68 protein-coding genes and 4 pseudogenes are annotated in these 83,301 nt (G+C 73.1%); 43 read left to right on the top strand and 29 right to left on the bottom strand.

Translation table 11 applies throughout. The annotated features are described in order from the left end of the window. On the bottom strand, positions 1 to 869 hold an 869-nt coding region (locus IEZ17_RS03870), incomplete at its 3' end, for a CoA transferase subunit A (RefSeq protein WP_189296390.1). Positions 870 to 1,047: 178 nt separating this feature from the next. On the opposite strand from IEZ17_RS03870, the gene IEZ17_RS03875 reads away from it, so the two are divergent. Then, positions 1,048 to 2,724: an IclR family transcriptional regulator domain-containing protein gene (locus IEZ17_RS03875; RefSeq protein ID WP_189296391.1), complete on the top strand. Its 1,677-nt coding sequence runs from the start codon at positions 1,048 to 1,050 to the stop codon at positions 2,722 to 2,724. Positions 2,725 to 2,731: 7 nt separating this feature from the next. On the opposite strand, the gene IEZ17_RS03880 is transcribed toward IEZ17_RS03875, so the two are convergent. Next, the gene (locus tag IEZ17_RS03880) at positions 2,732 to 3,721 is read right to left on the bottom strand and encodes a YihY/virulence factor BrkB family protein (protein WP_189296393.1); all 990 of its coding nucleotides are present in this window, start codon (positions 3,719 to 3,721) and stop codon (positions 2,732 to 2,734) included. Between the two features lie 18 nt (positions 3,722 to 3,739). On the opposite strand from IEZ17_RS03880, the gene IEZ17_RS03885 reads away from it, so the two are divergent. Further along, complete coding sequence (locus tag IEZ17_RS03885) at positions 3,740 to 5,383, top strand: acyl-CoA dehydrogenase family protein (protein WP_189296395.1); 1,644 nt, start codon at positions 3,740 to 3,742, stop codon at positions 5,381 to 5,383. Positions 5,384 to 5,576: 193 nt separating this feature from the next. On the opposite strand, the gene IEZ17_RS03890 is transcribed toward IEZ17_RS03885, so the two are convergent. Next, on the bottom strand, positions 5,577 to 5,993 hold the full coding sequence (locus IEZ17_RS03890; protein WP_189296397.1) for a hypothetical protein: 417 nt from the start codon (positions 5,991 to 5,993) through the stop codon (positions 5,577 to 5,579). 292 nt (positions 5,994 to 6,285) lie between these two features. Between IEZ17_RS03890 and IEZ17_RS03895 the strand changes: the two genes are divergently transcribed. The 13 genes from IEZ17_RS03895 to IEZ17_RS03945 all read left to right on the top strand — a co-directional run bounded on the left by IEZ17_RS03895 (position 6,286) and on the right by IEZ17_RS03945 (position 18,264). Next, on the top strand, positions 6,286 to 7,677 hold the full coding sequence (locus IEZ17_RS03895) for a helix-turn-helix domain-containing protein (RefSeq protein WP_229851812.1): 1,392 nt from the start codon (positions 6,286 to 6,288) through the stop codon (positions 7,675 to 7,677). Between the two features lie 107 nt (positions 7,678 to 7,784). After that, positions 7,785 to 8,375 (top strand): GNAT family N-acetyltransferase, encoded by a 591-nt coding sequence (locus IEZ17_RS03900; protein WP_189296399.1) that lies wholly within the window; start codon positions 7,785 to 7,787, stop codon positions 8,373 to 8,375. 92 nt (positions 8,376 to 8,467) lie between these two features. Next, positions 8,468 to 8,551 carry a putative leader peptide gene (locus IEZ17_RS44350; protein ID WP_350257049.1) on the top strand — a complete coding sequence of 28 codons (84 nt, stop codon included), beginning with the start codon at positions 8,468 to 8,470 and terminating at the stop codon, positions 8,549 to 8,551. 219 nt (positions 8,552 to 8,770) lie between these two features. Beyond that, entirely contained in the window at positions 8,771 to 10,465 is a 1,695-nt protein-coding gene (locus IEZ17_RS03905; protein ID WP_189296401.1) for a nitrite/sulfite reductase, read from the top strand. Then, entirely contained in the window at positions 10,462 to 10,695 is a 234-nt protein-coding gene (locus tag IEZ17_RS41970; RefSeq protein WP_229851814.1) for a hypothetical protein, read from the top strand. Before IEZ17_RS03905 ends, IEZ17_RS41970 begins: the two co-directional genes overlap by 4 nt. Continuing rightward, a complete protein-coding gene (locus IEZ17_RS03910) occupies positions 10,692 to 11,381 on the top strand; it encodes a phosphoadenylyl-sulfate reductase (protein ID WP_189296403.1) in 690 nt (229 codons plus the stop codon). The genes IEZ17_RS41970 and IEZ17_RS03910 overlap by 4 nt, the downstream gene beginning before the upstream one ends. A 23-nt stretch (positions 11,382 to 11,404) precedes the next feature. Continuing rightward, positions 11,405 to 11,938 carry an adenylyl-sulfate kinase gene (cysC, locus tag IEZ17_RS03915; protein WP_189296967.1) on the top strand — a complete coding sequence of 178 codons (534 nt, stop codon included), beginning with the start codon at positions 11,405 to 11,407 and terminating at the stop codon, positions 11,936 to 11,938. After that, positions 11,935 to 12,879, top strand: coding sequence for a sulfate adenylyltransferase subunit CysD (gene cysD, locus IEZ17_RS03920; protein WP_189296405.1), 945 nt, complete (start codon positions 11,935 to 11,937; stop codon positions 12,877 to 12,879). Before cysC ends, cysD begins: the two co-directional genes overlap by 4 nt. A 2-nt stretch (positions 12,880 to 12,881) precedes the next feature. Then, on the top strand, positions 12,882 to 14,243 hold the full coding sequence (locus IEZ17_RS03925) for a sulfate adenylyltransferase subunit 1 (protein ID WP_189296407.1): 1,362 nt from the start codon (positions 12,882 to 12,884) through the stop codon (positions 14,241 to 14,243). A 214-nt stretch (positions 14,244 to 14,457) separates the two neighbouring features. Next, positions 14,458 to 15,567: an aliphatic sulfonate ABC transporter substrate-binding protein gene (locus IEZ17_RS03930; protein ID WP_189296409.1), complete on the top strand. Its 1,110-nt coding sequence runs from the start codon at positions 14,458 to 14,460 to the stop codon at positions 15,565 to 15,567. A 40-nt stretch (positions 15,568 to 15,607) separates the two neighbouring features. Then, positions 15,608 to 16,432: an ABC transporter ATP-binding protein gene (locus IEZ17_RS03935; protein ID WP_189296411.1), complete on the top strand. Its 825-nt coding sequence runs from the start codon at positions 15,608 to 15,610 to the stop codon at positions 16,430 to 16,432. Beyond that, positions 16,419 to 17,489 (top strand): ABC transporter permease, encoded by a 1,071-nt coding sequence (locus tag IEZ17_RS03940; RefSeq protein WP_189296414.1) that lies wholly within the window; start codon positions 16,419 to 16,421, stop codon positions 17,487 to 17,489. The genes IEZ17_RS03935 and IEZ17_RS03940 overlap by 14 nt, the downstream gene beginning before the upstream one ends. Before the next feature lie 4 nt (positions 17,490 to 17,493). After that, entirely contained in the window at positions 17,494 to 18,264 is a 771-nt protein-coding gene (locus IEZ17_RS03945; RefSeq protein ID WP_189296415.1) for a sirohydrochlorin chelatase, read from the top strand. 106 nt (positions 18,265 to 18,370) lie between these two features. Here IEZ17_RS03945 and IEZ17_RS03950 read toward each other — a convergent pair. The 3 genes and pseudogenes from IEZ17_RS03950 to IEZ17_RS03960 form a co-directional block, all read right to left on the bottom strand. After that, positions 18,371 to 19,507, bottom strand: a pseudogene (locus tag IEZ17_RS03950) (glycosyltransferase family 2 protein); the annotation flags it as partial. A 231-nt stretch (positions 19,508 to 19,738) separates the two neighbouring features. After that, a complete protein-coding gene (locus tag IEZ17_RS03955; RefSeq protein ID WP_189296419.1) occupies positions 19,739 to 20,944 on the bottom strand; it encodes a S8 family peptidase in 1,206 nt (401 codons plus the stop codon). Positions 20,945 to 21,270: 326 nt separating this feature from the next. Further along, the gene (locus tag IEZ17_RS03960) at positions 21,271 to 22,479 is read right to left on the bottom strand and encodes a macrolide family glycosyltransferase (RefSeq protein ID WP_189296421.1); all 1,209 of its coding nucleotides are present in this window, start codon (positions 22,477 to 22,479) and stop codon (positions 21,271 to 21,273) included. Between the two features lie 232 nt (positions 22,480 to 22,711). On the opposite strand from IEZ17_RS03960, the gene IEZ17_RS03965 reads away from it, so the two are divergent. Continuing rightward, a complete protein-coding gene (locus IEZ17_RS03965; RefSeq protein ID WP_189296423.1) occupies positions 22,712 to 23,602 on the top strand; it encodes an aminoglycoside phosphotransferase family protein in 891 nt (296 codons plus the stop codon). Between the two features lie 61 nt (positions 23,603 to 23,663). Here the strand turns inward: IEZ17_RS03965 and IEZ17_RS03970 are convergent, their stop codons facing one another. Together IEZ17_RS03970 and IEZ17_RS03975 are read right to left on the bottom strand one after the other, a co-directional pair. Beyond that, positions 23,664 to 24,377 (bottom strand): 3'-5' exonuclease, encoded by a 714-nt coding sequence (locus tag IEZ17_RS03970; protein WP_189296425.1) that lies wholly within the window; start codon positions 24,375 to 24,377, stop codon positions 23,664 to 23,666. A 215-nt stretch (positions 24,378 to 24,592) separates the two neighbouring features. Beyond that, entirely contained in the window at positions 24,593 to 25,843 is a 1,251-nt protein-coding gene (locus IEZ17_RS03975; RefSeq protein ID WP_189296427.1) for a DUF5919 domain-containing protein, read from the bottom strand. A gap of 585 nt (positions 25,844 to 26,428) precedes the next feature. Here IEZ17_RS03975 and glgX point away from each other — a divergent pair. Next, positions 26,429 to 28,672, top strand: a complete 2,244-nt coding sequence (gene glgX / locus IEZ17_RS03980) for a glycogen debranching protein GlgX (protein ID WP_189296429.1) — start codon at positions 26,429 to 26,431, stop codon at positions 28,670 to 28,672. Positions 28,673 to 28,682: 10 nt separating this feature from the next. On the opposite strand, the gene IEZ17_RS03985 is transcribed toward glgX, so the two are convergent. After that, positions 28,683 to 30,008 (bottom strand): MFS transporter, encoded by a 1,326-nt coding sequence (locus IEZ17_RS03985; RefSeq protein ID WP_189296431.1) that lies wholly within the window; start codon positions 30,006 to 30,008, stop codon positions 28,683 to 28,685. A gap of 164 nt (positions 30,009 to 30,172) precedes the next feature. Here IEZ17_RS03985 and treY point away from each other — a divergent pair, with 164 nt between their 5' ends. Together treY and otr(A) are read left to right on the top strand one after the other, a co-directional pair. Beyond that, complete coding sequence (gene treY, locus IEZ17_RS03990) at positions 30,173 to 32,701, top strand: malto-oligosyltrehalose synthase (RefSeq protein WP_189296434.1); 2,529 nt, start codon at positions 30,173 to 30,175, stop codon at positions 32,699 to 32,701. Between the two features lie 504 nt (positions 32,702 to 33,205). Beyond that, complete coding sequence (gene otr(A) / locus IEZ17_RS03995; RefSeq protein ID WP_189296436.1) at positions 33,206 to 35,224, top strand: tetracycline resistance ribosomal protection protein Otr(A); 2,019 nt, start codon at positions 33,206 to 33,208, stop codon at positions 35,222 to 35,224. 22 nt (positions 35,225 to 35,246) lie between these two features. Here otr(A) and IEZ17_RS04000 read toward each other — a convergent pair whose 3' ends face one another. Beyond that, positions 35,247 to 35,783 (bottom strand): FHA domain-containing protein, encoded by a 537-nt coding sequence (locus IEZ17_RS04000; RefSeq protein ID WP_189296438.1) that lies wholly within the window; start codon positions 35,781 to 35,783, stop codon positions 35,247 to 35,249. A 222-nt stretch (positions 35,784 to 36,005) separates the two neighbouring features. Between IEZ17_RS04000 and treZ the strand changes: the two genes are divergently transcribed. After that, entirely contained in the window at positions 36,006 to 37,838 is a 1,833-nt protein-coding gene (gene treZ / locus IEZ17_RS04005; RefSeq protein ID WP_189296440.1) for a malto-oligosyltrehalose trehalohydrolase, read from the top strand. Between the two features lie 30 nt (positions 37,839 to 37,868). On the opposite strand, the gene IEZ17_RS04010 is transcribed toward treZ, so the two are convergent. After that, complete coding sequence (locus IEZ17_RS04010) at positions 37,869 to 38,402, bottom strand: type 1 glutamine amidotransferase domain-containing protein (protein ID WP_189296442.1); 534 nt, start codon at positions 38,400 to 38,402, stop codon at positions 37,869 to 37,871. A 295-nt stretch (positions 38,403 to 38,697) separates the two neighbouring features. Between IEZ17_RS04010 and IEZ17_RS04015 the strand changes: the two genes are divergently transcribed. The 4 genes from IEZ17_RS04015 to IEZ17_RS41975 all read left to right on the top strand — a co-directional run bounded on the left by IEZ17_RS04015 (position 38,698) and on the right by IEZ17_RS41975 (position 42,444). Continuing rightward, positions 38,698 to 40,290 (top strand): PucR family transcriptional regulator, encoded by a 1,593-nt coding sequence (locus IEZ17_RS04015; RefSeq protein ID WP_189296445.1) that lies wholly within the window; start codon positions 38,698 to 38,700, stop codon positions 40,288 to 40,290. An 84-nt stretch (positions 40,291 to 40,374) separates the two neighbouring features. Further along, positions 40,375 to 41,292, top strand: a complete 918-nt coding sequence (locus IEZ17_RS04020; protein ID WP_189296447.1) for a metallophosphoesterase family protein — start codon at positions 40,375 to 40,377, stop codon at positions 41,290 to 41,292. Further along, positions 41,289 to 41,957, top strand: a complete 669-nt coding sequence (locus IEZ17_RS04025; protein ID WP_189296451.1) for a 4'-phosphopantetheinyl transferase family protein — start codon at positions 41,289 to 41,291, stop codon at positions 41,955 to 41,957. The genes IEZ17_RS04020 and IEZ17_RS04025 overlap by 4 nt, the downstream gene beginning before the upstream one ends. Before the next feature lie 106 nt (positions 41,958 to 42,063). After that, on the top strand, positions 42,064 to 42,444 hold the full coding sequence (locus IEZ17_RS41975) for an effector-associated constant component EACC1 (protein ID WP_229851817.1): 381 nt from the start codon (positions 42,064 to 42,066) through the stop codon (positions 42,442 to 42,444). A gap of 172 nt (positions 42,445 to 42,616) precedes the next feature. Here the strand turns inward: IEZ17_RS41975 and IEZ17_RS44120 are convergent. Next, positions 42,617 to 43,882 (bottom strand): annotated as a pseudogene (locus IEZ17_RS44120) (sensor histidine kinase); the annotation flags it as partial. Then, positions 43,879 to 44,553, bottom strand: coding sequence for a response regulator transcription factor (locus IEZ17_RS04035; RefSeq protein ID WP_189296969.1), 675 nt, complete (start codon positions 44,551 to 44,553; stop codon positions 43,879 to 43,881). The gene IEZ17_RS04035 and the pseudogene IEZ17_RS44120, both read right to left, overlap by 4 nt. Positions 44,554 to 45,768: 1,215 nt before the next feature. Here IEZ17_RS04035 and IEZ17_RS04040 point away from each other — a divergent pair. Then, on the top strand, positions 45,769 to 47,091 hold the full coding sequence (locus IEZ17_RS04040) for a DUF3472 domain-containing protein (protein WP_189296455.1): 1,323 nt from the start codon (positions 45,769 to 45,771) through the stop codon (positions 47,089 to 47,091). Positions 47,092 to 47,257: 166 nt separating this feature from the next. On the opposite strand, the gene msrB is transcribed toward IEZ17_RS04040, so the two are convergent. From msrB to IEZ17_RS04060, 4 genes are all read right to left on the bottom strand, one after another. Beyond that, positions 47,258 to 47,665 carry a peptide-methionine (R)-S-oxide reductase MsrB gene (gene msrB, locus IEZ17_RS04045; protein WP_189296457.1) on the bottom strand — a complete coding sequence of 136 codons (408 nt, stop codon included), beginning with the start codon at positions 47,663 to 47,665 and terminating at the stop codon, positions 47,258 to 47,260. A gap of 17 nt (positions 47,666 to 47,682) precedes the next feature. Further along, entirely contained in the window at positions 47,683 to 49,086 is a 1,404-nt protein-coding gene (gene murC, locus IEZ17_RS04050; RefSeq protein WP_189296459.1) for a UDP-N-acetylmuramate--L-alanine ligase, read from the bottom strand. Positions 49,087 to 49,243: 157 nt separating this feature from the next. Then, positions 49,244 to 49,885 carry a response regulator gene (locus tag IEZ17_RS04055; RefSeq protein ID WP_189296461.1) on the bottom strand — a complete coding sequence of 214 codons (642 nt, stop codon included), beginning with the start codon at positions 49,883 to 49,885 and terminating at the stop codon, positions 49,244 to 49,246. Next, the gene (locus IEZ17_RS04060; RefSeq protein ID WP_189296463.1) at positions 49,882 to 51,117 is read right to left on the bottom strand and encodes a sensor histidine kinase; all 1,236 of its coding nucleotides are present in this window, start codon (positions 51,115 to 51,117) and stop codon (positions 49,882 to 49,884) included. The genes IEZ17_RS04055 and IEZ17_RS04060 overlap by 4 nt, the downstream gene beginning before the upstream one ends. Before the next feature lie 206 nt (positions 51,118 to 51,323). Here IEZ17_RS04060 and IEZ17_RS04065 point away from each other — a divergent pair, with 206 nt between their 5' ends. Continuing rightward, a complete protein-coding gene (locus tag IEZ17_RS04065; RefSeq protein WP_189296971.1) occupies positions 51,324 to 52,415 on the top strand; it encodes an ABC transporter permease in 1,092 nt (363 codons plus the stop codon). Continuing rightward, on the top strand, positions 52,412 to 53,098 hold the full coding sequence (locus IEZ17_RS04070; protein ID WP_189296465.1) for an ABC transporter ATP-binding protein: 687 nt from the start codon (positions 52,412 to 52,414) through the stop codon (positions 53,096 to 53,098). The genes IEZ17_RS04065 and IEZ17_RS04070 overlap by 4 nt, the downstream gene beginning before the upstream one ends. Positions 53,099 to 53,196: 98 nt before the next feature. On the opposite strand, the gene IEZ17_RS04075 is transcribed toward IEZ17_RS04070, so the two are convergent. From IEZ17_RS04075 to IEZ17_RS04085, 3 genes are all read right to left on the bottom strand, one after another. Further along, positions 53,197 to 53,472, bottom strand: a complete 276-nt coding sequence (locus IEZ17_RS04075; RefSeq protein ID WP_189296467.1) for a hypothetical protein — start codon at positions 53,470 to 53,472, stop codon at positions 53,197 to 53,199. A gap of 88 nt (positions 53,473 to 53,560) precedes the next feature. Further along, positions 53,561 to 54,040, bottom strand: coding sequence for an indole-3-glycerol phosphate synthase (locus IEZ17_RS04080; protein ID WP_189296469.1), 480 nt, complete (start codon positions 54,038 to 54,040; stop codon positions 53,561 to 53,563). A gap of 156 nt (positions 54,041 to 54,196) precedes the next feature. Then, the gene (locus IEZ17_RS04085) at positions 54,197 to 54,997 is read right to left on the bottom strand and encodes a pyrimidine reductase family protein (RefSeq protein ID WP_229851905.1); all 801 of its coding nucleotides are present in this window, start codon (positions 54,995 to 54,997) and stop codon (positions 54,197 to 54,199) included. Between the two features lie 127 nt (positions 54,998 to 55,124). Here IEZ17_RS04085 and zapE point away from each other — a divergent pair, with 127 nt between their 5' ends. Further along, entirely contained in the window at positions 55,125 to 56,252 is a 1,128-nt protein-coding gene (zapE, locus tag IEZ17_RS04090; protein WP_189296473.1) for a cell division protein ZapE, read from the top strand. A 193-nt stretch (positions 56,253 to 56,445) separates the two neighbouring features. On the opposite strand, the gene IEZ17_RS04095 is transcribed toward zapE, so the two are convergent. The 3 genes from IEZ17_RS04095 to IEZ17_RS04105 form a co-directional block, all read right to left on the bottom strand. Then, entirely contained in the window at positions 56,446 to 56,673 is a 228-nt protein-coding gene (locus IEZ17_RS04095) for a hypothetical protein (protein WP_373299731.1), read from the bottom strand. A 272-nt stretch (positions 56,674 to 56,945) separates the two neighbouring features. Then, entirely contained in the window at positions 56,946 to 57,614 is a 669-nt protein-coding gene (locus IEZ17_RS04100; RefSeq protein WP_189296476.1) for an ABC transporter, read from the bottom strand. Next, on the bottom strand, positions 57,611 to 58,567 hold the full coding sequence (locus tag IEZ17_RS04105; protein WP_189296973.1) for an ABC transporter ATP-binding protein: 957 nt from the start codon (positions 58,565 to 58,567) through the stop codon (positions 57,611 to 57,613). Before IEZ17_RS04105 ends, IEZ17_RS04100 begins: the two co-directional genes overlap by 4 nt. Positions 58,568 to 59,090: 523 nt before the next feature. Here IEZ17_RS04105 and IEZ17_RS04110 point away from each other — a divergent pair. Further along, positions 59,091 to 59,867: a peptidyl-tRNA hydrolase gene (locus IEZ17_RS04110; protein ID WP_373299732.1), complete on the top strand. Its 777-nt coding sequence runs from the start codon at positions 59,091 to 59,093 to the stop codon at positions 59,865 to 59,867. A gap of 388 nt (positions 59,868 to 60,255) precedes the next feature. Here the strand turns inward: IEZ17_RS04110 and IEZ17_RS04115 are convergent, their stop codons facing one another. Then, a complete protein-coding gene (locus tag IEZ17_RS04115; protein WP_189296477.1) occupies positions 60,256 to 60,786 on the bottom strand; it encodes a hypothetical protein in 531 nt (176 codons plus the stop codon). A gap of 136 nt (positions 60,787 to 60,922) precedes the next feature. Here IEZ17_RS04115 and IEZ17_RS04120 point away from each other — a divergent pair, with 136 nt between their 5' ends. From IEZ17_RS04120 to IEZ17_RS04155, 8 genes are all read left to right on the top strand, one after another. Then, positions 60,923 to 61,600, top strand: a complete 678-nt coding sequence (locus IEZ17_RS04120) for a response regulator transcription factor (protein WP_189296478.1) — start codon at positions 60,923 to 60,925, stop codon at positions 61,598 to 61,600. Continuing rightward, complete coding sequence (locus IEZ17_RS04125) at positions 61,593 to 63,080, top strand: HAMP domain-containing sensor histidine kinase (protein ID WP_229851821.1); 1,488 nt, start codon at positions 61,593 to 61,595, stop codon at positions 63,078 to 63,080. Before IEZ17_RS04120 ends, IEZ17_RS04125 begins: the two co-directional genes overlap by 8 nt. Before the next feature lie 106 nt (positions 63,081 to 63,186). Then, positions 63,187 to 64,065, top strand: coding sequence for a ribosome-inactivating family protein (locus IEZ17_RS04130; protein WP_189296479.1), 879 nt, complete (start codon positions 63,187 to 63,189; stop codon positions 64,063 to 64,065). A 793-nt stretch (positions 64,066 to 64,858) separates the two neighbouring features. After that, a complete protein-coding gene (locus IEZ17_RS04135; RefSeq protein WP_189296480.1) occupies positions 64,859 to 65,230 on the top strand; it encodes a hypothetical protein in 372 nt (123 codons plus the stop codon). Further along, positions 65,227 to 65,922, top strand: coding sequence for a two-component system response regulator CseB (gene cseB, locus IEZ17_RS04140; protein WP_229851824.1), 696 nt, complete (start codon positions 65,227 to 65,229; stop codon positions 65,920 to 65,922). Before IEZ17_RS04135 ends, cseB begins: the two co-directional genes overlap by 4 nt. Positions 65,923 to 65,929: 7 nt before the next feature. Continuing rightward, positions 65,930 to 67,144 (top strand): sensor histidine kinase, encoded by a 1,215-nt coding sequence (locus IEZ17_RS04145; RefSeq protein WP_189296481.1) that lies wholly within the window; start codon positions 65,930 to 65,932, stop codon positions 67,142 to 67,144. Positions 67,145 to 67,367: 223 nt separating this feature from the next. Beyond that, positions 67,368 to 68,396, top strand: a complete 1,029-nt coding sequence (locus IEZ17_RS04150) for an LCP family protein (RefSeq protein WP_189296482.1) — start codon at positions 67,368 to 67,370, stop codon at positions 68,394 to 68,396. Further along, positions 68,393 to 70,288 (top strand): acyltransferase family protein, encoded by a 1,896-nt coding sequence (locus IEZ17_RS04155; protein ID WP_189296483.1) that lies wholly within the window; start codon positions 68,393 to 68,395, stop codon positions 70,286 to 70,288. The genes IEZ17_RS04150 and IEZ17_RS04155 overlap by 4 nt, the downstream gene beginning before the upstream one ends. Positions 70,289 to 70,699: 411 nt before the next feature. Here the strand turns inward: IEZ17_RS04155 and IEZ17_RS04160 are convergent, their stop codons facing one another. Together IEZ17_RS04160 and IEZ17_RS04165 are read right to left on the bottom strand one after the other, a co-directional pair. Beyond that, entirely contained in the window at positions 70,700 to 71,734 is a 1,035-nt protein-coding gene (locus IEZ17_RS04160) for a hypothetical protein (RefSeq protein ID WP_229851826.1), read from the bottom strand. A 258-nt stretch (positions 71,735 to 71,992) separates the two neighbouring features. Beyond that, positions 71,993 to 72,961, bottom strand: a complete 969-nt coding sequence (locus IEZ17_RS04165) for a C1 family peptidase (RefSeq protein ID WP_189296485.1) — start codon at positions 72,959 to 72,961, stop codon at positions 71,993 to 71,995. An 868-nt stretch (positions 72,962 to 73,829) separates the two neighbouring features. On the opposite strand from IEZ17_RS04165, the gene IEZ17_RS04170 reads away from it, so the two are divergent. Further along, entirely contained in the window at positions 73,830 to 74,444 is a 615-nt protein-coding gene (locus IEZ17_RS04170) for a CAP domain-containing protein (protein WP_229851827.1), read from the top strand. Between the two features lie 414 nt (positions 74,445 to 74,858). Here the strand turns inward: IEZ17_RS04170 and IEZ17_RS04175 are convergent, their stop codons facing one another. Then, positions 74,859 to 75,677, bottom strand: a complete 819-nt coding sequence (locus IEZ17_RS04175; protein WP_189296489.1) for a hypothetical protein — start codon at positions 75,675 to 75,677, stop codon at positions 74,859 to 74,861. Positions 75,678 to 76,061: 384 nt separating this feature from the next. Here IEZ17_RS04175 and IEZ17_RS04180 point away from each other — a divergent pair, with 384 nt between their 5' ends. The 5 genes and pseudogenes from IEZ17_RS04180 (at position 76,062) to IEZ17_RS04195 (ending at position 81,690) form a co-directional block, all read left to right on the top strand. Continuing rightward, positions 76,062 to 76,757 carry a TetR/AcrR family transcriptional regulator gene (locus IEZ17_RS04180; RefSeq protein WP_229851829.1) on the top strand — a complete coding sequence of 232 codons (696 nt, stop codon included), beginning with the start codon at positions 76,062 to 76,064 and terminating at the stop codon, positions 76,755 to 76,757. Between the two features lie 502 nt (positions 76,758 to 77,259). Beyond that, a pseudogene (locus IEZ17_RS45200) lies at positions 77,260 to 78,102 on the top strand (MbnB/TglH/ChrH family RiPP precursor modification enzyme); the annotation flags it as partial. A 283-nt stretch (positions 78,103 to 78,385) separates the two neighbouring features. Next, positions 78,386 to 78,784, top strand: a pseudogene (locus IEZ17_RS45205) (SCO6045 C-terminal-like domain-containing protein); the annotation flags it as partial. A 189-nt stretch (positions 78,785 to 78,973) separates the two neighbouring features. Continuing rightward, positions 78,974 to 79,840, top strand: a complete 867-nt coding sequence (locus tag IEZ17_RS04190) for a TIGR04222 domain-containing membrane protein (RefSeq protein ID WP_189296491.1) — start codon at positions 78,974 to 78,976, stop codon at positions 79,838 to 79,840. Positions 79,841 to 79,983: 143 nt separating this feature from the next. Continuing rightward, on the top strand, positions 79,984 to 81,690 hold the full coding sequence (locus tag IEZ17_RS04195; RefSeq protein ID WP_308427582.1) for an alpha/beta hydrolase: 1,707 nt from the start codon (positions 79,984 to 79,986) through the stop codon (positions 81,688 to 81,690). A gap of 113 nt (positions 81,691 to 81,803) precedes the next feature. Here the strand turns inward: IEZ17_RS04195 and hemQ are convergent, their stop codons facing one another. Both hemQ and IEZ17_RS41985 read right to left on the bottom strand, forming a co-directional pair. Continuing rightward, positions 81,804 to 82,538, bottom strand: coding sequence for a hydrogen peroxide-dependent heme synthase (gene hemQ / locus IEZ17_RS04200; protein ID WP_189296493.1), 735 nt, complete (start codon positions 82,536 to 82,538; stop codon positions 81,804 to 81,806). Between the two features lie 2 nt (positions 82,539 to 82,540). Beyond that, positions 82,541 to 83,301 (bottom strand): protoporphyrinogen/coproporphyrinogen oxidase (locus IEZ17_RS41985; protein WP_229851830.1); only part of this gene is annotated, 761 nt, incomplete at its 5' end.

Genomic DNA, 83,301 nt, shown 5'->3' on the forward strand with positions numbered 1-83,301 from the left:
GTCCCGCGCGCCGCCCGCCCGCTCCCGGACGCCCCGCCTCCGCCACCGCTGCCCGCGTCCTCGCCGACGCCCCGCACACATTCCTCCAGCCACCGACCGAACGCCTCCCGGTCCCGCGCGACGGCATCCCACTCGCGGTAGGAGGCGTTGTCGCGGACCGAGTACCCGGCCGCGTACGAGGGGTGGGCGCCACCGGGGACGACCGCGACCGCGTCGATGACCCAGGTGGGCAGCACGACCCCGCCGGGACGCGGCTCCAGGGTGTCGGCGATTTCCTCGACGGTCACCAGGACGCGCCGGGCGGCCAGCACCGCTTCCTTCTGGACGCCGGTCAGCCCCCACAGCTGGACGTTGCCGGCCCGGTCGGCCCGCTGCGCGTGGATGACCGTGACGTCCGGGTTGAGGGCGGCGACGGCGGCCAGCTCCTCGCCGGTGAACGGGCAGGTGACGGTGGCGACCGTGGACGTACGGCCCGGGATGTCGCTGCCCCGGTAGCCGCGCAGCACCGCGAACGGGAGCTTCGCGGCGCCCGCCGCATAGCGGTTGGCCATCCCGGCGTGGCTGTGCTCGTCGAGCTCCAGCGGGGCGGGCCAGCCGTTCTCGACGGCGTCCCGGAAGCGGTGCAGCGAGCCGACGCCCGGATTGCCGCCCCAGGAGAAGACCAGTTTGCGGGCCGCGCCGGCGCCGATCAGCTGGTCGTAGACGACGTCCGGGGTCATCCGGGCGAGCGTGAGGCCGGTGATGCCCTGGCGGATGATCTCGTGCGCCGCGGCGAACGGGATGAGGTGGGTGAACCCCTCCAGCGCCACCGTGTCGCCGTCATGGATCAGTTCCGCGACGGCGTCGCGCAGGGAACGGATGTCTGCCATGTCCTCGCCCTCGGGTCGTCCGTCATACCGGGCCCCGCCCGGGAGTTCGCCCAGTGAACTAAAGTTCATACGGCACGGCCCTCCCGAGTCTGGCCCCCGTCCCCGGCCGTGTCAACGGCCCGTCCCGGCCCCCCCGGTACGGTTCCGACGAGATCGCCGCACCGTGGAAAGCGAGTCCATGACCCACCCCGCCACCGCCCCCTCAGCGCCGCCGCCGGAAGCGGTGGGGCCGCTGATGCGCAGCCTGGCCGTGCTGCGCGAGCTGACGGCCGGCGGCGGCCGGGCCGCGGTCGGCGACCTGGTGCGGGTCACCGGCCTGGCCCGCTCCACCGTGGACCGGGTGCTGAGCACCCTCGCCCGGCTCGGATACGTCCGCGTCGAGGGCCGCGACGCCGTCCTGGCGCCCCGGCTGCTGGAGCTCGGCAACGCCTACCTCGCCGCCACCGAACTCCCCGACCGGCTCGGGCCGCTTGCCGACCGGCTCGCCGACGCGCTCGACGAATCGGTCTCGCTGGCCGTACCGGACGGCGACGGCGTGCGCTTCGTCCACCAGGCGACCCGCCGCCGCGCCATGTCGCTGGCCTTCCGCATCGGCGATCTGCTGCCCGCCGAACGCGGCGCGCCCGGCGCGCTGTTCGCGGACGCCTGGGACGCCGGCGACTGGCGGCGCTGGCGGGCGCGCCGGGCCGCCGACCCCGCGGACGCGGGCTTCCCCGCCGTACCGCCCCGGCGGCCCGGGAGCTCCACCGCCGCCGCGTTCGAGGCACGGGTGGCCGCCGCCCGCACCGCCGGCTGGTCGCTGGACGACCAGCTCATCGAACCCGGCCTGGTCGCGGTGGCGCTGCCCGTCCGCGCCCCCTCCGGCCGGCCGGTCTGCGCACTGAGCGTGGTCAGCCACACCAGCCGCCGCCCCGCCGCCGAGCTGCCGGACGCCGTCCTCCCCCACCTCCGCGCCACGGTCGCCGCGATGGAGCGCACGCTGGCGGTCCCCCGTACGCCCGCGGCCCCCGCCCCGCCGCCGCCCGCCCCCTGGATGCGCGCCTCCAAGCAGGAACTGGGCCCGGAATTCGTCGAGTCCCTCGCCCGCGGCCTGGCCACCCTCACCGCCTTCGGCGCCGGCCGCGCCGAACTCCCCCTCACCGCCGTCGCCGAGGCCACCGGGCTGCCCCGGGCGACCGCCCGCCGCGCCCTGATCACCCTCGAACACCTCGGCTACCTCGCGACCGACGGCAGGCTCTTCCGCCTCACCCCGAAGGTGCTGGACCTGGGCTTCGCCCCGCTCTCCGCGCTCACCCTGCCGGCCGTCGCCCAGCCCCACCTGGCCGCCCTGGTGGAGCGCGTGCACGACTCCGCCTCGATGGCGATCCTGGTCACCGGCGAGGCCGCCCCGGACACCGTCCAGTACGTGGCCCGGGTCCCCACCGTCCGCATCATGAGCGTCAACATCACCCTGGGGACCCGCTTCCCCGCCTACGCCACCTCCATGGGCCGGGTGCTGCTCGCCGACCTGCCGCCCGCCGAGCGGGCCGCCCGGCTCTCCCGCACCGGCCTGGTGCCGCTCACCCGGCGCACCGTCACCGACCCGGCCCGCCTCCTGGCCGTCCTCGACGGGGTCCGCGCCGACGGCTACGCCCTCGTGGACGAGGAGCTGGAGGACGGCCTGCGCTCCCTCGCGGTCCCGGTCCGGGACCGCACCGGCCGCGCCGTCGCCGCCGTCAACGTCTCCACCCACGCCGGCCGCTGCACCCCGGACGAAACCCGCGAGGCCGTCCTCCCCGCCCTGCGCGCGAGCGCCGCGGCCATCGAGGCCGATCTCCGGGTCGCCGGGCGCTATGCGCGGATCCCGGCGGTGTGAGGCCGCGTCAGGGGGTGGCCGGTCCGCCCTCCGGGCCCGTCCCCTCCCGCGCCCGGGCGTTCTCCGCCCGCGCCGCCGCCGTGCCGACCGACGGCCACACCCGGTCCAGGGCGGCGTTCATCGCGGCCCCGACCAGGACCGCGAAGGCGGACACGCCGATCCAGAGGAGCACCGCGACGGGCGCCGCCAACGAGCCGTAGATGGTGGGCCCTTCGACCGCCGCGGTCAGGTAGAGGCGCAGCAGGAAGCTGCCCAGCACCCACATCGCGAGGGCGACGACGGCGCCGGGGATGTCCTCCCGCCAGGGCGAACGGACCGGTACGGAGACGTGGTAGAGGGTGGTGAGGAAGGCGATGGAGAGGATCAGCACGACCGGCCAGTACAGGGCGCGGACGATGTCCTCGCCGGCCGGCAGCCAGCCGGCGACGGCGTCCGGGCCGGCGACCATCATGGGCAGCGCGACCACGCCGGCCGCCAGCGCGGCCAGATAGAGGACGAAGGACAGCAGCCGGGTCCGGACGATGCCGCGGCGGCCGTCGAGGCCGTACATGATCGTGATGGTGTCGACGAAGACGTTGACCGCGCGGGAGCCGGACCACAGGGCGATGGCGAAGCCGACGGAGATGACGTCGGGGCGGCGGCCGGTGAACACGTCGTCGAGCAGCGGGCGGGCGATCTCGTCGACGCCGCGGCCGGAGAGGACGGTGCCGGAGGCGTGCAGGATGTGCGCCCGGAAGCCGTCGACGGTGGCGTGGCCGATCCAGGGCTCCGCGTAGCCGAGGACGCCGACGAGTCCGAGGATCAGCGGCGGCAGCGAGAGCAGGCACCAGAACGCGGCCTCGGCGGCGAGGCCGGTGACCCGGTACTCCATGCAGCTGCCGACGATGTCCTTGAGCAGCAGCCAGACCAGCCGGCGCTTGGAGACGTTGCGGTAGAGGGCCCTGGCCCTGGTGAGACGGCCCGCGGGCCGCCCGGGTGGTTCGTTCGCCGGCTGCACGTCTTTACCGTATCTGCCATGGCAGCCATCACTCATATCGTGACGAACCAGCCCCCGCCGCTGGCCGGGTACGACGTCTTCGCATCCGATCCGGCGCTCACCGAGGGCGTCACCCGGTATGTCGCCGCGGAGCGCCTCGGCGAGGTACGGGGGGAACTGGGCCGGCTGGGGCAGGCGGCCGGCTCGGCGCAGGTGCAGCGCTGGGGCGCGCAGGCCAACGCGCATCCGCCGGTGCTGCGCACCCACGACCGCTACGGGCACCGCATCGACGAGGTGGAGTTCCACCCCGCCTGGCACCGGCTGCTCGGCCATGCCGTCACCGCCGGGCTCACCGACGCCTGGTCGCGCCCGGACGGGCACGTCCGGCGGACCGCCGGCTTCCTCGTGTGGTCGCAGGCCGAGGCCGGCCACGGCTGCCCGCTGTCGATGACCCACGCGGCGGTGCCGGCGCTGCGCGCCGAGCCGGAGTTGGCGGCCGTCTGGGAGCCGCTGCTGACCTCCCGGGTGTACGAGCCGGAGCTGCGACCGGCCGCCGCGAAGGCGGGCGCGCTGGCCGGGATGGCCATGACGGAGAAGCAGGGCGGCAGCGACGTACACGCCAACACCACCCGCGCCGAGCCGCTGGCGGCGGCCGGGGAGTACGTCCTGACCGGGCACAAGTGGTTCTGCTCCGCGCCGATGTCGGACGCGTTCCTGGTGCTGGCGCAGGCACCGGGTGGTCTGACGTGCTTCCTGCTGCCGCGGGTGCTGCCGGACGGCAGCCGCAACGCGTTCCTGATCCAGCGGCTCAAGGACAAGCTCGGCAACCGGTCGAACGCCTCGGCCGAGGTGGAGTTCGACGGGCGCACCTGGGCGTGCCGGGTGGGCGAGGAGGGGCGCGGGGTGGCGACGATCATCGAGATGGTCGCGGCGACCCGGCTGGACTGCGTCAGCGGGGCGGCGGCGGTGATGCGGCAGGCGGTGGCGCAGGCGGCGCACCACGCCGCGTACCGGGAGGCGTTCGGCGGCCGGCTGATCGACAAGCCGCTGATGCGCAACGTGCTGGCCGATCTGGCGCTGGAGTCGGAGGCGGCTACGACGCTCGCGCTGCGGCTGGCGGCGGCGTACGACGGGGGCACCGCGCAGGACCGGGCATTTCTGCGGCTGGCGGTCCCGGCGGCCAAGTACTGGGTGACGAAGCGGTGCACGCCGGTGGCCGCGGAGGCGCTGGAGTGCCTGGGCGGCAACGGCTACGTCGAGGAGTCGGGGCTGCCCCGGCTGCTGCGCGAGGCGCCGCTGAACTCCCTCTGGGAGGGCTCGGGCAATGTCCAGGCGCTCGATGTGCTGCGGGCGCTGCGGCGCGAACCGGAGGCGCTGAACGCGTACTTGACCGAGATCGGCACGGCCCGTGGCGCGGACCACCGGCTGGACCGGGCGGTCACGGGGCTGCTGACCGAACTCGCCGACCTGGAGGGCGTCGAGGCGCGCGCCCGGCGGCTGGCGGAGCGGCTGGCGCTGGTGCTCCAGGGTTCGCTGCTGGTGCGGTACGCGCCGCCGGAGGTCGCGGACGCGTTCTGCGCCGGCCGGCTGGGCGGCGACGCGGGCGCGGCGTTCGGCACGCTGCCGCACACGGCGGGCCTGGCGGCGGTGGTGGAGCGGGCGCGGCCGGTGGTGGCGGAGTAGGGCCCGTCCCGTGTCACACAGGGCGGGCCCCGGAAGCCACCGGCCGGTCCCGCCGGCGGGTCGGCGCGGCGGCGNNNCCCCGCCGGCCGCCGGAGCCGTCAGCAGTCGGCCCGGCGGGACGGGGACGGGGGGTCACCGCCGCCGCGCCGGTGTCAGGGAGCGGTGCCGCGCCGACTCGGCACCGTTCCCGGTCTCAGGGCCACCGCGGCGGGTCCGGCGCGGTGCGCCCGCGCAGCGCCGCGTCGATGGCCACGATGATCTCGGCGTCCGGCGCGTCCGGCCGGAAGCCGACCAGCACACCGCGGGCCTCGTAGTAGCGGATCACCCGCAGCGCGTCGCCCGTGCCGTCCTGCCCCGCCTCGCGCAGGTGGACGACGAGGTCGGCGGTGGCCGGTGCGGGCAGCGGACCGCCGAAGCGCGCGACCCGGTCGAGGAGTTGCGGCGCGCCCTCGATCACATAGCCGCCGGCGGGCAGCGGCTGACGCCTGATCAGCACGTCGACCGCGGTCAGCCGCGGGACCCGGTAGTGCTCGGCCAGCCGGGCGGCACGCGCGATACGGCCTCCCTCGCCGGCCCCGATCACCACGACCCGCGGGGCAGCGGCCACCATGGCGAGCCCCCTCCCACCGTGACGACGACGCGGTGCGGCCAATGGCGTCCTCGGCGGACAGCCGGCGGGGTCTCCGACGGGTGACCGGAGAAACCTCCGGGTGGCGGTCTCCCCGCGCCTTTGAGGCGAGGGGGAGGGACACCATCGGCCGCGGGCACAAGATTCCCCGCTGGGCGTCATAGGCCACAACGGTTGCAGTCCGTTGCAGCCGATCTTCCCAATGCCCCTTCCCCGGACGGCCGGTGGCGGCACCATGGGCACACACCGGGTGACAGGCACAGCGGGGAGCGGCGTGAGCGACAGACCGATCGACAGCACCGGTGGGCGGACGAGCGACCGGCCGCACGGCAGAACGGTCGAGAGCGCCGTCCGGTCGCCCCAGGACATCCGGGAGACGGCCCGGCGGCTCGCCGTGGTCCACGAGGCGGCGCTCACCGGCGAGCTGCCGTCCGACGCACCGCGCGATGCGCCCCGCGCGGTCATCGGCGAGTCCTGGCGCCGGGTACTCGGCTCGGGCGTGGACCCGGATCGGGTGCGCACCCAACAGCCGCTGTCCGTGGCGGAGTTGGAGCATCGGCGGCAGCACTCGCAGCTGGCGTCGATACTGCCGGTGCTCAGCGGCGGACTGCTGCCGACCGCGGACGCCGCACAGCAGATCATGGTGGTCACCGACGCCGAGGGCCGGGTGCTGTGGCGGGAGGGCAGCGCGCCGATCCGGCGGATGGCCGACCGGCTGGGCTTCGACAAGGGCGCCGACTGGACGGAGGGGGTCGTCGGCACGAACGCCATCGGCACCGCGCTGGTGGCCCGCAGCCCGGTGCTGGTGCACTCCGCCGAGCACTTCCTGCGCAGCCACCACAGCTGGACCTGCGCCGCGGCGCCGCTGCACGACCCGCGCGACGGGCGGCTGCTGGGCACCGTCGACATCAGCGGCCCGGCCCACTCCTTCCACCCCACCACGCTCTCGCTGGTCTCCGCGGTCGCCCGGCTCGCGGAGGGCGAGCTGCGCACCCGCCACCACACGTCGCTGGAGCGGCTGCGGTCGAGCGCGGCGCCGGTGCTGGCGCGGATCGGCGGGCGGGCGCTGGCCGTCGACCCCAACGGCTGGACGGCGGCGGTGTCGGGGATGACGCCACCGGACCGGGTGGCGCTGCCGAAGACGCCCGAGGCCGGGCCGCTGTGGCTGCCGCGGTACGGGATGTGCACCCTGGAGCCGCTGCCCGGCGGCTGGCTGATCCGGCTCGGCCGGCCGGAGCCGTCGCCGGAGCCGCACCGGGTGGTGCTGGACGTCAGCGGACGCGACGGCTCGGAGGTCACCGTGGCGGGACCGGCCGGCAGCTGGGCGCACGCACTGTCCCCGCGCCATGCCGAGCTGCTGTTCCTGCTCGCCGCGCACCCGCGCGGACGCAGCGCCGCCGAGCTGGCCCAGGACCTGTTCGGCGACGGGGGCCGCACGGTGACGGTGCGCGCCGAGCTGTCCCGGCTGCGCCGCCATCTGGCGGGGGTGCTGGCCCACCGGCCGTACCGCTTCGCGGACGGGGTGGAGGTGGAGCTGCGGCTGCCGCCCCGGCCGCTGGAGCTGCTGCCGCACTCCACGGCGCCGGCGGTGATGGCGGCCCGCCGGGGCGGCGACTTCCCGGGCGGAGGCATCCCCGTCCCATCACATGGACGGCGCGTTCCGTGATGTGGCGACGGTCCGGGTCGCCGCCGGACCACCGGAGGCAGCAGGGCCTTCGGCCGGCCCTGCTGCCGGCATGCGACGCGCCGCCGGCGGTGTGATGTGCTGGCCCCATGAGCCACTCCGTCACCACCTGGTACCTCGAACAGACCTCGCCGGCCGACCTCGCGCCCGCCGCGGAGCCGCCCGCCGAGCAGGGTGTACGGATCGTCCGGTCCGAGGTACCGTCGCCGGAATTCAGCCGCTTCCTCTATACGGCGGTCGGCGGGGACGTCCTGTGGACCGACCGGCTGGCGTGGCCGTACGCCCGGTGGGCCGAGTACCTCGGGCGGCCGGGGACGGAGACATGGGTGGCGTACGAGCGCGGTACGCCCGCCGGCTTCATCGAGCTGGAAGCCCAGCCGGAGGGGGCGGTGGAGATCGCCTACTTCGGGCTGCTGCCCGCGTTCCGGGGACGGCGGATCGGCGGCCATCTGCTCGCCTACGGGACGGCGCGCGCCTGGGACCTGGCCGAACGGTGGCCGGAGCGGTCGGAGACGAAGCGGGTGTGGCTGCACACCTGTAGCGACGACGGGCCGCACGCGCGGGCCAATTACGAGCGGCGCGGCTTCCGGGTGTGCGCGACGGAGGTCACCGAGGAGCCCGAGGCCGCGATGCCGGGCCCGTGGCCGGACGCCGGACCGCTGACGCCCGCCGGAGAGTGACCGAGAACACACTGTCTCGCGATTCGGGACAGCGGTGTCCATATCTTGGATGACGGTGGACTGGCCGGAGAACGGCGTGCCACGCTTCCGTCATGTCCAGAGCTGGAATTGCCTTGGTGAGTCGGCGGCACGTCGACCTCGGCCGCATGTCCAGCGCCATTTGTCGGGCAGGCTGACGCTGCACGAACAGGGGCCCTGACCCCTCCGCACCCGGACAGCACTCAGCACCACCGCTTCACGCCGTCCCCATCGTCGCGGACGCGCCGACCCTCCCGACCCGCAGATCACCGCCGACGCGTGCCCACGCGCCGCGCTTCGGTGCGTCCGCACAGGTCACAGGGGTGGCACCGCACCCGTCCGCACCCCCTTTGAGCCGCCCAGAAGGACGTACACCCATGGCCGCCAACCCGGATCTGCCCTCCGCCACGACCCGCCGCAAGGCCGGACGCCACCGCGGCGAGGGCCAGTGGGCCGTTGGTCACTTCACGCCACTCAACGGCAACGAGCAGTTCAAGAAGGACGATGACGGTCTCAATGTGCGGACACGCATTGAGACGATCTACGCCAAGTCCGGCTTCGACTCGATCGACCCCAACGACCTGCGCGGCCGGATGCGCTGGTGGGGCCTGTACACCCAGCGCAAGCCCGGGATCGACGGCGGCAAGACCGCGATCCTGGAGCCGGAGGAGCTGGACGACAAGTACTTCATGCTGCGGGTGCGCATCGACGGCGGCCGGCTCACCGTGCCGCAGCTGCGCGCCATCGGCGAGGTCTCCGACCAGTACGCGCGCGGCACCGCCGACATCACCGACCGACAGAACATCCAGCTGCACTGGGTCCGCATCGAGGACGTGCCCGCCATCTGGGAGAAGCTGGAGGCCGTCGGGCTGTCCACCACCGAGGCGTGCGGCGACTGCCCGCGCGTGATCATCGGCTCCCCGGTGGCCGGTATCGCCGCGGACGAGATCATCGACGGCACCCCCGCCGTGGACGAGATCCACGAGCGGTACATCGGCAGCAAGGAATTCTCCAACCTGCCCCGCAAGTTCAAGACCGCGATCTCCGGCTCGCCCGTCCAGGACGTGGTCCACGAGATCAACGACGTGGCCTTCGTGGGCGTGGTGCACCCCGAGCACGGACCGGGCTTCGACCTGTGGGTCGGCGGCGGACTGTCCACCAACCCCAAGCTCGCCCAGCGGCTGGGCACCTGGGTGCCGCTGGACGAGGTCGCCGACGTCTGGGCCGGCGTGGTCGGCATCTTCCGCGACTACGGCTACCGGCGGCTGCGCACCCGCGCCCGCCTGAAGTTCCTGATGGCCGACTGGGGCCCGGAGAAGTTCCGCCAGGTGCTGGAGGACGAGTACCTCCAGCGGAAGCTGGTCGACGGCCCGGCGCCCGAGGAGCCCGCGCAGAAGTGGCGCGACCACATCGGCGTGCACCGGCAGCAGGACGGCCGCTTCTATGTGGGCTTCGCACCGCGCGTCGGCCGGGTGGACGGCACCACCCTCACCAAGATCGCCGAACTGGCCGCGGCGCACGGCTCCGACCGGCTGCGCACCACCGTCGAGCAGAAGATGATCGTCCTCGATGTGACCGAGGACCAGGTCGACTCGCTGGTCGCCGGACTGGAGGCGCTGGACTTCCAGGTCAGGCCCTCGCCGTTCCGCCGCGGCACGATGGCCTGCACCGGCATCGAGTTCTGCAAGCTGGCGATCGTGGAGACCAAGGGCCGCGGCGCGTCCCTGATCGACGAACTGGAGCGCCGCCTCCCCGACTTCGACGAGCCGCTGACCATCAACCTCAACGGCTGCCCGAACGCCTGCGCCCGCATCCAGGTCGCGGACATCGGCCTCAAGGGCCAGCTGGTAATGGACGGCGACGGCAACCAGGTCGAGGGCTACCAGGTGCACCTGGGCGGCGCACTGGCCCTGGAGGCCGGTTTCGGCCGCAAGGTCCGCGGCCTGAAGGTCACCGCCGACGAGCTGCCGGACTACGTCGAGCGGGTGCTGCGCAACTTCCAGGAGCAGCGCGTGGAGGGCGAGCGGTTCGCCACCTGGGCGGCGCGCGCCGAAGAGGGTGCGTTGAAGTGAGCGAACGCGCCGTGCCGTTCCACTGCCCGTACTGCGGGGACGAGGACCTGCGGCCTTCGGAGGAAGAAGGCCGCGGTGCATGGGAATGCCGGTCCTGCAACCGCGCGTTCCGGCTGAAGTTCCTGGGCCTGCTGGCCCCCGGAGCCGCCGGCTCCGGCCCTTCCGCTTCCGCTTCCGCTTCCGCTTCCGCTTCCGCTTCCGCTTCCGCTTCCGACGGAGGTACCCCGTGACCACCGCAACCGACCTTCAGCGGCTCGCCGAAGAGGCGGGCCGCGACCTGGAGGACGCACCCGCCCTGGAGATCCTCCGGTGGGCCGCCGAGACCTTCGGGCCGCGCTTCTGCGTCACCTCCTCGATGGAGGACGCGGTCGTCGCGCACCTGGCCTCGCGGGCCTTCCCCGGCGTGGACGTGGTGTTCCTGGACACCGGCTACCACTTCCCGGAGACCATCGGTACCCGGGACGCGGTGGCGGCGGTGATGGACGTCAACGTGATCACCCTGACACCCCGTCAGACCGTGGCGGAGCAGGACGCCGAGTACGGGCCGAGGCTGCACGACCGCGACCCCGACCTGTGCTGCGCCCTGCGCAAGGTCAAACCCCTCGAAGAGGGCCTGACCGGCTATGACGCGTGGGCGACCGGGCTGCGCCGGGACGAGTCGCCGACCCGGGCGAACACCCCGGTCGTCGGCTGGGACGCCAGGCGGCAGAAGGTGAAGGTCTCCCCGATCGCCCGCTGGACGCAGGCGGACGTGGACGCGTACGTCGCCGAGCACGGCGTGCTCACCAACCCGCTGCTGATGGACGGCTACGCCTCCGTCGGCTGCGCCCCCTGCACCCGGCGGGTGCTGGCGGGCGAGGACGCGCGGGCCGGGCGCTGGGCCGGCAGCAACAAGACCGAGTGCGGACTGCACTGATGGCGGAGTTCTTGGAGACACAGATGACGGGCGCCACGATCTGGCTGACCGGTCTGCCGAGCGCGGGCAAGACGACCATCGCGCGCGAGCTGGCCGGCCGGCTGCGCGGCGAGGGCCACCGCGTCGAGGTGCTCGACGGCGACGAGATCCGCGAGTTCCTCTCCGCGGGCCTCGGATTCACCCGCGAGGACCGGCACACCAACGTCCAGCGCATCGGCTTCGTCGCCGAACTGCTGGCGAGCAACGGCGTCAAGGCGCTGGTGCCGGTGATCGCGCCGTACGCGGACAGCCGCGAGGCGGTGCGCAAGCGCCACCAGAGCGAGGGGACCGCGTACCTGGAGGTGCATGTGGCCACCCCGGTCGAGGTCTGCTCCGAGCGCGATGTGAAGGGGCTCTACGCCAAGCAGGCGGCCGGTGAGATCTCCGGCCTGACCGGCGTGGACGACCCGTACGAGGCACCCGAGTCGCCCGACCTGCGGATCGAGTCGCACACCCAGACCGTGCAGGAGTCCGCGGCGGCCTTGCACGCGCTGCTCACAGAGAGGGGACTGGCATGACGACCGTGACTTCCGTGACCGAGAACGCCGAGGGCGCCGACAGCCCGTACGCGCTGTCGCACCTCGACGCCCTGGAGTCCGAGGCGGTCCACATCTTCCGCGAGGTGGCGGGCGAGTTCGAGCGGCCGGTGATCCTCTTCTCCGGCGGCAAGGACTCCATCCTCATGCTGCACCTGGCGCTGAAGGCGTTCGCGCCGGCCCCGGTGCCGTTCTCGCTGCTGCACGTCGACACCGGGCACAACTTCCCCGAGGTCATCGACTACCGCGACCGCACCGTCGAGCGGTACGGCCTGCGGCTGCACGTCGCCTCCGTACAGGACTTCATCGACCGCGGCGAGCTCCGCGAGCGCCCGGACGGCACCCGCAACCCGCTCCAGACGGTGCCGCTGCTGGACGCCATCGAGAAGAACCGCTTCGACGCGGTCTTCGGCGGCGGCCGGCGGGACGAGGAGAAGGCACGCGCCAAGGAGCGGGTCTTCTCGCTGCGCGACGAGTTCGGCGGCTGGGACCCGCGCCGGCAGCGCCCCGAGCTGTGGCAGCTCTACAACGGCCGCCACTCGCCCGGCGAGCACGTCCGGGTCTTCCCGCTGTCCAACTGGACCGAGCTGGACGTCTGGCAGTACATCGCCCGCGAGAAGATCGAACTGCCCGCCATCTACTACGCCCACGAGCGCGAGGTCTTCGCCCGCGCCGGTATGTGGCTGGCGCCCGGTGACTGGGGCGGCCCCAAGGACGGCGAGCGCCTGGAGCTCCGGCAGGTGCGCTACCGCACCGTCGGCGACATGTCCTGCACCGGCGCCGTCGACTCCGACGCCGACACCATCGAGGCGGTCATCGCGGAGATCGCCGCGTCCCGGCTCACCGAGCGGGGCGCCACCCGGGCCGACGACAAGCTGTCGGAGGCCGCCATGGAGGACCGCAAGCGCGAGGGGTACTTCTAACGATGAGCACGACCAACGCCGTTGACGCGGACCGGACCGTGGACGCCGGTGCCACCTCGCTGCTGCGCTTCGCCACCGCCGGATCCGTGGACGACGGCAAGTCGACCCTGGTCGGCCGGCTGCTGCACGACTCCAAGTCGGTGCTCGCCGACCAGTTGGAGGCCGTCGAACACGCCTCCCGCAACCGCGGGCAGGAGACGCCCGACCTGGCGCTGCTGACCGACGGGCTGCGCGCCGAGCGCGAGCAGGGCATCACCATCGACGTCGCCTACCGCTACTTCGCCACCCCCCGCCAGCGGTTCATCCTCGCCGACACCCCCGGGCATGTGCAGTACACCCGCAACATGGTCACCGGCGCCTCGACCGCCGAACTGGCCGTCGTGCTGGTCGACGCCCGCAACGGCGTGGTCGAGCAGACCCGCCGGCACGCCGCCGTCGCCGCCCTGCTGCGCGTCCCGCACGTCGTCCTGGCCGTCAACAAGATGGACCTCGCCGGCTACGAGGAGTCCGTCTTCGCGGCCATCGCCGAGGAGTTCACCACCTACGCGGCCTCGCTGGGCGTCCCGGAGATCACCGCCATCCCCATCTCGGCACTGGCCGGCGACAACGTCGTGACGCCGTCGGCCAACATGGACTGGTACGGCGGCCCCACCGTGCTGGAGCACCTGGAGACCGTGCCGGTCGGCGCCGACCCGTCGGACGACCCGGCCCGCTTCCCCGTCCAGTACGTCATCCGCCCGCAGACCGCCGAACACCCCGACTACCGCGGCTACGCGGGCCAGATCGCCTCCGGTGTGCTGCGCGTCGGCGACGCCGTCACCGTGCTGCCCTCGGGCCGGACGAGCACCATCGAGGGCATCGACGCACTCGGCCAGGCCGTGGACGTCGCCTGGGCGCCGCAGTCGGTGACCGTCCGGCTGGCCGACGACCTGGACATCTCCCGCGGCGACCTGATCGCCCCGACCGCGTCGGCTCCGTCGGTCTCGCAGGACGTCGAGGCGACCGTCTGCCATGTCGCCGACCGGCCGCTGACCGTCGGGCAGCGGGTGCTGCTCAAGCACACCACCCGCACGGTCAAGGCGATCGTCAAGGAGATCCCGTCCCGGCTCACCCTCGACGACCTCTCCCAGCACCCGGCGCCCGGCGAACTCGCCGCCAACGACATCGGACGGATCGTGGTGCGCACCGCCGAGCCGCTGGCCCTGGACGCCTACGCCGACTCCCGGCGCACCGGCTCCTTCCTGCTGATCGACCCGGCGGACGGTACGACGCTGACCGCGGGCATGGCCGGCACCGCCTTCGCGGAGGCGGCCTCGGAGGCCGCGCCGGCCGGTGCGGCGGACGACGAAGGGTGGGACTTCTGATCATGCTCCAGGACATCTTCTCGACCTTTGCGAAGGAAGGTGGCCGCGTAGGCAGCGGCGCCCTCGGAAGCGGACAGGGCGGAGTCGGCCGATGTGCGTGCTGACGATGCTCCACTCCGCATCCCCCACACCTCCCTTCCGAAGATCCACCATCTCGCCGGGCGCGCCTTAGAGGGGCGCACACCGCCCCGGCCCTCCGAGAGGAACACCTCCCGTGTCTGCCGTTCGTCATCGCCTCCTGGCGGCCAGTGCCCTCGTCCCGCTCCTCGTCGGAGCGCTGGGCGCCTGCGGCTACGGCTCCGAAGCCAAGAAGGACACCGCGGCCAACATCGCCCCCAAGGGCCCCAAGATCGACGGGCTCGACCAGGTCAAGATCGGGTTCTTCGGCAACACCACCCACGCCACCCCGCTGATCGGCCTCCAGACGGGCCAGTTCCAGAAGGCGCTGGGTGGCACGGCGATCAAGTCCTCCGTCTTCAACGCGGGCCCCGCCGAGATCGAGGCGCTCAACTCCGGCGCCATCGACATCGGCTGGATCGGCCCCTCCCCCGCGATCAACGGCTACGTCAAGTCGCACGGCAAGAGCCTGAAGATCATCGCCGGTTCGGCCTCCGGCGGTGTCTCGCTGATCGTCAACCCCAAGAAGATCAAGAGCCTGGACGATCTCAAGGGCAAGACGATCGCCACCCCGCAGCTGGGCAACACCCAGGACGTCGCGCTGCTCAACTTCCTCGCCGAGAAGGGCTACAAGGTCGACGCCACCAGCGGCAAGGGCGATGTCACCGTCCAGCGCATCGACAACAAGGTGACCCCGACCGCCTACACGCAGGGCAGCATCGACGCCGCCTGGGTCCCCGAACCCACCGCGTCCAAGCTCGTCGCCGCGGGCGGCAAGTCGCTGCTGGACGAGAAGAAACTGTGGAAGGACGGGAAGTTCGTCATCACGAACGTGATCGTCTCGCAGAAGTTCCTCACGGAGCACCCGAAGGCCGTCGAGGCGGTGCTGCGCGGCTCGGTGGCGACCAACACCTGGATCCGGTCGCACCCCGCCGAGGCGGTCAAGGCGCTCAACGACAAGCTCGCCGACCCGCAGATCTCCGGCAAGGCGCTGCCCTCCGATGTCATCGACCCGGCGTTCAAGAACGTCGACATCACCGACGACCCGCTGGCCGCCACCCTCCAGGAAGAGGCGGACCACGCCGTCCAGGCGGGCCTGCTGAAGAAGCCCGACCTCAAGGGCATCTACGACCTCACCCTGCTGAACAAGGTGCTCAAGGCCGAGGGGAAGCCACCGGTCGACGACGCCGGCCTCGGCAGCAACTGACCCCCGCCCCGGCACCGCAGTCCCCCTGGAGGTGACACCGATGACGACCAGCACGCTCACCAAGCCCGCCGCGGCGGACACCGGCAACACCGGTCCGCACGCCGCTCGCATCCACCATGTCTCGAAGTCGTTCGGCCGCCCCGGCGCGCAGCAGCACGTACTGGACGACATCAGCATCGACGTCGCCCCCGGCGAATTCGTCTGCCTCCTGGGGGCCTCGGGCTGCGGCAAGTCCACCCTCCTCGGTCTCGTGGCGGGTCTGGACAAGCCGTCCGCCGGCAGCATCGAGACGCCCGGCGGCCGGCCCGCGCTGATGTTCCAGGAGCACGCGCTGTTCCCGTGGCTCACCGCGGGCCGCAACATCGAACTCGCGCTGCGCCTGCGCGGGGTGCCGCGCGCGGAGCGGCGCACCGAGGCCGAACGGCTGCTGGAGCTCGTACGGCTCAAGGGCGCGTACGGCAAGCGGGTGCACGAGCTGTCGGGCGGCATGCGCCAGCGCGTGGCGATGGCCCGGGCCCTCGCCCAGGACAGCCAACTGCTCCTGATGGACGAGCCGTTCGCCGCGCTCGACGCCATCACCCGCGATGTGCTGCACGACGAGCTGACCCGGATCTGGCAGACCCAGAACAACAGCGGCTCCGCCGCGGGGAACCTCTCGGTCCTCTTCGTCACCCACAACGTCCGCGAGGCCGTGCGGCTCGCCGAGCGGGTCGTGCTGCTGTCCTCCCGTCCCGGTCGGGTCGCCCGCGAGTGGCAGGTGGACATCCCGCAGCCGCGCCGCATCGAGGACTCCGCGGTCGCCGACCTTTCCATCGAGATCACCGAACAGCTCCGTGGGGAGATCCGCCGCCATGGCCAGCACTGAGACCACCCCCCAGTCCGCCGCCGAAGCGCCCGGCGAGGATCCCACCGGGCCGGCGGCCGACGCGGACACCGACAGCGCCACCGCGGGCGCCACCGACGCACCGGCCGGTTCCGCGGCGGACGCACCGGCCACGGCACCCGCCGAAGCAGCGGCCGGCGCATCTGCCACCGGCGCGAGCGGCACCGGACCCGGTCCCGCCGCCGGCGACCTCGCCGGTCTGGAGGCCGGGCTCGATGCCCTGGACTCCGCGGTCGTCTCCCGGCAGCCGTGGCTGCGCACCGCCGTTTCAAAGGCGTTCCCTCCCCTCGTCGCCGTGGTGATCGTGCTGGGGCTGTGGCAGCTCGCCTACCACTTCCAGCTCAAGCCGCACTACCTGCTGCCGAGCCCGCTCGATGTCTACCGCTCGCTGCGACAGAAGTGGCTCGAAGGCACGCTGCTGAGCTTCGTCTGGACCAGCGTCTCCCGCGGCGCCCTCGGCTTCGTGGCCTCGGTCGCCATCGGTACCGTGCTCGGGCTGATCGTCGCCCAGGTCAAGGCCGTACGAGCCGCCATCGGTCCGATCCTGAGCGGTCTCCAATCCCTCCCTTCAGTGGCCTGGGTCCCGGCGGCGATCATCTGGTTCGGGCTGAGCGACGCCACCATCTACGCGGTGGTGCTGCTCGGTGCCGTCCCCTCGATCGCCAACGGGCTGGTGTCCGGTGTCGACCAGATCTCTCCTCTCTACCTGCGGGCCGGCCGCACCATCGGCGCGACGGGCCTCACCGGCGTCCGTCATGTGCTGCTCCCGGCCGCGCTGCCCGGCTACCTCGCCGGCCTGAAGCAGGGCTGGGCGTTCTCCTGGCGCTCCCTGATGGCCGCCGAACTCATCGTCAACGCACCCGACCTCGGCACCGGTCTGGGCCAGCTCCTGGAACAGGGCCGCGAACTCCAGGACATGTCCTGGGTGCTGGCCGCGATCCTGCTCATCCTCACCGTCGGCATCGGCATCGAACTGCTCATCTTCGCCCCGATCGAACGCCGGGTGCTGCGCAGCCGCGGCCTCCTCGTGAAGAGCTGACACCGTGAACCAGCGTCCCACTCTCCTCGTCATCGCCCACGGCAGCCGCGACCCGCGGCATGCGGCAACCGTCACCGCGCTCCGCGCGCGGGTCCGGAAGCAGCGCCCGGGGCTGCGCGTCGAGGTCGGCCATCTCGACTTCAACGCGCCCCGGGTGCCCCGGGTGCTGGAACGCCTCTCGACCGAGGGCGTACGGAATGTGGTGGCGCTGCCGCTCCTCCTCACCCGCGCCTTTCACGCGAAGTCCGATATCCCCGCGGTGCTGCGGGAGGCCGCCGCGCGGCTGCCCCTGCTCACCGTCCACCAGGCCGATGTCCTCGGCCCCTCCCACCTCCTGACCGGCGCACTGGAGCGCCGGCTGGAAGAAGCCGGACTGCGGCCCGGTGACCACCGCTCGACCGGGGTCGTCCTGGCCGCGGCGGGCTCCTCAGACCCGGAGGCGATCGCAGTGATCGCTGAAATCGCGCGGGAGTGGCGGCGCACCGCCCAGTGGTGTGCCGTGCGACCTGCGTTCGCCTCCGCATCCCTTCCCCGTACGGCCGACGCCGTACGGGCCCTCCGGGCCGAAGGCGTCCAGCGGGTCGCCGTCGCCCCGTACGTCATCGCGCCCGGCTTCCTCCCGGACCGCATCGCCGCCGGCGCCCGCGAAGCACGCGCCGACATCCTCGCCCCGGTGCTCGGCGCCGCCCCCGAGCTGGCCCGGCTGCTGCTCCGGCGCTACGACCAGGCCGTGCGCGCGGGCACCCGCGGCGACGCGACGGCGCTGGTCGCCTGAGGACGGCTCGGCGGGACTGACCGCCCTCCCTGCCGGGCGTCCAACTCGGCGTGGCCGAGCGCCTGTTCGGCGCCCTTCGCCGGTGCCGGAAGCGGCACCGGCGCCGTCATACCGCCGCGGCTGACACGCCTCCCCGCGGGGAGTCGGCCCGGCCCTTCTCGTAGACCGTCAGGCCCCGTGCGAGGTGCAGGGGCACCAGGACCAGTTCCACGACGAGGGCCTTCCAGGCGTAGACGAGGTTGACGGCCTTGGTGGCGTAGACGCAGGGGATGTTCACCAGCACGCCGGCCAGCGGGAGTTTGCGGCGGCGGGCGGCGTAGATCAGCGGTGGTGCGGTCAGGAGCAGATCGGCACCGGCCCACCAGGCGAACGCGGGCAGGGGGGACACACCGCCGGCCGCGGCGATCACGAACGGGGTGGCCCACCAGAGAGGCGCGGTGAGGATCTCGAACAGGGCGAGCAGCACCCAGAGCGCCAGCAGCGGTTTGCGGAGGATCAACTGGCCGAGGTGCAGCCGGACGTTCTGGCAGAAGCCGGCCATCCAGCGCCAGACCTGTTTCCGCAGATAGGTGAGGTCCTCGGGATCGGCGGCCAGGGCGACCGCGTCGGAGACATAGACCGCGCGTCTGCCGGCGATCTGCTGGGACCAGGTGAAATCCATGTCCTCGACGATGGTCCGCTCGGGGAATCCGCCGAACGCCACCAGCGCGTCGCGGCGGAACGCGGAGCAGCAACCCGAGCACACCATGGGGCTGTTGGCGCGGGCCTGGATGGGCCGCTGCCAGTGGAACCCGAACAGATACTCGGTGGAGCGTCCGCGTTCCCACACGGTGCGGGTGTGGCGGGTGCGGACGGTACCCGCCGCCACTGCGACGGTGGGGTCGTCGAAGACCGGGACGACGCGGGCGAGGTAGTCCGGGGCCAGGACGGTGTCCGCGTCGACGGCCAGGACGAGGTCGGTGGTGCAGTGCGGCAGGGCGTGGTTCTGCGCCTTGGCCTTGCTGCCGAGCCGGTGCGGTGGGCGGAGTACGGTCACTCCGTGCGATGCGGCGACTTCTCCGGTGCGGTCCGTGGAGCCGTCGTCCACGACCAGGATCCGGTCGGGCGGGACGGTTTGCCGCGCGAGGGATTCCAGCGTGGCCGGAAGGCCCTCTTCTTCGTTGTGAGCGGGAACGATGACGGTGACGGTGTGCATGATGAGCTTCCCCCTGTCCTGCGGATCGCGCTGACCACGACGCAGACGATTCCGATCGCGCCGTAGATGATGGTGCTGATGCCGATGAACGGCAGTCCTCCGTGCATGTCACTGACGGTAGCCGCAGCACCCCGCAGTTGGGGCCGGAGGCAGCCTCCTGTGGATAACTCCGCGCAGGGGAAGGTGCATTGCCGACTCGCCGCACGCAACGGCGCCGGCCGCCGCGCCCCGTGGGGGCGAGCGCGACGGCCGGCGTGCGGTGCTGAACGATCGAGTCGGTTACTTCACGATCTTCAGCAGCTTGTTGGGCGTGCCCTGGCCCGGGTTGCTGATCTTGTCAGCGGTGGCGCCGTCCGTCAGCGCCTTGTCCACGTCGGCCGGCTTGGCGTCCTTGTGGTCGGCCAGGTAGAGGGCGGCGGCACCGGTGACGTGCGGGGTCGCCATGGACGTACCCGAGATGGTCTTGGTGGCGTCGTCGCTGTTGTTCCAGTCCGAGGTGATGTCGGTACCCGGAGCGTAGATGTGGACGGCGCTGCCGTAGTTGGAGAAGTCGGACTGCTGGTCGTCCTTGGTGCTGGACGCCACCGTGATGGCCTCCTTGACGCGCGCCGGGGAGCTCTGGCCCGCGTCGGTGGACTCGTTGCCGGCCGCCACGGCGAAGGTGACGCCGGAGTCGATGGCCTTCTTCACTGCCGCGTCGATCGCCTCGTCCGCGCCGCCGCCGAGCGACATGTTGGCGACCGAGGGGCCCTTGTGGTTCTTGGCGACCCAGTCGATGCCCGCCACGACCTGCTCGGTGCTGCCTGAGCCCTGGGCGTCCAGGACCTTGACGGCGACCAGCTTGGCCTTCTTGGCGACACCGTAGTCGGTGCCGGCGATGGTGCCGGACACGTGGGTGCCGTGGCCGTTGTCGTCCTCGGCCTTGTCGCTCTTGTCGATGGCGTTGAAGCCGTACGACGCACGACCGCCGAAGTCCTTGTGGCTGATGTGGATGCCGGTGTCGATGACGTAGGCGGTGACGCCCTCGCCCGCGCTGTCCGGGTAGTTGTACTTGCCGTCGCCCTTGGTGTCCGTCTGGTCGATGCGGTCCAGGCCCCACGACGGCGGGTTCTCCTGGGTGCCGTCGATGTGGAACGTGTGGTTCTGCACGACCTTGTCGACGGCCGGGTCGGCGGCGAGGTGCTTGGCGTCCTCGTCGGAGAGGCCGTTGGCCGAGAAGCCGTTGATGGCGGAGGTGAAGGTCCGGTTGACCTTGCCGCCGTACTTGGCGGCCAGGTCGCCGCTCTCGGTGGCGTGTACGGACTTCTTCAGCATGACGACGTAGCTGCCCTTGACGGCGCCCTTGGCCTCGGCGCCGTAGACCTTGCCCTCGGCGGCGGGCGACGCACCCGCGGTGACCGCGGTGACAGCGGCGATACCAGTGGCGGCCACCGCGGCGGATATCGCCGTGACGAGCCGCTTCTTGCTGGAACGCTTATGAGCCATTGCGAGGGTTCTCCTCGTTCGTGGTGTGGGGGGAAGCGTTGCTCAACTGCCCGGAGAGATACGGAAGATCTCCCTCGGACTGGTTCGAAACCTTGTCGGATTGACGAGGTCAATTCAAGGGCCGCCGGGCCGTGTGAGATAGGCAACAACCCTGCAAAAACACAAAAGGCCGCAGAACTGGTCAAAAACGCAAGCGAGTTGACGATGCATGACTCAACTCCGTTTACGTTGACGCAATGAAGGGGGATAGCTGACGAGTTGTTTACTCCGTCAACCATCCCCCTGTGGCAGGGGCGCGCTCCGCACGATCCGGCCACCGGCCCCAATTAGCCGGGGAGTTGGGCCTCGACGAGGTCCGCCGCCCGTCGGCTGCCGCCCTCGTCCGCCATCTCCCGGCGGATCCGCTCGGCGGTCGCGGCCACCGCGGGGTCGCCCACGAGCGAGAGCACGGCGTCCCGCAGCGCCTCCGCGGTCGCCTCCTCCTTCGGCAGATGCCTGGCGACGCCCAGCGCCTGCAACGTGTCGGCGTTCATGAACTGGTCGGCGGCCTGCGGTACGCACACCATGGGCACCCCGTTCGCCAGCCCCTCCTGGCTGCCGCCCATCCCGGCGTGGGTGATGAAGGCGTCCGCCCGGCGGAGGACCGCCGGCTGCGGAATCCAGTCGCTCACCGCGAAGTTGCCGGGGATCTCGCCGAGTTCGGAAGGATCGACGAACTTCCCGATCTGCATCACCACATGCCAGTCCGTCAGCCCGCCGAACGCCGCGATGCAGGTCCGGTAGAAATCCGGGGAGTCGGTGAAAACCGACCCCAGGGAGATCACGAGCACCTTGGTACCGGGTGCGAGGTCGGCCGGCCGCTGCCAGTCACCGGCGCCGGGGCCGTCGTCCCCGCAGGAGCCCACGAAGGTGAAGACGGTCTCGTCGACCCGGTCGGCGTTCGGCTGCATGGCCCTGGGGATGAGGACCACCGCACGGCGGGGCCGGGACGCCAGCCGGTCGGGGTCGGTGAGCCCGGTCATGCCGTGGTCGTCCAGCCAGATCCGAAAGCGCGCGTAGTACGCCCGGCCGCGCTCGGTGTCGAGGAGTTGGGCGCGTATCGCCGCCCCGGCCTCCTCCTCGTGCCCGTCCCAGGCAACCAGGTGCGGGGTCAGCTGGATCGCCGGCACGCCCCAGCGGTGGGCGAGCAGCGGCGCCGGATAGGCCGCGGTGTCGTACAGGACGAGGTCCGGGATGTCGCCTTCGTAGGCGGCGATGAGTTGCGGGAGGGCCTGGACCCCGTCGTCGAGGAACAGCTCCAGGTGGTCGATGAGTTCGGCGCCCCATGACTCCGGGCTCTCGTCGGTGGGGAGGGTGGTGGTCCACGGCCGGGGCTCGGCTCCGGTGGCGGCGACGAGGTCGGCGAAGGCGGGTGGGACGGCGTAGGTGACGCGGTGGCCGCGGTCGACGAGTTCACGGACGACGCCGAGGTTGGGCCGGACGTGGCCGTGGGCCGCGATGCTGAACATGGCGATGTGCGCGGGGTGATGAGGCATGCCCCGCACGCTATGCGAGACGATACGTATCGTGCAATGTAATTGCGCTGACGGCGATGCTCGGCCGGAAGGGCGCCAACTGCCCCTCTCCCCCGCCGCGTTCACCGCCGCTCGCGCCCGCCGCGTCCCGCGGCCCCCGCGGACCGGCCGGACGGAGCCGTACCGGCGGCCTCCGGCCCGGTCGGGGGACCTGCGACACTGGTCGCGAGTACGCACCGCAGGAGGCATCCCGATGACCGAATCCAGCCCCGCCGCCTTCACGGAGGCGCGCGCCCGGGAGGTGCTGGCCGCGGCCGGGCACCCGGATGCGGCGGCGGACGCCCCGCTGCTCTCCCTGGGCGAGAACGCCGTCTTCGCCCTCGGCGAGCGCGGCCCGGTCGTGCGCGTGGGCCGCAGCGCCGAACTGCTGGAGCGCGCCGAGCGGGAACTGCGCGTGGCCCGGTGGCTGGCGGACGAGGGCGTGCCGGCCGTACGGGCCGCGGAGCCGGACGCCGCGCTCGTCGACGGCCATCCGGTGACCTACTGGCAGCGGTTGCCGGACGCCGTCCGGCCCGCCGGACCGGACGATCTCGCCGCGCTGCTGAAGCTCGTCCACGCACTTCCGGATCCGCCGGTCGCACTCCCCCGGCGGGAACTCCTGGACGGTGTCGAGCGCTGGCTGCGGCTGGCCGGCGACGCCGTGTCCGCGTCCGACGCGGAGTATCTGCGCGGGCGGCGGGATGCGTTCGCGGCGGCTGCGTCGGCGCTGGAGCCGCATCTGCCGCGCGGGCCGATCCACGGTGACGCACTGCCCCGCAATGTCCATGTCGGGCCCGACGGCCCGGTGCTGGTCGACCTGGAGACCTTCTCCTTTGATCTGCGCGAGCACGACCTCGTCGTGATGGCGCTGAGCCGGGACCGCTACGGCCTGGGCGCGGACGCCTACGGCGCCTTCGTGTCCGCCTACGGCTGGGACGTGCGGGACTGGGCGGGCTGCGCCGTGCTGCGCGGGTCCCGGGAGACGGCGAGCTGCGCCTGGGTCTCCCAGCACGCGCCCGGAAACCCGGCCGCGCTCAAGGAATTCCGGCGCCGGATCGCGTCCCTGCGCGCGCAGGACACGACGGTGCGGTGGTATCCGTTCTGAGCCGCTGACGCAGCGCGCAGACGGGCGGGGCGCGCCCGTCTGCGCGAGGCGCCGTCGCGGCTCAGCGCGGGTACGGGATCAGCGGCCAGGCCGCCTCGACTATCGCCTCCGGGTCGCCGGTGCGGCGCAAGTACGCCTGGAACGAGGCGGCTTGCTCGACGGCGGCCTCTTCCTGGAGGGCGTGCAGGGCGCGCGGCGACGGCAGGGCGACGGCCGGGTACCGCTCACCGATGCGGCGGGCGACCCCGGCCGCCGCCGCCGCGTCCGCGCCCGCCTCATGGGCGCCGTCCAGCCGCACGCCGTAATGCCCGCAGAGCGCCTGGAGTGCGCGCTTGCCCTTGCGGTAGCGGTCCACGTGCTTGTCCAGGACCAGGGGGTCGATGACCGGGGCGGGCTCGCGGCCCAGCCGCTCGGTCAGGGTCGGCACGCCGTGGCGGCGGCACTCGCGGTCGAGGAGCGAGAGGTCGTAGCGGGCGTTCATCACCACGAGCGGGATGTCCGCGCGCAGGGTTTCGGCGAGGGCTTCGGTGATGTCCTCCACGGCGGTGGCGGGCGGGCTGCCGTGCTCGCGGACATGGGCGGTCGAGATGCCGTGTATCTCCGCCGCCTCATCGGGAATCGGCACGCCCGGGTCGATCAGCCAGGACCGCGCCCCGGCCGGGCGGCCGTCCCCCTCCAGTCGGATCAGCGCGGCGGTGACGATGCGGTCGTGCTCGATGTCGGTGCCCGTGGTCTCCAGGTCGAAGCCGGACAGCAGCTCCTGATGCCAGCTCATGCCGGCACCCCGCGTCGCCCGGCCTCGCACTCGCCCGGCGCGCACCTCTCCTCGACTGCCTCGCTACGCTCACCCATGCGGCCTCCTTCGGTGGTACTTCCCCCGTTGCCCGACCACTCTCGCACGCAGCACTGACAATCGACCGGCCGCCCGCGTAGCGGGCACCTCTCAGCGGGGCACCGCCTCGTAGGGGCGGCTCCCGGACGGCCGCTCCCTCAGGAGACCGGCCGCGAGTCCGCCCACACGCTCTCGAATTCCTCGCGGTAGATCTCGAAGAGGCCGTGGTCGCCGTCCCGTCCGTCGCGGGCGTCCTGGCGGACCACCTCGCGGGCGCCGCCGCGCAGTACGAGCACCGGGGACTCCATGCCGCGGCTCTTGCGGAGGTAGGGCTGGACCACGGCCACCCCGTCGGGGCCGTCGCCGTCGACGAGGTAGGCGGTGAAGCGCGGGGTCTCGTCGAAGACCTGGATCTCGAAGGCACCGGGGTCGCGCAGCCGGGCGCGCACCCGCCGCATGTGCAGGATGTTCATCTCGATGGAGCGGCTCATCTCGCCCTTTTTGAGGCCGATTTCCCGCTCCCGGCGGCGGACCGCGCTGCTGGCCGGGTTGAGGAAGAGCAGCCGCACCCGGCAGCCGGACTCGGCGAGCCGGACCAGGCGGCGGCCGGAGTAGTTCTGGACGAGCAGGTTGAGACCTATGCCCACCGCGTCGAGCCGGCGGGCGCCGCCGAAGAGGTCCTCCGCGGGGAGCTGGCGCTGGAGCCGGACCCGGTCGGGGTGGACGCCGATGACATCGGCATAGCGGTCGCCCACCAGGTCCTCGACGGCGTCGATGGGCAGCCGCCCGGAAATACGGGTGCCGGCGCCGGAGCCGAGGGTGTCCAGCAGGCGGGCGGAGGCGCGCTCGGCCTGGGCGAGGACGGTCTCCGACAGCGCGCGGTTGCGGGAGACGATGTTGCGGGCGACCTCCAGTTCGTCCAGGGCCAGCTCGACATCGCGCCGGTCGTCCACGTAGGGCTCGAAGCAGGGCCAGTGCTGGACCATCAGTTCGCGGAGTTGCGGGAGGGTGAGGAAGCTGACGATGTTGTCGTCGGCGGGGTCGAGGAGATAGCCCTTGCGCCGGCTGACCTCGCGGACCGCCACCGCGCGCTGGACCCATTCCTGGCCCGCGGGCCCGGCCGCGGCGATGACCCATTCGTCGCCGTGCACCGGCTCGTAGATGGGGCGCAGTACGGCCGATACGACGGCCCGTAGGCGCTGCTCGACGAGATTCAGCCAGATGTAGGCGCGTCCCGCCCGGCGGGCGCGGGTGCGTACCTCGCTCCAGGCGTCGGCCCCCCAGTCCAGCTCCGCACCGATCTCCAGCGGTCTCGCCAGGGAAACCGCGCCGGGCGGTGCGTCCACGGAGCCGCCCTCCTGGCCCTCGTGACTCTCGTCACCAGGGGGCAACTCCAGCCCGCCGCTCACCTGCCACCGCCTTCCGAACCCCCGTGCCAACGATCAAGGCAGACTACTGCGGCGCGGGGGGTGGTGCAGCAGGATGGATCGAGTCGGCTGCCAACTCCCCTTATTCATAGTGCACGTTGTGACCGGAAAGCACGGTCGGCGTGAGCGGATTCATAGCCGTGCGGACGGCCGCGGTCGGGGTCCGCCCACGCGATGGGGTGTTCCGGCGGACGCCCGTTGACCCGGCCGCGGGGCGCCGTGAAGGGCGCGGGTGGGGTGAATGGCCAGCTTGCCGCTGGTGCGGTGGATGCATGTGCTGTAGTCCGTGGCGGAGAAGCGGTGTTCGGTGTACCTGGAGTCTGTCCGGTTCCTCCCCCGCGTCCCCGTGAACCGTCCGTCGGCACCCGTCGGGCGCGGATCGCCCCGCCGGTCCCCCGATAGGACGATCCGACATGCCTGCGGGCATACCCCCATTCAGCGGAGATATCGCGAAAAGCCTGCGGTATCCGTCAAGTTGCGACAAGTTGCGGAAGGATGCCGATTCGGTCCGCGGACGCGTGTCGTGGAGTCGCCGCAGCCCCGTTGAGAAAGTGGAAGAGTCTACGCATGCAGGTCTGGCCGGGACAGATGTATCCGCTGGGTGCCACCTACGACGGTGCGGGCACCAACTTCGCGGTGTTCTCCGAAGCCGCGACGCGTATCGAACTGTGTCTGCTGCACGACGACGGGTCGGAGACCGCCGTCGAGCTGCGCGAGTCCGACGCCTTCGTCCGGCACGCGTATCTGCCGGGGGTGATGCCGGGGCAGCGCTACGGCTTCCGGGCGCACGGCCCGTACGAGCCCGAGCGCGGGCACCGCTGCAATTCCGCCAAGCTGCTGCTCGACCCGTACGCGCGGGCGATGAGCGGCGTGATCGACTGGGACGAGGCGGTCTACGGCTACCACTTCGGCCGCCCGGAGGTGCGCAACGACCTCGACTCGGCGCCGCACACCATGGCGTCGGTGGTGGTCAATCCGTACTTCGACTGGGGCGACGACCGCCCGCCGCGCACCGCGTACCACGAGACGGTGCTCTACGAGGCCCATGTGAAGGGCCTGACGATGCGGCACCCGGAGCTGCCCGACGAGCTGCGCGGCACGTACGCGGCGCTGGCGCATCCGGCGATCATCGACCACCTGGCGAAGCTGGGGGTCACGGCCCTGGAGCTGATGCCGGTGCACCAGTTCGTCCAGGACCACCGGCTGGTGGACGCGGGGCTGTCCAACTACTGGGGCTACAACACCATCGGCTTCTTCGCCCCGCACAACGCCTACGCCTCCTGGGGGGACCGCGGGCAGCAGGTGCTGGAGTTCAAGACGGCGGTACGGGCGCTGCACCAGGCGGGCATCGAGGTGATCCTCGACGTCGTCTACAACCACACCGCCGAGGGCAGCCATCTGGGGCCGACGCTCTCGTTCCGGGGACTGGACAACGCCTCGTACTACCGGCTGTCGGAGGACCGGCAGTACTACATGGACACCACGGGCACCGGGAACTCCCTGCTGATGCGCAGTCCGCACGTGCTCCAACTGGTGATGGACTCGCTGCGCTACTGGGTGCAGGAGATGCATGTGGACGGGTTCCGCTTCGATCTGGCGGCGACCCTGGCCCGGCAGTTCCACGAGGTGGACCGGCTGTCGTCGTTCTTCGACCTGGTGCACCAGGACCCGGTCGTCAGCCAGGTGAAGCTGATCGCCGAGCCGTGGGACGTCGGGGAGGGCGGCTACCAGGTGGGGAACTTCCCGCCACTGTGGACCGAGTGGAACGGGAAGTACCGGGACACCGTGCGGGATCTGTGGCGCGGCGAGCCGCGCACCCTGGCGGAGTTCGGGTCCCGGCTGGCCGGTTCGTCGGACCTCTACCAGGAGGACGGGCGGCGCCCGCTCGCCTCTGTCAACTTCGTCACCTGCCACGACGGCTTCACCCTGCGCGACCTGGTCTCGTACAACGACAAGCACAACGAGGACAACGGCGAGGACAACCGGGACGGCGAGCGCTTCAACCGGTCCTGGAACTGCGGGGTGGAGGGGCCGACCGACGACCCCTCGGTGCGGCGGCTGCGGGCCCGTCAGATGCGGAACTTCCTGGCCACGCTGATGCTGTCGCAGGGCGTGCCGATGCTCAGCCAGGGCGACGAGTTCGGGCGCAGCCAGCGCGGCAACAACAACGCGTACTGCCAGGACAACGAGCTGTCGTGGGTGCGCTGGCCGGAGCGGGCGAGCGCGGCCGGCGGCGATCACGGGTCCGGTGCCGGTGACGACGCGGTCGAGGCCGACGGGGCCGATGGGGCCGATGGGGCAGCGGACGCGCCGGACGCCGGGGGCGCGGACGGGGCGGCGGAGCGGGACGAGGAGCGGGAGCTGCTGGAGTTCGTCCGGCGGATGGTGTGGCTGCGGCGGGACCATCCCGTCTTCCGGCGGCGGCGGTTCTTCCAGGGGCACCCGATGGAGGGGGCCCACGACGAGCTGTCCGACATCGCCTGGTTCACCGCGGCGGGTGCGGAGATGGGGCCGCGCGACTGGCAGTCGGTGCACGCCAAGTCGCTGGCGGTCTTCCTCAACGGCAGCTCGATCTCCGAACCGGGGCCGCGCGGCGAGCCGATCGCCGACGACTCGTTCCTGCTGATGTTCAACGCCCATGACCAGGAGAAGGAGTTCACGGTGCCGGAGCATCTGGGCCGGCAGTGGCAGGTCGTGGTGGACACCGACCGGCCGCGGGCGGCGACGGACGGCGCCGGCGCCAAGGTCAAGGCGGGCGACCGGCTGATGCTCATCGGGCGCAGTCTGCTGGTGCTCCAGCGGCCCGCGTGACGGCGTCCGGCTAAGGCGTGTCCGCCCCTGATCCACCGGACAGGCCCGAGGCGGCCGGGGCGTCCGCGGCCGGCTCCCGGGCAGGCCGGGAGCCGCGCACGGGCGGCGCGGGCCGGGCGCCGGCGCGGGTGGTGAGGGCGACGCCGAGGATCAGCACGGCGGCACCGACGGCGACCGCGAAGGCGGCGGCCGGCCCGTAGGCGTCGGCGAGCCGGCCGGAGACGGCCAGGGCGAGGGCCTGGCCGCCGACCACGGCGCTGGTGAGGAAGGCCATCGATTCGGCCAGCCGGGTGGCGGGCACCAGCCGCTCGGTGAGGCCGAAGAGGGTGATCAGGTGCGGGGCGAAGGCCACGCCGAGCACCACGACGACCAGATAGAGCGCGCCCAGCGACCGTACGAACAGCAGCGGCGCGGAGAGCGCGATCAGCGCCACGGCGGCCGTCCGCCAGCGGGCCGGCAGCCCGATCCGGGCCGGCACCAGCGCCAGCGAGATCCCGGCGACCGCGCTCATCACGCCCATCGCCGCATAGACCAGCCCCGCCTGGGCGGGCTGGTGGAGGCGCTCGGTGAGCGCGGTGATACCGGCCTGGCAGGCGCCGAACATGGCGCCCTGGAGCGCCGTCGAGAGCCGCATGGCGTGCACCGCGCGGGGCGTCCTCGCGCGGGCCGGGCGGCCGTGCGGCGGATCCCCGGCGCTCCCCGCGGACCGGTCGGCCGCCGGCCGCACCACCACCACCGCCGTCGGGTGCAGCGCGAACGCGGTGCCGCAGACCGCGAGCAGCACCGCGGCCAGCGCCAGCGCCACGGCCGGATGGGCGACCGACGCGGCCAGCCCCACCAGCGCCGGGCCGAGCACGAAGGACACCTCGTCCAGCGTGCCTTCCAGGGACAGCGCGGCGGCGACCACCCGGTCGCCGGCCCCCGCCCGGTGGGCGAGGGCGACGAGCCGGGTGCGGGCCAGCGGCCCGATCTGCGGCACGCTCGCCCCGGCCAGCAGGCCGATCAGGGCGAGCGGCAGCGTCGCGAGACCGGCGAGGGAGGCGGTCACCAGGGCGGCGACCGCGAGCGCGTTGACCCAGCAGGCGGCGAGCACCACCGGGCGCTGCCCGTGCCGGTCGGCGAGCCGGCCGGTCAGCGGGCCGGCGACCGTCTGACCCGCCGCCAGCGCGCCGCCCACCAGGCCCGCGGTGGTCAGCGAACCGCTGGTCTCGGCCACCAGCAGCAGACTGCCGAGCTGGCACATGGCGGTCGGGAGCCGCCCCAGGAAGGAGACGACGGGCAGCAGCGGCCCGCCCAGGGCGATCACCCGGCGGTAGGTGGCGGTGACGGCGGTCATCACACGACGCTATCGGGGGTGCGGCGGGCAACCGTACGGGCGGGAGGTACGAAGATCGTCGGCGCCGACGCCCCCCGGTGTGGACGAAACCACGACCTGCGGGGCGGCCCGAGATGACGCAACACGATGACACAACGGGCCTTCAGCGGGGTACGGGTGTTCCCATGACGCAGCCCACGAGTCCGTCGCCGACCGCCACCTACCGGCTGCAACTCCAGCCGGACTTCCCGTTCGCCGCCGCGGAGCGGGCCGTCCCGTACCTCGCCGCGCTCGGGGTGTCGCATCTGCACCTGTCGCCGGTGCTGGAGGCGGTGCCGGGCTCCACGCACGGCTACGACGTGACCGACCACACGGCGGTCCGGGCCGAACTGGGCGGCGAGGAGGGCCTGCGGGCGCTGTCGGCGACGGCCCGGTCGCACGGCCTCGGGCTGGTCGCCGACATCGTGCCGAACCACATGGCGGTGCCCGCGCCGGTGTCGCTGAACGGCCCGCTGTGGGAGGTGCTGCGCGACGGGCCGGCGTCGCCGTACGCGCGCTGGTTCGACATCGACTGGGACGGCGGACACGGGGAGCGGCTGCTGCTGCCTGTACTGGAAGGGCGGATCGGCGACGAGCTGGGGCAGTTCACGGTCGAGGGGCGGGTGCTGCGCTACCGGGGGCACGCCTTTCCGCTGCGGCCCGGGACCGAGCGGCTGCCGGTCGGGCGGCTGCTGGAGGCGCAGTGGTACCGGCTCGCCTGGTGGCGGCTGGCCCGCACGGAGCTCAACTACCGTCGTTTCTTCACCATTTCGGAGCTGATCGGGGTCCGGGTCGAGGACGCCGAGGTCTTCGAGGCGACGCACGGCACGGTGCTGCGGCTGCTGCGCGAGGGCGTCATCGAGGGGCTGCGGATCGACCACCCGGACGGGCTGGTGGACCCCGGCGGCTATCTGGCGCGGCTGCGGGAGCACACGGGCGGGCGGTGGACGGTGGTGGAGAAGATCCTGACCGGTGCCGAGCGGCTGCCGGGCGACTGGGCGTGTTCGGGGACCACCGGCTATGACGCGCTGCGGCACATCGACGGGCTGTTCGTCTGCCCGCAGGGCGCCGGGCGGCTCTTCTCGCACTACCGGGACTTCGTCACCCCGCTGGCCGACGAGGGCGGCGACTGGGAGGAGACGGTGCGCCGGGCCGCCTACGAGGTGGTGACGCACGATCTGGCCGCGGAGGTGGCGCGGCTGGTGCGCACCGCGGCCCGGATCAGCGAGCGGGCGCCCCGGCCGGGCGATCACGCGCCCTGGGCGCTGCGCCAGGCGGTCCGCGAACTGCTGGTACGGCTGCCGGTCTACCGGCCGTACGCCGCGCAGGGCGCGGATGCCGCGCGCGCGGCGGCGGACGCGGCGATGGTGGACGCGGCGGCGGAGCGGGCGCGGACCGCGTTCCGGGTGCCGGAGGAGGCGGCGGCAGTGGACCTGGTCCGCGATCTGGTGCTGGGGCGGTTCGGGACCGGCGCCGGGGAAGACCCGTACGCCGCGGGCACCGAGAACGCCATGAACACTGAGAACACCGCGAACGCCGAGGACGCCGAGGACGCGGCGGACTTCGCGGCGCGGTTCGCCCAGACCGCGTCCGCGCTGCACGCCAAGTCCGTTGAGGACACCGCCTTCTACCGCTATCCGGTGCTGCTGTCGGCCTGCGAGGTCGGCGGCGATCCGGGGGAACCCGCGCTGGGCCCCGGGACGTTCCACGAGTACTGCGCGCGGCTGCACCGGGACTGGCCGGCGAGCGGGACGGTGCTCTCCACGCACGACACCAAGCGCAGTGCCGACGTGCGGGCGCGGATCGCGGTGCTCTCCGAGTGCCCGGACCGGTGGCGGGACGTGCTGGGCGAGGTGGCCGACGGGTGGGAGGTCGCGGAGGGCGCGGTTCCGGTGGATCCGATGGCGGCGTGGACGGCCTGGCAGACCGCGTTCGGGCTGGGGGCGCCACCGCCCGGCGACGGCTCGGCGAGGGTGACGCCCGCGGTCCTCAAGGCCGTGCGGGAGGCCGGGTTGCGGACGTCCTGGACGGAACCGGACGCGGCCTACGAAGAGGCGGTGGCGGAGTTCGTCCGCGGCGGGCCGTGCGGTCCGGCAGCCGCCACGCTGGCCGCGCTGGATGCCGAACTCGCCCCGTTCGTCCGGGCGAACGTCCTGGGGGCGACGCTGCTGCATCTCACCATGCCCGGTGTCCCCGACCTCTATCAGGGCACCGAGCGGGACTACACGGCGCTGGTCGACCCGGACAACCGGCAGCCCGCGCGGTTCCGGCCCGAGCTGCTGGACGATCTGGACGGCGGTATCGCACCGGGCGATCTGTCTGCCGAGAAGCTGCGGCTGACGACGGTGGCGCTGCGGCTGCGGCGCGAGCATCCGGAGTGGTTCGGCGCCGCGGCGCGGTACGAGCCGCTGACCGCGGAGGGGCCGGCGGCGGAGCACTGCGTGGCCTTCGGGCGCGGCGGGCGGGTGGTCACGGCGGTGACCCGGCTGTCGTTGCGGCTGGTGGAGACCGGCGGCTGGTGGGACACCGTGCTGCGGCTGCCGCCCGGCGGCACCTGGCGCGAGCTGCTGACCGGCCGCGCGCTGGCGGGCGGGGCCGCGGTGGCGGTGCAGGAGCTGATGGCGGGGTGGCCGGTGGCACTGCTCGTACGGGAGGAGCCGGGCGCGCGCGGCTGATGGGACATCAGCCGCCGTCCCGGTCGCCGCTCTCCTTCAGCAGTTCGGTGAACTCCGCCGCTCCGCCGGTCGGTTCCACCCGCGAGAAGACGGTGATCTCGCGGCGCCGGGGCGGGTCGATGGGGATCCGGGACGCTGTCGGAGGCGGTCGGCGGGGCGTTTCTGACGCTGGCGGGGCGGGGGTCAGGGAACTGCGATGGCGCTGGATGCCGCGCGGACGCGGGCGACCGGTGTGCCCAACACCGTTCGGGGCACGCGGCTGAGCCTGTGCAACTCATGCTCGGTCTCCAGGAACGGGTGCACCAGCACTGAGGCCGCGGGCGGGCGCGGGCCGCGGCCCCGCCCGCGGGCCCGTCGCGGATTAATTCGGTTGCATCCGGGCGTACGGCTGGCACGATCGTCCCGTACGCCCGCTTCCCCTGACCAAGGAGCCCGGAATGCGCCGATTCCTCGGAACTACTCATCGCCCCAGCCGGACGACAGTTCTTGAGGAATCCACCTTCCATGGCCCCTTCGCCTTCGCACACCCTGAACATCGGGATCCTGGCCCACGTCGACGCGGGTAAGACCAGCCTCACCGAGCGGCTGCTGTTCGACAGCGGCGCCATCGACCGGCTCGGCAGCGTGGACGCCGGCGACACCCGTACGGACACCGGCGACCTGGAGCGGCAGCGCGGCATCACCATCCGCTCCGCGGTCGCCTCGTTCACCGCCGGCGACGTCCGGATCAACCTCATCGACACCCCTGGCCACGCCGACTTCATCGCCGAGGTCGAACGCGCCCTCGGGGTGCTCGACGGCGCCGTGTTGGTGCTGTCCGCCGTGGAGGGCGTGCAGGCCGGAACCCGGCTGCTGATGAGGACGCTGCGGCGGCTGCGGCTGCCGACGCTGCTCTTCGTCAACAAGATCGACCGGGCCGGCGCCCGGAGTGACGCGCTGCTGGCGGACATCCGCCGCGGACTCGCCCCGGTCGCCGTCCCGATGACGGCCGTTGCCGGGCTGGGTACGCCCCGGGCGCGCGCGAGCGCACACCCGCTGACCGACCCGCCGGTCCGCGAGCGGATCGCCGAGGTGGTCGCGGAGGCGGACGACGCGGTGCTGGCGCAGCTGGTCGACGGCGTCACCCCGTCCGCCGGGCAGCTGCGCGCCGCGCTGGCCGCCCGGACCGCGGACGGCTCGCTGCACCCGGTGTACTTCGGGTCGGCGCTCGGCGGGCAGGGCATCGATGCGCTGATCGCGGGCATGGCCGGGCTGATCCCGCCGGCGCCGGTGCCGGCCGGTACCGGGCCGCGGGGCACCGTGTTCGCCGTGCACCAGCCGCCGGGCGGCGAGCGGACGGCCCATGTCCGGCTCTACGAGGGCGAGTTGCGGCCCCGGCAGCGGATCGTGCTGCACCGCCGCACGGCGGACGGCGGCAGCGCGACACTGGCCGGGCGGATCACCGGGCTCGACGTCATCGGTCGGCCGCCGGGTGCCGGCGGGCCGCTCACCGCGGGCAATATCGCGGTGCTGCGCGGAGTGCCCGGCATCCGGACCGGCGACCGGCTCGGTGCACCGCTCCCGGAATCCGGGGCAGGGGCAGGGGACGGGGCCGGTGGGGACGACGACCGGTCCGGCGGGCAAGCCCCCGCCGGCCTTTTCGCCGCGCCCACCCTGGAGACCGTCGTCCGGGCCCGGAACCCGGCGCGCGCCGCCGCGCTGCGGGCCGCGCTGCTGGCCCTCGCCGACCAGGACCCGCTGCTCCAGGCTCGGCCCGCGGCCGGCGGCGCGACCTCGTTGCTGCTGCACGGCGAGGTGCAGAAGGAGATCATCGGGGCGACGCTGCTTCAGGAGTACGGCACCGAGGCGGAGTTCGCGCCGAGCCGGGTAGTGTGCGTCGAGCGGCCGTGCGGGACCGGCGAGGCGTGCCACGAGATCGCCCGGCGCGGCCACACCGGGCCGTGGGCGACCGTCGGGCTGCGGGTCGAGCCGGGCGCCCGCGGCTCCGGCCCGGTGTTCGCCTACGAGACCGAGCTGGGCGCGCTGCCGCACGGCTTTCACCAGGCCATCGAGGAGACCGCCCTGGCGACGCTGCGGCGCGGGCCGCGGGGGCTGGCGGTGACCGACTGCCGGGTGGTGCTGACCCGTTCCGGTTTCGTCGGGCCGGTGAGCGTCGCGGGGCACTTCCGCACCGTCACGTCCGCCGTCCTGCTGCGGGCGCTCGACCGTGCGGGCACCCGGATCCACGAGCCGTACCACGCGTTCGAGGCGGAGCTGCCGCTCGACGCGCTCGCTCCGGTGACCGCGCGGCTGGCGGCGCTGGGTGCACAGGTCGGTGAGACCTCCGCCGAGACGTCAGGGGGGAGGCGGAGGTGGCTGGTCAGCGGGGTGGTCGCGGCGCGTCGGGTGCGGGCGTGCGAGGCGGCGCTGCCGGGGCTGACGCACGGCGAAGGGGTCTGGACGTCCGCCCCGTCGGGGGACCGGCCGGTGCGGGACGGGGGCGCCTGGTGCCTGCCGGAGGGGGCGGCGCCGGAGGCCTCGTAGGGCGGCCGGTCCGCGCGCCCGCTCAACGCTCCGTCAGGACGTAGTCCACCTGCCCGAACCGGATGTGGTCGCCCGGCCCGACCGGTATCTCGCCCACCACCCGGCGCCCGTTGACGCAGGTGCCGTTGGTGGAGCCGAGGTCGCGCAGCATCCAGCCCTTGCCCTCGCTGCGCAGCTCGGCGTGGTTGCGGGAGACGGTCTCGTGGTTGAGCCGCAGCCCGACGCCCGGCGCCCGCCCGATCAGCAGCGGGAAGGGTCCGGGCTCCGGCAGCATCAGCTTCGGCAGCCGCTCCGTACGCCATGCCCTGCGCACCCGGATGTGGAACGCCGACACCCGGCCGACCGTCCGCAGCACCATCCCCTGGACCTTGCCGCGGCTCTCCAAGTCGGCGGTGGCCAGGGCGAGTTCGGACTGCTGCTGGGCGGTCAGGACGAGTTCCAGCCGCCGGAGGAAGGTGTCCTGGGACAGCCGTCCCTGCGCCGCGCCGTCACGCAGCAGCTCAAGGGCGCGTTCCCGGTCGGCGTCCGAGGGCCGCGCGGGGAACTGGAGCGAAGTCATACCGTGATTCTCCGGCCACCGTGACCCGGTGTCCAGGCGATGTCGGTGCGGCGGGCGGACCGCGGTCGCGGCCCGGGCGCGGCGCGGCTCGCCGGAACGGCGCAGCGCACGGCGCGATCCCGGCCCGCCGCGCCACGTCGCACTGTCGGGCGGCGCGGCGGCGTGCTTTCGTCGTCAGGGGCCGGGGCGTTCCCGGCCGGGAGCGAACGAAGGAGGACAGTCGTGCTGTTCGAGGTATGGGCGCCGGACGCCGGGCGGGTCGCTCTCCAGTGGGCGGGTGACCGGTCCGCCGAACCGGCCGTCCCGTTGGCGCGCGACACCGGCCGCGCGGGCTGGTGGCGCACCGAGGCACCGGCCCGGCACGGCGACCGCTACGCCTTCCGCATCGACGGCGGCCCGCCGCGCCCCGACCCGCGGGCCGCCCGGCTGCCGGACGGCCCCGGCGGGCCCGGCGCGGTCGTCGAGCACGGCCGGTTCGCCTGGCGGCACCCCTGGCCCGGCCGCCCGCTGCCCGGCGCGGTCCTCTACGAGCTGCACATCGGGACGTTCACCCCCGAAGGCACCTTCGACGCCGCCGCCGCCCGCCTCGGCCACCTCGCCGACCTGGGCATCACCCATGTCTCCCTGATGCCGGTCTGTCCGTTCCCCGGCACCCACGGCTGGGGTTACGACGGGATCGCCCCCTGGGCGGTGCACGAGCCGTACGGCGGACCGGACGGCCTCAAGCGCTTCGTGGACGCCGCGCACGGCCACGGCCTCGGCATCGTCCTCGATGTCGTCCACAACCACCTCGGCCCGTCCGGCAACCATCTCCCGGAATTCGGGCCGTACTTCACCGACACCCACCACACGCCGTGGGGCACCGCGGTGAATCTGGACGCCCCCGGTTCCGACGAGGTGCGCCGCTATCTCGTCGGCAGCGCGCTCGGCTGGCTGCGCGACTACCGCGCCGACGGCCTCCGGCTGGACGCCGTGCACGCGCTGCACGACGGCCGCGCCCGGCACTTCCTGGCCGAACTGTCCGCAGCCGTGGACGCGCTCGCCGGGCATCTGCGCCGCCCGCTGTTCCTGGTCGCCGAGTCCGACCTCAACGATCCGCGCACCACCGCACCGCGCACCGGCGGCGGGCACGGCCTGCACGCCCAGTGGAACGACGACTTCCACCACGCCCTGCACACCGCGCTGACCGGCGAATCGCACGGCTATTACGCGGACTTCGCGCGCGCCCCGCTCGCCGCCCTCGCCAAGACGCTGACCGGCGGCTTCTTCCACGACGGCGGCTACTCCAGCTTCCGCGGCCGGGCGCACGGCGCACCGCTCGACCTGCGGGCGACGCCGCCGTACCGGCTGCTCGGCTACGCCCAGACCCATGACCAGATCGGCAACCGCGCGCTCGGCGACCGGCTCACCGCCCGCCTCTCCCCCGGACTGCTCGCCTGCGGCGCCGCACTGGTGGCGTGCGCGCCGTTCACACCGATGCTGTTCATGGGCGAGGAGTGGGGGGCGCGCACGCCCTGGCAGTACTTCACCGACCACACGGACCCGGAGCTGGCGGAGGCCGTACGGGCCGGACGGCGGCGGGAGTTCGCCGCCCAGGAGGGCAGCGCACCGGCCAACGGGGGCCGCCCCGCCGCCGACTGGCCCGACCCGCAGGATCCGGCCACCCGCGACCGCTGCGTCCTGGACTGGACCGAACCCGCCACCGAGCCGCACGCCTCGCTGCTGGCCTGGTACCGCACCCTGCTCGCCCTGCGCCGCGACCGCCCCGCCCTGACCGACCCGGATCCGGCCCGCACCCGTGTCACCTACGACGAGGAGGGCCGGTGGCTGCTCCTGCGCCGCGGCCCGCTCGGGCTGGCGGTCAATCTCGCGGCGCGCGGCACGGCCGCCGTCCCCGTCGCCGGGGCGGCCCGCAGGGCGGCAGCCCGGACGCCGGCATTCCGGGCGCTGGCGGGCTGGCCGGAGCCCCTGCTTCCGGACGAGGGCGGGGTGCTGCGGCTGGCGGCGGGGTCGGTGGCGGTGGTGGAGTCGGAAGAGGCGGAGTGGGAGGAGTAGTCGGGGGGAGGGACCGGCCGGAGCGCTCCGCTACCGCGTGAACTGCTCGACGAACGCCGCGCAGAACGCGGCCAGATCGCCGGGCTTGCGGCTGGTGATCAGCGTGTTCGGGCCCGCCGTGCAGACGCTGACCGGCTCGTCGACCCAGGTGCCGCCCGCGTTGCGGATGTCGGTCTTCAGGCTCGGCCAGGAGGTGAGCGTACGGCCGCGCACCACGTCGGCCTCGATCAGCGTCCACGGCGCGTGGCAGATGGCCGCCACCGGTTTCCCGGCCGCGAAGAACGACGCGATGAACGCCACCGCCCGCTTGTCGAGGCGCAGCGCGTCCGGATTCGCCACCCCGCCGGGCAGCACCAGACCGTCGAAGTCCGCGGCCGACGCCGCGGAGACGTCCAGGTCGACGGGGAAGGTGTCGGCCCGGTCCAGGTGGTGGTACGCCTGCACCTTCCGGGACCCGGTGGAGAGCAGCTTCGGGGTGCCGCCCGCGGCGGTCACCGCCTGCCACGGCTCGGTCAGCTCGACCTGTTCGGTGCCCTGCGGAGCCACCAGAAACGCCACCCGCATCGCACGCTCACGTCCCTTCGTCCGACGGGGCCGGCCCGCCCGGGCGGGCCCGGGGGCCGGAAGAGGCGGCCGGCCGGTGGGAATCCCTCCCTACTGGCCGACCATAACGGAACAGACCGCACCCGCTCATCCGCTGGAGCGTCCTCCGCGCACGCGCCCCGGCCGCGGCCGGCCCGACGGTCCAGGGCCTGGCCGGCGTTCCCCGCGCACGCGGTGGTGTGAACTTCGGCGTCCTCCCGCCGGGACTCGATCGCCCGATCGTCCATTCAAGAGATATGTGATGGACACTATGTCTATGCCTCTGCGAATCTCGGACCTGCTGGACCGGCCGGGCCTGAATCTGGCGGTGACCTACGACGTCCCGCCGGAGCTGCTGGCCCGCACCATCGAGGCGGCGACCGTCTCCGATCTGCTGGTCCCGGGGAAGTGGTTGCAGGGCGGCGAGCTGCTGATGACCATCGGCCTGCTGCTGCCGATGGAGCCGGACGCCTGCCGGGCGTACGTCCGGGACGTGGCCGAGGGCGGCGCGGCCTGCCTGGCGCTCGGGCTGGGTCAGGGGCTCCCGTACCAGGAAGCACCGGAACCGCTGGTGACGGCGGCCAGGGAAGCGGGCCTGCCGCTGCTGACGGTGCCGGACGAGGTGCCGTTCATCGCCGTCACCAAGGCGGTCTTCGACGCCCGCGCCAACGAGCAGCGCGAGGTGCTGCACCGGGCGTTCGCCACCCAGCGGCGGCTGACGGCCGCGGCGGCGACCAGCGACGGGCTCCAGCCGATGCTGGAGGAGTGGACCGCCGCCACCGGCATCGGCGCGACCGTCCTCGACCCGTTGGGGCGGCAGTTGGCGGCCGGTGAACGGGAGACGCCTGCGCCGCCGGCGCAGGCCCGCGATCTGGTCGAGCGGGTCGCCGCGCGCGGGCTGCGCGGCAGCGCGTCGAGCACCGTCGGCGGGCAGCAGCTGGAGGTGCAGCCGCTGGGCGCTCGCCGGCTGCGCGGGCTGCTGCTGCTCACCGGCCACCCGGACGCCGCCGCCCGCTCCGTCGTCCCGGGGCTGATCTCGCTGCTCTCCCTGGAGCTGGAGCGGCGCCATCTACGCGACGAACCGGAGCGGCGGCGCCGGTCGGCGCTGCTGTCGGAGCTGCTGGCGGACGAGGACCTGCCGGCGGACCGGGCCCGGGACATGCTGGCCTCGGCGGGGCTCACCGCGGAGCGGGTGCGGGGGGTCGTGGTGGAGGCCGCTGTGCCGGGGTCGCGCGAAGGCGGCGGGCCGTCCCCGGCTGCCGGGGCCGCCGAGGGCGCCGCGCAGGAGACGGCCGCCGATCTGGCGCTGGCGATGCCCGGCGGGCTGGTCCGGGTGACCGCCGGCCCGGCATCGGGCCCGGTCATCGAGGCCGTGGTGGGCGAGGAACTGGACATCCATGCGGTGCTCGGCCGGTTCGCCCCGCACTGCCCGGCGGGCATCGGCCCGGCCACCGCGCCGGAGGGGGTGCGGGTGTCGCTGCGCCAGGCGACCGGGCTGCTCGCCGTCAGCCGGACCAGCGGCCGGCCCGCGGAGGCCCGGCAGAGCGAGGCCGCCCGGCTGCTGCTGGACCTGGGCGACCGCCGTACGCTGCACGGCTACGCCGACACCGTCCTGGGCCCGCTGGACCTCGCGGACAACGGCGAGGAGCTGATCGCGACCCTCGCCGCCTGGCTGGAGACCGGCGGTGCCTGGGACGCCACCAGCCGCCGCCTCGGCGTCCACCGCCACACCGTCCGCAACCGCCTGGACAAGGCCATGGACCTCACCGGCCGCCGCCTCGACGACCCCGACGACCGCTTCGACCTCTGGCTCGCCACCCGCATCCGCCGCGGCGGCGCCCCTCCCCGGGATCCGGTGACGGGCGGATGACGGCCCCGTGACAGCCCCGCGGCACGCCCCACTGGATGCCGGGACTCACTTCACTCTCCCCGCGTCACCGTCTTTACTTCAGAGGTGACCTACGAGATCCGCACCTTCGCCCCCGGCGCCCAGCACGCCACCGTCGGGCCGGCCCCCGCTTCCCGGGAGGGCCGGCTGGTCGCCGTCAGCGATCTGCACGTCCGGTACGACGAGAACCGCGACATCGTCGAGCGGTTACGGCCGGAGTCCGACGACGACTGGCTGCTGGTCGCCGGGGACGTCGGGGAGTACGAAGCCGATATCCGCTGGGCGCTCACCCTGCTGAGCGAGCGGTTCGCCAAGGTGGTGTGGGTGCCCGGCAACCACGAGCTGTGGACCCCCGTCAAGGACCCCGTACAGCTGCGCGGCGCGGCCCGCTACGAGCACCTGGTCGAGATCTGCCGGGAGTTGGGCGTCCTCACCCCCGAGGACCCGTATCCGGTCTGGGAGGGCGCCGGCGGCCCGGTCGTCATCGCGCCGCTGTTCCTGCTCTACGACTACACCTTCCGGATGCCGGGGGTGGGCTCCAAGGAGGAGGCGCTGGCCCTGGCCGAGAAGGCCGGGGTCGTCTGCACCGACGAGTACTTCCTCCACCCCGACCCCTACCCGACGCGCGAGGCGTGGTGCCGGGCCCGGCTGGCGGAGACGGAGGCCCGGCTCGCCGCCCTCCCGGACGGTGTGCCGACCGTCCTCGTCAACCACTGGCCGCTGGTCCGCGAGCCCACCCGGCCCCTGTGGTACCCGGAATTCGCCCTGTGGTGCGGCACCGAGGCCACCGCCGACTGGCCCCGCCGCTTCCGCGCCGCATCCGTCGTCTACGGGCACCTGCACATCCCCCGCCTGATCATCGTGGACGGTGTGCCGCACCAGGAGGTGTCGCTCGGCTACCCTCGCGAGTGGCGGCGCCGCCCCGGCTCCCCCGGCCGCCCGGTCCAGATCCTCCCCGTCGCGACCACCGGAGTCCCCGCGTGATCGAAAAACTGCTGCCCGCCCCGATAGCCACCGCCGAGTCCTTCCACGACGACCCGGTCGCGGAGATGTACCCGGAGGAACGGGCCCTGGTCGCCAACGCCGTCCCCCATCGCCAGCGGGAGTTCGGCACCGTACGCAACTGCGCCCGCCGGGCGCTCGCCGCCTTCGGGATCGCGCCGGCCCCGGTGCTGCCCGGGCCGGGCCGCGCCCCGCGCTGGCCGGACGGCATCGTCGGCGCGATGACCCACTGCACCGGCTTCCGCGGCGTGGCGGTGGCCCGCGCGGCGGACATCCGCGCGCTGGGTCTGGACGCGGAGCCGAACGAACCGATCAACGACCCCGGCGTCGTCGACCTGGTCTCCCTCCCCGAGGAGCGCGCCCAGATCTCCCGGCTCACCGCCCACCAGCCGGAGATCTCCTGGGACCGGCTGCTCTTCAGCGCCAAGGAGAGCGTCTACAAGGCGTGGTATCCGCTCACCGGCCGCTGGCTGGGCTTCGAGGACGCCCACCTGACCCTCGACCCGACCGACGCCACGTTCACCGCCCGCCTCCTCGTCCCCGGCCCGGTCGTCGACGGCCGGCAGCTGGGCGAGTTCAGCGGCCGGTGGCTGATCGCCTCGGGGCTGGTGGTGACGGCGGTGACGGTACCGGCGACGACGGGGTGACCGGCCTCCTCCTTGATCGCCGCGCCCGCGTCCGCGTCGCCCCAGGGGCGGAAGAGGAATGCGTCAATCCGGCCCGCTGACATGGCCGTTGAGGCAGCATGGCCATGTGGTGCGAAGCGAGAGCCGGAGACTGCGGATCGGCGCGGGCGGTGCGGACGACCAACTGCGCTCGCTGCTGGACTGGTTACGTCACGAGGACGGCCTCAGGGGGCGGGTGCAGGCGCAGCGGGCCCCCGTGGCGCAAGGAGAGATGGGCGGGGCGCTGGACGCCCTGGTGGTGGCGGTCGGTTCGGGGGGCGTGGGCGCGATCCTCGCCAACTGCGTGTCCACGTGGATCGCGCAGCGGCGTTCCGATGTCCGGATCACCCTGACCACCGAGGACGGGCGCACCCTGGAGGTGGACGCCAAGGGTGTCGACCCGCAGGCCCTGACCCGGGACATCGAGCGGCTCCTGACCCGGCAGGAGGCCGGCGGAGACTCCGGGTGAGCCGGCTCCCGGACGCGTCCCGCTCCCGCGTCCCGACGCCTCCGCGCCACCGTCGGGCCGGGCCTGCGACGGCTCCGCGGTTTTCGAGGCGCCTACTCATCCTTCGAAGACCGGCCCTCCCGCGGCCCGGCTGCGGCGTTGTGGGTGGGTAGCCGAAGGGTGAGCGAGCGCCGCCGAGGGGGCTGCCGGTTGCAGTGAGCGTGCCGCCGTGGGCATGGGCGGCCCAGGCGGCGATGGACAGGCCGAGGCCGGTGGAGCCGGAGCCGCTGTGGAAGCGCTCGAAGAGCGACTCTGCCAGGTCGGGGGGTATGCCGGGTCCCGCGTCGTCGATGGTCAGAACGCCGCCGGAGGTGACGGTGAGTTGGATTTCGGAGGGCCGGTCCGCCGCATGCCCGTGCGTGAGCGCGTTGGTGAAGAGGTTGGTGACGGCTCGGCGCAGCAGGTCAGGGTCGGCGTTGACGATGGCGGGTCGGGTTTCGACGGTGATGTGGTGTGGGCCGGTGGGGGTGTCGTCGATGACGGTTTCGACGAGCTGGTCGAGTCGTAGGGGTTCGCGGGCGAGGGTGGCGACGCCGGCGGTGAGGCGGGCGCGGGTGAGCAGGCCGTCGATGAGGTCGCCCATGCGGGTGGCCAGGTTCACGGTGCGCTCCAGCGCTTCGTTGCGCGCCGGTCCGTCACGCAGGGCGGTTCCGGCGAGGAGGCGCAGTGAGGCGGCGGGGGTGCGCAGGTCGTGGGCGGCGTCGGCGAGGAAGGCTTCCTGCTGCTGGAGTGCGGTCAGGGCGGGCTTGATGGCGCGGCCGGAGAGCAGGTGGCCCGCGAGGGCGGACAGGGACAGCAGGACGGCACAGCCGGTGGCGAGCAGGCCGGCCAGTTCGCGGTGGGCGGCCTGGTCGGCGGTGAGGGTGGTGGCCGCGACCATCGCGCCGCCGGTGCTCTGGCCGTCCGGGCCGGTGAAGACTCCGGCCGCGAGGCGGAGCGGGTGCCCGTCCATGCCGCGGGCGTCGGTGAGGACCCTGGTCTCCTGCTGCACCGATGCGGCGGCGATCGCCTGGATGTCGGCCGGCCGGGCGTCTGCGCAGGGCTGGTGCGGTGTGAAGGCCGGCTTGAGCTTGCCGTCGGTGGCGGACAGGACGGTCAGTGCCGGGCAGGCGGTCTCGACGTAGTCGACCACGGCGTGGGCGTCCAGTTGGCCGTTGTCGTCGTACCCGAGGCCCGAGATGGCCTGGGTGATCTGCAACTTCAGCTCGGTGTCGGTCTGGCGGCGTCGGGAGACGTCGTCGTTGTGGATGGCGAAGGCCGCCAGGCCGATCAGGCCGACCGTACTGGTGAGGGCGAACAGCGCGGTCAGTCGCCACCGCAGTCTGCGGGCCCGCCGCGCCGCGGGCGTCGGCACGGCCCGGCGTGGAGTCGGCAGGGCCCGGCCCGGAACGGCTTTCATCTCCCGGTCCCGGTGCCGGCCAGTCGGTAGCCGACACCGCGGACGGTGTGGATCAGCGGTGGGTCGCCGAGCTTGCGGCGCAGCTGTGAGACGAGGACGTCGACGACGTTGGAGCTGGGTTCGGCCATCTCGTCCCAGCACTTCTCGATGAGTTCGGCGCGGGGCACGGCCTGGTCCGCGCGGGTCGCCAGCACTTCCAGCAGCGCGAACTCCTTGCCGGTCAGCCAGAGCAGCACGCCGTCCCGGCGCACCTGTCGGCGGGCAGTGTCGATCTCCAAGTCGGCAAGGCGATGTACGGGCGGGCTGGCGCTCCGGGCCCGGCGGCAGAGGCTGCGTACGCGGGCGACCAGTTCGGGCTCGGCGAACGGCTTGACCAGGTAGTCGTCGCCACCTGCGGCGAAGCCCGCGACCCGGTCGGTGACATGGTCGCGGGCGGTGAGGAACAGCACCGGCACGGTGCGGCCGGTCCGGCGCAAGTCCTGTACGTAGTCGAGGGCGTCGCCGGAGGGGAGCATCCGGTCGAAGACGGCGCAGTCGTACTCGGTGATGAACAGCGCCTGGTCCGCGGCGGGCAGGTCCGCCACCTCGTCGACGGCAAGACCGTCACCGCGCAGGGCCGTTACCACGGCGAACCGCAGGTCGTCGTTGTCCTCGATCACCAGTACGCGCACGGCGACCAAGCGTCACCGCTCTCCTCACCAAATCCTCATGGTGCCTTTGCGATGCTCCTGCGGCGTACCCGGCGGCCGACGAGAGACGGAACAGAGACATGCGGTGCTTTTCCCGGAGCAGCAGGGACTCAGGCGGGGAGGAGGTCCAGGCCGAGTCGGCGGACCGCCGCACGCTCGCACCGGCCTCCCGATCCGTCGGCCGCACCCCCGATACCCCAGGTGCGAGGGCACCGCGCCGTGTACCCCGGCGGCGCGGTGCCCTCGCCCTGGCCCCGACCGCGCTGAGCGCCACCCAGCTCGTCGGCTGCTCCCCGGCCCCGTCGGGTGTGCAGGCGTCACGGATCACTCCGCAGCCCGCCGACCGGCCGGAGTTGGGCACCTTCTACCAGCAGCACCTCGCCTGGACCCGCTGCGGCAAGCTGCGGTGCGCCACGCCGACCGTCCCCATGGACTACGCGCACCCCCGCAACGGGAAGATCTTCCCCCTTCCCGTGATCAAGTCCGCCGCCACGGGACCGGGCCGGCGCATCGGGTCGCCGGTCTTCGACCCGGGCGGCCCGGGCGCCTCCGGCGTGGCCACACGGAAGTCGGAGGCTACGGCTTCCGTCGGCAAAGCGGCCAGGGCACGCTGCGACATCGTCGGATTCGACCCGCGCGGCGTCGCCGGCAGCAAACCCGCCCTGGACTGCACCGCCCGGGACGACACAGCAGACCAGGCCGACACCGCAGACCAGGCCGGCCGGAACGAGAGCGGCACCGACGCGCCGCAACCGCTGAATCCACGCACCGACGCCGAGCGCCGGGCCGCGCTCGCGGGCGCCGTGCGCCCAGGTTGCGGGGGATGCCTGCCCCGCGCACACACCGGACGGGATTCGCACGCTCGTATCCGGCCCGTACGCGGAATCGGCCCGCCACCCCCTGCCCGACAAGAACAGAACCGACCGGCTCGACCAGGCCACACTGCACTCCGCCATCACGGCGTCGACGTATGCGCCGGAATCCCAGTGGCGGGACCCCTCCGAGGCCCTGAGCGCTGCGCGCGAGGGCGACGGGACCGGACCGGCCGCGATCGCGAACCACGGCGACGGGGGCGTCCGTCCTGCTCACGGTCGGCGGCCGAGCCGGCCCACGCCACCGCAGCCGAGGACACACCCACCAAGAGCCTGCCGGTCGAGCGGGCCACCACCGACTCAAAGCCACCGGAAAGAAGACCCGATGACCAAGCGACCGACCCGACACCGGCTCCTGGCCGGTGCGCTCTCCCTCGGCCTGGCTGCCGGACTCGGCACCCTCGCCACGTCACCGGCCGCCGCCGAGAACGGCCACACTCCCGGCACCTACACCAACTACTCCTTTCCCGACGGCACCAGCTCCCTGCACGACGTCAGCTGGACGACCACCCCGGCCTACGACCCCGGTTACGCCTCGGAGATCTTCTGGAGCCACCAGTTCGACTTCGACAACCACAGAGTCGGCTACATCGGCATGCAGAGCAACGGCGGCTCCCCGCGCAAGCTGCTGTTCTCGGCCTGGGACACCACCGAGGCCAAACCGGGCAGCCCTGGCAGCAGTTGCGAGGCGTTCGGAGGGGAGGGCAGCGGTCAGCACTGCTCGGTACCCCTGGACTGGCGGGCGGGCCACACCTACCGGTTCCAGGTTGCCGCCACCGGCCAGGGCTGGTTCCGCGCGACCGTCACCGACACCACCAGCGACACCACCACCGACCTCGGCAGCATCAAGACCACGGCCACCGGCATCTCCCCGGACAACATGGTCGACTGGACCGAGTACTTCGAGTGGAACGATCCCCGGGCCACCTGCTACGACCAGCCGAACTCCGCTGCCGCCTTCGGCCTGCCGAAGGGCGACGGCGGCACCGTCACGGCCTCCGTCGCGTCCACCGAAACCGGCACATCCTGCAAGGCGGGGGCGAAGGTCGAGGTCACCGAGGAAGGCAGCGTGCAGCGCAACGCCATCGACAACACCGCCCGGGGCACGCTCCGGAACGGCCACGCATGCCTCGCCGTCCGCGCTCCCGGCAACCACGCCGAGACGTCGCTGGCCAGTTGCACCGTCGCGACCGACCGAGCCTGGGTCCACGCCGCCGACCGGACACTGCGCTTGGCGTCCAACCGCTGCTTGTCAGAAGAGAATTCCGCCGTGCTTGCCCGTGACTGCGCGGGGGCCCCGGGTGATGGCAAGGTCGACGATCCGGCCAAGCTCTGGGCGTACGACACGGCCTTGAGGACCCTCAAGAACAAAGAGTCCGGGCGCTGCCTCACCGCCGCACCCGACAGCATTCCCGCCACCGAGCCGTGCACGCCCGGCAACGCGGCCCAGACCTGGACGATCCCCACACGCGACGGCGCACGCACTCCGCCGGAGCACCCCCAACCGGCCGCTCTCCCCCGCACCGGAGGCGACAGCAGCCCCCTCCCGCTCCTCCTGGGAGGGGGCATCGCCCTGATCGTCGGGGGAACCGCGACCGCCCTGGCCATCCGGCGCCGCCGCGCCCGTACCGTGCGGGCACGCGACTGAACGCGCAGGCGCGCCGACGCTCGCCGGGGCATCCTCCCCGTTTCCGCCCGGCCCTCCCAGGGTCCCCCAGATCGCCACACCGATGCCGGAGCGGGCGTCACATGTTGGACCCAACGTCTCGACCTCGCAGGTCGAGACGTTCATAAGGGCGCTACATCCCCATCGCTCACGCCTCGTCGGGAACCAGCCGCAACGAGATCGAGTTGATGCAGTACCGCTGGTCGGTCGGCGTCGGATAGCCCTCGCCCTCGAAGACATGGCCGAGGTGGGAGCCGCAGCGGGCGCAGCGGACCTCGATGCGGTGCATGCCGTGGCTGCGGTCCTCAAGGAGCTCCACGGCGTCGGAGTCCTTCGGGTCGTAGAAGGAGGGCCAGCCGCAGTGGCTCTCGAACTTGGTGTCGGAGCGGAACAGTTCGGCGCCGCAGGCCCGGCAGGAGTAGACGCCGGCCGTCTTGGTGTCGGTGTACTCGCCGACGAAGGCGGGCTCGGTGCCGGCCCGGCGCAGGACCTGGTACTCGGCGGGGGTCAGTTCGGCGCGCCACTGCTCGTCGGGCTTGTCGATCTCGTACGACATCTGGGGGCCTCCTCAGCTCAGCTGCCCAGGCGGGTCAGGATGGCGGGGCCGAGGTCGGTCACATCGCCCGCGCCCATGGTGAGAACAAGGTCACCGGGCCTCGCCATTCCGGCGATCACGTCCGGGATCGCGCCCTTGTCGGTTTCGGGGGTGACCTCCGCGCCGGCGGCCCGCGCGGCGTCGATGATCAGGGCGCTGGTGACGCCGGGGATCGGGTCCTCGCGGGCGGGATAGATGTCCAGGACGACGGAGGCGTCGGCGAGGGTCAGCGCCTGGCCCATCTCGGTGCCCAGCTCCTGGGTGCGGGAGTAGAGGTGCGGCTGGAAGACGACGAGGATCCGGCCGCCGTCCTCCTGGGTGGCGCCGCGGATGGCCTCCAGGTCGGCGGTCATCTCGGTGGGGTGGTGGGCATAGGAGTCGATGACCTGGACGCCGGCGGCCTCGCCCTTGAGCTGGAGGCGGCGCTTGACGCCGGTGTACTTGCCGAGGGCGTCGGCGAGGGTGTGCGGCGGCAGGTCGAGGGCGACTCCGGCGGCGAGGGCGGCGACGGCGTTGTGGGCGTAGTGCCGGCCGGGGACGGAGACGGTGAAGGTGAGGATCTTGCCGCTGGTGAGGGTGACGGTGACGTCGCTGGCGAGGCCGTGCGGGGTGATCTGGAGGATGCGGACGTCCGCGTCCTTGGACTCGCCGTAGGTGACGACCTCGATGTCGTGGCGGCCGGCGATCCTGGCGGTCAGCTCGCGGGCGCCGGGGTGGTCGGCGGCGATGACGAGGGTGCCGCCGGGGCGGATGCGGCCCACGAACGTCTCGAAGGACTCGTAGATCTCGTCCATCGAGGCATAGTTGGCGTGGTGGTCCAGCTCGACGTTGAGGACGATGGCGACCTCGGGGGCGTACTTGTGGAAGCTGCGGTCGCTCTCGTCGGCCTCGGCGACGAAGATCTGGCCGGTGCCGTGCTCGGCGTTGGAGCCCGGGGCGTCGAGGTCGCCGCCGATGGCGTACGACGGCTTGAGGCCGAGGGCGCCGAGGGAGACGGCGAGCATGGACGTCGTCGTGGTCTTGCCGTGGGTGCCGGCGACGGCGATGGGGCGCAGGCCGTCCATCAGGGCGGCCAGGGCGTCGGAGCGGTGGACGACCGGGATGCCGCGCTCCCGGGCGGCGGCGAGCTCCGGGTTGTCGGGGCGGATCGCGGAGGAGACGACGACAGCGGTGGCGTCCCGGGCGAGGTGTTCGGCGGCGTGCCCGATGTGGACGGTGGCGCCGAGGTCGCGCAGGGCCTGGGCGGTCGCGGAGTCCTTGGCGTCGCTGCCCGCCACCCGGGCGCCGCGCTGCGCGAGGATCTTGGCGATGCCCGACATGCCGGCTCCGCCGATGCCGATGAAGTGCGGCCGGTCCATCGAGGCTGGGATGGCGGGTGCCATGGGTGGATCTCCCTGATCGTCGAGCGTCGCGTGCGGTGGTGCTGTCGTCGTCGTACGGCGTGGTGCTGTCGTCGTGCTGTCGATGATTCTCGCACCCGGCACCGACAACGCCGGTCCGAGGAGGGCGGCGGGGGCCGCCGCGGGGGCCGGACGCGGCTCAGCGGCGGATCAGGCCCCGGGCGGTGGCGGCGGCGACCGCGGACGTCCGGGAGTCGACGCCCAGCTTGGCGTAAATGTGGACGAGATGGGATTTGACGGTCGCCTGGCTGAGGAAGAGCTGCTTGCTGATCTTCGCGTTCGACAGCCCGTCGGCGACCAGTTGCAGCACCTCGGTCTCACGGCGGGAGAGCGCGGTGGCCGGGGTGCGCATCCGGTCCATCAGGCGCAGCGCGATGGTGGGGGCGAGCGCGGACTTCCCGGCGGCGGCGGTGCGCACCGCGGCGGCCAGCTCCTCCGGCGGGGCGTCCTTGAGGAGGTAGCCGGTGGCGCCCGCCTCGATGGCGGCGAGGATGTCGGCGTCGCTGTCGTACGTGGTCAGGACCAGCACGCGGGGCGCACCGGGGCGGGCGGTGATCTCGGCGGTGGCCTGGACGCCGAGCATCCGGCCGCCGAACTGGAGGTCCATCAGGACCACGTCGACCTCCAGCCGCCCGGCGAGGTCCACGGCCGCTTCGGCGGTCGGGACGTCCGCGGCGATCGTGAAGTCCGGTTCGGTCTCCAGGACGGCGCGCAGCCCGGCCCGTACGACGGGGTGGTCGTCGGCGAGCAGCAGCCGGACGGGGGCGTCGGTCGTGGTCATACGGCGGCCCCCTGGGCAGGGGTGGCGGCGGGGCAGGGCAGGGTGACCGCGAGGGCGGTGCCCTCCCCTGGAGCGGACTCGACGGCGAGGGTCCCCTGGAGGGCGCGGGCCCGGGCGCGCATCGCGGCCAGCCCGAATCCGGTGCCGGCGGCAGCGGCGGAGCCGGGCGGCGGCACCTCGGAGGGCACGAACCCGGCGCCGTCGTCGACGACGTCCAGCGCGACCTCGGTGTCCATGTAGCTGAGGGTCAGCTCGACGCGCCGGGCGGCGGCGTGCTGGACGGTGTTGGCGAGTGCGGACTGGGCGATGCGCAGCAGGGCGACCTCGTGCGGGGTGGGCAGCGCGGTGGGGGCACCGGAGACCTGGCAGTGCACGGCGAGCCCGGACGTGCGGGCGGTGGCGGCGCACAGCCGCTCCAGGGCGGCGGGCAGCGACCCGGCCTCCAGGTCCGGCGGGCTCAGCGCGCGGACGAAGCGGCGCGCCTCGGCGAGGTTGTCGACGGCGGCCGTACGGGCCTGCCGGACATGGCCGAGGGCGGTCTCCGGCCGCTCCGGGATGGCGCGCTCGGCGGCCCTCAGCAGCAGCTGGATGCTGGACAGGCCCTGGGCGAGGGTGTCGTGGATCTCGCGGGCCAGCCGCTCCCGTTCGGCGAGGACGCCGGCGGCCCGTTCGGCGGCGGCCAGTTCGCTGCGGGCCTCGGTGAGCTCCTCGATGAGGCGGCGGCGCTGCTCGCTCTCCCGGTAGAGGGCCTGGTACCCGAGGACCACGGCGACCGCGACCGCCGCTCCCAGGGCGGGGCCGATGACCGTACCGACACCGAGGGTGTGGGTGTGCCACCCGAATCCGGCGATGGCCAGGACCGTGCTGACCGCGACGGCGGGCAGCGCCCAGCGCAGCGGCAGCAGGTGCAGCTGGACGAAGAAGAGCGGGAAGGCGAGCCAGACGCCGTCCGGAGTGAGCGCCAGCAGCGCCAGCCACACCAGGACCACCGCGGCCAGCCAGAGGGCGGCGGCCCGGGAGGACGTCCGCACGCGGGGCAGCGCCGGGCCGAGGACGTACAGCGCGAGCAGCACGACGGCGGTGGCGATGACGGCCGGGGCGGCGGGTGACCCGTCGGCCACCGCGCGAACGGCGGCGAGCCCGAGCAGCGCGGCCACCATCAGATGGAGGGCAAGGCGCAGGGCGCGCAGTACGGGGGTGAGGGAGTGGTCGGTCCCGGCTTCTTCAGTCACGGCCTCTTCAGGCTAAGCGCCGGCCCGGCGCCCGGCATCAATCAAAAGGTGGAGCGGCGGCATCCAAAGGTGGAGGCCGGGCCGCACCTTTCGATGGCCGCGAACCACTCCTCGGCGCGATGCCCGGCACCCCGCCGGCGGGCGACCGTGGGGACCAGCCGCCGGGCAGCGGGCCCGGCGCCGTGGACCCGAGGATGGCAAAGCCTGTGTTCGTCGCCTGGAGAGACCTGAGATTCGCCAAGGGCCGGTTCGCCCTGATGGGTACCGTCATCGTGCTGATCACGGTGCTGGTGGGTCTGCTGTCCGGCCTGACGGCGGGCCTGGGCCGGGAGAACACCTCGGCGATCACCGCACTCCCCGCCGACCACCTGGTCTTCGCCGCCCCCGCCGAGGGCGGCTCGCTGTCGTTCGCCGACTCCCGGCTGCCGGAGCGGACGGCAGGGGACTGGGCACGGGTGCCCGGCGTCCGCAGCGCCGACCCGCTGGGCATCGCCACGGCCAAGGCGGGAGCGGACGGCGGCCGGACGGCGGCGGTGTCCGTCTTCGGCGTACGGCCCGGCTCACGCCTGGCGCCTTCCCCGGGAGCGGTCCGCGACGGTGCCGCCGTCCTGTCCCGCAAGGCCGCCGACACCCTCGGCGTACGGGCCGGGGACCGGCTCGCCCTGGGCGGCCGTACGGTCACGGTCGCGACGGTGTCCGGGACCGCGATGTACAGCCACACCCCGGTCGTGTGGACCTCGCTCGGCGACTGGCAGCGGCTGACCGGGAACCCCGGCGGGGCCGCGGACTCCGGGGGCGCGACCGTCCTCGCCCTCTCCACCACCGGGACGTCCGGTCTGGCCGCCGCCGACACACGGCTCGGCACCCGGACGGTGACCGCCGCCGCGGCCCTTCAGGCCATCGGCTCGTACAGCGCCGAGAACGGCTCGCTCCAGTTGATGCGCGGCTTCCTCTTCGCCATCTCCGCGCTGGTCATCGGCGCGTTCTTCACGGTCTGGACGATCCAGCGGAGCGGCGATGTCGCGGTCCTCAAGGCGCTCGGCGCCTCGACCGGCTCGCTGCTGCGGGACGCGCTCGGGCAGGCCGTCGTCCTGCTGGTGCTCGGTACCGGCCTGGGCACCGCCGTGGCCGCCGGGGTCGGTGCCGCGGTCGGCGGCACCGTGCCCTTCGTCCTCGACCCGTCCACCGTGCTGATCCCCGCCCTGATCATGATCGCGCTGGGTGCCGTCGGCGCCGCGCTGTCCATCCGCCGCATCACGTCCGTAGACCCGCTGACCGCCCTGGGAAGTGCCCGATGAGCCTCGAACTGACCGATGTCACCCTCACCTACCCCGATGGCGACGGCCGGCTGACCGCGCTGGACGCGGTCTCCCTGGCGGTACCGGCGGGCAGCATGACGGCGGTGATCGGGCCGTCCGGGTCCGGCAAGTCCAGCCTGCTGGCGGTCGCCGCGACGCTGATCACGCCGGACAGCGGGCGGGTGGTGATCGACGGCACGGACACCGCGGGCCGCAGCCGCGCCGAGCTGACGGCGCTGCGCCGGAAGTCCATCGGGACGGTCTTCCAGCAGCCGAACCTGCTGCCCTCTCTGACGGCCGCGGAACAGCTCCAGGTGATGGCCCATCTGGACGGCCGCTCGCCCCGTAAGGCCCGGTCCCGGGCGCTGGAGCTGCTGGCGGCGGTCGGTCTGGCCGACCGGGCCGACCGCCGGCCGCACCAGCTGTCGGGCGGCCAGCGGCAGCGGGTCAACATCGCGCGGGCCCTGATGAACGAGCCCGCGGTGCTGCTCGTCGACGAGCCGACCAGCGCCCTGGACCACGAACGGGGCGCCGCGGTCCTCGACCTGCTGACCACTCTCACCCACCAGCGCGCCACCGCGACGGTGCTGGTCACCCACGACCGGGCACATCTGGACGCGGTGGACGAGGTCGCGGAGGTACGGGACGGGCGGCTGAACTCCCGCCTCGGCTCCCGTACTTGAGGACGCCTCCCGTACGTGAGGGTGCGGGGCGGCAGTACGGGGCGGCGCGCGGCGGTCGGGCCTGCCCGGGGTCGGGGCGGGGGTCGGGCAGACCCGCCCTAGTCGTCGCGGTGCGAGAACGTGGGGAACAGGCCGGGCTCGCCGGTCGCACGGCCCTTCTGCGGCCCGTCCGCCGGGGGCTTCGCCTTCCCGTCCTCCGCGGCGGGCGCGCGCCCCGGCTCCGCGCCGCGCTCCGTGTCCTCGTCGCCGTCCCGCTCGCGTCCGCGCTCCCGGTCCGGGTTCGACTCCCGCTGCTCCGCCATGGCGATCCCTCTTCTCGTTCCGGCCTTCCTCAGATGGCGCTTTCTGACCAGGAACGCACCGATTCGGGCCATCAGCGCGCTCCAAGCAATCCATTTGAGTGAGCGAGCGGCGCGAGCTTGACGGGCGGGTCGCGCGCCGAGCGTGGCGGCCCCTGGGGGCTCAGGCGCCGTCGGCCGTCTCCGGCTGGTCGTCGGCCGCGTGCGAGAAGAGCTTGAGGACCGGGACGCCCACCTTGTGCCGGGCACGCGAGGCCCAGTCGCGGTGGAAGAACTCCTCGACGAAGTGCGGGGCAGTCAGCACGATCACCTCGTCCGCACCGGTCTCGTCGACGACGGATTTCAGCAGGTCCAGCGGGTGGTCCTGGACCACCTGCCCGAGGGCCTCGGCACCGGCGGCGCGCAGTTCGGCCAGGGTGTGGGCCAGGGCGCGCTCGGCGGGAACCTCGGCGTTGGCGCCGCCCGGCTCCGCGCCCTCGCGGACGGCGTCCTCGAACTCCCCCAGGGCGACATCGTCGATCGCCCGCAACAGGACGTCCTGTTTGCCGCGCGGCTGCATGAGGACCACGAAAGAGACCTGGTCATCGCCGTGCAGTGTGGTCACAAACTCGACGTCGGCGGGCGTCAGAGGCTTCTCGATCATCAATACGCTCGTGAACACGACGGACGCCCTTCTTCTCTTCCGGGCGCCGCATGGCACGGAGCCCACAGAAACCATCCTGCCCCGTCGCCACACGGGACCTGTCGGCTTTTAGTGTGCCCAACCGAAGCTAAGCGGAACAGACAATTCCGCCGATTGTCAGGACCGACGGTAACGGGTGAACAGGAACCCGGCCTCCTCCAGTACGGACACAAGGGCGAACCGCTCGGGGACCGCCACCGCGGGACCGTCCATGATCCGCGGCGCGTCGCCCACCGCCACCACCGGGGCCAGCGACAGGCACATCTCGTCCAGCGCACCGGCCGCCGCGAACTGCCCGAGGAGCCGCGGCCCGCCCTCCGTCAGCAGCCGGGTGTGCCCCCGCTCGGCCAGCACCCCGGTCACCCGCTCCGGGTCCACCCCCTGTCCCTCGCCCGCGAACAGCACCTCGACGCCCGCGGCACGGGCCGCGCGCACCCGGTCCGCCGGGGCGCCGGCGCCGGTCAGCACCAGGGTGGGCACCAGCGGCTCGGTGAAGAGCGGAAGCGAGAAGTCCAGCCCGAGGCCCGCGGTCACCACCGCGATCGCCGGGGCCGGGCCCTGGCCCGCGGCGGCCCGCCGCGCGGCGAAGGCGTCCCGGGCACGGGCCGGCCGGTAGCCCTCCTGCCGGACCGTTTCCGCACCCACCACGATCGCGTCCGCGAGTCCCCGCAGCACTCCGAAGATCCGCATGTCCGCCGCCCCGGAGAGCGGCTGCGACCGCCCCTCGTGGTGGGCGGCGCCGTCCAGGGAGGACACCATGTTCGCGCGCAGCCACCCGGCCCGACCCGACCGCACCGGATCGTCCGCCTCCGGATACCCGTAGGCGTCGGCCAGCTCGTCCAGCGTCCACTCGCGGTCGACCGTCCCGTCGCGGACAATGCCGGGCTCGGAGGGCGCCGGCGGCCCCGCCTCCCCCATGGCGTCGCCGGCCTTACGGGACGGCACGGGCAGGGCAGAGAGGGGGAACAGGCGTCGCATGGCCGCAGTGTGACATGCCTCGCTCGCCGGTCCGGGCGGTACCGCGCAGCGACTAGGCTGGACAGCTGTGTCACCTTCCCAGCCCTCCTCCCCGCAGCCCTCCCCGATACCCGGCACCCCGGCCGACGGGGACACCGCCGCGACCCCCACCGCGCTGACCACCCGCGCGCCGCAGGTCCCGGCCGACCGCCTGGTGGCCGAGATGGTGCCGCCGCCGCGCTTCCAGGGCGCCCGCTTCGACACCTACATCCCGGACCCGAACCAGCCGAGCCAGGCCGAGGCCGTCCGGACGCTGAGCGCCTTCGTCACGAGCATCGACGTCGGCGCGACCGCCGTCGCCGGCGGAAGGCGCCGCTGGTTCTCCCGGGGCCCCAAGAAGTCCGCCGCCCCCAAGGGCCCGCGTGGTGTCTATCTGGACGGCGGCTACGGCGTCGGCAAGACCCACCTGCTCGCCTCCTTGTGGCACGCGACCCCCGCGGTCCCCGAACTCAAGGCGTTCGGCACCTTCGTGGAGCTGACGAACCTCGTCGGCGCGCTCGGCTTCCAGCAGACCATACGGACCCTCAGCAGCCACCGGCTGCTGTGCATCGACGAGTTCGAGCTCGACGACCCCGGCGACACGGTGCTGGTCTCCACCCTCCTCGGCAAGCTGGTGGACGCGGGCGTCGCCCTCGCCGCCACGTCCAACACCCTGCCCGGCAAGCTCGGCGAGGGCCGGTTCGCGGCGGCGGACTTCCTGCGGGAGATCCAGGGGCTGTCGGCCCACTTCCGCCCGCTGCGCATCGACGGCGAGGACTACCGCCACCGCGGTCTGCCCGAGGCACCCGCCCCGTACGACGACGAGACGGTGACCCGCGCGGCGCACCGCACCCCCGGCGCCTCGCTCGACGACTTCCCCGCCCTCCTGGAGCATCTGTCCAAGGTGCACCCCAGCCGCTACGGCGCGATGTGCGACGGCATCACGGCGGTCTGCCTGACCGACGTCCAGGCGGTGCCGGACCAGTCCACCGCGCTGCGCCTGGTGGTCCTCGCGGACCGGCTCTACGACCGGGAGGTGCCGGTGCTGACCTCCGGCAAGCCCTTCGACGCGCTGTTCAGCGACGAGATGCTGCGCGGCGGCTACCGGAAGAAGTACTTGCGCGCCATCTCCCGCCTGACGGCACTGGCCCGGGACGCCGGAACGTTGGTGCGGTAACGGGGCGAAGCCCCTTTCCCGCGTGCGGAACCGGCGGGACGGCGGCTGCGACGCCGGGGCCCCCGGCGTCGCCGACTGCCGACGACGGACTCAGAGGCGCTTCGGCCCGGCCTCGTCGGATGCCGACGGGGCCGGGACGGGTGGCTTTCCGCGCCGACGGCCGTCCGGTCGGACCGTGACCCACCGGAGAGGTCTAGCCCGAGCAGGCCGCGCGCTGGGCCTCCTGCCATTCGCAGACGGGGCAGAGGACGACGCCGGGGCGGGAGACCGGGTATTCGGTCGGCCGGCGGCACTGCACGCAATCGGCGAACGGCGGGCCGGGGGCGCTTCCCCGGACGGCCGCGGGCCCGGCCTCCCGGCGCGCATCGGTGTAGCAGCCGCCCTCGGACGGGGCGGCGGCCCTCGCCTGGCCCGCCACCATGCTCGGGGAGTCGGATGACTCCACGCCGGCCGTGGTGCCGGGAGCGCTGTCCCGCTGGTCCTGGTACTCGTCGGTGCGCGGCATGGGGCGAGCCTACGCCGCAGGACGGGACGGTCACGCGGCGGCGCAGGTGCGGCGGTAGCGGGCGCAACAGGTGTACGGCACGGGCCACACCGTGCCGGGCCGTGCCCTACCGCGCCGAGGCGTACGCGCCCGCGCGCCGCACCCGACGGCCGGGGGACGGGGGGCTCCCCGCCCGCCGGGGCGGGGCGTCAGCCGCGGCGCGAACTCAGCGCGCAGGCGGCTGCGGTGGCGCCGGCCGCCGCCAGGAAGGCTGCGGCGAACGGCAGCCACGGAGCGGTGATCGTGCCGTGCTCGGAGCCGGTGATCATGCCCTTCAGCGCGGCGTTGGCGGGCGAGCCGCCCAGGACCAGGAGCAGCACGGCGGCGGCCAGCCCGGCGGGGACACCCCAGCCGGGGCGGCGCAGCACCGGCCAGTTGCACAGCGCGCCGGTCGCGACGCCCGGCAGCAGGCAGGACAGCCCGGTGAGCAGCCCGGCACCGGTCGCGGGCAGGACCGGAACGGCGACCTGGTGGTCGTTCGCGTGCGGGTCGGACAGCAGGGCGACGAACGCCGCACCGAGGAGCGCGAGGACCAGCGCGGCGCCGGCCGCGGTCAGTACGCAGGCGAGGTGCACCCGGCCGGGCGTGGCGGCTGCCGCGGCGCAATTACGGGCGGCCGGCGGCTCGTTGGTGACGCAGACCCGGGTGAGCCAGACGGCGACGGGCAGCAGACCGGCGGCGGCGAAGCCGTACGCGTCCAGGATGGGGCCGCCGGTCTGGACCCCGATGGCCAGGAATGCCGCGTAGACGATGACCGGCGGCAGCCAGCGGTGCGAGCGGATCAGCAGGGCCGCCTGATAGCGGAGCAGTGCGGTCATGAGAGGGGCGCCTCGTACGGGGTGTCCTGGAGAGCGGTCGGGAGAGTGGCCTGGTGGGCGGCCCCGGAGGTGTCGTCCGGGGGTTCGTGGGCGGTGCCCGGGGGCGGCGCGGCGGCGGTGACGGCGCGGATGTGCCAGGGGGGCCGGGCGGTGAGCAGGGCGCGCAACAGCGCGTCGGAGTGGGCGGCCGGGACGGTCAGCCGGGTCGTACCGCCGGGCCCCGGGTCGATGTCCGGCGCCCCGGGCAGGTGCGCGGCGCTCCCCGGGACGCCTCCCGGCGGGCCCTCCGCCTCGATGACGACGCGCGGCCCCACCGGGGCCGCCTGCCGCTCCTCCGTACCGCCGTCCCGGGGCAGCAACAGCCCTTCCGCTACGCGGTATACGGAGTCCGCGGCACCCGCCAGCCGGCGCGGATCGTGGTCGACGAAGACGACGGTGCCGCCGTCGGCGACCCGCTCGGCGACCACACGGTCGAGGATCCCGCGCGCGGCCCGGTCCAGACCGGTCCAGGCCTCGTCCAGGACGAGGAGTTCGGGCTCGGCGAGCAGCGCCTGGGCGACCGCGACCTTCTGGCTCGTCCCCTTGGACAGCTCGGCCAGCGGCGTATGGGCGTGCCCGGCCGCGCCGAACCGTTCGAGCCACTCGGCGGCGCACCGGGACGCCTCCGGGGTGCGCAGGCCGTGGATACGGCCGAGGTGGGTGAGATACCCCGCGGCCGTGAACGGCAGCGCGGCCGGGAACCGTTCGGGAACGTAGGCGGTGCGCGGGCACCCGGTGATCCGTCCGGCGGTGGGCCGGTCGATACCGGCGAGCAGCCGCAGCAGCGTGGACTTGCCGCTCCCGTTGGCCCCTTCGATCCGCAGCAACGCCCCTACAGGAACGTCGAGTTGCACATCGCGCAACACCCACGGCCCCCGCATCCCGTAGCGCCGCCCGACCCCGTCCAGCCTCATCCGCTGCGACACAGCTTCCCCTCCCCCGCCTTCATGGCCACGGCGACGTACGAGGCCGTGGGACCGCTCTGACACTCGCCGACCTGCTGTGACTCCCGCCGGCCCGTAGGGCGTTCCCGGCGCGACGGTCTCGTCGGCGGGCGCTCCGCTCCTTACGCCGTCGACGGTAGCCGCACACGTCATCCGCCGCCCTTCCGGGGGCGGTTGCGGCCGTTCCGGGGTGAGGGGAGGAGCGGGTTCGGAGGCGAGGTGGGCGCCGGCTCCGGCCGGGGCCGCTCTTCCCCCGACCCCGAACCCGCCCCGCTCCCGCCCTCGCCCCCTCCCCCGCCTTCGCCCTCGCCCTCGCCCTCGCGGCGTTGTCGGTGGTGGCTGGCACACTGAGCGAGTGACCAGTACCGAGACCGCCGGGCAGACCGGCGACAGCTCCAGCAGCCCGTTTCGGCGCGATGCGACCCACCACGACGAGCCGGACCGCACCGTGAGCGACCCCGCGGTGACCGGCCGCACCGGGACCCAGGGCACCGTGACCGACGGCGTCGGGACCGGTCACCGCGAGGGTGGCCGGCGCGAGACCGACTCCGGCCAGGACGACCGGACCGGGCGGGACGCGGCAGGCGCGGCGGAGGCACCGCAGTTCGTGCTGCCGCTCGTGGTGCGAAGAGAGCGGGCCGCACCGCCGGGGCGTACGGACGCGCTGGAGACGGCGGCGCGGGCGGTGCTGGTGCTGCTGTCCGACGAGCGGGCGGCCGGATCGGGCGAGTGGGCCCAGGCGGTGCGGGACTGGGAGGACGCCCGGATCCGGAAGGTGGTACGGCGGGCGCGCGGCGCGGAGTGGCGGCGGGCCGAGGCGCTGCCGGGCATCACGGTCACCGGCCGCGACGCCGAGGTGCGGGTCTTCCCGCCGGTGCCGCTGGACGGCTGGCCGAAGGATCTGGCGCGCCTCCAGGTCTCGGGGACCGAGCTCGACGATCCGGAGCCGTGCGGGGAGCCGGCCACCGGTGAGCCGGTGCTGTGGCTCAACCCCGGGCTGGAGATGTCGGCGGGCAAGGCGATGGCCCAGGCCGGGCACGGTGCCCAGCTGGCGTGGTGGACGCTGCCCGAGGCGGCTCGGATCGCCTGGCGGGAAGCGGGATTCCCGCTGGCCGTACGCGTCGCCGAGCCCGCGTCGTGGGAGGCGCTCACCCGTAGCGGGCTGCCCGTGGTGCGGGACGCCGGGTACACGGAGATCGCGCCCGGGGAAACTCTTGTGGCCGAAGGGGGCAGCCGCTTCTGCCCTCTCCCATGTCTCGGACAGTCATAGCCTGCCCACTCCCTCCCACACACGAGAGCGGCGCGCAGGCCTCGTGCGGTGGAGCGCCCACCGGAACGTCAGGACCGAAGACAGGCCGGAGAAGCGGTGGGCGAACGCGGGCAGGGCGATCAGGGTGGCGAACAGCGGTCCGGAGGGCGACAGCCCCAGTCCAGAGTGGCCGAGGTCAGGTCTCCTACCGCCGTGCCGAAGGCGAAGGTGGCCATGACCGTGCACCAGGAGAACACCTCCCGGCGACCGCCCGCGACCGTCTCCACGGCGAGCGTCCCCCCCCCCCGCCCGGTGCCACAGGACGAGCACCAGGGCGAGGGTCACGGCGAACGCACACCGCTGTCGCCTGCGGGACCTTGCTGATGACCGGCCCCGCCCGGCCGGTGGGTCAGCCGCCCAGGACGGTGTTGCCGGTGATCGTGTCGCCGGCCCCGTCGATGGTCACCGCGTGCCGCACGCCGTCGGGGGCCAGGACCACGACCCGCCAGGCCCGGCCACCTCCCTGCTCGGCGACCGGGCTCAGCGACTCCACCTTGCCGCCGGCCACCGCCGACGAGGCCTTGGCCACCGCGTCGGCCGCCTTGGTCGACGGCAGCGGTGCCGGCGCCGCGTGGGCGGCCCGCCCGCTCTCCTGGCGGCCCCCACGGCCGTCCCGGCCGTCGTGCCATCCTCGATCACCCGCAGCCGTCCTACGGTCGTGGCCGTGGCCGTGGCCCTCCTCGCCCTCGTGGTGGTGGGCCACCGCCGCCGCTGCGCCACCGCCGATCAGCAGCACGGCCGCCCCGGCCACGGCCCAGCGCGCCGACCGGCCGCGCACCCAGCGGCCGGTACGGCCCGGAGCCGTACGAGTCCTGCCCGCGCCCGCGGCCTTCGGCTCTTCCTGCGGCAACGTTTCACCCGTTCCCATGGGCTCGCTCATGGCACACCCCGATCCTCGGCAGGCCCGGGCCGTCCCCGGGCGACACCGGCAGGATGTCCGTGCGTTGCTGAAGATCGGCTGAAGACCTGCAGACTCCTTCAGCTGCCCGGTAGGGCGACCTGCGACCCTGGTCCGCATGCGCGTACTGGTGGTGGAGGACGAACGCCGGCTGGCCCTGGCCCTGCGGCACGGGCTGACCGCCCAGGGATTCAGAGTCGACGTCGCCCACGACGGCCCCTCCGGCCTGGCCCAGGCCATGGACCACGCCTACGACGTGGTCGTGCTCGATGTCATGCTGCCCGGTCTCAACGGCTACCGGGTGTGCTCACGCCTGCGAGCCTGCGGCAGCGATGTCGGCATCCTGATGCTCACCGCCAAGGACGGCGAATGGGACGAGGCCGAGGCGCTCGACACCGGCGCCGACGACTACCTGTCCAAACCGTTCTCCTTCGTCGTACTCGTCGCCCGCCTCAAGGCGCTGGCCCGCCGCATCGGCAGCCGCGCGCCCCGGCGCACCGTCCTGGGCGACCTCGTGATCGACTCCGCCGCCCGCACCTGCACGCGCGCCGGCACCACGATCCCCCTCACCCCCCGCGAATTCGCCATCCTCGACCACCTCGCCCGCCGGGCCGGCGAGGCCGTCTCCAAGCGGGAGATCCTCGACGCCATCTGGGACAACGCCCTCGACAGCGACCCCAACACCGTCGAAGTCCACGTCAGCGCCCTGCGGCGCAAGATCGACACCCCCTTCGGGCGAGCCGCGGTCCAGACCGTCCGCGGTGCCGGCTACCGGCTGGCGGCCGACGGTGGCTGACCGGCCCCCCGCCGGTGCACCCGCCGGCGCCGCACACCACCGACTGCGCGCGACCGTGCACCGCCACCTGACCCGCCACCCCCGCGCCGCAGCCCTCGTCGACCGCCTGACACCCCGCTCGGTCCGCGCCCGCACCACCCTTGCCGCCTGCGCCAGCGTCGCCGTCGTCCTCTCCCTCGCCTCGACCGCCGTCATCCTCCTGCTGCGCGTCAATCTGGAACGCACCGTCGAGGCCGGTGCCCGCGAGCAGGCCCAGGCTGTCGCCCACCTCGCCACCGACGGTCATCTCACCAGCCCGCTTCCCCTCGACCACGGCACCGACTTCATCCAGGTCGTCGACGCGAACGGCACGGTGGTCGCTGCCAGCCAGAACCTCACCGGCCACCCCCCACTCGCCCCCGCCGACCACCCCGACGGCCACAGAACCTTCAACCTCGACACCCCGGGCCACGCACACCACAAGCGCGTCACCAGCATCGCCGCCACCACCCCCACCGGCCCCGTCACCGTTTACGTCGGCGCGTCCCTGCGCACCGCCGACGCCGCCGAAGACCTCACCACCGCCGCCCTCGCCGTACTGAGCGCGGTCCTGCTGTTCACCGTCGGCGCCCTCACCTGGCGCGCGACCGGCCGTGCCCTGCGGCCGGTCGAGGCCATCCGTGCCGAGGTCGCCGCCATCGGAGACCGTGACCTGAACCGCCGCGTTCCCGAGCCCCGCAGCGACGACGAGATCGCCCGTCTCGCCGACACCATGAACGCCATGCTCCAGCGCCTCGAAGCCGCAGGCGCACGGCAGCGCCGCTTCATCGCAGACGCCTCCCACGAACTACGCAGCCCCCTGACCGTCCTGCGCACCCAGCTCGAAGTCGCCCTCGCCCACTCCGACCCCGATGTGCATACGGACCTGGTGGCCGGCGCCCTGGAGGACACCGAACGCCTGCAAGCCCTCGCCACCGACCTCCTGCTGCTCGCCCGCCTGGACACCACCGACCACGGCTGGCCCGACGAACCCGTCGACCTCGCCGATCTGGTACACACCACCGTCGCGGCCCGCGGCGCCGAACCCCACCCGGTCGCCGTCCACGCCCCGATGGCGATCACCGTCCCCGGCAACCCCTTGTGGCTGCGACGGCTGCTGACAAACCTGCTCGACAACGCCCAGCGCCACGCCCGCAGTTACATCACCGTACGCCTCACCACCGACCGGGCCTCCGGAGACGCCGTCCTGGAGGTGACCAACGACGGCCCGCCGATCGAGCCCGCCGACCGCGAGAAGATCTTCGAACGGTTCGCCCGCCTCGACGACGCCCGTAGCCGCGACGACGGCGGCACCGGCCTCGGCCTCCCGATCGCCCGCGACATCGCGGCCATCCACAAAGGCACCCTCACCGTCCTCGACTCCCCGGGAGCGACCACCTTCCGCACCCGACTGCCCATCCCGCCCGCACCGCCCCGAGACGTACCGACCGGCTGTCGGTGATGCCGGCACATCGGCACAGCTGTCCACAGCGTCCGTCAGTTTCAGATCAGCGTCGTGCCTCGCATACGTGCGTGAAGGCTCGCGTTGAGCGGTCGTCAAAGGAACGTTGAACGCCGCTCCCTGGCGTTCCTGGTGCATCGATCACCGATCGCCGATCACCGATCACCGGCAAGGTCTGGCGGGCACGCTCGGCGCGGGAAGCGCGGTCGCCCAGAACAGCCCGGAGGCCCGGCCGCAGACACAGGCCCGGCCGCAGCCGAGGGCGGTGGGAAGCGACGAGGAGTACGCCAACCTCTACACGCACACGGTCGGGAACATCCGCAGCGCGATGCTGGGGGGCGAGGCCGCCCGGCAGCCCGGAGCCGGCCATCTGATCCGGAACCCCGACCCCCACGCCTTCCAGCCGATCAACATCGGACGGCTCGCCGAGCGCGACGACATCGAGGGCGGCGCGGTCCGAGGGCTCTTCCGCCGGTCCGACAACTATCTGCTGGGCTTCTACGTGCGTCACGGGGACCGCCAGATCGTCTACACGTTCACCGAGGGCGGGAGCGACATGATCCCGGGAGAGGTGTACCCGGAGGCCCGAAGGTCGCGCTTCCCCTTCCCCGTCACCTATCGCCACCTCCCCGGCATCCAAGTCGGCCGGGGCCGCCTGAGGGATGCCGTACGCCGACTGTTCGACAACGACCCCGGCACGAGCAACCACAACGTGCAGGACGGTGTCGAGAGGCTGGCCGTGGCCCTGGCCGAAGGGGCGCGGTTCCAGGTGATTCCCGGGCTGATCGCCCAGCACATCCGGGGCGGGCAGGACTGGACAGCGGGCAGGACTGGACAGCGGGCGCCCACGAGGCGGAGATCCATGACTGGGACGATCGGTCCCAGGTCGTCGTGGGCGCGCACGCCGCCGACCCGACCGGCGGCAACCGCTCCGTGTGGGGGCAGCAGCGCCCGTACCGTTGGAACGGCTCCAACGTGCTGCTGACCGCGCTGGACCTGGCCCGCCGGATCTACCTGATCAAGCCGCCGCCGAAGCGCTGACGTACCGAACCCGGTCACCGGGGGCTGCCGTCGCCGTGCTCCACCTCGTGCGGGAGGAGGCGCCGCTGCCACCGCGCCGGTGCCTCGGCACGGTCGCCCCGGTGCCCTCGGGGGCGTGGCAGGTGGCGACCGCCAGACAGCCGTACGCGTACAGATACGGCAGCCCGTCGGCTCCGGTCGAGGAGCCCCGATCCCACGGAGGCCCCAACACCTCGGGGACATCCCTGAGTTGAGCACCTACGCGTGCCGCGCCGCTGCGGGCAGTCCGGGCGACGGGCAAAAGGATGTCCAGAACGCGCACAGGGTGCGGGATTTCACGGCGGCATCCGCCCGGCCCCATGCCGTCATGACACGGCGCCGCCCCATCCGGCAGGCCCTGAGCACGCGTTCAGCGGGCCTGGATCAGAAGGATCCGGACCGGCGTTGCTACCGTTGGCCTCCTTATGGGCTGGAGTGTGACACCGTTGCGCGGGGGCCGGCGACGCGCAGGCGACGTCGTGTCCGCGCTGGTGGGTGCTGCCCTTGCGGTGGCTTTGCTGGGGGGCTGTGGCTTCTCGGCGGGGCTGCGGAACGCCGGACCGGCCCCCTCGGTGTCCGTGCCGGCGAGTCCTTCCCCGCTGTGGCCGGGCTACACGCCCAGCCCCGGTTCCGGCAACGGGTACGTGTATATCCCTCCCGTTCGTCCGCCCTTGCCGGGCTTCACTCTTCCGCCCGGTGGGCTGAAGAAGGTCTCGCCCGTGGCGTTGCTCAGGGCGGACCCCGATGTAGCCGGGCAGCTGGAGAAGTCGCTGCGGGACTGCCCCGGATCATCGTGTCCGCTGCGCCCGCCCGCATATCCGGATCTGACCGGCGACGGCCGGCCTGCCGTGGTGCTCGTCGTCGAGGGTCACGGGTTCGCCGAGGTGTACGTCTACGTCGCCACCTCGGGGAACTCCGTCCGGCAGGTGTTGCAGCATTCCACAACAGGTGTGGTCGATGCGGGAACCATCGACCATGACCTCGTCATCAAGAGCAGTGGAAACCACGAGGAGATCACTCGGTACCACTGGAACGGGAAGCTCATGGTGCCCGTTCCCCTCGATTCGCCCAGCGCTGTGAGGACCCCGTGACCCATCTGCTCCTTGTCGAGGACGACGAGGTGATCCGTGACACCGTGCGGTTGATGCTGGAGCGGTACGGCTACGCGGTGTCCGTGGCCGGGGACGGCCTCACCGGTCTGGAGGTGTTCCGCGAGCGGCGGCCCGACCTGCTGCTGCTCGATGTGATGCTGCCGGAGCTGGACGGTATCGGCTTGTGCCGCCGGGTCCGCGAGTCCAGTCTGGTGCCGATCTTGATGATGTCGGCCCGTGGGGATGCCCTGGACGTGGTGTCGGGGTTGGAGGCGGGGGCCGACGACTATGTGATCAAGCCTGTCGAGAGCGCGGTTCTGGTCGCTCGGATCCGCTCCCTGTTGCGGCGGGCGAGCTTCCCGCCCGGTGCGGAGTCGGTCGAGCCGGCGGGGTCCGCGCAGCAGCGCGATGTTCTCACCTTCGGTGACGTGGAGTTCGATCCCGGTGCGATGGAGGTGCGCCGCGCGGGGCGGCTGGTGGCGCTGACCCCGACCGAGCTGCGGTTGCTGTGGGAGTTCGCCGCGAATCCGGGGCTGGTGCTGGAGCGTCGGACGCTGTTGCGCAACGTGTGGGACTACTCCTGGGACGGCGACCGGCGCGTGGTCGATCTGCATGTGCAGCGGCTGCGGGCGAAGATCGGCGCCGAGCGGATCGAGACGGTCCGTGGTTTCGGCTACAAGTTGCGGCGCTGACCGGCCGATGCGCCGGCATTCGCTGCGGTGGAGGATCGCCGCGCTGGTCGCGGTCGCGGTGGTGGCGGTGGCGGTGGCGATCGGCGTACTGGTGCACCAGGCCACGTACGCCCGGGCTGTCGACCGGGCCCGTGACGCCGCGCTGCACCAGCTGAACGCGGCGGTCCGCACCTACGCCGGCTCCGGCGAGCCTGGTGCCGACGCCTATCTCGACTCGCCTCGGGTACCGAAGGAACTCGTGGAGCTGGCACGCCGCGGCGATCAGGGCACCGACTTCGGTGACGGGCCGAACGGGCCGGGGATGTGGGCCGCGCGCCAGGTGAGCGGCCGGGTCCTGTCGGTACAGGTGGGCATGGGCCGGGAGGTGAGCGACCTCGAAGCGCTGGACGGCACCATGGCGCTGGCCGGCCTGGTGGCCGTGGCGGTCGCCGTACCGTTGGGCGCGGTCAGCGCGGACCGGCTGGGGCACCGGCTGCGGCACGCGGCGAACACGGCGCGGCGGATCGCGGACGGTGAGCTTGACGCCCGCATCGAGGCGGCCCCGCGTCCGGGAGACGAGATCGCCGAGATTTCCAGCGCCGTGGACTCCATGGCGCAGGCACTGCAACAACGGCTGCTCACCGAGCAGCGGTTCACCGGTGATGTGGCGCACGAGCTGCGCACTCCGTTGATGGGCCTGGTCACCTCCGCGGAGTTGCTGCCGCCGGGGCGGCCCGCCGACTACGTCCGGGACCGGGTACGGGTGTTGAGCGCGCTGGTCGAGGACCTGCTGGAGATCTCCCGGCTGGACACTGGTGTCGAGCGGGCCGATCTGGTGCCGTGCGCGCTGGGCGAACTGGTCGAGGAGTGTGTAGGGCGCACGGGGCTGGCCGCCCAACTGCACGTCGTGGAGGACGCGGTGGTCGAGACCGATCCACGACGGCTGGACCGCGTCGTGGCCAATCTGGTGACCAACGCGCACCGCCACGGACAGCCGCCGGTCACGGTGACCGTCGAGCGGACGGTGGTGACCGTCCGGGACCGCGGGCCCGGCTTTCCGGAGAGCCTGCTGGCCGACGGACCGCAGCGGTTCCGCACCGGCGCCCGGGAACGCGGCCACGGCCACGGCCTGGGACTGACGATCGCCCTCGGCCAGGCCCGCGTCATCGACGCCGCCCTGGCCTTCTCCCACGCGCCCGACGGTGGTGCGGTGGCGACACTGCGACTACCGGAACACGGCTGAGGGGTACGGGAGCGGTACGGGAGCACGGCCGACGGCGACACCGAGGCCCCCCGAACACGGCCGGTGGTGACACCGCACAGCGCCGATACACCGTCGATACACGGCGGATACCGAGCCGGTGGGGATCCGATACCCCGGCCACGGCGGTCGGAGACCTTCCCCGCCGACGATGGCGGCGTTCTTGAGACTCGCTCTCGCATTCGGCTGACACAGGTGCTCCCCCATGGACTTCGCCCGCAGACGGACCCCGCAGCGGCCGACGGCCCGCAGCCGTCGTATCCGCTTCGCGGCCTGGACGGCCGCCGCCGCACTGACCGCCGCAGGCGTCGGCGGCTGGCTGCTGTACGCCGGACTCGACCACAACCGCACAACGACCGACGTGGATGCCGCGCTCGGCGGCGAACGTCCCCCGCGCGCCGCCACCGGCGCCCTCAACATCCTGCTGCTCGGCTCCGATTCACGTGCCGGGCAGAACCAGCGCTACGGCACGGACGAGGGCAGCGCCCGATCCGACACCGCGATGCTCGTCCACCTCGCCCGGGAGCGCACCAGGGCCGTGGTCGTCAGCATTCCGCGCGACACCATGGTGGACCGGCCCGCCTGCCCGCTGCCCGGAGGCGGCACCGCACGCGCCGAAGGCCCCGTGATGGTCAACACCGCCTTCGAGGTGGGCGGACCGGCCTGCGCGGTCAAAACGGTCGAGCAGCTCGGCCAGGTGCGCATCGACCACGTCATCAGCGTCGACTTCAACGGCTTCAAGGAGCTGGTGGACGCGGTCGGCGGTGTGCGGATCACCACGGACACCCCCATCCACGACCGCTACAGCCACCTGGACCTGGGCGCCGGAAGCCACCTTCTCGACGGCGAACAGGCACTGGGGCTGGTCCGCACCCGGCACGGCGTCGGCGACGGCAGTGACCTGGCGCGCATCAGACTCCAGCAGGCGTTCATGACCGCACTCGCCAGGCAGTTGACAGGCTCCGGCCTGCTCACCGACCCGGTACGGCTCTACAAGGTCGCCGATACCGCGACCCGTGCGATCACCACGGACCAGGGCCTGAGTTCCGTCTCCGACCTGCTGGGGCTGGCCCGCTCGCTGGCCGGGCTGAAGCCGTCCGACACCGAGTTCCGGACGCTGCCCGTCGGCCCCTACCCGCCGGACCACAACCGCGCAGCCGTCAAACAGCCCGAGGCCGCCGCCCTGTGGCGCGCGATACGCAACGACACCCCGGCACCGGCGCGGGAGAAGTGAGCACGACCATGACCGACTTCTCGCAGCCGACCGCCTACCGGCTGTCCTCACACCGGCGACGGGCGGCGCCGCTGCCGCCTTCGGACACCTCGGCCGCGTCCCGCCGGTACGCCTTCGGCCTCGACGGCCTGCGTGCCCTGGCCGTGACCGCCGTCGTGGTCTACCACGTCGATCCGGACTGGCTGCCCGGCGGCTTCCTCGGCGTCGATGTCTTCTTCGGGCTCAGCGGCTACCTGATCACCGACCTGCTGCTTGCCGAGCGGCACCGGCACGGCCGCGTCGACCTGCGCGGCTTCTGGTTGCGCCGGGCCCGCCGCCTGCTGCCCGCACTCGGCGCGCTCGTGCCGACAGCGATCGCCGCGGCCACCGTCTGGCACCCGCACCGGCTGGCCTCCGGCATCGACAGCCTGCCGTCCGTGGCGACGTTCACCAACAACTGGTGGCAGATAGCCACCAACGCCTCGTACTTCGCGAACTTCGGTCCTCCGCCGCTCTTCCTGCACCTGTGGACGCTCAGCGTCGAGGAGCAGTTCTACCTGCTCTGGCCGCTGCTCCTGCTCGCCCTGCTGCACTTCCTGCCCCGGCGCGCTGTCCGGGTGTCCGCCGTGCTCCTCTGCGCCCTCGTCTCGATCACCGCGATGGGACTGCTGTACCAGCCCGGCGACGACCCCTCCCGCGTCTACTTCGGCACCGACACCCATGCCTTCCCCCTGCTGGGCGGCGCCGCGCTGGCCCTGCTGCGGCCCTCCGCCACGCTCCCACCGCACCGGACGACCGTTTCCGGCACCGTCGCCGGAGCCGGCGGGCTGGCCCTGCTCGCCGTGCTCGCGTGCACCCTCTCCCACGACCAGGACCGCCTCTACCCCGGCGGCTTCGTCCTCGCCGCCGTGGCGACCGGTGCCGCAGTGTTCGGCGCGGTACAGCCCCGAGGACCGCTGCCCACCCTGCTGGGCGCGCCCCCGCTGCGATGGATCGGCAAGCGCAGCTACGGCATCTACCTGTGGCACCTGCCGCTGATCTCGCTGGCCACCCCGGACCGTATGACTCCGGCGGACGCACCCCTGAACGCGATCGCCGCCGCTGTCGCCTCCGTCGGACTGGCGGCGCTGTCGTACCGCTGGCTGGAACAGCCCATCCGGCGCCACGGACTGCTGGGATCGCTCCACCGACTGTGCCGGGGCTTCACCCCGGCGGCCCGCCACCGGACGAAGAACATCCTGCTGACCTGCACCGCCGCCTGCTGCTCCGCAGCGGTGGGGCTCGTGGCGAGCTGCGGGTTGGCGGCAGAGCAGGACCGGACCGACACAGCTGCCGCCGCCACGCAGGCACAGCAGCCTCCGGCACCACTGCCCGGGGCGTCCCCAGGCCACCCACCGAACACCACGCCCACCCCCCGGCAGACCGTGCCCCCGGGAAAGGTGTCCGCGATCGGCGACTCGGTCATGACCGCCGCCGCCCCGGCCCTGAAGGCGAAGTTCCCCGACATCCACGTCGACGCCAAGATCGGACGCCAGTTGACCGCCGCCCCCCAGGAAGTCAACACCCTGGAAAAGCAAGGCGAGTTGGGAGACACGGTGGTCATCGGCCTCGGTGCCAACGGCACCGGCGGGGTGCCGGACCTGCAAGCCGCCATCGACGCCATCGGCCCCGGCAGACGGATCGTCCTGGTCACCTGCCACGTCCCGCGTTCGTGGCAGGACTCGGTGAACCGGGCCATCGGCACCGTAGCGGCACGCAACCGCCATGTCGCCGTCGCCGACTGGAACAAGGCCATCACCGGCCACGAAGTCCTGCTCGGCGACGACGGCGTCCACCCCGGCCCCGAAGGCGGCCGGCTCTATGCCGACACCATCGCCACCGCCCTGGCCACCCTCCCGGCCGCCGGCCACTGACCAGGGGATGTCCGGCGAGTCCGGGTGGCGTGATTCCGGGCTCGGAGGTGCGGAGTGGTGTGACCGCGCACGGAGCGTCCGCCGCCTGCTGAACGGGGCAGCGGCCGGCCGGCGGCTGCGGCTGGACTGACAGCTCCGAGCCCCGGGGGTGGGGCCGGCTCGGCCGCCCGGCTGCGCAGCACGGTACCGGGCAGCGTGATCACGTCCCGGACCGGCACGGCGACGATGGACAGGGACGTCGAAGGGTCGTCCGTCCCCGACGCCGTGCAGGCCGCGGCGTCGGATGGCCGAACCCCGGGTCAGGAGCCGAACCGCGTGTTCGAGCGGCACGGCCCAGCCGCCCCTTCCGTTCGGGAAGAGGCCGCCGGCAAGGACCTCGGTCAGGGCGCCTCGCCGACGGCCCACCTCGCGCTACCCGTTGGACGTGTGGCGCAGTCGGCTCCGGCGGCGGGTGGCCCACAGCGCCCCCGCACCGACGGCGAGGAGACCGGCCGCTGCACCCGCGATCTGTGCAGCAGGACCGGATCCGGTTTCGGCGAGTCCGTGGCCGGGCGAGACCGTCACGCTCCCCTTGCTCTGTGGTGCCGGCCCCACCGAGTTCGGGGAGGTGTGCGGGGCAGGACTCGGGCTCGGCGGCGGCGTGGTGCGTGACGTCACCCGGGAGCCGCTGCCGGAGACGTAGCCGCGGGTGACGTGCGTTCCCGTCCCGCCGTTCACGGCATGGTAGTTGGACCGGCCGACGCAGTCGCCGTACTCGTAGTTGGCCTTGGTCCCGCCGCTCAGGCCGCCCGCGTCGGTGGTCGTCGGTCCGCCGAAGACCGCGTCGGCCCTGGGCATCGTCGAGCAGCTGGGCACCCCGGCGTAGTACTCGACGAACCCTCCCTGGGAGCCCTGTATATTGCCGCTTCCCGCCGGCTGGCTGTAGGTCCCGATGTGGGTCGAGGCGCCTGTGACCGTGTCCGTTGCCTTTCCGGTCCAGGTGTCGGTCCCGGTCCGCGTGACCGTGATGGCGTAGCGGTGGCCGTAGACGCCGTCGAAGTCGACCCCGCAGCTGACACCGGGACCGTTGTCCGCCCCGAGATGGCAGTTCGCGTCGGTGGTGGAGGCGCCCGCGGTGAAGGTGGAGAAGACGCCGTGCAGCCGCTCCCTGCCGCCGCTGTTGCTCCGCGGCTGCAAACCGGTGTAGCCCGCCCCGTGGGCGAAGCTGTACTGCTGGGCGAAGTAGACACCCGCCTCGTGGGCCGTGGCCCGGTTGACGGTGAGAGGGAAGGTGATGTTGGTCAGACCCGAGGCCGGGGTGTGGGGGATCGACCAACCGACCGATACGTTTCCGCCGCCTACCAGGTGACCGGCGGCCGACGCCGACGCCGACTGGGGCGTCACCGTCAACAGCCCTACCGCCGCGGCGGCTACGGCACATCGACGGGCAGTCCCGACTACTGACATTCGCTGCTCCTGTTGTGTGGGGGATCACCGTTCTACCTCGCGAGGTGCCGGGTCCGCACCGGAACAGTGCCATCGAATTCCCTACCCGGCAGGCGACTTCCGCCGCTGCCCCTCACCCTCAAGGGCTCAGGGAGCCGTCCCCGAGGGGGCAACACCGGCCTCCAGGATCACAGCCGGACCCTGGAGGCCAACGTCTACGTGAAGCCCCAACTCACCGGCGGCGTCACGGCCGGTGGGCCCCGTCCGTGCGCCAGGGCCTCACTTCTTGACGAGCTTGCCGACGGCGTTGGCCTCCCACACCTGGTCGGCCAGGTACTTCCAGGAGAGGTTGATGTATCCGTGGTCGCCCCAGCCGGTGCCCCAGGAGTTCTCGACCCTCACGCCCTTGCTGTTGTAGCCGACGATGGTGATCGCGTGTCCGCCCGCGTACGGCTCACCCGCGGCCGGGTAGTAGCTGTAGGAGGCGGCCTGCTGCGGGGTGAGGTAGAAGAAGCTGTTGTACACCGGGATCGCGATGTTGACCGGCTCGCCCTTGGCCAGCGCGGCCTGCACGTCGGCCTTGATCTGGCTGCCCTTGTGCAGCGGCGTGTAGCCGGACAGCTTCCACTTCGCGGCGTTGCGTATCTCGTGGGCGGTCGGCTGGGTGGTGTAGTCGAAGTCACCCTGCCGGTAGTCGGACTTGGAGTCGACACCCTGTGTGGTGGCGATCTTGAAGTGGTCGATGGGCGTGGTGCCCACGTTCTGGCCCTTCACGATCTGGCTGTAGGTGTACATGGGCGCCTGAGGGCCGCCCTTGATCCCCTGCTCGTGCTCCAGGATGCTCATGGCCGAGTGGTCGATGGACCAGGCGACGCACGACCCGACCTGGCCCTGGTCACCGGGGGTGGCCGCGTACTTGGTCAGGTCGACGCTGCGGGGAAGGCCGGCGCTCTTCTTGGCGCCTGCGGTCCGGCTGGGGGCGATGGCCTCCAGCCGCGACTCAACGGGCTTGCCGAGCTGGGCCTGACGCCACGTCGAGTGGGACGGCAGGGCGCCGAGACCGAACGGGTGCTTCTTGCTGCTCGGCGTGTGTGCCGTCCGGCCGGAGTCCTGGGTGGGGCCGGGCTGGGCGGGGCTCGCGTTGGAGACGCCGACGGTCACGGCGCCGAGCACTCCGGCCGCGCCGATCGCGATGACCGTGCGCTTCTTGCCGCTGACGGCCTTCCACTTGTGGGAGGTACGGCTCATGGGTGTGTTTTCTCCTGTGATTGTCAGGGCCCTGACAGATACGCAACTCGCGCGTCCGGGGCCGGTTCAGGGGGTTGCGCTTGCGGGGTGTCAGCCCATGACGGTGGCCGACGCTGTCGCGTCAGGGGTGCCGAGGCCGTGGGGACGTGCCCGTCGGCTCATGGCAGCCATAGGCGTCCGCGCAGGGGAGGTGTGCAGGGCCAACAGGCCGACGCAGCACCTTCAGTGACGCCTACTCAGCGTGAGGTCGTGAATCGGTGGTGAGGCGTGTTCGCGACGCCAGGCCCAGGGGGCGGGATACCGGTGCGGCATGCGGGACGGGGGCCGCTGGGAAGTGGCGCCGGCCGAGGGCGGCGGGACAAGGGCGTCGAGGAACGGAGTTGTCGGGATTCCGCGATGCCGTGCGCGGTTTCCGCGGAATCGTGGCGTGCGAGATCGAGGTGAAGGCAACAACATTCCTACCTGGGTGAGGGTTGACGGGAAAGCCTGAGAGGTGCCCTTGCAGCGGGGCGACGTTCGCCGTACGACCCCGGAAGACGGGAAAACTGGGGGCGCGGCCCGATGAATTCACGGATTCCGCGGCTTTCGTGAACCGGACTCTTTCGAGGGCATGCCCAATGAGCAGTGGAAGTTAGTCGAGCCGCGCGCCGGAAAACAACCCCAGGTGACGGCCGTCACAATCCGGCCGTGTCGATGTGGCGGAATGACCGGGTTCGCCGGGGCTCCCCGGAGAGCCGGAAAAAAAATTCCCCGGTTTCCGTTATCCGGCCCGGCCTGGCAGGTCTCCCAGATGTCGGCGCACTTCACGGCGCAGGCAAACACACACGCAGTTCCCCGGCATCCCACGCACACCAGAAGGAGTACATCCATGAGCCGTGGTTCCCATCGCTGGACCCGAATAAGCGGCAGGTCGCGCGCCGCCGTCGCCGTGGCCGCCGCGGGCGTGGTCGGCCTGGTGACCGTCGGGGTCTCCAACGCGGGTCCCGTCACCATGAACAACCACACTCCCCCGCCCGCCGACGCGTCCCAGCCGGCCCACGCCGCGGCCGGCAAGGCCGACCACCGGTCCGCCGACCACGAGGTCCTGGCCGAGATCAACCGGGCCCGCGCCGCCGACCACCTGCCGCCCCTCACCGTCACGCGCGGGCTCACCCGCAGCGCGACCAAGCACAACCACCTGATGGGCAGCGGGTGCGGCATGTCCCACCAGTGCCCGGGTGAGCCCTCGTTGGGCGACCGGGTGACCGCCGCGGGCGTGCACTGGATGGCCGTCGGAGAAAACATCGGCGAGATGCCGTCGGGTCCGCGCGCCGGGCAGATCGCTTCGGCCGCGGTCGGCCTGACCAAGGCCATGCTCGCCGAGAAGCCGCCGAACGACGGCCACCGGAAGAACATCCTCAGCCGGAGTTTCCGCCACGTCGGTATCGCCGTCCACCGGAGCGCCAACGGCACCGTCTGGCTCACCCAGGACTTCTCCAACTGACCTGCCACCGCACGAGTCACCGACCGCCGCCTGCGCTGCGGGCAGCAAGGAGATCGACAGCCCGAGTACCACTCGGGGCCTGGGTTGCCGCCCGATCGCCCGCGCCCGCACTGCTGTGCGCGCTGGGTGTGCCGGTGTCGCCACGCGTGCCTGTCGCATTCATCGGAGATCGCCCGCCTTGTCCGTGGACGAGGGTGTGCGCATGCCCTGGCGGTGATCGGTTTCCGGCTGCTCCTCGGGGGGGCGGGAGATGACCGCGCCGGCTCCCTTCTCCCCGCACGCCGCGCCCGTCGGCGCCGACGTACTGGATCAGGCGGGCGCGTTCCTGTTGAGGTGGCGCGGCGGGTTGATGTCCACTCGGGAGCGGTCCCTCTGCTTGCGGCGGACGGGCACACCCCAGGCGGGGTGCGCTGGTCAGCCCTCGTGGCGGTCGGCAGAGGGCTGCGACTGCTCACCGGAGCCGAAGCTGTAGTGCACTACCACCGTGGAGTGCCGGCGGCCGGAGTCGCCGTGGTCCACGAAGTTCACCAGCTGGTCGTCGATCCAGGCGTCGAAGCGGTCATCGGCCTTCCGGTACCGGTCGAAGCCGCCGTGGTCCGGGCCGCTGTACCAGCGGTCGGCGTCGCGGTGGCCGAGCCGGTCTTCGTAGTGACGGACGGTGAACTCGTACGGCCGGTGGCCGGTGTTGAACCGGTAGGTGGGCAGGTACGCGAACCGCGCGGCGGCGTCGGAGGCGTCCAGGACATAGCGGGGTTCGATGATCAGGTACCGGACGGAGGCGGGCAGACCGTCTCGCATGATGACGCGGTACTGGACGTGGGCGGGGTCACGGCGGATGTGCTCGATGCCGGCGGTAGGGGCGTACAGCACGCCGCCCTGCGTCGCCAGGGAGACCTGCACCCATCGTCCGCTTCCGTCCAGGCGTTCCAGGCGCACGTCGGCGGCGGACAGGTGTCGGCCGTCGGGCGCGGTGATGCGGATCTGGAGGGCCCGCGTGCGGTCCACGCCGCTGCCGGGACGGACGGTGAGCTCGCCCTGACGCTTTTCGGTGCGCGGCGCGTCCGTGGAGACGGTCACCGTGTGCGCGGCGGCGCCGTTCGCCGCGGCGGACGGCTGCGCGGGGGTGGGCTGGGCGGCTGCGAATGCCGGGCCGGCGATACCGAGAGCGGCGGCTCCGGTCAGGAGCAGGGAGGTCGCCGCGGTGGCGGCCCGACGTGCGGTGGTGCGTTCCATGGTTCTTTCCTTCATTGCTCAAGGGCCTGGGCGGGCATCGGTGGGGTGATGCGGGTCCGACAAGGGCCCCAGGTGGGGGGAAGCTATGGGGGACGGGAAGAACGTTTAACGTTCAACAATCTCGACGCTAGCACGCGAAGCGGAGGGACGCCTCATGTTGCGCGGTGAGATCCGCACCACACCGCTCGACCTCCACCACGGGACGGGCGGCCCCCTGACGCCCGGCATGGCACCACAGGCACCCAAGGCGGAGACATGCATGACGGTGCCCCCCTCTCCACCCCCACTGGCGCGGTGATCACATCAGCCGAAGGGGCTCCTCATGCTTCGCGACGCCGACAGAACGCAAATCGGAGGGGTGCCTCACGTTGTAGGGTGAGGTCCATGGCGCACCGGTCGACGACCACCCCACCCACCCCCGCCACGGCGGCGAAGACGCCCGCCAGGCGGTTGCGCCGCGACGCGCAGCGCAACCGGGACGCGATCATGGCCGTCGCCCGTACCGCCTTCGCCGAGCAGGGCCTGAACGCCTCACTGGAGGGCATCGCCCGCCAGGCCGGTGTCGCGATCGGCACCCTCTACCGCCACTTCCCCACCAGGCTCGACCTGGTCGAGGCACTCTTCACCGAGAAGTTCACCGAATGGGTCGAGACCGGTGAGCGGGCCGCCGCCATGGACGACGCCTGGCAGGCGTTCTGCCTCCACCTGGAGAAGTTCTGCGAACTCCAGGCACGCGACCGCGCCTTCAACGAACTGGCCTCCACCCGGCTGCCCCTTACCGCGGTCACCGGCCAGGTACGCGACCGCGCCCACGAACTCACCCACCAGATCCTCCACAACGCCCAGCGGCAGGGGATGGTGCGCGACGACATCACCCCGGAGGACTTCGCCTTCATCATCTGGTCCCAGGCGGGCATCATCCAGGCCACCTGCACCGTCGCCCCCAACGCCTGGCGGCGCCACCTGCACCTGATGCTGGACGCCTTCCGTGCCGACCGTGCACACCCCCTGCCCGAACCACCCCTGACGCCCAGCCAGGTCGATCAGACCCTCACCACGGTCGGCGGCTGCACGGAATAACCTCCGGTGCGTCGACGGAGGCCTCACGAGGCGAGCACATTGCGGACCCGGCGCAGCCGCTCTCTCGCTATGGGGCGCCGGCTCCTCGGATCCCACGCACCGGAGCATCGTCGAACGGGAGCGGGTCGATACAGCGCACGTCTCCCGGTTGCCCCGCTGCTTCGCCGCACCACCCGCACGAGCCTGCCGGGAGCCCACATGCCCGCACAGCACTCTGGCGCCCCGGCGTCCCTGGCCGTCCAAGCCCTGTCCCCGGACGATCCTCGCGAGGCCGCCGGCTACCGCCTCCGCGCGCGGCTCGGCGCGGGCGGCATGGGCCGCGTCCACCTGGCCTACGCCCCCACTGGCCGCCCGGCCTCCACCAACGTCGACCCACCGCCCCCACCGACCCACCGACCCACCGACCCGAAGCTCAAATCAAGCTCTGAACCGCGTAGATGCATGATTAGCCCGCCTTGACGAGGTCATGAGTACTGCGACCACGGAGCAAGAGGGGGGAGCAATGGAGCGGCTTGGTACGGGCATCGGCTGGCGGCCGGAGATCGCTGCGGAGATCGCCGCACTGCCCGGGGTGGACTGGGTCGAGGTGGTGGCCGAGAACGTCTGCCCCGGTCATCTGCCGTCCGCCTTGCAGGAGTTGCGCGAGCGCGGCACGACCGTCGTACCGCACGGGGTCTCGCTCGGCCTCGGCGGTGCCGACCGTCCGGACGCCGGACGGCTGGCCGCGCTCGCCGAACGTGCCACGGCCCTGGGCTCCCCACTGGTCACGGAGCACATCGCGTTCGTCCGCGCCGGCGGTCCGCTGACCGCGTCCCCGGTCATGGAGGCCGGGCATCTGCTGCCGGTACCGCGCACCCGCGACGCGCTCGACGTGCTCTGCGAGAACGTCCGGATCGCCCAGGACGCGCTCCCGGTGCCGCTGGCCCTGGAGAACATCGCCGCGCTCATCAACTGGCCCGGCGAGGAGATGACCGAGGGCCACTTCCTGTCCGAGCTCGTCGAGCGGACCGGCGTACGGCTGCTCGTCGACGTCGCCAACCTCCATACGAATCACCTCAACCGGGGCGAGGACCCGGCCGCGGCGCTCGACGAACTGCCGGTCGAGGCCATCGCGTATGTGCATGTCGCGGGCGGTGTCGAGCGCGACGGGGTGTGGCACGACAGCCATGCCCACCCGGTCACCCAGCCGGTGCTGGACGTGCTTGCCGAGCTCTGCTCCCGGATCGCCCCGCCCGGTGTGCTGCTGGAACGCGACGACGACTTCCCCGAGGGCGGCGAGCTGGCCGGTGAACTCGACGCGATCCGCGCGGTGGTGAAGGGAGGTGTCCGTCATGCGCAGGCGGCTTGAGCCGGTACGAGGAAACGAGGACCCGGAACGGGAGGGCCAAGTCCCGGAACGGGAGGGCCAAGTCCCGGTACCGGAGGGCCAAGTCCCGGTACCGGGAGGCCGGGTCCCGGAACGGGCCGGGGACGGCATCGTCCCGGCGGACGAGAGGGACACCCTGGGCCGCGACGAGGCGGCGACCCCTGACGTGCCGTCCCCGGGTGCGATCCGCCCGCAGCCGTCGCCCGGTGCCGGCGGAGCCGAGCGGCGCCCGGCGTCCTCCACCGACGCCGCGCGGGAGCGGCTGGCGCTGGCGCAGACCGCGCTGCTGTCGGCGCTGGTGGCGGGGACGCCCGCGCCGGAGGGCTTCGACCGCGGCCGGCTGCGGGTGCAGAGCCGGGCGCTGACCGCCAAACGAGCCGCGGTCGTCGCCAAGGTCGCCCCCGAACTCCCGGAAATCCTCGGCGACTCCTACCGTCCCGCCTTCCTCGGCTACGCCCGGCACCGCCCACTGCGCGGCGGCTACCGCCAGGACGCGCTGGACTTCGCGGCGTATCTGCTGGCCCAGGACCGCCCCGAAGACCCGGCCGCGCGGCAGCAGTTGACGCGCTGGTGGCGCGACCGGGCGGGCCCCCGGCCGCCGTCCGCGCACCCGGCGGCCCGGCTCGCGCGCGCCCTGCGGCGTACGCTGCACCGGCGTTGAGAGCCACCCCCCGCAACCCCAACAGGCGGCCCCTCGACGGGAGATGCCCCACCCGCACCCCATCCCCCCAACACGACCACCGGCCACCCGCCGACCGCTGCCCGCCGACCGCCCGCCCCATCCGCCCCCTCGTCCACATGCTGAGAAACCTCATGGCGGTCGGCCTGACCGTCCCGTAGAACCACGGCCATGTGGCTCCTGTTCCTGCTCGCCGCCTGGGTGGCGGCGGTCGTCTCCTGCGTGCGCCTCTGCCGCCGGGCGGCCGTCGCGGGCCGGCCCCTCCAGTGCGCTCCGCCGGCACCGCCGGACGGCGGATACGCCCCGACCACCGCGCCCCTCGGCACGGGCACGGGCAACGGCACCGCCGCGGCCGACCCCGCCGCCACCGCCGACGCCCCCGGGCTCACTCTCTACGAGACGGCCTACCTCTCCGGCGGCCCGCACCGGCTCGCCGATGTCGTGCTCGTCCTGATGGCCCAGGAGCGGCGGCTGCTGCTCGCCCACACCGGGTGGGCCACGGTCGTCGACCCCGTCGGCCAGGACCCCGTCGAGCAGGCCACGCTCACCGCCATAGGGCCCGGGGGCCAGCGCCGCATACCCGCCATCCGGGGTGCCCTGGCCACCGCCGAAGCGGTGCGCGGGGTGGCCGACCGGCTGGTCCGCGCCGGTCTCGCGCCGCCCGGCGCGGCCCGTACGGGCATCCGCGACGCGGTCCGCCAGGTGCAGGGCGCCGCCCTCCTGGTCCTGCTGGCCGCCGGGGCGACCTACTGGACGGCGCCGCCCGGCGCGGCTGCCGGGCCGGTGCTCCCCTGGTTCGCGCTGCCGCTCGTGCTCACCCTGGGCACCTGGGCGATCGCCCGCGCCGAGGCGTACCCGTACACCTCCTGGGCGACCGAGGCGGGCGCGGCGCTGCTGCGGGACAGGGACGGCGGCGTACAGGACGGCGGCCCGGCGCCCGGTTCCGGCCCCACCGCCCTTACGGGGCTTGCCCTCCACGGGCCCGCCGCGCTCGGCGATCCCGCCTTGCGCGCGGCGCTCCACTCTTCCGGGGCATAGCGTCCGACACCGGAGCGTGGTGCTTTACTTCGTCACCATCTGGCCCAACTATCCCTTTTGTATGCACACCGTGCGGCCTAGTACAGCGAGCCCCTCCCGGGAGGCACGCACCGCGCGCCACGCACCATACGAAGGGACGGCTCGTGAGAGCACTTGCGTTGTACGGCGCCCTCGGGTCGCTGGTCCTGACCTCCCTCGCCACCGCACCGGCGGGCGGTGCGGCCCGGGACCCGGCCGCACCGCCCGCCCCCGTCCACCCCATCGCCTTCGGCCGCTGCGCGGCCATGGAGCGCCTGCCGGCCACCGTCGAGTGCGGCACCCTCGCCGTGCCGCTCGACTACGCGCGCCCCAACGGCAAGAAGATCCGGCTCACCGTCAGCCGGGCCCGTGCCACCGCGCCCGGCGAGCGGCAGGGCGCGCTGGTCTTCAACCCCGGCGGCCCCGGCGCGTCCAGCATGCTGTTCCCCCTCTACGGCGCGCTGCCCACCTGGCGCCGGACCGCCCGCGCCTATGACTTCGTCGGCTACGCACCGCGCGGGGTGGGGCGTTCGGCACCGCTGTCCTGCCAGGACCCGCAGGAGTTCACCAAGGCGCCCACGGACAGCCCGAAGTACCCCGACGCCGCCTTCAAGCGCCGGAAGATGGCGGAGGCCAAGGCATACGCCCGCGGCTGCGCCCAGCGGGCCGGGGCCGATCTGCCGTACTACAACTCCGTGAACAACGCCCGCGACCTGGACATGCTGCGGGCCGCGCTCGGCGAGCGGAAGCTGACGTTCATCGGCGCGTCCTACGGCACGTACTTCGGCGCCGTCTACGCGACGCTCTTCCCGGGCCACGTCCGCCGGATGATCTTCGACAGCATCGTCAATCCGCAGCCGCAGCAGATCTGGTACCGCAACAACCTCGACCAGAGCGTCGCCTTCGAGCGCCGCTGGGGCGACTGGCTGCGCTGGGTCGCCAAGCACAACAGCACCTACCGCCTCGGTACGACCAAGGCGGCCGTCCAGCGCGCGTACGACACCGCCGTCGAGCAGCTGCGCCGCAAGCCGGTCAACGGCAAGATCGGGCCGGGGCAGTTGCAGGCCGCGTTCCTCAAGACCGGCTACAACGACGCCTTCTGGCCGATGCGCGCCGAGGCGCTGTCGAAGTACCTGCACGGCGAACCCAAGCAGCTGATCGCCCAGGCCATGCCCTCGGGCGACGGCAAGGACGAGGAGAACTCCAACGCGGTCTACACGGCGGTCGAGTGCAATGACGCGACCTGGCCGCGTGACTGGAGCACCTGGGACCGGGACAACACCCTGATCGCCCGGACCGCGCCGTTCGAGACCTGGGACAACGTCTGGATGAACCTGCCGTGCGCGTTCTGGCCGGACCGGCATCGAGCGGCCCGCGCGGAGGGCGACGACGCGGTGCGCGGCACGGCCGACCGCGCGGCGCAGGGTGCGCTGGACGCCGACGAGCCGGCGGACGCCTCCCTGTATGCCGGCGCGACCGACCTGGACGACGCGCTGCACGGCCGGCGCCGCCCGCTCGACATCCGGACCGAGCCCGGCGCGCTGCCCCCGGTGCTGCTGCTGGCGGCCGAGCGGGACGCGGCCACGCCGTACCCGGGCGCGCTGGAGCTCCAGCGGCGGCTGCCCGGCTCCTCGCTGGTCACCGAGCGGGACGCGGGCACCCACGGCATCGCGTTCAACAGCAACGCCTGTGTGAACGCCTACGTCGAGTCGTATCTGGTGCGCGGCAAGGTCCCCGGGCACCGGGTGTACTGCGGCCCGCGCGCGGAGCCGGTGCCGGGCCAGCCGCCCCAGCGGGCGCGGCAGTTGGTGCAGCAGGCGCAGGGCAAGTAGCGGCCGGGATCCCGCGGCGCACGAAGCGCGGCGAACGGCGCACGACAAACGGGCCGTCCCCGAGGGGGCGGCCCGTTGCCCTGGGTGCCGCCGGTTCCGGACCGGCCGGCGGATCAGGCCAGGCCCGCGACCAGTTCGGCGACCGGCTTGCGGCGGCCCGTGTAGAAGGGGATCTCCTCGCGGACGTGCATCCGGGCCTCGGAGCCGCGCAGGTGGCGCATCAGGTCGACGATGCGGTAGAGCTCGTCGGCCTCGAAGGCCAGCACCCACTCGTAGTCGCCGAGCGAGAACGACGGCACGGTGTTGGCGCGGACGTCCGGGAAGCCGCGGGCCATCTTGCCGTGGTCCGCGAGCATCCGGCGGCGGTCCTCGTCGGGGAGCAGGTACCACTCGTAGGAGCGCACGAAGGGGTAGACGCTCACGTAGGCGCGGGGCTCCTCGTCGGCGAGGAAGGCCGGGATGTGCGACTTGTTGAACTCGGCGGGGCGGTGCAGCGCCATGTTCGACCACACCGGCTCCAGGGAGCGGCCCAGACGGGTCCGGCGGAAGAGGTTGTACGCCTCCTGGAGGGCGTCCGAGCTCTCCGAGTGCCACCAGATCATGAGGTCGGCGTCGGCGCGCAGGCCGGACACGTCGTACGTGCCGCGGACCACCACGTCCTTGGCGGCGAGCTGGGCGAACAGCTCCTCGACCTCGTCGGCGTAACCGCCGCGGTCCTCGGGGAGGACGTCGCGCAGCTTGAAGACCGACCAGAGGGTGTAGCGGATGACCTCGTTGAGGTCCTTGGCCTTCTTGCCGGCGTTGGGGATCTTTTCGGGGGCGGTGGAAGCGTCTGTCATGTGGTCCATTCTCACTCTCCTGTGGCGGGGCCCGCCGCCAGGGTCCCGAGGATCTCGTCGGCGGCGCGCCGCGCCGAGCCGATGCAGGCCGGGATGCCGACGCCGTCGTAGAGCGCGCCGCACACCCGCAGCGGGCCGGGCGCGGCGGCGACCGCGGCGCGGATCCGGTCCACCCGCTCGACGTGCCCGACGGCGTACTGGGGCAGCCCGCCGTCCCAGCGGGTGACCGTGGTGGCCACCGGCCGGGCGGCCAGGCCGACCGCCGCGCCGAGGTCGGCGAGCGAGAGCTCGACCAGCTCGGCGTCGTCCCGCTTGAGGTCGGCGTCGTCGCCGTACCTGCCGAGGGAGGTACGCAGCACGAAGAGGTCCCGATCGGCCCGGGCGATCCAGTCCCACTTGTGGCTGGCGAAGGTCGACGCCTTGATCCGGTGGCCGTCGACGGGCGGTACGAGGAAGCCGCTGCCGCCGGGCACCGTGCCCAGGTCGGAACGGTGGAAGGCCATGGTGACCAGCGCCATCGAGGCGTAGTCGACGGTGTCCAGCTCGTCGGCCGCGGCCGGGCAGCCGTCGCGGAGCAGCCGCGCGGCGGCGCGCGCGGGCGCGGCCACGATCACGGCGTCCGCCGCGATCCGCCGGTCGCCGGCCTCGATCCGCCAGCCGTCCGCGGCGGTCCGGCGCAGCTCCCGTACCTCCGTGCGGAGCAGGATCTCGCCGCCGTCCCGGCGTACCGCGTCGGCGACGGCGCCCGGCAGGGTCCCGATGCCGCCGTCGA

The sequence above is a fragment of the Streptomyces albospinus genome (assembly GCF_014648695.1).
GTDB classification, from domain to species: Bacteria; Actinomycetota; Actinomycetes; order Streptomycetales; family Streptomycetaceae; genus Streptomyces; species Streptomyces albospinus.

What these genes read in the sequence shown, in the direction of transcription:
- IEZ17_RS04075 (WP_189296467.1), bottom strand. Translation starts at nt 53,472, where the DNA reads ATGGCCCGAATCGGTGCGTTCCTGGTCAGAAAGCGCCATCTGAGGAAG.
- IEZ17_RS04105 (WP_189296973.1), bottom strand. Translation starts at nt 58,567, where the DNA reads ATGAGGCTGGACGGGGTCGGGCGGCGCTACGGGATGCGGGGGCCGTGG.
- IEZ17_RS04100 (WP_189296476.1), bottom strand. Translation starts at nt 57,614, where the DNA reads ATGACCGCACTGCTCCGCTATCAGGCGGCCCTGCTGATCCGCTCGCAC.
- IEZ17_RS04170 (WP_229851827.1), top strand. Translation starts at nt 73,830, where the DNA reads ATGAGCCGTGGTTCCCATCGCTGGACCCGAATAAGCGGCAGGTCGCGC.
- IEZ17_RS04175 (WP_189296489.1), bottom strand. Translation starts at nt 75,677, where the DNA reads ATGGAACGCACCACCGCACGTCGGGCCGCCACCGCGGCGACCTCCCTG.
- IEZ17_RS03935 (WP_189296411.1), top strand. Translation starts at nt 15,608, where the DNA reads ATGACGACCAGCACGCTCACCAAGCCCGCCGCGGCGGACACCGGCAAC.
- glgX (WP_189296429.1), top strand. Translation starts at nt 26,429, where the DNA reads ATGCAGGTCTGGCCGGGACAGATGTATCCGCTGGGTGCCACCTACGAC.
- IEZ17_RS04150 (WP_189296482.1), top strand. Translation starts at nt 67,368, where the DNA reads ATGGACTTCGCCCGCAGACGGACCCCGCAGCGGCCGACGGCCCGCAGC.
- IEZ17_RS44350 (WP_350257049.1), top strand. Translation starts at nt 8,468, where the DNA reads ATGTCCAGAGCTGGAATTGCCTTGGTGAGTCGGCGGCACGTCGACCTC.
- IEZ17_RS04070 (WP_189296465.1), top strand. Translation starts at nt 52,412, where the DNA reads ATGAGCCTCGAACTGACCGATGTCACCCTCACCTACCCCGATGGCGAC.
- cysD (WP_189296405.1), top strand. Translation starts at nt 11,935, where the DNA reads ATGACGACCGTGACTTCCGTGACCGAGAACGCCGAGGGCGCCGACAGC.
- treY (WP_189296434.1), top strand. Translation starts at nt 30,173, where the DNA reads ATGACGCAGCCCACGAGTCCGTCGCCGACCGCCACCTACCGGCTGCAA.
- hemQ (WP_189296493.1), bottom strand. Translation starts at nt 82,538, where the DNA reads ATGGACCACATGACAGACGCTTCCACCGCCCCCGAAAAGATCCCCAAC.
- IEZ17_RS03960 (WP_189296421.1), bottom strand. Translation starts at nt 22,479, where the DNA reads ATGCCTCATCACCCCGCGCACATCGCCATGTTCAGCATCGCGGCCCAC.
- IEZ17_RS04160 (WP_229851826.1), bottom strand. Translation starts at nt 71,734, where the DNA reads ATGTCAGTAGTCGGGACTGCCCGTCGATGTGCCGTAGCCGCCGCGGCG.
- IEZ17_RS03905 (WP_189296401.1), top strand. Translation starts at nt 8,771, where the DNA reads ATGGCCGCCAACCCGGATCTGCCCTCCGCCACGACCCGCCGCAAGGCC.
- IEZ17_RS04120 (WP_189296478.1), top strand. Translation starts at nt 60,923, where the DNA reads ATGCGCGTACTGGTGGTGGAGGACGAACGCCGGCTGGCCCTGGCCCTG.
- IEZ17_RS03985 (WP_189296431.1), bottom strand. Translation starts at nt 30,008, where the DNA reads ATGACCGCCGTCACCGCCACCTACCGCCGGGTGATCGCCCTGGGCGGG.
- IEZ17_RS04015 (WP_189296445.1), top strand. Translation starts at nt 38,698, where the DNA reads ATGCCTCTGCGAATCTCGGACCTGCTGGACCGGCCGGGCCTGAATCTG.
- IEZ17_RS03955 (WP_189296419.1), bottom strand. Translation starts at nt 20,944, where the DNA reads ATGGCTCATAAGCGTTCCAGCAAGAAGCGGCTCGTCACGGCGATATCC.
- IEZ17_RS03965 (WP_189296423.1), top strand. Translation starts at nt 22,712, where the DNA reads ATGACCGAATCCAGCCCCGCCGCCTTCACGGAGGCGCGCGCCCGGGAG.
- IEZ17_RS04040 (WP_189296455.1), top strand. Translation starts at nt 45,769, where the DNA reads ATGACCAAGCGACCGACCCGACACCGGCTCCTGGCCGGTGCGCTCTCC.
- IEZ17_RS03940 (WP_189296414.1), top strand. Translation starts at nt 16,419, where the DNA reads ATGGCCAGCACTGAGACCACCCCCCAGTCCGCCGCCGAAGCGCCCGGC.
- IEZ17_RS04145 (WP_189296481.1), top strand. Translation starts at nt 65,930, where the DNA reads ATGCGCCGGCATTCGCTGCGGTGGAGGATCGCCGCGCTGGTCGCGGTC.
- IEZ17_RS03900 (WP_189296399.1), top strand. Translation starts at nt 7,785, where the DNA reads ATGAGCCACTCCGTCACCACCTGGTACCTCGAACAGACCTCGCCGGCC.
- IEZ17_RS04085 (WP_229851905.1), bottom strand. Translation starts at nt 54,997, where the DNA reads ATGGGGGAGGCGGGGCCGCCGGCGCCCTCCGAGCCCGGCATTGTCCGC.
- IEZ17_RS04115 (WP_189296477.1), bottom strand. Translation starts at nt 60,786, where the DNA reads ATGAGCGAGCCCATGGGAACGGGTGAAACGTTGCCGCAGGAAGAGCCG.
- cysC (WP_189296967.1), top strand. Translation starts at nt 11,405, where the DNA reads ATGACGGGCGCCACGATCTGGCTGACCGGTCTGCCGAGCGCGGGCAAG.
- IEZ17_RS04000 (WP_189296438.1), bottom strand. Translation starts at nt 35,783, where the DNA reads ATGACTTCGCTCCAGTTCCCCGCGCGGCCCTCGGACGCCGACCGGGAA.
- IEZ17_RS04010 (WP_189296442.1), bottom strand. Translation starts at nt 38,402, where the DNA reads ATGCGGGTGGCGTTTCTGGTGGCTCCGCAGGGCACCGAACAGGTCGAG.
- IEZ17_RS04095 (WP_373299731.1), bottom strand. Translation starts at nt 56,673, where the DNA reads ATGGTGGCGGGCCAGGCGAGGGCCGCCGCCCCGTCCGAGGGCGGCTGC.
- IEZ17_RS04165 (WP_189296485.1), bottom strand. Translation starts at nt 72,961, where the DNA reads ATGAGCCGTACCTCCCACAAGTGGAAGGCCGTCAGCGGCAAGAAGCGC.
- IEZ17_RS03890 (WP_189296397.1), bottom strand. Translation starts at nt 5,993, where the DNA reads ATGGTGGCCGCTGCCCCGCGGGTCGTGGTGATCGGGGCCGGCGAGGGA.
- IEZ17_RS03925 (WP_189296407.1), top strand. Translation starts at nt 12,882, where the DNA reads ATGAGCACGACCAACGCCGTTGACGCGGACCGGACCGTGGACGCCGGT.
- IEZ17_RS03970 (WP_189296425.1), bottom strand. Translation starts at nt 24,377, where the DNA reads ATGAGCTGGCATCAGGAGCTGCTGTCCGGCTTCGACCTGGAGACCACG.
- IEZ17_RS04180 (WP_229851829.1), top strand. Translation starts at nt 76,062, where the DNA reads ATGGCGCACCGGTCGACGACCACCCCACCCACCCCCGCCACGGCGGCG.
- IEZ17_RS04080 (WP_189296469.1), bottom strand. Translation starts at nt 54,040, where the DNA reads ATGATCGAGAAGCCTCTGACGCCCGCCGACGTCGAGTTTGTGACCACA.
- IEZ17_RS04190 (WP_189296491.1), top strand. Translation starts at nt 78,974, where the DNA reads ATGTGGCTCCTGTTCCTGCTCGCCGCCTGGGTGGCGGCGGTCGTCTCC.
- IEZ17_RS03875 (WP_189296391.1), top strand. Translation starts at nt 1,048, where the DNA reads ATGACCCACCCCGCCACCGCCCCCTCAGCGCCGCCGCCGGAAGCGGTG.
- IEZ17_RS03885 (WP_189296395.1), top strand. Translation starts at nt 3,740, where the DNA reads ATGGCAGCCATCACTCATATCGTGACGAACCAGCCCCCGCCGCTGGCC.
- murC (WP_189296459.1), bottom strand. Translation starts at nt 49,086, where the DNA reads ATGGCACCCGCCATCCCAGCCTCGATGGACCGGCCGCACTTCATCGGC.
- msrB (WP_189296457.1), bottom strand. Translation starts at nt 47,665, where the DNA reads ATGTCGTACGAGATCGACAAGCCCGACGAGCAGTGGCGCGCCGAACTG.
- IEZ17_RS04055 (WP_189296461.1), bottom strand. Translation starts at nt 49,885, where the DNA reads ATGACCACGACCGACGCCCCCGTCCGGCTGCTGCTCGCCGACGACCAC.